At 69.3% G+C, this 111985-nt stretch carries 100 protein-coding genes (2 of these 100 only partly in view); 45 read left to right on the top strand and 55 right to left on the bottom strand.

Features of this window, described 5'->3' with window-relative positions; all coding sequences use genetic code 11:
• Both AC1RAD_RS00745 and fahA read left to right on the top strand, forming a co-directional pair.
• On the top strand, window positions 1-334 hold the end of the coding sequence (locus AC1RAD_RS00745) for a Bug family tripartite tricarboxylate transporter substrate binding protein (RefSeq protein ID WP_307589465.1). Its footprint begins 641 nt before the window's first position; only the last 334 of its 975 coding nucleotides appear in the window; the start codon falls outside the window, past its left edge; it ends in the stop codon at window positions 332-334.
• 26 nt (window positions 335-360) lie between these two features.
• The gene (gene fahA / locus AC1RAD_RS00740) at window positions 361-1626 is read left to right on the top strand and encodes a fumarylacetoacetase (RefSeq protein ID WP_492733381.1); all 1266 of its coding nucleotides are present in this window, start codon (window positions 361-363) and stop codon (window positions 1624-1626) included.
• 43 nt (window positions 1627-1669) lie between these two features.
• Here the strand turns inward: fahA and mrdA are convergent, their stop codons facing one another.
• The 4 genes from mrdA to AC1RAD_RS00720 all read right to left on the bottom strand — a co-directional run bounded on the left by mrdA (window position 1670) and on the right by AC1RAD_RS00720 (window position 6425).
• Complete coding sequence (gene mrdA, locus AC1RAD_RS00735) at window positions 1670-3667, bottom strand: penicillin-binding protein 2 (RefSeq protein ID WP_062472723.1); 1998 nt, start codon at window positions 3665-3667, stop codon at window positions 1670-1672.
• 147 nt (window positions 3668-3814) lie between these two features.
• Entirely contained in the window at window positions 3815-4336 is a 522-nt protein-coding gene (gene mreD, locus AC1RAD_RS00730; RefSeq protein WP_062472721.1) for a rod shape-determining protein MreD, read from the bottom strand.
• Window positions 4333-5295, bottom strand: coding sequence for a rod shape-determining protein MreC (gene mreC, locus AC1RAD_RS00725; RefSeq protein WP_095743224.1), 963 nt, complete (start codon window positions 5293-5295; stop codon window positions 4333-4335). The genes mreD and mreC overlap by 4 nt, the downstream gene beginning before the upstream one ends.
• Window positions 5296-5381: 86 nt before the next feature.
• Window positions 5382-6425: a rod shape-determining protein gene (locus tag AC1RAD_RS00720; RefSeq protein ID WP_056583929.1), complete on the bottom strand. Its 1044-nt coding sequence runs from the start codon at window positions 6423-6425 to the stop codon at window positions 5382-5384.
• Between the two features lie 216 nt (window positions 6426-6641).
• Between AC1RAD_RS00720 and gatC the strand changes: the two genes are divergently transcribed.
• The 3 genes from gatC to gatB are packed head-to-tail and all read left to right on the top strand — an operon-like array spanning window position 6642 to window position 9923.
• A complete protein-coding gene (gatC, locus tag AC1RAD_RS00715; protein ID WP_056583926.1) occupies window positions 6642-6941 on the top strand; it encodes an Asp-tRNA(Asn)/Glu-tRNA(Gln) amidotransferase subunit GatC in 300 nt (99 codons plus the stop codon).
• Window positions 6941-8431, top strand: a complete 1491-nt coding sequence (gatA, locus tag AC1RAD_RS00710; protein WP_492733379.1) for an Asp-tRNA(Asn)/Glu-tRNA(Gln) amidotransferase subunit GatA — start codon at window positions 6941-6943, stop codon at window positions 8429-8431. Before gatC ends, gatA begins: the two co-directional genes overlap by 1 nt.
• A 1-nt stretch (window position 8432) precedes the next feature.
• On the top strand, window positions 8433-9923 hold the full coding sequence (gene gatB / locus AC1RAD_RS00705) for an Asp-tRNA(Asn)/Glu-tRNA(Gln) amidotransferase subunit GatB (protein WP_307696485.1): 1491 nt from the start codon (window positions 8433-8435) through the stop codon (window positions 9921-9923).
• Window positions 9924-9969: 46 nt separating this feature from the next.
• On the opposite strand, the gene AC1RAD_RS00700 is transcribed toward gatB, so the two are convergent.
• Together AC1RAD_RS00700 and pyrE are read right to left on the bottom strand one after the other, a co-directional pair.
• The gene (locus AC1RAD_RS00700) at window positions 9970-10662 is read right to left on the bottom strand and encodes a DUF4124 domain-containing protein (protein WP_095949787.1); all 693 of its coding nucleotides are present in this window, start codon (window positions 10660-10662) and stop codon (window positions 9970-9972) included.
• A gap of 12 nt (window positions 10663-10674) precedes the next feature.
• Window positions 10675-11355 carry an orotate phosphoribosyltransferase gene (gene pyrE / locus AC1RAD_RS00695; RefSeq protein WP_492733377.1) on the bottom strand — a complete coding sequence of 227 codons (681 nt, stop codon included), beginning with the start codon at window positions 11353-11355 and terminating at the stop codon, window positions 10675-10677.
• Between the two features lie 12 nt (window positions 11356-11367).
• Between pyrE and AC1RAD_RS00690 the strand changes: the two genes are divergently transcribed.
• The 4 genes from AC1RAD_RS00690 to AC1RAD_RS00675 are packed head-to-tail and all read left to right on the top strand — an operon-like array spanning window position 11368 to window position 16377.
• Window positions 11368-12171 carry an exodeoxyribonuclease III gene (locus AC1RAD_RS00690; RefSeq protein ID WP_062472711.1) on the top strand — a complete coding sequence of 268 codons (804 nt, stop codon included), beginning with the start codon at window positions 11368-11370 and terminating at the stop codon, window positions 12169-12171.
• A gap of 15 nt (window positions 12172-12186) precedes the next feature.
• On the top strand, window positions 12187-13551 hold the full coding sequence (locus tag AC1RAD_RS00685) for a hypothetical protein (RefSeq protein ID WP_492733375.1): 1365 nt from the start codon (window positions 12187-12189) through the stop codon (window positions 13549-13551).
• Window positions 13548-14357: a DUF1266 domain-containing protein gene (locus AC1RAD_RS00680; protein ID WP_354345299.1), complete on the top strand. Its 810-nt coding sequence runs from the start codon at window positions 13548-13550 to the stop codon at window positions 14355-14357. The genes AC1RAD_RS00685 and AC1RAD_RS00680 overlap by 4 nt, the downstream gene beginning before the upstream one ends.
• Window positions 14358-14373: 16 nt before the next feature.
• A complete protein-coding gene (locus AC1RAD_RS00675; RefSeq protein ID WP_492733373.1) occupies window positions 14374-16377 on the top strand; it encodes a DUF4034 domain-containing protein in 2004 nt (667 codons plus the stop codon).
• Between the two features lie 3 nt (window positions 16378-16380).
• On the opposite strand, the gene AC1RAD_RS00670 is transcribed toward AC1RAD_RS00675, so the two are convergent.
• Window positions 16381-17280, bottom strand: coding sequence for a LysR family transcriptional regulator (locus AC1RAD_RS00670; RefSeq protein WP_062472705.1), 900 nt, complete (start codon window positions 17278-17280; stop codon window positions 16381-16383).
• Between the two features lie 72 nt (window positions 17281-17352).
• Between AC1RAD_RS00670 and AC1RAD_RS00665 the strand changes: the two genes are divergently transcribed.
• Together AC1RAD_RS00665 and AC1RAD_RS00660 are read left to right on the top strand one after the other, a co-directional pair.
• Window positions 17353-18603 carry a flavin-dependent oxidoreductase gene (locus AC1RAD_RS00665; RefSeq protein WP_492733370.1) on the top strand — a complete coding sequence of 417 codons (1251 nt, stop codon included), beginning with the start codon at window positions 17353-17355 and terminating at the stop codon, window positions 18601-18603.
• Window positions 18604-18643: 40 nt separating this feature from the next.
• Window positions 18644-19606, top strand: a complete 963-nt coding sequence (locus tag AC1RAD_RS00660; protein ID WP_492733368.1) for a tripartite tricarboxylate transporter substrate binding protein — start codon at window positions 18644-18646, stop codon at window positions 19604-19606.
• 23 nt (window positions 19607-19629) lie between these two features.
• Here AC1RAD_RS00660 and AC1RAD_RS00655 read toward each other — a convergent pair whose 3' ends face one another.
• Window positions 19630-20484 (bottom strand): M48 family metallopeptidase, encoded by an 855-nt coding sequence (locus AC1RAD_RS00655; RefSeq protein WP_369630913.1) that lies wholly within the window; start codon window positions 20482-20484, stop codon window positions 19630-19632.
• A 61-nt stretch (window positions 20485-20545) separates the two neighbouring features.
• On the opposite strand from AC1RAD_RS00655, the gene AC1RAD_RS00650 reads away from it, so the two are divergent.
• The 6 genes from AC1RAD_RS00650 to AC1RAD_RS00625 all read left to right on the top strand — a co-directional run bounded on the left by AC1RAD_RS00650 (window position 20546) and on the right by AC1RAD_RS00625 (window position 27546).
• A complete protein-coding gene (locus AC1RAD_RS00650) occupies window positions 20546-21940 on the top strand; it encodes an AmpG family muropeptide MFS transporter (RefSeq protein WP_070063493.1) in 1395 nt (464 codons plus the stop codon).
• Between the two features lie 155 nt (window positions 21941-22095).
• Complete coding sequence (locus AC1RAD_RS00645; protein WP_174543630.1) at window positions 22096-23298, top strand: beta-ketoacyl-[acyl-carrier-protein] synthase family protein; 1203 nt, start codon at window positions 22096-22098, stop codon at window positions 23296-23298.
• On the top strand, window positions 23295-24110 hold the full coding sequence (locus AC1RAD_RS00640; protein ID WP_369645055.1) for a beta-ketoacyl synthase chain length factor: 816 nt from the start codon (window positions 23295-23297) through the stop codon (window positions 24108-24110). Before AC1RAD_RS00645 ends, AC1RAD_RS00640 begins: the two co-directional genes overlap by 4 nt.
• Window positions 24111-24303: 193 nt before the next feature.
• On the top strand, window positions 24304-25026 hold the full coding sequence (locus AC1RAD_RS00635) for a response regulator (RefSeq protein WP_492733366.1): 723 nt from the start codon (window positions 24304-24306) through the stop codon (window positions 25024-25026).
• A 16-nt stretch (window positions 25027-25042) separates the two neighbouring features.
• Window positions 25043-26251, top strand: a complete 1209-nt coding sequence (locus AC1RAD_RS00630) for an ATP-binding protein (protein ID WP_492733364.1) — start codon at window positions 25043-25045, stop codon at window positions 26249-26251.
• A 65-nt stretch (window positions 26252-26316) separates the two neighbouring features.
• Complete coding sequence (locus AC1RAD_RS00625; protein ID WP_492733362.1) at window positions 26317-27546, top strand: O-antigen ligase family protein; 1230 nt, start codon at window positions 26317-26319, stop codon at window positions 27544-27546.
• A 50-nt stretch (window positions 27547-27596) separates the two neighbouring features.
• On the opposite strand, the gene AC1RAD_RS00620 is transcribed toward AC1RAD_RS00625, so the two are convergent.
• On the bottom strand, window positions 27597-27806 hold the full coding sequence (locus AC1RAD_RS00620; protein ID WP_492733360.1) for a zinc-finger domain-containing protein: 210 nt from the start codon (window positions 27804-27806) through the stop codon (window positions 27597-27599).
• Between the two features lie 8 nt (window positions 27807-27814).
• Window positions 27815-28768, bottom strand: a complete 954-nt coding sequence (locus AC1RAD_RS00615; RefSeq protein WP_095949799.1) for a branched-chain amino acid transaminase — start codon at window positions 28766-28768, stop codon at window positions 27815-27817.
• Window positions 28769-28902: 134 nt separating this feature from the next.
• Here AC1RAD_RS00615 and AC1RAD_RS00610 point away from each other — a divergent pair, with 134 nt between their 5' ends.
• Window positions 28903-29895, top strand: a complete 993-nt coding sequence (locus AC1RAD_RS00610; RefSeq protein ID WP_095949800.1) for a recombination-associated protein RdgC — start codon at window positions 28903-28905, stop codon at window positions 29893-29895.
• A 31-nt stretch (window positions 29896-29926) separates the two neighbouring features.
• Here AC1RAD_RS00610 and AC1RAD_RS00605 read toward each other — a convergent pair whose 3' ends face one another.
• Window positions 29927-30355 (bottom strand): hypothetical protein, encoded by a 429-nt coding sequence (locus AC1RAD_RS00605; protein WP_062476811.1) that lies wholly within the window; start codon window positions 30353-30355, stop codon window positions 29927-29929.
• On the bottom strand, window positions 30343-30732 hold the full coding sequence (locus AC1RAD_RS00600; RefSeq protein WP_492733358.1) for a VOC family protein: 390 nt from the start codon (window positions 30730-30732) through the stop codon (window positions 30343-30345). Before AC1RAD_RS00600 ends, AC1RAD_RS00605 begins: the two co-directional genes overlap by 13 nt.
• Before the next feature lie 172 nt (window positions 30733-30904).
• Here AC1RAD_RS00600 and AC1RAD_RS00595 point away from each other — a divergent pair, with 172 nt between their 5' ends.
• Entirely contained in the window at window positions 30905-31360 is a 456-nt protein-coding gene (locus AC1RAD_RS00595) for a hypothetical protein (RefSeq protein ID WP_095743210.1), read from the top strand.
• Between the two features lie 93 nt (window positions 31361-31453).
• Here the strand turns inward: AC1RAD_RS00595 and AC1RAD_RS00590 are convergent, their stop codons facing one another.
• Genes AC1RAD_RS00590 through AC1RAD_RS00580 form a run of 3 tightly spaced genes read right to left on the bottom strand, consistent with a single transcriptional unit; the run spans window position 31454 to window position 35326 of the window.
• Window positions 31454-32971 (bottom strand): BCCT family transporter, encoded by a 1518-nt coding sequence (locus AC1RAD_RS00590; protein ID WP_492700167.1) that lies wholly within the window; start codon window positions 32969-32971, stop codon window positions 31454-31456.
• 40 nt (window positions 32972-33011) lie between these two features.
• Window positions 33012-34403 carry a DNA repair protein RadA gene (radA, locus tag AC1RAD_RS00585; protein ID WP_070063503.1) on the bottom strand — a complete coding sequence of 464 codons (1392 nt, stop codon included), beginning with the start codon at window positions 34401-34403 and terminating at the stop codon, window positions 33012-33014.
• A gap of 23 nt (window positions 34404-34426) precedes the next feature.
• Window positions 34427-35326, bottom strand: coding sequence for a LysR family transcriptional regulator (locus tag AC1RAD_RS00580; protein ID WP_492734534.1), 900 nt, complete (start codon window positions 35324-35326; stop codon window positions 34427-34429).
• 101 nt (window positions 35327-35427) lie between these two features.
• Here AC1RAD_RS00580 and AC1RAD_RS00575 point away from each other — a divergent pair, with 101 nt between their 5' ends.
• The 18 genes from AC1RAD_RS00575 to AC1RAD_RS00490 all read left to right on the top strand — a co-directional run bounded on the left by AC1RAD_RS00575 (window position 35428) and on the right by AC1RAD_RS00490 (window position 51887).
• Entirely contained in the window at window positions 35428-37128 is a 1701-nt protein-coding gene (locus AC1RAD_RS00575) for an FAD-dependent oxidoreductase (protein ID WP_492733356.1), read from the top strand.
• Window positions 37125-38129 carry a tripartite tricarboxylate transporter substrate binding protein gene (locus AC1RAD_RS00570; RefSeq protein ID WP_492733354.1) on the top strand — a complete coding sequence of 335 codons (1005 nt, stop codon included), beginning with the start codon at window positions 37125-37127 and terminating at the stop codon, window positions 38127-38129. Before AC1RAD_RS00575 ends, AC1RAD_RS00570 begins: the two co-directional genes overlap by 4 nt.
• An 87-nt stretch (window positions 38130-38216) precedes the next feature.
• Window positions 38217-38654, top strand: coding sequence for a homoprotocatechuate degradation operon regulator HpaR (hpaR, locus tag AC1RAD_RS00565; RefSeq protein ID WP_056583837.1), 438 nt, complete (start codon window positions 38217-38219; stop codon window positions 38652-38654).
• On the top strand, window positions 38651-39283 hold the full coding sequence (locus tag AC1RAD_RS00560; RefSeq protein ID WP_492733352.1) for a fumarylacetoacetate hydrolase family protein: 633 nt from the start codon (window positions 38651-38653) through the stop codon (window positions 39281-39283). The genes hpaR and AC1RAD_RS00560 overlap by 4 nt, the downstream gene beginning before the upstream one ends.
• On the top strand, window positions 39280-40050 hold the full coding sequence (locus AC1RAD_RS00555) for a fumarylacetoacetate hydrolase family protein (RefSeq protein WP_070063508.1): 771 nt from the start codon (window positions 39280-39282) through the stop codon (window positions 40048-40050). Before AC1RAD_RS00560 ends, AC1RAD_RS00555 begins: the two co-directional genes overlap by 4 nt.
• A 35-nt stretch (window positions 40051-40085) precedes the next feature.
• Window positions 40086-41087 (top strand): Bug family tripartite tricarboxylate transporter substrate binding protein, encoded by a 1002-nt coding sequence (locus tag AC1RAD_RS00550; protein WP_492733350.1) that lies wholly within the window; start codon window positions 40086-40088, stop codon window positions 41085-41087.
• Window positions 41088-41124: 37 nt separating this feature from the next.
• Window positions 41125-42591, top strand: a complete 1467-nt coding sequence (hpaE, locus tag AC1RAD_RS00545; RefSeq protein ID WP_492733349.1) for a 5-carboxymethyl-2-hydroxymuconate semialdehyde dehydrogenase — start codon at window positions 41125-41127, stop codon at window positions 42589-42591.
• Between the two features lie 2 nt (window positions 42592-42593).
• Entirely contained in the window at window positions 42594-43562 is a 969-nt protein-coding gene (locus AC1RAD_RS00540; protein WP_492734533.1) for a tripartite tricarboxylate transporter substrate binding protein, read from the top strand.
• A 2-nt stretch (window positions 43563-43564) separates the two neighbouring features.
• A complete protein-coding gene (locus AC1RAD_RS00535; protein ID WP_070063511.1) occupies window positions 43565-43900 on the top strand; it encodes an aromatic ring-opening dioxygenase subunit LigA in 336 nt (111 codons plus the stop codon).
• Window positions 43897-44724, top strand: a complete 828-nt coding sequence (locus AC1RAD_RS00530) for a DODA-type extradiol aromatic ring-opening family dioxygenase (RefSeq protein ID WP_062476853.1) — start codon at window positions 43897-43899, stop codon at window positions 44722-44724. Before AC1RAD_RS00535 ends, AC1RAD_RS00530 begins: the two co-directional genes overlap by 4 nt.
• Window positions 44725-44737: 13 nt before the next feature.
• A complete protein-coding gene (locus AC1RAD_RS00525; RefSeq protein ID WP_492733347.1) occupies window positions 44738-45145 on the top strand; it encodes a 5-carboxymethyl-2-hydroxymuconate Delta-isomerase in 408 nt (135 codons plus the stop codon).
• Window positions 45146-45162: 17 nt separating this feature from the next.
• Window positions 45163-45966, top strand: a complete 804-nt coding sequence (gene hpaH / locus AC1RAD_RS00520) for a 2-oxo-hept-4-ene-1,7-dioate hydratase (protein ID WP_062476860.1) — start codon at window positions 45163-45165, stop codon at window positions 45964-45966.
• Between the two features lie 11 nt (window positions 45967-45977).
• The gene (gene hpaI / locus AC1RAD_RS00515) at window positions 45978-46799 is read left to right on the top strand and encodes a 4-hydroxy-2-oxoheptanedioate aldolase (protein WP_492733346.1); all 822 of its coding nucleotides are present in this window, start codon (window positions 45978-45980) and stop codon (window positions 46797-46799) included.
• 21 nt (window positions 46800-46820) lie between these two features.
• Complete coding sequence (locus tag AC1RAD_RS00510; RefSeq protein WP_492733344.1) at window positions 46821-47288, top strand: nuclear transport factor 2 family protein; 468 nt, start codon at window positions 46821-46823, stop codon at window positions 47286-47288.
• A 37-nt stretch (window positions 47289-47325) separates the two neighbouring features.
• Complete coding sequence (ilvD, locus tag AC1RAD_RS00505) at window positions 47326-49059, top strand: dihydroxy-acid dehydratase (protein WP_062476869.1); 1734 nt, start codon at window positions 47326-47328, stop codon at window positions 49057-49059.
• Between the two features lie 37 nt (window positions 49060-49096).
• A complete protein-coding gene (locus AC1RAD_RS00500; protein WP_390347331.1) occupies window positions 49097-50089 on the top strand; it encodes a Bug family tripartite tricarboxylate transporter substrate binding protein in 993 nt (330 codons plus the stop codon).
• An 18-nt stretch (window positions 50090-50107) separates the two neighbouring features.
• Window positions 50108-50896, top strand: coding sequence for a class II aldolase/adducin family protein (locus AC1RAD_RS00495; RefSeq protein ID WP_070063516.1), 789 nt, complete (start codon window positions 50108-50110; stop codon window positions 50894-50896).
• A gap of 13 nt (window positions 50897-50909) precedes the next feature.
• Window positions 50910-51887 carry a 2-dehydropantoate 2-reductase gene (locus AC1RAD_RS00490; RefSeq protein WP_095949818.1) on the top strand — a complete coding sequence of 326 codons (978 nt, stop codon included), beginning with the start codon at window positions 50910-50912 and terminating at the stop codon, window positions 51885-51887.
• Window positions 51888-51902: 15 nt separating this feature from the next.
• Here the strand turns inward: AC1RAD_RS00490 and AC1RAD_RS00485 are convergent, their stop codons facing one another.
• The 3 genes from AC1RAD_RS00485 to AC1RAD_RS00475 all read right to left on the bottom strand — a co-directional run bounded on the left by AC1RAD_RS00485 (window position 51903) and on the right by AC1RAD_RS00475 (window position 54793).
• Window positions 51903-52697, bottom strand: a complete 795-nt coding sequence (locus tag AC1RAD_RS00485) for a hypothetical protein (RefSeq protein ID WP_492733342.1) — start codon at window positions 52695-52697, stop codon at window positions 51903-51905.
• Between the two features lie 329 nt (window positions 52698-53026).
• Window positions 53027-53740, bottom strand: a complete 714-nt coding sequence (locus AC1RAD_RS00480) for a YebC/PmpR family DNA-binding transcriptional regulator (RefSeq protein WP_095949820.1) — start codon at window positions 53738-53740, stop codon at window positions 53027-53029.
• 96 nt (window positions 53741-53836) lie between these two features.
• A complete protein-coding gene (locus tag AC1RAD_RS00475) occupies window positions 53837-54793 on the bottom strand; it encodes a DMT family transporter (protein WP_492733340.1) in 957 nt (318 codons plus the stop codon).
• Between the two features lie 141 nt (window positions 54794-54934).
• Between AC1RAD_RS00475 and AC1RAD_RS00470 the strand changes: the two genes are divergently transcribed.
• Window positions 54935-55816, top strand: a complete 882-nt coding sequence (locus AC1RAD_RS00470; protein WP_492734532.1) for a LysR family transcriptional regulator — start codon at window positions 54935-54937, stop codon at window positions 55814-55816.
• On the opposite strand, the gene AC1RAD_RS00465 is transcribed toward AC1RAD_RS00470, so the two are convergent.
• Together AC1RAD_RS00465 and alr are read right to left on the bottom strand one after the other, a co-directional pair.
• On the bottom strand, window positions 55794-56525 hold the full coding sequence (locus tag AC1RAD_RS00465; protein ID WP_492733338.1) for a hypothetical protein: 732 nt from the start codon (window positions 56523-56525) through the stop codon (window positions 55794-55796). The two genes, AC1RAD_RS00470 and AC1RAD_RS00465, sit on opposite strands and share 23 nt — an antisense overlap.
• A 1-nt stretch (window position 56526) precedes the next feature.
• The gene (alr, locus tag AC1RAD_RS00460; protein ID WP_390347338.1) at window positions 56527-57624 is read right to left on the bottom strand and encodes an alanine racemase; all 1098 of its coding nucleotides are present in this window, start codon (window positions 57622-57624) and stop codon (window positions 56527-56529) included.
• A gap of 171 nt (window positions 57625-57795) precedes the next feature.
• Here alr and lplT point away from each other — a divergent pair, with 171 nt between their 5' ends.
• The 3 genes from lplT to AC1RAD_RS00445 all read left to right on the top strand — a co-directional run bounded on the left by lplT (window position 57796) and on the right by AC1RAD_RS00445 (window position 60553).
• Entirely contained in the window at window positions 57796-59100 is a 1305-nt protein-coding gene (gene lplT, locus AC1RAD_RS00455) for a lysophospholipid transporter LplT (RefSeq protein WP_062476894.1), read from the top strand.
• Window positions 59101-59161: 61 nt separating this feature from the next.
• The gene (locus AC1RAD_RS00450) at window positions 59162-60052 is read left to right on the top strand and encodes a DMT family transporter (RefSeq protein WP_492733337.1); all 891 of its coding nucleotides are present in this window, start codon (window positions 59162-59164) and stop codon (window positions 60050-60052) included.
• 12 nt (window positions 60053-60064) lie between these two features.
• Window positions 60065-60553, top strand: coding sequence for a glutathione peroxidase (locus tag AC1RAD_RS00445; protein WP_139703432.1), 489 nt, complete (start codon window positions 60065-60067; stop codon window positions 60551-60553).
• Between the two features lie 2 nt (window positions 60554-60555).
• Here AC1RAD_RS00445 and AC1RAD_RS00440 read toward each other — a convergent pair whose 3' ends face one another.
• From AC1RAD_RS00440 to AC1RAD_RS00395, 10 genes are all read right to left on the bottom strand, one after another.
• On the bottom strand, window positions 60556-60990 hold the full coding sequence (locus AC1RAD_RS00440) for a carboxypeptidase regulatory-like domain-containing protein (RefSeq protein ID WP_492733335.1): 435 nt from the start codon (window positions 60988-60990) through the stop codon (window positions 60556-60558).
• A 95-nt stretch (window positions 60991-61085) separates the two neighbouring features.
• The gene (glcF, locus tag AC1RAD_RS00435) at window positions 61086-62324 is read right to left on the bottom strand and encodes a glycolate oxidase subunit GlcF (protein ID WP_492733334.1); all 1239 of its coding nucleotides are present in this window, start codon (window positions 62322-62324) and stop codon (window positions 61086-61088) included.
• 24 nt (window positions 62325-62348) lie between these two features.
• Window positions 62349-63473 carry a glycolate oxidase subunit GlcE gene (gene glcE / locus AC1RAD_RS00430; protein ID WP_492733332.1) on the bottom strand — a complete coding sequence of 375 codons (1125 nt, stop codon included), beginning with the start codon at window positions 63471-63473 and terminating at the stop codon, window positions 62349-62351.
• 7 nt (window positions 63474-63480) lie between these two features.
• A complete protein-coding gene (locus AC1RAD_RS00425) occupies window positions 63481-64983 on the bottom strand; it encodes an FAD-linked oxidase C-terminal domain-containing protein (RefSeq protein WP_095949826.1) in 1503 nt (500 codons plus the stop codon).
• A gap of 14 nt (window positions 64984-64997) precedes the next feature.
• Complete coding sequence (locus tag AC1RAD_RS00420; RefSeq protein WP_492733330.1) at window positions 64998-66659, bottom strand: L-lactate permease; 1662 nt, start codon at window positions 66657-66659, stop codon at window positions 64998-65000.
• Between the two features lie 115 nt (window positions 66660-66774).
• On the bottom strand, window positions 66775-67662 hold the full coding sequence (locus AC1RAD_RS00415; protein WP_062482020.1) for a LysR substrate-binding domain-containing protein: 888 nt from the start codon (window positions 67660-67662) through the stop codon (window positions 66775-66777).
• Between the two features lie 18 nt (window positions 67663-67680).
• On the bottom strand, window positions 67681-68610 hold the full coding sequence (locus tag AC1RAD_RS00410) for an SMP-30/gluconolactonase/LRE family protein (RefSeq protein ID WP_070063528.1): 930 nt from the start codon (window positions 68608-68610) through the stop codon (window positions 67681-67683).
• A 205-nt stretch (window positions 68611-68815) separates the two neighbouring features.
• A complete protein-coding gene (locus tag AC1RAD_RS00405) occupies window positions 68816-70249 on the bottom strand; it encodes an ammonium transporter (protein ID WP_159273472.1) in 1434 nt (477 codons plus the stop codon).
• Window positions 70250-70278: 29 nt separating this feature from the next.
• Complete coding sequence (gene glnK / locus AC1RAD_RS00400) at window positions 70279-70617, bottom strand: P-II family nitrogen regulator (RefSeq protein WP_056583732.1); 339 nt, start codon at window positions 70615-70617, stop codon at window positions 70279-70281.
• Between the two features lie 70 nt (window positions 70618-70687).
• Window positions 70688-71554 (bottom strand): TorF family putative porin, encoded by an 867-nt coding sequence (locus AC1RAD_RS00395; RefSeq protein WP_062482029.1) that lies wholly within the window; start codon window positions 71552-71554, stop codon window positions 70688-70690.
• Between the two features lie 217 nt (window positions 71555-71771).
• On the opposite strand from AC1RAD_RS00395, the gene AC1RAD_RS00390 reads away from it, so the two are divergent.
• Complete coding sequence (locus AC1RAD_RS00390) at window positions 71772-73310, top strand: YifB family Mg chelatase-like AAA ATPase (RefSeq protein WP_492733329.1); 1539 nt, start codon at window positions 71772-71774, stop codon at window positions 73308-73310.
• A gap of 12 nt (window positions 73311-73322) precedes the next feature.
• Here AC1RAD_RS00390 and AC1RAD_RS00385 read toward each other — a convergent pair whose 3' ends face one another.
• From AC1RAD_RS00385 to tssJ, 6 genes are all read right to left on the bottom strand, one after another.
• On the bottom strand, window positions 73323-75290 hold the full coding sequence (locus AC1RAD_RS00385; protein ID WP_492733327.1) for a serine/threonine-protein kinase: 1968 nt from the start codon (window positions 75288-75290) through the stop codon (window positions 73323-73325).
• A 36-nt stretch (window positions 75291-75326) separates the two neighbouring features.
• A complete protein-coding gene (gene tagF, locus AC1RAD_RS00380; protein ID WP_492733325.1) occupies window positions 75327-76052 on the bottom strand; it encodes a type VI secretion system-associated protein TagF in 726 nt (241 codons plus the stop codon).
• A gap of 1 nt (window position 76053) precedes the next feature.
• The gene (gene tssM / locus AC1RAD_RS00375; protein ID WP_492733323.1) at window positions 76054-79689 is read right to left on the bottom strand and encodes a type VI secretion system membrane subunit TssM; all 3636 of its coding nucleotides are present in this window, start codon (window positions 79687-79689) and stop codon (window positions 76054-76056) included.
• Window positions 79689-81071: a DotU family type VI secretion system protein gene (locus AC1RAD_RS00370; RefSeq protein WP_492733321.1), complete on the bottom strand. Its 1383-nt coding sequence runs from the start codon at window positions 81069-81071 to the stop codon at window positions 79689-79691. The genes tssM and AC1RAD_RS00370 overlap by 1 nt, the downstream gene beginning before the upstream one ends.
• Window positions 81072-81079: 8 nt before the next feature.
• Window positions 81080-82375 carry a type VI secretion system baseplate subunit TssK gene (gene tssK / locus AC1RAD_RS00365; protein WP_235926916.1) on the bottom strand — a complete coding sequence of 432 codons (1296 nt, stop codon included), beginning with the start codon at window positions 82373-82375 and terminating at the stop codon, window positions 81080-81082.
• A 243-nt stretch (window positions 82376-82618) separates the two neighbouring features.
• Window positions 82619-83134, bottom strand: a complete 516-nt coding sequence (gene tssJ / locus AC1RAD_RS00360; protein WP_062473939.1) for a type VI secretion system lipoprotein TssJ — start codon at window positions 83132-83134, stop codon at window positions 82619-82621.
• Between the two features lie 171 nt (window positions 83135-83305).
• Between tssJ and AC1RAD_RS00355 the strand changes: the two genes are divergently transcribed.
• The 3 genes from AC1RAD_RS00355 to AC1RAD_RS00345 all read left to right on the top strand — a co-directional run bounded on the left by AC1RAD_RS00355 (window position 83306) and on the right by AC1RAD_RS00345 (window position 86427).
• On the top strand, window positions 83306-83680 hold the full coding sequence (locus tag AC1RAD_RS00355) for a TssQ family T6SS-associated lipoprotein (RefSeq protein WP_223301458.1): 375 nt from the start codon (window positions 83306-83308) through the stop codon (window positions 83678-83680).
• A gap of 64 nt (window positions 83681-83744) precedes the next feature.
• Window positions 83745-85640: a type VI secretion system-associated FHA domain protein TagH gene (gene tagH / locus AC1RAD_RS00350; RefSeq protein WP_492733319.1), complete on the top strand. Its 1896-nt coding sequence runs from the start codon at window positions 83745-83747 to the stop codon at window positions 85638-85640.
• Window positions 85633-86427: a PP2C family protein-serine/threonine phosphatase gene (locus AC1RAD_RS00345; RefSeq protein WP_492733317.1), complete on the top strand. Its 795-nt coding sequence runs from the start codon at window positions 85633-85635 to the stop codon at window positions 86425-86427. The genes tagH and AC1RAD_RS00345 overlap by 8 nt, the downstream gene beginning before the upstream one ends.
• Before the next feature lie 12 nt (window positions 86428-86439).
• On the opposite strand, the gene AC1RAD_RS00340 is transcribed toward AC1RAD_RS00345, so the two are convergent.
• The 19 genes from AC1RAD_RS00340 to AC1RAD_RS00250 all read right to left on the bottom strand — a co-directional run.
• Complete coding sequence (locus tag AC1RAD_RS00340) at window positions 86440-86820, bottom strand: DUF4150 domain-containing protein (RefSeq protein WP_492733315.1); 381 nt, start codon at window positions 86818-86820, stop codon at window positions 86440-86442.
• A gap of 15 nt (window positions 86821-86835) precedes the next feature.
• On the bottom strand, window positions 86836-87480 hold the full coding sequence (locus AC1RAD_RS00335; RefSeq protein WP_492733313.1) for a DUF3540 domain-containing protein: 645 nt from the start codon (window positions 87478-87480) through the stop codon (window positions 86836-86838).
• Window positions 87481-87533: 53 nt separating this feature from the next.
• A complete protein-coding gene (locus AC1RAD_RS00330; protein ID WP_492733311.1) occupies window positions 87534-88586 on the bottom strand; it encodes a pentapeptide repeat-containing protein in 1053 nt (350 codons plus the stop codon).
• Window positions 88583-91294 (bottom strand): DUF2169 family type VI secretion system accessory protein, encoded by a 2712-nt coding sequence (locus AC1RAD_RS00325; RefSeq protein WP_492733310.1) that lies wholly within the window; start codon window positions 91292-91294, stop codon window positions 88583-88585. The genes AC1RAD_RS00330 and AC1RAD_RS00325 overlap by 4 nt, the downstream gene beginning before the upstream one ends.
• Before the next feature lie 18 nt (window positions 91295-91312).
• Complete coding sequence (locus AC1RAD_RS00320; RefSeq protein ID WP_492733308.1) at window positions 91313-91726, bottom strand: hypothetical protein; 414 nt, start codon at window positions 91724-91726, stop codon at window positions 91313-91315.
• A gap of 29 nt (window positions 91727-91755) precedes the next feature.
• The gene (locus AC1RAD_RS00315) at window positions 91756-94125 is read right to left on the bottom strand and encodes a type VI secretion system Vgr family protein (RefSeq protein ID WP_492733306.1); all 2370 of its coding nucleotides are present in this window, start codon (window positions 94123-94125) and stop codon (window positions 91756-91758) included.
• Between the two features lie 17 nt (window positions 94126-94142).
• Complete coding sequence (gene tssH / locus AC1RAD_RS00310; RefSeq protein ID WP_307696536.1) at window positions 94143-96848, bottom strand: type VI secretion system ATPase TssH; 2706 nt, start codon at window positions 96846-96848, stop codon at window positions 94143-94145.
• Entirely contained in the window at window positions 96845-98005 is a 1161-nt protein-coding gene (gene tssG, locus AC1RAD_RS00305) for a type VI secretion system baseplate subunit TssG (RefSeq protein ID WP_492733304.1), read from the bottom strand. Before tssG ends, tssH begins: the two co-directional genes overlap by 4 nt.
• Window positions 98002-99873, bottom strand: coding sequence for a type VI secretion system baseplate subunit TssF (gene tssF, locus AC1RAD_RS00300; RefSeq protein WP_492733302.1), 1872 nt, complete (start codon window positions 99871-99873; stop codon window positions 98002-98004). Before tssF ends, tssG begins: the two co-directional genes overlap by 4 nt.
• A gap of 127 nt (window positions 99874-100000) precedes the next feature.
• A complete protein-coding gene (gene tssE / locus AC1RAD_RS00295) occupies window positions 100001-100546 on the bottom strand; it encodes a type VI secretion system baseplate subunit TssE (RefSeq protein ID WP_062473960.1) in 546 nt (181 codons plus the stop codon).
• Window positions 100543-101415 carry a type VI secretion system accessory protein TagJ gene (locus AC1RAD_RS00290; protein ID WP_492733300.1) on the bottom strand — a complete coding sequence of 291 codons (873 nt, stop codon included), beginning with the start codon at window positions 101413-101415 and terminating at the stop codon, window positions 100543-100545. Before AC1RAD_RS00290 ends, tssE begins: the two co-directional genes overlap by 4 nt.
• 140 nt (window positions 101416-101555) lie before the next feature.
• Window positions 101556-102038, bottom strand: coding sequence for an Hcp family type VI secretion system effector (locus tag AC1RAD_RS00285; RefSeq protein WP_062473964.1), 483 nt, complete (start codon window positions 102036-102038; stop codon window positions 101556-101558).
• A 51-nt stretch (window positions 102039-102089) separates the two neighbouring features.
• Window positions 102090-103598 carry a type VI secretion system contractile sheath large subunit gene (gene tssC / locus AC1RAD_RS00280; RefSeq protein WP_056583649.1) on the bottom strand — a complete coding sequence of 503 codons (1509 nt, stop codon included), beginning with the start codon at window positions 103596-103598 and terminating at the stop codon, window positions 102090-102092.
• Window positions 103595-104161, bottom strand: coding sequence for a type VI secretion system contractile sheath small subunit (gene tssB / locus AC1RAD_RS00275; RefSeq protein ID WP_447740098.1), 567 nt, complete (start codon window positions 104159-104161; stop codon window positions 103595-103597). Before tssB ends, tssC begins: the two co-directional genes overlap by 4 nt.
• 85 nt (window positions 104162-104246) lie before the next feature.
• A complete protein-coding gene (tssA, locus tag AC1RAD_RS00270) occupies window positions 104247-105332 on the bottom strand; it encodes a type VI secretion system protein TssA (protein ID WP_159278907.1) in 1086 nt (361 codons plus the stop codon).
• Between the two features lie 140 nt (window positions 105333-105472).
• Complete coding sequence (locus tag AC1RAD_RS00265; RefSeq protein ID WP_492733297.1) at window positions 105473-106660, bottom strand: fumarylacetoacetate hydrolase family protein; 1188 nt, start codon at window positions 106658-106660, stop codon at window positions 105473-105475.
• Between the two features lie 71 nt (window positions 106661-106731).
• Complete coding sequence (locus tag AC1RAD_RS00260; RefSeq protein ID WP_492733295.1) at window positions 106732-110445, bottom strand: molybdopterin cofactor-binding domain-containing protein; 3714 nt, start codon at window positions 110443-110445, stop codon at window positions 106732-106734.
• Entirely contained in the window at window positions 110442-110954 is a 513-nt protein-coding gene (locus AC1RAD_RS00255; protein ID WP_492733294.1) for a (2Fe-2S)-binding protein, read from the bottom strand. Before AC1RAD_RS00255 ends, AC1RAD_RS00260 begins: the two co-directional genes overlap by 4 nt.
• A protein-coding gene (locus AC1RAD_RS00250) for an ABC transporter substrate-binding protein (RefSeq protein ID WP_492733292.1) crosses the window boundary here: on the bottom strand, window positions 110932-111985 show its 3' portion. It continues 107 nt past the right edge of the window; only the last 1054 of its 1161 coding nucleotides appear in the window; its start codon lies off the right edge, out of view; it ends in the stop codon at window positions 110932-110934. Before AC1RAD_RS00250 ends, AC1RAD_RS00255 begins: the two co-directional genes overlap by 23 nt.

Genomic DNA, 111985 nt, shown 5'->3' with positions numbered 1-111985 from the left:
CCAGGCCGGCAAGCTGCGCGCGCTGGCGGTGGCGGGCTCCACGCGCTCGCCTTCGCTGCCCGACGTGCCGACGATGGCCGAGGCGGGCCTCAAGGGCTACGCGCTGGAGCCGTGGTTCGGCGTGTACGGGCCGGCGAAGCTGCCGGCGCCGATCGTGAAGGCGCTGAACGAAGCGTTCGTCGAAGCGCTCGCGATGCCCGACGTGAAGGCCAAGCTGCAGCAGGCCGGCTTCTCGCCGCGCGGCTCGAGCGCGCAGGAGCTCACCACGCTCACCGACACCGAATACAAGCGCCTGGGCGACGTCGCCAAAAAAGCGGGCATGACCGCAGACTGATCCGACTCAAGAACCGAAAGACCTCCATGACCGCACTCAACGCCACCCACGACCCGAAGCTGCGCAGCTGGGTCGCCGCCGCCAACGTGGCCGGCACCGACTTCCCGATCCAGAACCTGCCCTTCGGCCGCTTCCGCGCCGCCGGCAGCAGCGAGGCCTTCCGCATCGGCGTGGCCATCGGCGACCAGATCCTCGACCTGCGCGCCACCGGCCTCATCGACACCGACGACATGAACGTGCTGATGAACGCCTCGGTGAAAGACCGCCAGGCGCTGCGCGCCGCGATCTCCGCGGGCCTGGCCGAAGGCAGCGGCCAGCAGGCCGCATGGTCGAAGGCGTTGCTCGCGCAAGCCCAGGCCGAGATGACCGTGCCCTGCCGCATCGGCGACTACACCGACTTCTACACGGGCATCCACCACGCCACCACCATCGGCAAGCTGTTCCGTCCCGACCAGCCGCTGATGCCCAACTACAAGTGGGTGCCCATCGGCTACCACGGCCGCGCCTCGTCGATCGGCGTGAGCGGCCAGGTCTTCAAGCGCCCGCAAGGCCAGACCAAGGCACCCGATGCGGTCGCGCCGAGCTTCGGCCCCTCGAAGCGGCTGGACTACGAACTGGAGCTGGGCTTCCTCGTGGGCCGCGGCAATGCGCTGGGCGAACCCATCGCCATCGCCGACGCCGAAGACCACCTGTTCGGCGTGACCCTGCTCAACGACTGGTCGGCGCGCGACCTGCAGGCCTGGGAATACCAGCCGCTGGGTCCGTTCCTGGCCAAGAACTTCGCCAGCACGCTGTCGCCCTGGATCGTGACGACCGAAGCGCTGGCGCCGTTCCGCGCCAAGTTCGAGCGCCCCGCCGAAGACCCGCAGCCGCTGCCCTACCTCGACGCGCCGTCGAACCGCGCCAGCGGCGCGCTCGACATCACGCTCGAAGTGCTGCTGCAGACCGCGAAGATGCGCGCCGACGGCGTGGCGCCCGTGCGCCTCACGCTGGGCAACACCACCGAGGCCGCCTACTGGACCGCCGCGCAGCTCATCACGCACCACACGGTGAACGGCTGCAACCTGCAGCCCGGCGACCTGCTGGGCTCGGGCACGCTGTCGGGCCCGCAGCCCGACCAGGCCGGCTCGCTGATGGAGCTCACGCTGGGCGGCAAGCAGCCGGTCACGCTGCCGAACGGCGAGAAGCGCACCTTCCTGGAAGACGGCGACACGCTGGTGATGCGCGGCTGGTGCGAGCGCGAAGGCGCGGTGCGCATCGGCCTGGGTGAAGTCGCCGGGACGGTGGTCTGAACCTGCTGGCTTGATCGACGGTGCGCCCCGCGGGGCGCATCTTTCAGGGCGTCGGCGCTGCCGACGATGCCGCGCCTGCCGGTGCCGGCACCGCGGCCGCCGCGGGCCAGGCCACTTCGCTGGCCACGCGCGGCTTGCCCATCGGCGCACCCGCGCGGCCGATGCGCACGGCGGCCATGTCGGCCTCGCTGGGGTACTGGTCCATGAGCCAGTAGTCGAACACGCGGCGCGCCAGCGGCGCCGCGGCGCCCGCGCCCCAGCCCGCGTTCTCGACGATGACAGCGAGCGCGATCTTCGGGTTGTTGGCCGGTGCGTAGGCCATGAACAGCGCGTGGTCGCGCTGGTGTTCTTCGAGCGCGCGCGCGTTGTACTTGGTGTTCTTGGCCTGCGTCACGGCCTGCGCGGTGCCGGTCTTGCCGGCCGCCTGGTAGCCCGCGCCCGCGAACACGCCGCGCGCGGTGCCGCTGGTGACCACGCTGGTCAGGCCCTCGCGGATCACCGCCACGTTGGCCGCCGTGTAGCCCAGGTTCTCGGCCGGCGGCTGCGGCAGCGGCACGACCTGCCCGCTGACCGTGTTGCGCATCGCCAGCGCCAGGTGCGGCCGGTGCTTCATGCCGCCGTCAGCCACGATGGCCGTGGCCTGCGCCAGCTGCAGCATGGTGAAGGCGTTGTAGCCCTGGCCGATGCCCAGCGAGATGGTCTCGCCCGCGTACCACTTCTTCTGCTCGGGCCGCTTGTAGGCGTTGCGCTTCCACTCGGTGCTGGGCAGCACGCCGCGCACCTCTCCGCCCAGGTCGATGCCGGTGATCTGGCCGAAGCCCATCGGCTTCATGAAGTCGTGAATGAGGTCCACGCCCATCTCGTTGGCCAGCGAGTAGTAGTAGATGTTGCTCGACACCTGGATCGAGCGGCGCATGTCGACGCCGCCCAGGTAGCCCTCGGGGCTGCCGAAGCGGTGGCCGCCGAAGTTGAAGTAGCCGGGGTCGTTCACCACCACGCTGGCGGCACGCTTGCCGGTCTGCAGCGCCGCCAGCGCCATGAAGGGCTTGTAGGTGGAGCCCGGCGGGTAGGTGCCGCGCAGCGCGCGGTTGAGCAGCGGCTTGTCGATCGATTCGGTGAGCGCCTGCCAGCTCTCGGTGTCGATGCCTTCGACGAAGAGGTTCGGGTCGAACGTGGGCTTGCTCACGAAGGCCAGCACCTCGCCGGTCTTGGGGTCGATGGCCACGAGCGCGCCGCGCCGGTCGCCGTACATGTCTTCCACCAGCTTCTGCAACTTGATGTCCAGCGACAGCATGACGGTGTTGCCCGGCGTGGCCGGGTGGCTGGCGAGCCGGCGCACGGCGCGCCCGCCGGCGGAGGTTTCCATCTGCTCGACGCCGGTCTGGCCGTGCAGCATCTTCTCGTAGCTCTGCTCGATGCCCAGCTTGCCGATGTAGTCGGTGCCCTTGTAATTGGCCTGGTCTTCCTCGTCCCAATCTTCCATCGCGGTTTTTTCGCGCTGGTTGATGCGACCGATGTAGCCCAGCACGTGCGAGGCCAGCTCGCCCTGCGGGTAGTTGCGGAACAGGCGCGCCTTGATCTCCACGCCCGGGAAGCGGTAGCGCTGCGCCGCGAAGCGCGCCACCTCTTCGTCGCTCAGGCGGGTGCGGATCGGAATGGAGTCGAAGCTGCGCGAGTCTTCGCGCAGGCGCTTGAAGCGGCGGCGGTCGCGCGGCGACACCTCGAGCACGCTGGTCAGGCTGTTGATGGTCTCCTCGACGTCGCCGACCTTGGAGGGCGTGATCTCCAGCGTGTAGGCCGAGTAGTTGGAGGCCAGCACGATGCCGTTGCGGTCGAGGATGAGCCCCCGGTTCGGCACCACCGGCACCACGGCCGTGCGGTTGCTCTCGGCCTGCTCGGCCAGGTCGGCATGGCGCACCACCTGCAGATAGACCAGCCGCGAGCCCAGCAGGCTGAAGGCGAACAGCACCGCCAGGCCGATGACGATCACGCGGCGCTTGAAGCGCGCCAGGTCGGCGGCAACGTTGCGGATTTCGGTCATGGCGTCAGGAAGCTTAGGCGTGCGCAGGTGCGATGGCAAATGCGAGGGGCGGCCGCCGCCGGGCCGCCCCAAGGCGGGCCGCGCTTCCCCCTTGGGGGGTGGAGTTACACGCAGCGAAGCGAAGTGAAAAGCCGGGGGGCACCATGACTAGAGGGGGCGGTTCTCGTCGGGTTCGGGGGTGCGGCGCTGGGGCGCCAGCAGCAGCGCGGTGGCCAGCGGCCACAGCGCCGCCTCGAGGGCCGGCGAGACCAGCACGCCCCAGCCCGGGAACACGCCGCCGCCGATCATGCGCGTGATCACCTCGATGAACTGCGACAGCGCAAACAGCGGCAGCACCTGCAGCGCCTGCGAGAGCACCGGGTACCACAGCAGGCGCCGGTGGATCATGATCGCGAAGAAGCCCAGCGTGGTGTAGGACAGCGCATGCTGGCCCAGCATCGACGACTGGTGCACGTCCATGAGCAGGCCGAACATGAAGGCCGCGCCGATGCCCACGCGCGCGGGCTGGTGCACGCCCCAGAACACGATCACCAGCGCCAGCAGGTCGGGCATCCAGGCGGCGCGGCCGATGGGGATCATGTTGACCAGCAGCGCCACGAGCAGGCTGGTCCACATGAAGACGGGGCTGACGGGCAGCAAGAGCTGCTGCTGGCCGGGGCGCTTGATCATCGCGTGGCTCCCGCCGGTTTTTTCTCGTTCTTGCCGGCGCCCGGCTTGCCTTCGGGGCGCTTGCGCTGGGTGGACGCGGCCTCGACGTGCGGCGGTGCCACCGGCGCGCCGGAGGGCTCGAGCACCAGCACGTAGCGCGCCGCGGTCACGCGGGCCAGCGGCACGCAGTAGATGCGCGCAAAGGCCGAATCGGCGCGGCGCTCGATGCGTTCGATCTTCGCCACCGGCAGGCCGGCCGGGTAGATGCCGTCGACGCCGCTGGTGGACAGCAGGTCGCCCTCCTGCAGGTCGGCGTTGGCCGCCATGAAGCGCAGCTCCATGCCGCCGCCGTGGGCCGAGGCGTCGCCGAAGGCCACGCTGCGCACGCCGGTGCGGGTGTTCTGCACGGGAATGGCCAGGTCGCGGTCGATCACCAGCGTGACCTCGCTCGTGAAGGGCAGCACCTGCGTCACCTGGCCCAGCACGCCGCGCGCGTCGATCACCGGCGAGCCGGCGGCCACGCCCTGCGCGAGCCCCTGGTCGATGACGATCTTGCGCGTGTAGGGGTCGGCCGCGTCGTACAGCACCTCGGCCGGGCGGCCCGGCGTGGTGGTGGTCTGGCGCAGCTCGAGCAGCTCGCGCAGGCGGGCGTTGTCTTGCGCGAGCGTGTCGGCGCGGCTGGCGGTCTCGGCCTGCAGCATCAGGGCCTTGCGGGCCTCGTCTTCGTTGCGCTGCGCGGTCTGCAGCTCTTCGAAGTAGCGGCTGCCGCCCATCACCAGCATGACCGGCTTGAGCGCCGCCATCTGCACCGGGTAGAGCACCGCGCCGATGGCCGAGCGGATCGGCTTCACGAGGTGAAAGCGTGCGTCGGCGACCATGAGGAAGAGCGAGAGCGCGCCGAAGAAGATCAGCTTGCTGAGTGCCGATTGCCCCTGGTTGAACAGGGGTGGCGCTGTGCGATCGAGCGTGCCCAGAGGCATGTAGTCAGACCCGGCGGTGGTGCGGCATCAAATAACAAAAAGCCGGCCTGCGCAAGCAGAGGCCGGCCGATGATGGCTTTCGCCTTTTACTCGCTCGTGAAGATGCTGCCCAGACGGTCCATGCGCTCCAGGGCGATGCCGCAGCCGCGCACCACGCAGGTCAGCGGGTCTTCGGCCACGAGCACCGGCAGGCCGGTTTCCTCGGCGAGCAGGCGGTCGAGGTCGCGCAGCAGCGCGCCGCCGCCGGTGAGCATCATGCCGCGCTCGGCGATGTCGGCGCCCAGTTCGGGAGGCGTCTGTTCCAGCGCGTTCTTCACGGCCGAGACGATGTTGTTCAGGGGGTCGGTCAGGGCTTCCAGCACTTCGTTGCTGCTGATGGTGAAGCTGCGCGGCACGCCTTCGGAAAGGTTGCGGCCCTTGACTTCCATTTCCTTGACTTCGGAGCCCGGGAAGGCCGAACCGATGTTCTTCTTGATGACTTCGGCCGTCGGCTCGCCGATCAGCATGCCGTAGTTGCGGCGGATGTAGTTGATGATGGCTTCGTCGAAGCGGTCGCCGCCCACGCGGACCGAGCCCTTGTAGACCATGCCGCCCAGCGAGATCACGCCCACTTCGGTGGTGCCGCCGCCGATGTCCACCACCATCGAGCCCGAGGCTTCGCTGACGGGCAGGCCGGCGCCGATGGCCGCGGCCATGGGTTCTTCGATGAGGTAGACGGCGGTGGCGCCGGCGGCTTCGGCCGCGTCCTTGATGGCGCGGCGCTCGACCTGGGTCGAGCCGCAGGGCACGCAGATGATGATGCGCGGGCTCGGCGTGAGCAGCGTGCGCGGGTGCACCATCTTGATGAACTGCTTGATCATCTGCTCGGTGATCACGAAGTCGGCAATGACGCCGTCCTTCATCGGACGGATGGCCTCGATGTTGCCGGGCACCTTGCCCAGCATGGCCTTGGCTTCGCGGCCGACGGCCTGGATCACCTTCTTGCCATGGGGGCCGCCTTCGTGGCGGATCGCGACCACGGAGGGCTCGTCCAGCACGATGCCCTTGTTGCGGGCGAAGATCAGGGTGTTGGCGGTGCCGAGGTCGATCGCCAGGTCGGTGGAGAAGTACCGACGGAAAGCTCCAAACATGTGCGGAATCCTCTGAGCACGGCCTGCGCATCGGCAGGTCGTCGCTCTATTTTTGGGTCGTTTGACGGGGTGAATTGATCGTTTTTGGCGCAAAAGCCGGCGCGTTCGCGGGGGTTGCGGCAAAGGCGGGATAATAACCGAATCCCCTCTGAATCCCGTGTCGGCACCCTCTTCGGCGTGCGATTGCCTCCGGTTTTTTCGACCCGTCAGCCATCTATGTCTCTTTCCGCTTCCGATATTGCACGCATCGCCTCCCTGGCGCGGCTGCAGCTTGCCCCAGATGAAAGCGAGCGCATGCTCACTCAAATCAACGGCTTCTTCGATCTGGTCGAACGCATGCGCGCGGTCGACACCACGGGCGTCGAGCCGCTGGCGCACCCGGTGGCCGCGCTCGAAGACGTGACGCTGCGCCTGCGCGACGACGTCGTGAGCGAGCCGAACAACCGCGAAGCCAACCAGAAGAGCGCCCCGGCCGTCGAAGCCGGCCTGTTCCTCGTGCCCAAGGTGATCGAATGATGAGCAGCGGTGAACTGCACCAATTGAGCGTGGTCGCGCTGGCGAAGGCGCTGGCCGATCGCAAGGTTTCGGCCGTCGAGGCCTCGCAGGCGTTTCTCGTCCGCATGAAGGCCCACGAGTCGCTCGGCACCTTCGTCGACGTCAACGAAGAAGTCACGCTGGCCCAGGCCCGCGCCGCCGACGCGCTCATCGCCAAGGGCAACGCGCCCGCGCTGGCCGGCGTGCCGATCGCGCACAAGGACATCTTCGTCACCACCGATTTCGCCACCACCGCCGGCTCGAAGATGCTCGCGGGCTACCGCTCGCCCTTCGACGCGACCGTGGTGCGCCGCCTGGCCGAAGCCGGCGCGGTCACGCTGGGCAAGCTCAGCTGCGACGAGTTCGCGATGGGCTCGGCCAACGAGAACGTCGCCGTGCCCGCCGTGGGCCACGACCAAGCCGTGCCGGTGCGCAACCCCTGGAACCTCGAGCGCATTCCGGGCGGCTCGTCGGGCGCCAGCGCGGCGGCTGTCGCGGCCCGCCTCGCACCGGCCGCCACCGGCACCGACACCGGCGGCTCGATCCGCCAGCCCGCGTCGTTCTGCGGCGTCACCGGCATCAAGCCCACGTATGGCCGCGCCTCGCGCTACGGCATGGTGGCGTTCGCGTCGAGCCTCGACCAGGCCGGCCCGATGGCCCGTTCGGCCGAAGACTGCGCGCTGCTGCTGTCGGCCTTCTGCGGCCCCGACCTCGACCGCGACTCGACCTCGCTCGACAAGCCCGCCGAAGACTTCGGCCGCTCGCTGAACGACTCGCTCGAAGGCCTGCGCATCGGCGTGCCCAAGGAGTTCTTCGGCGACGGCGTGGCGCCCGGCGTGCGCGCCGCCATCGATGCGGCGCTCGCGCAGTACGAGAAGCTCGGCGCCAAGCGCGTCGAGGTCTCGCTGCCGCGCACCGAGCTGTCGATTCCCGTGTACTACATCCTGGCTGCGGCCGAGGCCTCGAGCAACCTGAGCCGCTTCGACGGCGTCAAGTTCGGCCACCGCGCCAGGCAGTACAAGGACCTGGCCGAGATGTACGAACGCACGCGCGCCGAAGGCTTCGGCGACGAGGTGAAGCGCCGCATCATGATCGGCACCTACGTGCTCTCGCACGGCTACTACGACGCCTACTACCTGCAGGCGCAGAAGGTGCGCCGCATGATCGCGGACGACTTCCAGCAGGCGCTGACGCAATGCGACGTGATCGCCGGCCCCGCCGCGCCGACCACCGCCTGGAAGATCGGCGAACACGGCGACGACCCCGTGGCCGACTACCTCGCCGACATCTTCACGCTGCCCGCATCGCTCGCAGGCCTTCCGGGCATGAGCGTGCCCGCGGGCTTCGACGGCGGCATGCCCGTGGGCCTGCAGCTGATCGGCAACTACTTCGGCGAAGCGAAGCTGCTCAACGCAGCGCACCGCTTCCAGCAAGCCACCGACTGGCACACGCGCACGCCGGAGGGCTTCTGACATGAGCGAGACCGTGAACACATTCGAAGCACAACAACAAGGCCGCCCGACCGGCCCGCTGGTGCGCGGCTATGAAGTCATCATCGGCTTCGAGACGCACGCGCAACTCTCGACCGCGAGCAAGATCTTCAGCCGCGCCTCCACCGCTTTCGGCGCCGAGCCCAACACGCAGGCCTGCGCGGTCGACCTGGCACTGCCCGGCACGCTGCCCGTGATGAACAAGGGCGCGGTCGAACGCGCCATCAAGCTGGGCCTGGCGCTGGGCTCGCACATCGCGCCGCGCAGCGTGTTCGCACGCAAGAACTACTTCTACCCCGACCTGCCCAAGGGCTACCAGATCAGCCAGTTCGAGATCCCGGTGGTGCAAGGCGGCGCGGTGTCGTTCTTCCTCGGTGAAGAGAAGAAGACCGTGCGCCTGGTGCGTGCCCACCTCGAGGAAGACGCGGGCAAGTCGCTGCACGAAGACTTCATCGGCCAGAGCGGCATCGACCTGAACCGCGCCGGCACGCCGCTGCTGGAGATCGTGACCGAGCCCGACATGCGCTCCACCGCCGAGGCCGTGGCCTATGCGAAGGAGCTGCACAAGATCGTCACATGGATCGGCATCTGCGACGGCAACATGCAGGAAGGGAGCTTTCGCTGCGACGCCAACGTGTCGGTGCGCAAGCCCGGCGACAAGCTCGGCACACGCCGCGAGATCAAGAACCTGAACAGCTTCAAGTTCATGCAGCAGGCGATCGACTACGAGATCAACTCGCAGATCGACGAGCTCGAAGAGGGCCGTGCCATCGAGCAGGCCACCGTGCTGTTCGATCCCGCCACCGGCGAGACGCGCACCATGCGCACCAAGGAAGACGCGGCCGACTACCGCTACTTCCCCGATCCGGACCTGCCGCCCCTGGTGGTGGCCGCCGAGTGGATCGAGCGCGTGCGCGCCACCATGCCCGAGCTGCCGCGTGCCACGGCCGAGCGCTATGTGCGCGACCACGGCCTGTCGGAATACGACGCCGCGCAGCTCACGCAAGGCGCGGCGCTGGCCCGCTACTTCGACGATGCGGTGAACGCCGGCGCAGCGCCCAAGCTGGCCAGCAACTGGATCACCGGCGAGATGGCACGCCGCCTGAACGCCGCCGAGATCGGCATCGAGGCCGCACCCGTGAAGGCCGCGCAGCTCGCGCAGCTGGTGACGCGCATCGCCGACGGCACGCTGCCCAACAACGCCGCGCGCCAGGTGTTCGAAGCGCTGTGGAGCGGCGAAGGCAGCGATGTCGACGCGATCATCGAAGCGAAAGACCTCAAGCCGATGAACGACGCCGGCGCGCTCGACAAGATCCTCGACGAGGTGATTGCCAAGAACGCGAAGAACGTCGAGGAATACCGCGGCGGCAAGGAAAAGGCGCTCAACGGCCTCGTGGGCCAGGTCATGAAGGCCAGCGGGGGCAAGGCCAACCCCGCGCAGGTCACCGAGCTGCTGAAAGCCAAGCTGGGCTGATCACGAACGAGCCCCGGGGCCTTGCGCCAGGCCCCGGCGGGTTCGTTCAGCGCGGGTTGCCGCCGTTCTGCGGCGACCAGAGCGTCTTCAGGCGCCCGCGCTCTTCGTCGAAGCGCGCATTCACGCGCTTCTTCTCTTCTTCCTGCTCCGCGATGAAGCGGTTCTGCACGGCCACGCTCTGCGTGTTGTCCTCGATGCGGCGACGCACCGCGCCGGGCGCCTTGCTCGTGTCCTGCTTGTAGAACTCGAGCTCCTCGTCGATCTTCTTGCGGTCGTCGGCGAGCTCGACGAGGCGCTTCTTCGCGGCCTGGATCACCGCATCGATCTGCGACAGGGCCTCGACGCGCTCGCGGTCGTGCGTGGTGGCGTTGGGGTAGCGCACCAGCAGCGCGCGCTCGCGGCGGCGCTCGTCGATGAGCCGTGCGGCCTGGATGGCGGCTTCGCGCGCGCGGTCCTCGCGCTCCTGCTGCTCGCGCGCCGTGTAGGTCGGCTCCAGCTTGCGGCGCACCGTGCCGCTCGGGCTCAGTTCGCGCTGCTCGCGGTCGCTGCACTCGGCGATCGGCCGGTCGGCCGTGAGCGTGCGCCCGCGCGCGTCGACGCAGGTGTAGATGCCGACGCCGGGCCCGTCCGTCCTGGCGGGCTGGGCCAGCGCCGTTGCGCACGACGACAGGGCCGCCAGGCCCAGCCACAGCGACGCCACGGCGGCGGCAGAAGAGGGATCGCGCGCGGGGCGTCGCATCGGCGCTGCGTCTCAGGCGCCGTAGCGCGTGCGGTAGGCCAGCACGCGCTCGCGGTGCGCGCCGAGGTCGGCGGCGGCGTTGCCCGAGAGATAGCGCAGCAGGTCGTCCAGCGTGGCGATGGGCACCACCGCGAGGCCGAGCTGGTTGCGCACGTACTGCACGGCGCTGTGGTCCACGTCGACGCCGTTCTCGGTGGCTTTTTCCTGCCGATCGAGGGCGATGGCCACGGCATGCGGCGTGGCGCCCGCGGCCTGGATCGCGGCGATCGATTCGCGCACCGCGGTGCCGGCCGACATCACGTCGTCGACGATGAGCACGCGGCCCTTGAGCGGCGCGCCCACCAGATTGCCGCCTTCGCCGTGCGCCTTGGCTTCCTTGCGGTTGTAGGCGAAGGGGTAGTTGCGCCCGCGCCGGGCCAGCTCGGCAGCCACGGTGGCGCCCAGCGGGATGCCCTTGTAGGCGGGGCCGAAGATCATGTCGAACTCGAGGCCGCTTTCGACCAGGCGGTCTGCATAGAATCCGGCGAGCCGCGCGATCTTGGCGCCGTCGTCGAAGAGGCCCGAATTGAAGAAATACGGGCTCATGCGACCGGCCTTGGTCTTGAATTCGCCGAAGCGAAGCACGCCGGCGTCGAGCGCGAACTGGACGAAGTCCTGTGCCACCGCGCTGCTTGTCTGACCGTCTACAGCCATTGGAAATTCCTTGTGTTCAAACTGACCAGTCTCAATCTCAATGGCCTGCGCTCGGCGGCCACCAAGGGCGTCGCCGACTGGGTGGCCGAACTCGCGCCGGATTGTATTTGCATGCAGGAGATCCGCGTCCAGGCCAGCGATGTCGAGGGCCGCTTCGAGCAGATGGCCGGCCTGCAGGGCCACTTCCACTTTGCCGAGAAAAAAGGCTACGCGGGCACCGCCATCTACACGAAGCATGCGCCCAGCGCCGTGGTGGTGGGCTGGGGTGATCCCGAATTCGACGCCGAAGGCCGCTACCTCGAGCTGCGCTTCGACACGCCCAAGCGCAAGTTCTCGGTGATCAGCTGCTACTTCCCGAGCGGCAGCTCGGGCGAGGAGCGCCAGGCCGCCAAGTTCCGCTTCCTGAAGGGCTTCTTCCCGCACCTGCTGGCGCTGAAGAAGGAGCGCGAGTTCATCCTGTGCGGCGACATCAACATCGCGCACCAGGAAATCGACCTGAAGAACTGGCGCGGCAACCAGAAGAACAGCGGCTTCCTGCCCGAGGAACGCGCCTGGATGACGCGCCTGCTCGACGCCGGCACCGAAGGCGCCGGCCTGGTGGACGTGTACCGCCGCCTCAAGCCCGACACCACGGGCGACGCCTACACCTGGTGGAGCAACCGCGGCCAGGCCTACGCGAACAACGTGGGGTGGCGGCTGGACTACCACCTGGCCACGCCGGCGATGGGCGCGCTGGCGCGCACCGAGGCGATCTACAAGACGGTCAAGTTCAGCGACCACGCGCCGATCACGGTGGAGTACGACTTCACGCTGTAAGTCGCCCGCCCGTCGATGCCGATCCCGACTCCGTCTCCGTCCACGAACCCGTCCTCGCCGCCCACGGCCGCGGCGACGGCGGTGTACCTGCCGCGCGACGTGGTGAACGCGCCCGAGGTGAAGGCCGCGATCGCGCGCCGCAGCGCCGAGCGCGGCGACGACGCCGACATGGCGGCCTGGCTGCTGAACCACTTCTTCCGCTGGGCCATCGGCAGCTTCGGCAACGTGCTGCCGGTGCAGTCGCCCGCCGACTACCTGGCCGCGGCCGGGCCCGACAAGCCGCTGCCCGAGTGGCTGGCCAGGCAGCTGCAGCCGCGCGCCCCTGCCGCGGTGAACGCGGCGTCCGTGCAGGACAAGGAAAAGTCCAAGGGCAACATGGGCAACAAGGCCGAATCGCCCGCCGCCGAAGCCGCCCCGAAAACTTTCTACTACCTCGACCCCGACCACCTGCTGCTGGTCGACCGCGAACGCATGCTGGTCGAGTTTTTGCGCTCGCGGCGCGGCACGCGGCTCGAACAGAAGCTGCAGCGCATCACCTGCTTCATGGCCATGGCCCTGTGGGAGCAGGAGCACCAGCGCATGCAGGCCAAGCGCAACAAGGGCTGGGTGCCCAGCAGCGGCCTGGCGCTGAAGGAAGTGCTGCGCACGCCCAACGGCGTGATCTTCGAGTTCATCGGCAGCCATGCGGCGCTGCGCGAGGAAATGGCCTACGAGTCGTTCCACATGCAGCACTGCCTGGGCCAGTTCGCCAACATCAAGAAGCTGAACGGCGGCTACGGCGAGCAGTACGCCAGCGCGGCGCAGAGCGGCCGGCTGCGCCTGTTCACGCTGCGCAGCGCGGGCAACCTGCCGCACGTGACCATCAGCCTCGAAGTGCATCCCGACGGGCTGCGCGTCGACCAGATCAAGGGCAAGCAGAACCGCCACCCGATCCGCAAGTACGCGGACGACGTGCTGCAGTTCCTGCGCACGCTGCCGCCGCGCGGCGAGCGCCACAGCGACTGCGAAGGCATGGGCCTGGTGTTCGAGCCCGAGGCCTCGGACGCCGCCCGGGGCGAATGGAAGTTCGTCACCGACGTGCAGAGCCCCGACTTCCTGCTCAGCGTGATGAGCGGCAACTTCCACCTGATCGAGCACTTCGAGCAGCCGCCGCCGGCGCTGCAATGGCTGCTGCTGCGCATCGCGCCGCACGAGCTGGCGCGGCTGCGGCAGATGGACGTGGCGGTGGCCGCCGCCGCCCGGCTGACGCTGCCCGCGAACCGGTTGCCGCCGTCGCTGCAGGCGGCCCCCACGCAGGCGCCCGCCACGATGCTGGAGATCGAAGGCATCTCGCTGAGCGCCGCCGTGTGCGCGCCGCCGCTGGGAGCGGCATTGCCATGACGCAGGCCATCGTCATCGTTGTGTTCCTGGGCCTGCTGTACCTCGGGGTGCGCATCGCGTGGTTCGTCGTGCGCACGGCATTCCGCATCGTCGTGCGCGGCTCGGGCACGGCGATCGGCCACATGGAAAAGGCCAACGCCGACCTCGCGGTGCGCGCCGCGCAGGCCCGGGCCGACGCCGGCAAGGTGGTGCCCAACCGCCGCCGCTGGGCGCTGGCGCTCGGCGACATCCTGCTGCTGCGCAACGGCCTGCGCTGCGACAGCGACACGCTGGCGCTCGACGTGCCCGCCGAGCAGCGCCAGCGGCTGGCCAAGCAGGTGCTGCGCGAAATGAACATGGCCGCCGACCTGCCCGAGCGCGACATCGCCACGCAGATGCAGGCCGCGCTGGTCGGCTGGGTCGGCGGGCTCGGCCGCACCCACGCCAATTTCTACGAACAGCTCGCGGCAGAAGGCCAGGTGCGCGACGCGCTGGCCTTCGACTGCGCGCGCACCGCCTTCCTGGTGCGCTGCATCGCGCTGCTGGGCTGGGTGCCCGAGTCGCAGGCCTGGCTGGTGCTGTTCCTCAACGCACAGCGCGCGCAGGACAGCTTCGAGAGCTGGGAAGACTTCGGCCACGCCTATGCGCGGGCGCGGCTGCACTGGCTGCGCATCAGCAGCCAGGACGGCCCCGCCTCGTCGCGCGCCACGCTGGAGGTGCAGGAGCACCTGCAGAACACCCAGGGCAACTGGCTCACGCTGCCCTGGAAGCGCTACCGCATCTTCGATCCCCAACCCGTCACTCTCGCCCCTGCCGCGTCGGCCTGACGCGCGAGCCCCGCCCATGACCACCCACACGCCCCCCGCCGCAGCGACCGTGATTCCCCCCGCGCCCGCGCGCTGGAAGCTCTGCGACATCGACGCCCTGCTGCGCGCGGGCGATTACGCCGCACTCGACCAGCGGCTCGACGACGCGCTGGCCGCCAGCTTTCAAGACCGCGACGAGGAAGAGCGCTACTACGGCGCCTTGCCCGACGACCTGGCCGGCTGCACCGCCGACGGCGCCGAAGGGCTGGCCCGCCTGGCCGCATGGCAGGCCGCCAACCCGCAATCGGCCCACGCCTGGCTGTGCGAAGCGCACTACTGGTACCACTGGGCCTACGAATACCGCGGCTCGGGCTGGGCCAGCACGGTCACCGCGCTCGGCTGGGAATGCGCCCATGCCTGCGCCACGCGCTGCGCCGTCGCCGCGCTGCGCGCACTGACGCTCGCGCCCACGATGTGGACCGCCTGCGCCCTGCTGCTGCAGAGCACCTCGGCCTTCAACGAGCCCGACTGGCTGACCGAGCTGGTGCGCAGTGGCCGCTGGCCCGACAAGCCGCTGCAGCACGACTTTTCGCTGGACGACGACGCGGCCACCCGCGAAGAGCTGCTGGCGCAGCTCGCGCGCTCCGGCCTGGCGCACGACGAGCGCGTCGCCTGCCCCGAGGCCGTGCCCACCGCCCTGCCCTCGCCCGTGCAGGGCCGCAAGGTGATCAGCGGCACGTCCTACTGGATCCACGCCACGCTGCACGTGCACCCGCGGCTGTTCTTCTTCATGCGCCAGTGCGTCTGGTTCCAGCAGCCACGCTGGGGCGGCAGCCACGAGCGCGTGCGCGCCTTCATCGCCTCGCCCGCCTGCGCCCACCTGAGCGAGGTCGAGAAAGACCGGCTGCGCCACGAGATCTGGCGCGACGACTACCAGGGCAACAGCGTCGACAAGGACGAAGACCCGGCCGAAGCGCAGCAGCGCATGGCCGCCACGCGCCAGCGCGCCCAGGAGGCGCTCTACCCCTACCACCGCTGGGAAACCCTGCGCTGGCTGGCCGTGAGCCACTACATGCTCGACCAGCACGCCGAAGCGCTGGCCTGCCTGCGCGAGGCCGAGAGCCACCATCCCATCGACGACGACTACGCCATGAACATGGCGGTGCACGTCGCCCTGGAGCAGGACCCCGGCGGCCAGTGGCTGGGCCAGGCCATCTGCAACAGCGCCAACGCCTACGAATGCAACACCGCGCTGATCCTGCACGGCTACTGCAGCCTGAAGGGCGCCTTCGGTTTCGTGCCCAACGCGGCGACCGGCAACGCCTGGCTGGCGGCCGCACGCGAACGCAACGCCGGCACCGAGAACTGGGACGACCTGGCCCGCGCACTGTGGCGCGTGCCGCGCAACCAGGAAGCCTTCGAGATCCTGGAGATGGGGCTGGCCGCCGGCGACAAATCGTGCCTGCTCACGCTCGGCATCTTCCACGCGGGTGGCGAGCACGGCACCAAGGACCGGCAGCAGGCGATGCACTGCTACGGCCAGGCGGCCGAAGCCGGCAACAGCGTCGCGGCCTACAAGCTGGGCTACCTCTGCCACGACATGGCCTGGGAAGACGCCACGCCCGCGGCGCAGCGCCCCGTGCTGCAGGCGCAGGCGGTCGAGGCCATGCTGAAGGCCCGCGAGCTGGGCCACGACGATGCCACCGAGGGCGCATTGATGTTCATCAGCGACCTGTCCGACATCCCCGTGCGCCACCGCCACCTGGACTTCGTGCGCGAGCACGCCACCAACGGCGACGCCATCGCCATGGCCACGCTGTCGACCCTGCTGGCCGACGCCAACGACAAGGTGCTCTACAACTACCGCGAGAGCGTGCGCTGGATCATGGGCGCGCAGGCCGTGGCGCCCGAGGACGAGTTCGTGGTGAACGTGACCAAGAACACCCACCAGGACGGCTTCCTGTCGTCCACGCTCTACAAGCTCACGCGCCGGCAGATCAAGGCGCACGAGATCCCGGGCGGCGACAACGCGATGGTCTGAGGGCTACCGAGAAAGCGCCGGCAAGGCCTTCGCCAGCGTCTCGCTGAAGGCGCGCATCGCCTCGGTCTCGTGCGTGCCGCGCTTGGTCAGGCGAAAGAAGTCCATGCCCACGCGCGGCTTCAGCAGCACGTCGGTCTTCACGCGGTGACGGCGGCAGGCCGCGAGCGCGAAGGTGGGCATCACGGCGGTGCCGAAGCCGGCCTCGACCATCGAGATCAGCGTGCCGAAGAAGTTGAAGGCGGGCCGCTGCGCGTCGGCCAGGCCGATCTCGCCGAGCTGGCGCTCGATCACCTTCTGGATCGGGTTGCCGGGCGGCAGGCCGATCAGCGTGGCGCCGCGCAGCGCGGACCAGGGTGCGGTGCCGACCGGTTCGCCGTCGGCCGTGGCCTGCGTGACGCGCATCAGCTCGAAGCGCCCCACGGGCGTGCGGTCGAGCCCCGCCGCGGCCTTGAAGAAAAAGCCCAGGCCGAGGTCGGCCTCGCCCGCGGCCACCATCGCTTCCACGTCGCGCAGGTCGGCGTCGAAGAGGCGCAGCACGACCTGCGGATGCGCGGCGCGAAAACTCGCGAACACCCAGGGCAGCAGGTGCGACGACACCAGCGGCGTGGCCGCGATGCGCAGCGTCTGGCGCGCCGCATCGCCCTCGGCGCCGAGTTCGGCTGCCACGTCATCGAGATCGGTGACGAGCCGTTCCACCACCGGCAGCAGGCGGCGCCCGGCCGGCGTGAGGCTCACCATGCGCGTGGTGCGGTCGAACAGGCGGCAGCCGAGCTGCTTCTCCATCTCGCGGATCAGGATGCTCAGGCCGGCCTGGGTGATGTGCGCCTGCTCCGCCGCGCGGGTGAAGTTGCCGATGCGCGCCACCTGCAGGAAGGCGCGCATCTGGCGCGTGGTCAGGTTCATAAGGATTCATGATAAATCCATATCACATCTAAATTTCCCATATGCCTCGTTTGCGGTCCCAATACGGACCCCATGAGCACCGCACCTAACGAAGTCATCATCCTCGGCGCCGGCATCGGCGGCCTGACCCTCGCCCTGAGCCTGCACCAGGCCGGCATCGCCTGCCGCGTGTACGAGGCCGTGCCCGAGCTGCGCCCCCTCGGCGTGGGCATCAACCTGCTGCCCCATGCGGTGCGCGAGCTGTCCGAGCTGGGCCTGCTCGACGCGCTCGACGCCGTGGGCGTGCGCACGCAGGAGGCGGTCTTCTTCACCGAGCACGGCCAGCTGGTGTTCCGCGAGCCCGCCGGCCAGCACGCGGGCTACGACTGGCCGCAGTACTCGATCCACCGCGGCGACCTGCAGACCGTGCTGCTGAACGAAACGCGCAAGCGCCTGGGCCCCGACAGCGTGCAGTGCGGCCACCGCTGCACCGGCGTCGAACAGGATGCCGACGGCGTGACGGTGCACTTTGCCGACGGCCGCGCGCCGGTGCGCGGCGCGGTCGCGGTGGGCTGCGACGGCATCCACTCGGCACTGCGCAAGCAGCTGTATCCGAACGAAGGTGCGCCGCGCTATTCGGGCATCAACATGTGGCGAGGCACGGCGGCCTGGAAGCCCTTTCTCTCGGGCGGCAGCATGGTGCGCGCGGGCTGGCTCACCGTCGGCAAGATGGTGATCTACCCGATCCGCAACGACATCGACGACCAGGGTCGCCAGCTCGTGAACTGGGTGGCCGAGATCCACGCGCCCCAGCCCGCGATGCGCGACTGGAGCCGCGCCGGGCGCCTCGAGGACTTCCTGCCCGCCTTCGCCGACTGGCACTTCGACTGGCTCGACGTGCCCGCGCTGATCCTGGCCTCGGACACCATCCTGGAGTACCCGATGGTCGACCAGGACCCGCTGCCGCGCTGGAGCCACGGCCGCCTCACGCTGCTGGGCGACGCCGCGCACCCGATGGTGCCGCGCGGCTCCAACGGCGCGGGCCAGGCGATCATCGACGCGCGTTTTCTCGCGGGCGCGATGAAGCGCGAAGGCGTGGGCATCGCAGCGCTCGAGACCTACGACCGCGTGCGCGTGAAGGCCACCACCGACGTGGTGCTGACCAACCGCAGCAACCCGCCCGACACCATCCTGCGCGAGGTGTTCGAGCGTTCGGGCGGCAAGCGCGTCCAGAACCTCGACGCGATCGTCACGCAGCAGGAACTGCAGGCGATCTCCGACCACTACAAGCGCGTGGCCGGCTACGACCCGGCGGCGCTGAAGGCGCGCGCGTCGTACCTCTGAGCGCCGGCACATTCACCGAACAAGACGGAGACAAGACCCCATGAGATTTCTGACCCGGACCTTCGCCACCCTGCTGGTCGCGGCCAGCGCCGCCGCGGCCCATGCCTGGCCCGACCAGCCGGTGACGCTGGTGGTGCCCTACACACCCGGCACCGGCATCGACCTGATCGCGCGCCAGCTCTCGGCCCGCCTGCCCGCCGTGCTCGGCCAGCCGGTGATCGTGGAGAACCTGGCCGGTGCCAGCGGCAACATCGGCAGCGAGAAGGTGGCGCGCGCCAAGCCCGACGGCTACACGCTGCTGGTGCAGGTCAACACGCTGGTGATGAACAAGGGCCTGTACAAGTCGCTCGCCTACGACCCGGTGGCCGATTTCACGCCGGTGTCGCAGACCTCGTGGGGCACGCTGCTGCTGGTGACCAACCCGGCCACCCAGAAGGCCGGCTCGCTCGCGCAGCTGGTGGCGACCGCCAAGGCCAACCCCGGCAAGCTGACCTACGCCACGCCGGGCGTCGGCACGCCGCACCACCTGTCGATGGCGCTCCTGATGCAGGGCACCGGCACCGACCTGCTGCACGTGCCCTACAAGGGCACGGCCGGCGCCGTCACCGACCTGCTCGGCGGGCGCATCGACGCGATGTTCCTGCCGGTGCACGTGGCGCTGCAGCACATCCAGGCCGGCAAGCTCAAGGCGCTCGCCACCGGCAGCGGCCAGCGCCTGCCGCAGCTGCCCGACGTGCCCACCCTGGCCGAGGCCGGCGTGACCGCCGACAACGTCGACATGTGGTACGGCGTGCTTGCGCCCAAGGGCACGCCGGCCCACGTGGTGGCGCGGCTGAACACGGAGATCGCCGCGGTGCTGAAGTCCCCCGAGGTGGCGAAGTCCTTCGAGTCGCAGGGCATGGTGCCCGCCAGCTCGACGCCGGCGGCGTTCGGCGCGCTGATCCAGAAGGACGCGCAGCGCTGGGCGACGGTGGTGAAGAAGGGGAACATCACCGCCGACTGAGCGCGGCGGGAAGCGCAGCGCGGCTACTTGCGCGCAGCCGCCCGGTACAGGTTCTCGACCTTCGGCACGTTCGCCTCGAGCTTGGCGATGCGGTCCGGCCCGCTCGGGTGGGTCGACAAAAAGCTCAGCCCGCCCTGGTTCTTGGAGGCGGTGGCCATCTTCTTCCACAGCGACACCGAGGCCTGCGGGTCGTAGCCCGCGCGCGCGGCGAGCTCCAGGCCCACGAGGTCGGCGTCGGTCTCGTCGCTGCGGCTGAACTTCAGGGTGATGAGCTGCGTGCCGGCGCGCGCCGCGAGGTCGCCGACCTGGCCGAGCCCCAGCAGCTGCGCGCCGATGGACAGCGCCGCGCCGGTGCCGGCGCTCTTGGCCATGCGCGCGCGGGCGTGTTCGCGCAGCGCATGCGCCATTTCATGGCCCATGACCATCGCGACCTCGTCGTCGCTCAGCTTGAGCTGCTCGAGGATGCCGGTGAAGAAGGCGATCTTGCCGCCGGGCATGCAGAAGGCGTTGATCTGCTTGCTGCCGATCAGGTTCACCTCCCACTTCCATTCGCGCGCCCGGCTGTTCCACGGCAGGGCGAAGGGAATGAGCCGCTGCGCGATGGTGCGCAGGCGCTGCAGTTGCGCGTTGCCGTCACCGGCCAGCGCGCCCTTGGCACGCGCCTGTGCGAGCAGTTGGCCGTACTGCTGCACGCCAGCCGCTTCGATCTGCTCGGCGGGCACGAGGTTGCGCGCCACCGAGGCGTTGCCGACGTTGACCTGCGCCAGCGCCGGCGCGCTCAGCGCCGCACCGGCGGCGGCCAGCAGGAAGGCCCGGCGCGGGTTCCAGGCCGAGGCTTCGGAGAGGGCGGAAAGGGGGCGTTCGCATCGTGTGCACATAGGTGCCCGGATGATAGGAACAAATGGAGACGAGCGGGCGCGTCGATGTCCCCGGTGGCTCATGGACAATCCCCCACTCATGTCCGCACCGCCCGCCGAACCCACCCAAGCCCCCGCGAGCGCCGCGCTGCCCTGGCGCGACGCGCTCAAGGTCTACCTCGAACCCGCCACCCTGCGCATGCTCGCGCTGGGCTTCTCGGCCGGCCTGCCGCTGCTGCTGGTGCTGGGCACGCTGAGTTTCCGGCTGCGCGAGGCGGGCATCGACCGCACCACCATCGGCTACCTGAGCTGGGTCGGGCTGGCCTATGGCTTCAAGTGGGTCTGGGCGCCGCTGGTCGACCGGCTGCCGCTGCCGCCGCTGACCACGCTGCTCGGGCGTCGGCGCGGCTGGCTGCTGCTGGCGCAGGGCATGGTGATCGTCGGGCTGGTCGGCATGGCGATGAACGACCCGCGCCTGGGGCTGCAGCCGCTGATCTGGTGCGCGCTGCTGGTGGCCTTCGGCTCGGCCACGCAGGACATCGCGCTGGACGCCTTCCGCATCGAATCGGCCGAGACGCGCAAGCAGGCCGCGCTGGCCGCCGCCTATCAAACGGGCTACCGGCTCGCGATGATCTGGGCCGGCGCCGGTGTGCTGTGGGTCGCGGCCTGGGCCGAGGTGGCGCCCGCCGTGGCCGTCACCGGCGCGGCGGCCTACCAGAACGGCGCCTGGAAGACGGCCTACCTCGTCATGGCGGCCTCGATGGCGGTGGGCGTGCTCACGGTGCTGCTGTCGCCCGAGCCGGTGCGGCGCGTGCTGCCGAAGGCGAAGAACGCGGGCGAATGGCTGCGAAGCGTGCTGATCGAGCCTTTTGCCGACTTCATCCGCCGCTACAAGTGGCAGGCGGCGCTGATCCTGGCGCTGATCGCCATCTACCGCATCAGCGACGTGGTGATGGGCATCATGGCCAACCCCTTCTACGTGGACATGGGCTTCACCAAGGACCAGGTGGCCACGGTCAGCAAGATCTACGGCGTGATCATGACGCTGGTGGGCGCCTTCGTGGGCGGCGTGCTGTCGATGCGCCTGGGCGTGATGCGGGTGCTGATGCTGGGCGCGGTGCTGAGCGCCGCGAGCAACCTGCTGTTCGCCTGGCTGGCCACGCGCGGGCACGACCTGACGGCGCTGATCGCGGTGGTCTCGGCCGACAACCTGGCCGGCGGCATCGCCTCGGCGGCCTTCATCGCCTACCTGTCGAGCCTGACCAACATCAGCTACTCGGCCACGCAGTACGCGCTGTTCAGCTCGCTGATGCTGCTCCTGCCGAAGTTCATCGCCGGCTATTCGGGCGCCTTCGTCGACGCCTACGGCTACAGCACCTTCTTCACCGCCACCGCGCTGCTGGGCGTGCCGGTGCTGCTGCTGGTGGCGCTGGCCTCGCGCATGGCGGCCCGCACAGGCGACGGCGAGCGTCAATAGGGCCTGCGCCGGAGCTGTCATCTATAGGAAACAGCCGACGCAACCTGATACGCAACGCTGGTAGGCTGCGACATTCATTGCGTGAAAATTGCGCTTTCCCGCTTTTTCTTCTGTCGCCGACGCCCTTTCGCCTGTCGCCTGCCCCCACATCCATCGTGCCGTCCCGAATTTCTCCCCTTCAAATCAGTGCCTACACGGCCACCTCGGCCGTCGGCGTCGGCAAGGAAGCGCACGCCGACGCACTCGCGCACTCGCGCAGCGGCCTGCGCGCCAACGACTTCGGCGAGGCGCCGCTGCCGACCTGGATCGGCCGCGTCGACGGCCTGGAAGACGTGCGCCTGCCCGAATCGGCCGCGTTCTGGGACTGCCGCAACAACCGGCTGGCCTGGCTGGGCCTGCAGGCCGACGGCTTCCTCGAGGCGGTCGCGGCCGCGCGCCAGAAGTACGGTGCCACGCGCATCGCGCTGGTGCTCGGCACCTCCACGGCCAGCATCGGCGAGACCGAGCTGGCCTACACGCAGCTCGACGCCGACGGCAACTTTCCGCCGGACCAGCGCCGCGCGGCCGTCCACACGCCGCATTCGCTGGCCATGTTCGTGCAGCAGGTGCTGGGCATCGACGGCCCGAGCGAGACGATTTCCACCGCCTGCTCGTCCAGCGCCAAGGTGTTCGCCTCCGCCGAGCGCCTGATCCGCCTGGGCCTGGCCGACGCGGCCGTGGTCGGCGGCGCCGACACGCTGTGCGGCAGCGTGCTGTTCGGTTTCAACTCGCTGGAGCTGGTCTCCACCGAACCCTGCCGCCCCTTCGATGCCGACCGCAAGGGCATCAGCCTGGGCGAGGCGGCCGGCTTTGCGCTGGTCGAGCGCGTGCAGGCGGGCGAGAGCGCCACGCAACTGCTGGGCTACGGCGAGGCTAGCGACGCACACCACATGTCGACGCCGCACCCCGAGGGCCTGGGCGCCGAGCGCGCACTCGACGACGCGCTGGCGCGCGCGGGCCTGGCCGCCGACGCCATCGACTACATCAACATGCATGGCACGGCGAGCCAGAAGAACGACGAGGTCGAGGGCGCGCTGGTGGCGCGCCGCTTCCCGGCGCGCACACACGCCAGCTCGACCAAGGGCTTCATGGGCCACACGCTGGGCGCCGCGGGCATCGTCGAGGCCGTGGTCTGCCTGCTGGCGATCGAGCGCGGCCTGATGCCGGGCACGGTCAACACGCGCACGCTGGACGAGGGCTTCGGCCCGCAGATCAAGCTCGAACCCGCGACGGGCGAGGTGCGCTACGCGCTGTCCAACTCCTTCGGCTTCGGCGGCAACAACTGCGCGCTGGTCTTCGGCAAGGCGGTGAACGCATGAACACGCCTCCGACGCTCTACATCGAAGGCCCCGCCTTCTGGACCCCCACGCTGCCCGGCTGGGAGGCCGCGCGCGCGGCCTTCCGCGGCGAAGGCGCGCTGGCCGATCCGCCCGCCAAGCGGCCCTCGCCGCAGGTGCTGGCCCCGGCCGAGCGCCGCCGCGCGCCCGACACCGTGGCGCTGGCGCTCGAAGTGGCCGCCGCGGCCATCGCGGGCGCCGACCGGCCCGCGGCCGACGTGCCCTGCGTGTTCACCTCGGCGCACGGCGACCTGTCGATCAACGACTACATGTGCAGCACGCTCGCGGGCGACCCGAAGATGCTGTCGCCCACCAAGTTCCACAACTCGGTGCACAACGCGGCCGTGGGCTACTGGACCATCGGCACCGGCTGCATGGCGGCCAGCAACGCCGTCTCGGCCTACGGCCACAGCTTTGCCGCCGGCCTGCTCGAAGCGGCCGTGCAGTGCGCGGCCGACCAGACACCGGTGCTGCTGGTGGGCTACGACGCCCCCACGGTCGGCGCGCTGGCCTCGGTGACCGACAGCCGCGGCCTGCTGGCCGTGGCGCTGGTGATCGCGCCCGAGCGCACGGCCCGCACGGTGGCCAGCCTCGACTGGTCGCTGGTCGGCGACGGTGCGGCAACCGCGCCGCGCTCGGCCGCCGCCGCCACGCTGAAGGACATCAACCCGATGGCCGACGCCCTGCCCCTGTTCGAGGCGCTGGCCCAGGCCCCGGGCAGCGCCGACGCGCCCATCGACCTGCCGCTGTCGGCCGCGCTGGCCCTGCGGCTGCGCCTGCAGGCCGCGGGCTGACCGGCCTGCGCCCGGGGGCGGCGGTGCGTGTTGACACACGCAACCGCGCCCCGGTACGTCATCATTGCCGCATGGCGCCCACGCAACCTGGGCGAGGCGCTATGTTTTTCGCAGCGATCCAGGTTGACAGGGCGATGCTGCGTTTACCCAACTTTACGGAGCGTTCAAGCCCGCTTGCTCCCGGTGAACGACCATGAAGCGCATGAGCACCCCCCAACTCCTGATGATCGAAGACGACGCCCGCCTGGCGCAGATGGTGGGCGAGTACCTGACGCAGTCGGGTTTCGCCTTCAACCACGCCGGCGACGGCGCCACCGGCCTGGAGCAGCTGCAACAGCACGCGCCCGACCTGGTGATCCTCGACCTGATGCTGCCCGACACCGACGGGCTCGAGATCTGCCGCCGCATCCGCGCCCTGCCCGGCCCGCTGGCCAAGGTGTCGGTGCTGATGCTCACGGCCAAGGGCGACCCGATGGACCGCATCATCGGCCTGGAGATCGGTGCCGACGACTACCTGCCCAAGCCTTTCGAGCCGCGCGAGCTGCTGGCGCGCATCCGCGCCGTGCTGCGCCGGCGCAGCGAGAACGCCACCGAGGCCGAAGCCTCCACGGTGATGCGCTTCGGCACGCTGGAGATCGACCGCAACGCGCGCACCGTGTCGGTGGCCGGCGCGCTGGCCGACCTCACCTCCTACCAGTTCGACCTGCTGGTGGCGATGGCCGAGCGCGCGGGCCGCGTGCTCACGCGCGACCAGATCATGGAAGCCGTGCGCGGCCGCGAGCTCGAGGCCTTCGACCGCTCGATCGACGTGCACATGGGCCGCATCCGCGCCGCCATCGAGGTCGACGCGAAGAACCCGAAGCGCATCCTCACCGTGCGCGGCGTGGGCTACGTGTTCGCCAAGCAGCAAGACTGACCCGGACCGGCCCGCGATGCTGCGCAGCCTCTACCGCCGCCACCTCTACGTCCGCATCTGGCTCGCGGTGGTCGGCGGCGTGGTCATCCTCACGCTGATGGCCAACTGGATCGTGCGCGTGGCCGCCGAGGCCGAGCGCGAACGCCTGGCGCCCGTGCCGCGCGAGGTGGTCGTGCTCGACAGCCAGGACCGCACCATCGGCACCGGCAAGGCCATGCGCGTGCCGGGCCAGGGGCTGGAGTTCGACGTGCAGCTCAGCGACGGCCGCGACATGACGCTGCGCGTCGCGCCGCGCGAGCGCCCCACCGGCACCGGCGGCTTCGCGCCCTGGCGCACGCCGTTCGGCCTGGGCTGGATGATCGCGCTGGTGGGCGTGGCGGTGGCATTGGGCGTCTACCCGATCGTGCGGCGCATCACCCAGCGGCTCGAAACCCTGCAGCGCGGCGTGCAGCGCTGGGGCGAGGGCGACCTGTCGGCGCGCGTGCCCGAGGAAGGACAAGACGAAGTGGCCGATCTCTCCAAACTTTTCAACGCCTCCGCCGAACGCATCGAACAGCTGGTGCGTTCGCACAAGTCGCTGCTGGCGAACGCCTCGCACGAACTGCGCTCGCCGCTCACCCGCATCCGCATGGGCCTGGAGCTCATGGGCGACCGGCCGAGCCCGACGGCGCGCGAAGAAATTTCGCGCAACATCGGTGAGCTCGACCAGCTCATCGACGAGATCCTGCTGGCCAGCCGGCTCGACGCCAGCGAGGCCGACATGGGCACCATCGAAGCCGTCGACCTGACCGGCCTGGCCGCCGAAGAGTGCGCGCAGGTGAACGCCGAACTCGACCTGGCCGAAGGCACCGACAACGCCACGCTCACCGTGCCGGGCGTGTCGCGCCTGCTGCGCCGCGCGATCCGCAACCTGCTGGAAAACGCCCGCCGCTACGGTGCCGGCGAGATCAGCGTCGAACTCGGCAGCGCCGGCGGCTACGCCACGGTGCGCGTCAACGACCGCGGGCCGGGCGTGCCGGCGACGCTGCGCGAACGCATCTTCGAGCCCTTCTACCGCCTGCCGGGCGCCAGCGAGCGCAACGGCGGCGTCGGCCTGGGGCTGGCGCTGGTGAAGTCGATCGCCGAGCGCCACGGCGGCTCGGTGCAGTGCGAAGACCGGCCGGGCGGGGGCGCCAGCTTCGTGATCCGCCTGCCGGCCAAGGGCCCTGCCGCCGCAGCGCACTGAGCGCCTTCGGGTGCGCAGGGGCAAGTCAGGTTCGGCCGAGGGGCCGCACCTAAAATCCCGGCCCTATGCAGAGATCGCACATCGTTCGGCCCGCGGCCATGTTCTGGGGGCTGGTGGTGTTCATGCCGGTCGGCGTCACCTACCTGTCGGCCATCGTGCTGCTGCTTGCCCTGCTGGTGGGCGGCGGCTTGCGCGAACGCTATGCGCGGCTGCGCGCCAACCCGCTGTGGTGGCCGGTGGTCGCCTACGTGGCGTGGACCTTCATCGTGCTGGCCGTGCGGCCGCACTACCCCGAGACCCCCTCCAACCTGTTCCACGGGCTGCGCATCGCCTTCACCTTCCTGATGGCGATGGCGCTCACGCGCGAAGAGGCGCTGTGGGCGCTGCGCGGCTTCCTCCTGATCGCGGCGCTCAACATCGCGCTCATCGTGCTGCACTACACGCTGGGCTTTCCGGTGCCGGGCGCGCTGCGCGGCGTGGTGATGGAAGTGGGCAACAAGTCGATCAGCAACGCGCTGCTGTTCAGCATCGTCGCGGCCAGCGCCGCGGTCTACGGGCTGTCGCAGATCACGGGGCACCGGCCCCTGCGCGCACTGGCAGCCTTCGCGCTCGTGCTCGGGCTGGGCGCCGTCGTCGCGCTGCCGCTCACGTCGCGCACCTCGGTGCTCGCGCTGCTGCTGGTGATTCCGGTGGTCTGCCTGCACCAGTGGAAGAACCACCTGAAGGCGCTGTCGGCGGCGCTGATCCTGGGCGCGGTGGTGATCGGCGCGAGCCTGTACCAGCTGCCGCAGCTGCAGCAGAAGGTCGAGACCGGCATCGAGGAGCTCGAGAAGGCGCAGACCGGCGCCGTGTTCCACGGCAGCTGGATCATCCGCTACTACATGTACCGCGACACCGGCGCCATGATCGCCGACCAGCCCGTCGCGGGCTGGGGCATCGGCGGCTGGACCGACCAGTGGCACAAGCGCGGCCCGGCGCTGTTCGCCGACTCCAACATGCCGCACAACGACTTCCTCTGGGTGGGCGCGCAAAGCGGTATCCCGGGCATCCTGAGCCTGCTGGCGATCATGCTGGTCGCCGTCTGGCAGGCCTGGCGCCGGCCCGACATCGCCGGCCGCTACGCGCTGGCCGCGACGCTCATCGCGCTCATCGCTTCGAGCGTGAATTCGGCGATGCGCGACGCGCAGATCGGGCTGGCCGTGCTGTGGATCGCGATGGTTTATCTGCGGCTGGCGCAGGAATCGCAGGACCCCGATCCGTGGCGCGGCCTGTGGCCGAGGGCCCGGCCAAGCTGAAACGAAAAAACCGGCCGCGAGGGCCGGTTTTTTTCTTTCCGCCTGGCCGCTCAGTGGCGGCTGGACACGGTCTCGCCCGCCTTCAGGCGGTACACCGTGCCGCAGTACGGGCACTTGGCTTCGCCGGTGCGCGCCACGTCGAGGTAGACCTTCGGGTGGCTGTTCCAGAGCTTCATGTCGGCCTTGGGGCTGGGGCAGAACACGCCGCCCTGGTGGTTGAGCTCCTTCGCGAGGAGTTCGACGATTGCATTGGTGGACATGTTGTTCCTCAGACCTTCGTGAGCCAGTGGGCGTACTTGGGGTTCTTGCCGTTCACGATGTCGAAGAAGGCCGACTGGATCTTCTCGGTGACCGGGCCGCGCGCGCCGCCGTCGCCACGGTTGCCGATCTCGATGCGGTCGAGTTCGCGGATGGGCGTCACTTCAGCGGCCGTGCCGGTGAAGAAGGCTTCGTCGGCCACGTACACCTCGTCGCGCGTGATGCGCTTTTGCACCAGCTCGATACCGAGGTCCTTGCAGATGTGCAGGATGGTGTTGCGCGTGATGCCGTTCAGGGCGCCGGCCGACAGGTCGGGCGTGTAGACCACGCCGCCCTTGACCACGAACACGTTCTCGCCCGCGCCTTCGGACACGAAGCCGCTCGCGTCGAGCAGCAGCGCTTCGTCGTAGCCGTCGTCCAGCGCTTCCATGTTGGCGAGGATCGAGTTGGTGTAGTTGCTCACCGTCTTGGCCTGCGTCATCGTGATGTTGACGTGGTGGCGGGTGTAGCTGGAGGTCTTCACGCGGATGCCGCGGCGCATGCCCTCTTCGCCGAGGTAGGCGCCCCAGGACCAGGCCGCGACCATGGCGTGGATCTTGTTGCCCTTGGGGCTCACGCCCAGCTTCTCGGAGCCGATCCAGATGAGGGGGCGCAGGTAGCAGCTTTCGAGCTTGTTCTCGCGCACGACCTGCTTCTGGGCTTCGTTCAGCTGTTCCTGCGAGAACGGGATCTTCATGCGCAGGATCTTGGCGCTGTTGAACAGGCGCTCGGTGTGCTCGGCCAGGCGGAAGATGGCGGTGGCGCCGTCGGCCGTCTTGTAGGCGCGCACGCCCTCGAAGGCGCCGCAGCCGTAGTGCAGCGTGTGGCTCAGCACGTGGATCTTGGCGTCGCGCCAGTCCACGAGTTCGCCGTCCATCCAGATCTTGCCGTCACGGTCGTCCAGCGAGGGGGGGATCGAGCTCATTTCCTGATTCCTTTGGGAGCGGTGTGGGGGTGCGACCCACTGGGAAGTCGCAAAAGCTTTCGATTTTACGGCCGAGCCCGGAACCGGGTGCCCGACAATGGCCGGTTGTGCCAACCAGTGGAAAAAGGGTTCCCGTGTCCGTATTCAAGAACGTCATCGTCTATCGCATCGAACCTGCCTGGTCCCAATCACTGACCGAGGCAGAAGAAGGGCTGGCCAAGCAACGCTTCGTGCCTTGCGGCCCCTCGCAGGAAAAGTCCGCCGGCTGGGTCGAGCCGCGCGGCGAGGCCAACGGCCCGCTGGTGGAGTCCATCGACGGCCAGTGGCTGGTCGAGTACATGATCGAGAGCAAGCAGGTCCCCGGCTCCGTGGTGCGCCGCAAGCTGGACGAGCGCTGCGCCCACATCGAGACCACCACCGGCCGCAAGCCCGGCAAGAAGGAAAAGAAGGAGCTCAAGGAAGACATCACCCTGGAGCTGCTGCCCATGGCCTTCACGCGCAGCGCGCGCGTGACGGTGTGGATCGACAAGGCCGAGAACCGCCTCGTGATCAACTGCGGCAACGCGGCGCGCGCCGACGAAGTGGTCACCAGCCTCGTGAAGTCGCTCGACGGCTTTGCCGTCGCGCTGATCAACACGCAGATCGAGCCCGCCGCCGCCATGGCCAACTGGCTGTTGACGCAAGAGCCGCCGGCCGGCTTCAGCATCGACCGCGAGTGCGAGCTCAAGGCCTCCGACGACTCGAAGGCCGTGGTGCGCTACGCCAAGCACGCACTGGACATCGACGAGGTCAAGCAGCACATCACCGACGGCAAGCGCCCGACGCGCCTGGCGCTCACCTGGGACGACCGCGTGTCCTTCGAGCTCACGCACGGCCTGCTGATCCGCAAGATCACCTTCCTCGAAGGCACGGGCGACGGCGCGGCGGGTGGCAAGAAGGAAGACAACTTCGACGCCGACGTGGCCATTGCCACCGGCGAACTCGGCCAGCTGGTGCCGGCGCTGCTCGACGCGCTGGGCGGCGAGGCGGCGTTCTCGGCGGCACCGCCGGATGAAGCGCCGAAGGCTGCGGCCACCGCACCTGCGGCTCAGGCCGACACGCCCGAAGAAGAAGACGCGCCGTTCTAAGTAAGGCTAAGGCGAAGCGCCCGCGCCGCCTTCAGGCCGCGGGCGTTTCTTCGTCGGCCGGCGTCTCGGGCCGCGTGAGCGTCCAGCTCTGCAGCTTGCCGCCGTTGAACACGGCATCGACGTAGGAGCCGCCGGCATCGGTCCAGCGGTACAGCTCGGGCTGCTCGTTCTCGGGCGAGCGCTGCTCGCCGAGCGCGCGCGTCATCGCGATGACGTGCATCAGCGTCACGCCGGGCTTGAGCTTGGCATTCAGCATCACCGAGCTCGCCACCGTGCCGATGGGCCGGTCGGCGGCCCGCTTGAGCACCTGCATCGTGCGGTTGAAGTGCATCAGCAGGAACATCACGATGGCGCCGCCGGCAAACGCCACGCCGCCCCATCCGTATTGGTGCCACGACAGGCCGAGGAGCACGACGGCCCCCACGGGCACCAGCAATTTCTGGAAATTCATGGGGCGCATTGTCGCCGCCCGGTGGAAGGCCCCCGCAGGCCGATGCAGTTGCCCCAAGGGTCACGCACCTGCGCCATGTGTTCGTCGCCCTCGAGCCGCAAGGGGCCGCGGTACAGCGGCGCGCCGCAGGCCTCGAAGTGGGCCAGCGCCGCATCGAAGTCGGCCACGTTCCAGTACACGACCGAGCCGAAGGCACCGGCGCCGACCTTCGCGTCGGCCTGCACGAGCTCCAGCAGCACGCCGTGGACCGACAGGCACTCGAAGGCCGGCGAGCCGATCGACATCGGCACCGCATCGGGGAAGGCGTCGGCGTACCAGTGCAGTGCGGCGTTCACATCGGTGACGTGGACCATGACGGCGGCAATGGGCGGTGCGGTGGATTTCATTCGGCGGCAGCGGGAAACGGCCCGCGATTGTGCGGCCCCGACCCCGCCGCAGTAGCCGCCGTGGCTACCGCCGGGCGCAGAAAGCGGTACTCCCGGCGAAAGGCACACGGTGCCGGGGCGGGTGCGGGCACATTTCGCCGCACGGGCATCTGCCCGGGCCACCGAGAAACGCATGAACATCCCGCGTTCCGTCACCTTCGTTCGACTCACCCTTGCCGCCGCACTCGCGGGCACCGTCCTCAGCGGTTGCTACGTGGTGCCGCTCGGTCAACCCGCTCCCGTCGCGCCGTCGCAGCAAAGCTACGCCGTGGCACCGGGGCCGGTGTCACAGACCTTCAGCGCGCGGCTGTATCCGTCGAACGCCGAAGCTGCGCGCTACGGCGCCGTCGGGGGCACGGTGACCAACGACATGAACGGCCGCGGCCACTTCAGTGCACAGATCGGTGCCGAACAGTTTCAGGGAGAGGCGACCCGCGTGGCCGGCTCGCGCACCACCGGCGTGGCGAACGCCACCGGCAGTCGCGGCGGCAACCTGAGTTGCCAGTACACGATGAACTCCGCCACCTTGGGCAGCGGCCAGTGCGTGCTCAACAACGGGCCGGCGTTCACGATGCACATCGGAAGCTAAGCAAAGAATCAGAGAAGGCCAGGGAGGCCAGGGAAGGTAGGGAGGGTAGGCCCGGCGCGTGTCCACCGCGCGCCGGGCGTTTTTTTGTCCGTCCTACCAGTTCACGAGCTGCCGCATCTTGCGTCGCAGCTCGCGTTCGCGTTTCTGCTCGGCGTTCCAGTCGTCGCGGATGGCCAGCGTGACCGACAGCGCCATCAGCAGGATCACGAACGCAAAGGGCAGCGCGAACACGATGGTCGCCGTCTGTATCGCCTTGATGCCGCCCGCGAACAGCAGGCTCAGCGCAATGGCCGCCACCAGCACGCCCCAGGTGATCTTGACGCGGGCAGGCGGGTTCGGATTGCCCTTCGTGCTCATGATGCCCAGCACCAGCGTCGCGGAATCGCCCGAGGTCACGAAGAACACGAACACCAGCAGCGTCGCCACAATCGACAGCAGCCCGCCCATGGGCATGGCCTGGAACATCACGAACATGGTGGTCGACACGTCGGCCTTCACCGACTCGACCAGCGGCACGCCCTGGAAGATCTCGAAGTTGAGCGCCGCGCCGCCGAACACCGAGAACCACGCGAAGCCCACCAGCGTGGGTGCGATCACCGTGCCCAGGATGAACTGGCGGATCGTGCGGCCGCGCGACACGCGCGCAATGAACAGGCCCACGAACGGCGACCACGCCAGCCACCAGGCCCAGTAGAAGAGCGTCCAGTCGGCCACCCACGAGCTGTTGCGGAACGGGTTCATGCGCAGGCTCATGCGCACGAACTCGGCAAGGTACGAACCCAGCGTGTTGGTGAAGGTCTCGACGATGGCAATGGTCGGCCCCACCACCAGCACCGTGAGCGCCAGCAGCGCGGCCAGCACCAGGTTGCCCATCGACAGCCACTTCACGCCGCGCTCGACGCCCGTGACCGCCGAGGTGATGAACAGCACCGTCGTCACCACGATGATCACCGCCTGCGTCCAGCGGCCGATGTCCGTGCCGAAGGCCGCGTGCAGCCCGCTGTTGATCTGCGTGGCGCCCATGCCCAGTGAGGCCGCGACACCGAAGGCCGTGGCCACCACGGCCAGCACGTTGAAGGCCGGCGACAGCCGCTGCACGAAGCGCCACGGCAGCGCCTCGGTAGCCGAGCTGACCAGCGGCAGCGCCTTGCGGCGGAAGCTGAAGAAGGCGATCGACAGGCCGACGATGCCGTAGATCGCCCAGGGGTGCAGCCCCCAGTGGAAGAAGGCGTAGCGCATGGCCACGCCGGCCGCATCGGGCGTACCGGGGATCACGCCGGGCGGCGGGTTCGCGTAGTGCGAGATCGGCTCGGCCACGCCCCAGAACACCAGGCCGATGCCCATGCCGGCCGCGAACAGCATCGCGAACCAGGCGCCGATGGAGAACTCGGGCTCGTCGTCCTCGTCGCCCAGCTTCAGGTCACCGAAGCGGCTGAAGGCCAGGAAGAAGGCCAGCACCACCAGCCCGAGCACCACCCACAGGTAGAACCAGCCGAAGTTGCGCGTGATGTCGGCGAGCGCGGTGCTGAACACGCGGTCGAGCGACGCGGGAGACACCAGCCCCCACAGCACGACCACGGCGATCAGCCCGGCGGAGACGATGAGTTGCATGGGGGGTCTCCTGGTGGGGGTGTTGTCGTGCGGGTGCGCGTCAGTCGAGCCGTCGCACCACGTCCATCGCTTCTTCGATGCGGTCGACCGGGTGGATGGTCAGGCCCTCGATCTCCTTCGTGCCCTTGCGCGGCGCGTTGGCCTTGGGCACCACGGCCACGCTGAAGCCCAGCTTGGCGGCTTCGCGCAGGCGCTCCTGGCCGCGCGGCGCGGGCCGCACCTCGCCGGCCAGGCCCACTTCGCCAAAGGCGATGAAGCCCTTGGGCAGCGGCTTGCCGCGCAGACTCGAGGTGATGGCCAGCATCACGGCCAGGTCGGCCGCGGGTTCGCTGATGCGCACGCCGCCCACCGCGTTGACGAACACGTCCTGGTCCATGCAGGCCACGCCCGCGTGGCGGTGCAGCACGGCCAGCAGCATCGCGAGGCGGTCGCGGTCCAGGCCCACCGACAGCCGGCGCGGGCTCGGCCCGCCGTTGTCGACCAGCGCCTGGATTTCGACCAGCATCGGCCGCGTGCCTTCGAGCGTGACCAGCACCACGCTGCCGGGCACCGGCTCGGCATGCTGGCTCAGGAAGATCGCGCTCGGGTTGGTCACGCCCTTCAGGCCGCGCTCGGTCATGGCGAACACGCCGATCTCGTTCACCGCGCCGAAGCGGTTCTTGATCGCGCGCACGAGGCGAAAACTCGAGTGCGTGTCGCCTTCGAAGTACAGCACCGTGTCGACCATGTGCTCGAGCACGCGCGGGCCGGCCAGCGCACCTTCTTTCGTGACGTGGCCCACCAGCACCACGGCCGTGCCGCTGGTCTTGGCGAAGCGCGTGAGGTGCGCCGCGCATTCGCGCACCTGCGCCACCGAGCCGGGCGCGGAGGTGAGCTGGTCGGAGTACACGGTCTGGATGGAGTCGATCACCGCGATGGCCGGGCGCGTGGCGTCGAGCGTGGCGATGATTTTTTCCAGCTGGATCTCGGCCAGCACCTGCACCTGCGAGTGGTCGAGCCCGAGCCGCTTGGAGCGCAGCGCCACCTGCGAGCCGCTTTCCTCGCCGGTGACGTACAGCGCGTTCTGCCCCGCGCGCTGCAGCGCATCGACCGCCTGCAGCAGCAGCGTCGACTTGCCGATGCCCGGGTCGCCGCCGATCAGCGTGACGCCGCCCGACACGATGCCGCCGCCGAGCACGCGGTCGAGCTCGTCGAGCCCGGTGGGCGTGCGCGCGACATCGGTGGCTTCGATTTCCGAGAGCGTGGCGAGTTCGGAGGCGCCCGCGAGCGACGCGAACTGCGTGCCGAAGCGGTTGTTGGCCGGTCCGTTGGCCGCGCCGGCGACCTGTTCGATGAGTGTGTTCCATGCACCGCAGCTCGGGCATTTGCCGAGCCACTTGGGGCTGGTGCCGCCGCATTCGCTGCAGACGAAAGTTGTTTTGTCCTTGGCCATGCAGCGAGTTTAGGGGGCGCGGTTCAGGCGATGGCGAATTCGCGCACCAGCAGGTCCGCGAACGCCGCCGCGGCCGGCGAGAGCGATCGGCCCTGCCGCGTCACGACCGCGATGTTGCGCGCCACCGTCGGGCGCATGAGCCGCCGCGCGACCAGCCGCGTGTGGTCGGCATGCGCGAGGATCGACGCCGGCAGCAGCGCCGGGCCGAGCCCGCTGGCCGCCATCGCGAGCGCCGTGGTCAACAGCGTCACCTCGTAGGCGATGTCCAGCCGCACGCCGGCGGTTGCCGCGGCAATGTCGATGCTGCTGCGCACGCCGTACCCCGGCTTGACCGTGATCAGCGGATGGCCCGCGATCTGCCGCCAGGTGATGCGGTCGGTGCCGGGCAGGCGCAGGTCGCGGTCGGCAATCACCGCGAGGTGGTCGTGCACGAACACGCGCTGGTCCAGCCCCGGCGTGCGCGCCTGCAACGTGCCCACGCCGAAGTCGACCTGCTCGCCGAGCACCTTCTCCACGAACTGCCCGGGCGCGCAGTCTTCGATGGCGACCTTCACGTCGGGATGCAGGTCGAGGTAGCGGCGCAAGGCCTTGGGCATCAGCGTCTGCGCGATGGTGGACGTGGCCGCGATGCGCACGCGCCCGCGCCGGCCCGCCGCCAGCTCGGCCATGCCGGTGCCCAGCGCATCGAGTTCGGCCAGCACGCGCTCGGCATAGGCGATGGCCTCGTTCGCGGCCTCGGTGCGTTGCAGCGAACGCGTGGTGCGGTCGAACAGGCGCACGCCGAGCCGCGCTTCGAGCTCGCGCAGCAGCACGCTGACGGCCGGCTGCGTCAGCGACAACGCAGCCGCCGCACTCGACAGCTGGCCGCTGTGGTACACGGCCGCGAACGCGCGCAGCTGCCGCACAGAGGGCACACCGCGCATTGATAGTGGTTTTTTATGAATGGCCATGAAAGTTTCACTTTTTCCGCGAGCCGGTTCGGCACTGTAATGGCGCCTCACAAGAATCTGGAGACAAGCGAGCCATGACCGAGCAACTGCAAGCCCAGGTGCTGATCGCCGGCGCCGGCCCCGTGGGGCTGACGCTGGCCATCGACCTGGCGCAACGCGGCATCGACGTGCTGATGACCGAGATCCGCCACCGCGGCGAGCCGCCCAACGTGAAGTGCAACCACGTGGCGGCGCGCTCGATGGAGGTGTTCCGCCGCCTGGGCGTGGCGCAGGCGCTGCGCGACGCGGGCCTGCCGGCCGACTACCCGAACGACGTGGCCTACCGCACGGCCGTGACGGGCATGGAGCTGTCGCGCATTCCGATCCCCGCGCGCCGCGAGCGCTACACCGCCACCGGCGGCCCCGACACCTGGTGGCCCACGGCCGAGCCGCCGCACCGCATCAACCAGATCTTCCTGGAGCCGGTGCTGTTCGCGCATGCCGAGGGCACGCCCGGCCTGCGCATCCGCAACCGCACGCGCATCGACGACTTCGAGCAGGACGACGAGGGCGTGTGGGCCACGGGCGTGGACCTGGACGACGGCCGCGCGGTGCGCATCCGCTGCCAGTACCTCGTCGGTTGCGACGGCAGCCGCTCGACGGTGCGCAAGAAGATCGGCGCCAGCCTGCACGGCACCGACGTGGTGGGCCGCGTGCAGTCGACGTACTTTCGTGCGCCCGCGCTGCTGGGCCTGCTGAAACACCCGCCGGCCTGGGCCACCTTCGCGCTGAACCCGCGGCGCTGCGGCAACGTGTACGCCATCGACGGGCGCGAGACCTGGCTGCTGCACAACTACCTGCTGCCCGAGGAGACCGACTTCGACTCGATCGACCGCGACTGGGCGATCCGCCAGATCCTGGGTGTGGGCGAGGACTTCGAGTACGAGGTGATCTCCAACGAAGACTGGGTCGGCCGCCGGCTCGTGGCCGACCGCTTCCGCGACCGCCGCGTGTTCATCTGCGGCGACGCGGCGCACCTGTGGATTCCGATGGCGGGCTACGGCATGAACGCCGGCATCGCCGATGCCATGAACCTCTCGTGGCTGCTCGCGGGCCGGCTGCACGGCTGGCTGGCCGAGGGCGCGCTCGCGGCGCACGAGGCCGAGCGCCAGCCGATCACCGAGCAGGTGTCGCGGTTCGCGATGAACCACGCGCTCGCGCTCCAGCGCCAGCGCGAAGGCGTGCCCGACGACATCGAGGCGCTCGGGCCCGAAGGCGACGCACTGCGCGCCGCACGCGGCCAGGCGCTGTACGACCTGAACGTGCAGCAGTACTGCTGCGGCGGCCTCAACTTCGGCTACTTCTACGACGGCTCGCCGCTCATCGCCTACGACGGCGAGGCCGCGCCCGCCTACACGATGTACGAGTTCACGCCCTCGACGGTGCCGGGCTGCCGCACGCCGCACCTGTGGCTGGAGGACGGCCGCTCGCTGTACGACGCGATGGCTGTGCCCGGCGAGGGCTACACGCTGCTGCGCTTCGACCCCGCGATCGATGTCGCGCCGCTCGAAGCCGCCGCCGCGGCGCGCGGCCTGCCGCTGCGCACGCTGGACGTCCGCGCCTCGGCCGCCACCGCCGTGTACGACCGGCCGCTCGTCATCTCGCGCCCCGACCAGCACGTGGCCTGGCGCGGACATGCCGTGCCGGCCGACGCACTCGCGCTGGTCGACCTGCTGCGCGGCGCCACTGCAGTGGCCGCACCGACACCCGGAAAAGAAAGAGAGACAAGCCAATGAACCGTCGCCATGCCTTGCGCCATCTGGGCGCACTGTCCGCCGCCGCCTGCGCCGCAGGTCCCGCCCTTGTGCGGGCACAAGGCGAGAAGCCCATCACCATCGTCGTGCCCTACGCGCCCGGCGGCACGACCGACATGCTCGGCCGGCTCATCGCGCAGCAGCTGGGCTCCGCGCTGGGCCGCACCGTGATCGTCGACAACCGGCCGGGCGCCGGCACCGCCATCGGCGCCTCGCAGGTGGCACGCGCCGCGCCCGACGGCACGACGCTGCTGGTCGCGACCAGCACCACGCTCGCCATCAACCCGTGGCTCTACAAGAAGCTCTCGTACGACCCCACGAAAGACTTCGCGCCCGTCGGCCTCATCGGCGCAGTGCCGCTGATGGTGGTGGTGCACCCGTCGGTGCCGGCGACCACGCTGGCCGAGCTGGTTGCGCTCGCGAAGTCGCGGCCCGACGCGCTGAGCTACGGCTCCGCCGGCAACGGCAGCCCGCAGCACCTGGGCGCGGAGATGTTCAAGGTCGCGACCGCGGCGAACATGGTGCACGTGCCCTACAAGGGCAGCGCGCTCGCGCTGACCGACCTGCTCGGCGGCCAGCTGCAGCTCATGTTCACCGACATCGCACCGGCCCTGCAGCACGTGCGAAGCGGCAAGCTGCGCGCGCTGGCCGTGACCTCGCGCAAGCGCCAGCCGACCTTCCCCGCCGTGCCGACCGTGGCCGAATCGGGCGTGGCGGGCACCGCCGATTTCGAGGCGGTGGCGTGGCAGAGCGTGGTCGCGCCCGCGGGCACGCCCAAGGCCTTCATCGACCGCTGCAGCCAGGAGATCGCCCGCCTCGTCGCGCAGCCCGCGCTGCGCCAGAAGCTCGAGAACGAAGGCTTCGAGCCGGCCGCGCCGGGGGCGCACGGCGCGGGCGCGCCGGAACAGCTGGCCGCCTACATCCGCAGCGAAACCGAACGCTGGGGCCGGGTGATCCGGGCCTCGGGCACGACGATCGACTGAGCGCCAACAAGCCCGCAAGGGTTATCCCGCAGGCGTGTTTTCTCGGCATTCATTTAACATGTTAAATAATTCTGAGAGGCACAGCTTTTGAGCACCACCTTCACGCACCGCAATTTGCCGCGCCTGCTGCTGCAGGCCCGCGAAGCCGTGATGGCCCACACGCGGCCCAGCCTGCGCGAGCACGCGCTGTCCGACCAGCAATGGCGCGTGCTGCGCGTGCTCGGCGAGCACGGCGCGGTCGACACCGGCCGCGTCGCGCGCGAGGCCTTCATCCTCGGCCCCAGCCTCACGGGCGTGCTGGCGCGCATGGAGCGCGACAACCTCATCACCCGCGCCCGCGACCCGGCCGACCAGCGCCGCACCGTGGTCGAGGCCACGCCGCACGGCATGAAGCTCGTGAAGCGCCTGGGCACCAGCATCGAGGCGCACTACGACTGGATGGAACAGTCGCTGGGCAAGGCCAAGCTGACGCAGCTCTACGGCCTGCTGGACGAACTGATCGCGCTGGAGCAACCCGAACCATGACCACTTCCTTTCTCCCCACCGGCACCGTGTACGGCACGCTGCTGAACTTCCGCGCCGAGGCCGCGGCGCTCGCGCCGCAGATGACCGAGGCGCCCTACAAGGCACCGCCGAAGGCGCCCGTGCTCTACGTGAAGACGGCCAACACCTGGAGCCCGCACGGCAGCGCAATCACTGTGCCCGCCGCGGTGACCGACGTGGAAGTCGGTGCCAGCATCGGCATGGTGATCGGCGCCGAGGGCGACGTCGAAGGCTTCGTGCTGCTGAACGACCTGTCGATCCCGCATGCGAGCTTTTTCCGCCCGCCGGTGAAGTTCAAGTGCGTCGACGGCTTCCTGGGCATCGGCCCGGCGCTGCGCGACGCGCAGGAGGTGGCCGACCCGGTGCAGTTCCGCGTCGAGGTGCGCATCAACGGCGAACTGAAGCAATCGATCGACTTCTCGCAACTCGTGCGCCCCGCGCCGCAGCTGCTGGCCGACGTGGGCGAGTTCATGACGCTGGCGCATGGCGACGTGCTGATGCTCGGCTGCGACCTGGGGCGTCCGCTGGCCCGCGCGGGCGACCGCATCGACATTTCCGCGTCGGGGTTCGAGACCCTGAGCAACACGCTGGTGAAGGAAGCAACGGCATGAAGCACGCACGCGTCATCTTCGAAGGCCGCGAGCACACCGGCACCGCGCACGAATTCAACGGCCAGGCCGACGCCGCCGTGCGGCTGGCCGACGGCCGCGTCGTGCCGCAGGAGCAGCTCGTGTGGCTGCCGCCGCTCGCGCCCACGGCGCGCCCGCGCACCATCCTCGCGCTCGGCCTCAACTACGCCGACCATGCGAAAGAGCTGGAGTTCAAGGCGCCCGAGGAACCGCTGGTGTTCGTCAAGGGCCAGAGCACGCTCATCGGTCACCGCCAGCTCACGCACCGCCCGGCCGACGTGAAGTTCATGCACTACGAGTGCGAACTCGCCATCGTGGTCGGCAAGACCGCGAAGCACGTGAAGCGCGACGACGCCTACGACTTCATCGGCGGCTACACGGTGGCCAACGACTACGCGATCCGCGACTACCTCGAGAACTGGTACCGCCCCAACCTGCGCGTGAAGAACCGCGACACCTGCACGCCGCTGGGGCCGTGGTTCGTCGATGCGGCCGACGTGGCCGACCCGATGGCGCTCGCGCTGCGCACCACGGTGAACGGCACCGTCACGCAGCAGGGCAACACGCGCGACATGATCTTCGACGCGCCCTTCCTCATCGAGTACTTCAGCCGCTTCATGACGCTGTCGCCGGGAGACCTGATCCTCACCGGCACGCCCGACGGCGTGGTCGATTGCCAGCCGGGCGACGTGGTCGTGACCGAGATCGACGGCATCGGCGCGCTGGTCAACACCATCGCCGCACGCTGACCGCACCCCTTTCAGAAAAACGGAGACACACCGCCATGACGACCGCCAGAACCCGGACCTTCCGCCTTGCTGCCGCCTTCGTGGCGGCCAGCGCTGCCACGCTGCTGCTCGCACCGGCCGCCACCGCACAGACCGCCTCGGCCTACCCGACCAAGCCCGTGCGCTGGGTCGTGGGCTACCCGGCCGGCGGCGGCACCGACTACCTCGCGCGCACGGCCGGCGCGCAGCTCTCGCAGCAGCTCGCACAGCCCGTCACGGTCGACAACCGTCCCGGCGCGGGCGCGATCATCGCGTCGGAAAACGTGGCGCGTTCGCTGGGCGACGGCTACACCGTGTTCTCGGCCGACAACGGCGTGCTGGTCTACAACCCCGCGCTCTACAAGAAGCTGCCCTACGACGCCGAGAAAGACTTCGCGCTGCTCGGCATGATGGGCCGCTCGCCGCTGATCATCACGGCCGCGCCGGGCGCGGGCTTCAGCGACGCCAAGGCGCTCATCGCGGCGCTCAAGGCCTCGCCGGGCAAGTACAGCATCGCCACGCCGGGCACCGGCAGCCCGCACCACCTGGCCTACGAGCTGTTCCAGCGCGAAGCCGGCGTGTCGCTGCTGCACATTCCCTACAAGGGCGGCGCGCCCGCGCTGCAGGACCTCATGGGCAACCAGGTGCCGCTGATGATGCTCGACCTGCCCAGCGGCATCAGCGCCGTGAAGGCCGGCAAGGTCATCCCGCTGCTGGCCATGTCGTCCGAGCGCGTGCCGCAGCTGCCCCAGTTGCCGACGGCCAAGGAGCTCGGCTACGCCGTCGAGGCCTACACCTGGCAGGGGCTGGTGGCACCGGCCGCCACGCCCAAGGACATCCAGGCGCGCCTGGGCGCCGACCTGCTGAAAAGCATGAACGACACCGGCGTGAAGCAGAAGCTCTACGACGCCGGCTGGGAAGCCCGCCCCACGGACGCCGCCGAGATGGCCCGCTTCGTGGACACCGAACGCAAGAAGTGGCACGCGCTGATCAAGGCGCGCGACATCAAGCTCGACTGACGACACACCGCCGCAAGGCCGCAACACCTTCACGCCCATGCAACAGATCCATCACCTCATCGACGGCAAGCCAGTCCAAGGCGCCGACTACTTCGAAACCGTCAACCCCGCCACGCAGGAAGTGCTGGCCGAAGTCGCCTCGGGCGGCGAGGCCGAAGTGAACGCCGCCGTGGCCGCCGCCAAGGCCGCCTTCCCCAAGTGGGCCGGCCTGCCCGCGCCCGAGCGCGCCAAGCTCATCCGCAAGCTCGGCGACCTCATCGCCAAGCACGTGCCCGAGATCGCACAGACCGAGACCAACGACTGCGGCCAGGTGATCGCGCAGACCGGCAAGCAGCTCATTCCGCGCGCGGCCGACAACTTCTACTACTTCGCCGAGATGTGCACGCGCGTCGACGGCCACACCTACCCCACGCCCACGCACCTGAACTACACGCTGTTCCATCCGGTGGGCGTGTGCGCGCTCATCAGCCCGTGGAACGTGCCCTTCATGACCGCCACCTGGAAGGTCGCGCCCTGCCTGGCCTTCGGCAACACGGCCGTGCTGAAGATGAGCGAGCTCTCGCCGCTCACGGCCGCGCGCCTGGGCGAGCTGGCGCTCGAAGCCGGCATTCCGGCCGGCGTGCTGAACCTGGTGCACGGCTACGGCAAGGAAGCCGGCGAGCCGCTGGTGGCACACCCCGACGTGCGCGCCATTTCGTTCACCGGCTCCACCGCCACCGGCAACCGCATCGTGAAGAGCGCGGGCCTGAAGAAGTTCAGCATGGAACTGGGCGGCAAGAGCCCCTTCGTGGTCTTCGAAGACGCCGACCTCGACCGCGCGCTCGATGCGGCCGTGTTCATGATCTTCAGCAACAACGGCGAGCGTTGCACGGCCGGCTCGCGCATCCTGGTGCAGCAGTCGATCTACGCCGACTTCGCCGCCAAGTTCGCGGAGCGCGCGAAGCGCATCGTCGTGGGCGACCCGCTCGACGAGAAGACCATCGTCGGCCCGATGATCTCGCAGGCCCACCTGGCCAAGGTGCGCAGCTACATCGAGCTGGGCCCGAAGGAAGGCGCGACGCTGTTGTGCGGCGGCCTCGAGGCGCCGTCCAACCTGCCCGACCGCGTGAAGAAGGGCAACTACGTGATGCCCACCGTGTTCGCCGACGTCGACAACCGCATGAAGATCGCGCAGGACGAGATCTTCGGCCCGGTCGCCTGCCTGATCCCGTTCAAGGACGAGGCGCACGCCATCGAACTGGCCAACGACATCGCCTACGGCCTGAGCAGCTACGTGTGGACCGAGAACATCGGCAAGGCGCACCGCGTGGCCGCTGCGGTCGAAGCCGGCATGTGCTTCGTCAACAGCCAGAACGTGCGTGACCTGCGCCAGCCCTTCGGCGGCACCAAGGCCTCGGGCACGGGCCGCGAAGGCGGCACCTGGAGCTACGAAGTGTTCTGCGAGCCGAAGAACATCGCGGTGTCGATGGGCTCGCACCACATTCCGCACTGGGGCGTGGCGTGAGCATTCAACGCCGCATGCTGCTGCAGGGCGCGGCCGCAGTCGCGGCCCTGCCCGCACTGGCACGCGCGCAAACGGCGTGGCCCGCCAAGCCGGTGCGCATCGTCGTGCCCTTCACGCCCGGCGGCACCACCGACTTCGTCGCGCGCCTCGTCGGCCTCGAACTCGGCAAGGCGCTGGGCCAGCCGGTGATCGTCGAGAACAAGCCCGGCGCCGGCACGGTGATCGGCGTCGATGCGGTCGCCAAGTCGGCGCCCGACGGCTACAGCTTCGTGTGCGTGGCCAACAGCTTCACGGCCAACCAGACGCTCGTGCGCAAGCTGCCCTACGACACGCTCAAGGACCTGCGCCCGGTCGCGCTCATGGGCATGTCGGAGCACGTGCTCGCCACGCACCCGGGCAGCGGCCTGAAGACGCTGGCCGACCTGCGCAGCCAGGCCAAAGCCAAGCCCGGCACGCTGAGCTTCGCCTCCTTCGGCAACGGCACCTCGGCGCATCTGTCGGGCGAGATGCTCAAGCTGCAGATGGGCCTGGACATCGTGCACGTGCCCTACAAGGGCCAGGGCCCCGCGCTGGCCGACCTGCTCGGCGGCCAGGTGACCGTCATGTTCGGCAACTGGCCCGAGTTCCGCGGCCATGTGCAGGCCGGCAAGCTGGTGGCGCTGGGCATGGCGACCGCGCAGCGCTCGCAGTACGCGCCCGCGATACCCACACTGGCCGAACAGGGCGTGGCCATCGAGTCCAATTCGTGGAACGGCCTGCTGGCCCCGGCCGGCACGCCCGACGCCATCGTGCAACGCGTGAACGCCGAAGTGAACCGCGCCCTGGCATCGCCGGCCGTGACCGAGGCGTTCCACAAGGGCGGCATCGCGTCGCTTTCGGGCACGCCCGAGCGCTTTGCCGAGTTCATCCGCAGCGAGATCGCGAAGTACGGCGACGTGATCCGCAAGGCCAACATCCAGATCGAGGGCTGACCATGAGCCTCTATGCGATGCAGAAATTCCTGTTCGCGCTGAACCGCGACGCCGACGTGCAGCGCCGCTTCGGCGAAGGCGGCGACACGCGCGCCACGCTGCTGGCGGGCTACGACCTGAACGACGAAGAGCGCGAAGCGATCGGCACCGGCGACATCGGCAAGCTCTACGTGCTCGGGTGCAACGGCCAGCTGCTGATGCACTTCGCGCCCTTGCTCGGCGTCGCGTGGGCCGACTACTTGGAAGCCATGCGCGAAGGCGTGCGCAAGTACGGCCCCGTGCGCGCCGGCATCTACGCAATGACAACCGGAACCGACGAGAAAGTGGCAGGCGTATGAGTCTCGTATTCGCAGGCGTGTGCAGCCACGCCCCCGGCATCACCGGCCGCGCGCACCTGGCCGACCCGGCGGTGAAGGACGAGTTCCACGCGCAGTTCCATCGCTTCGGCGAGGCGATGCGCGCGACCAAGCCCGACGCGGTGATCGTCATCGCGGCCGAGCACTTCGCGAACTTCTTCATGAACAACATGCCGGCCTATGCGATCGGCATGGCCGACAGCTACGAGGGCCCGATCGAAGACCCGAAGTGGCTGGGCATCGAGAAGCACACCATCCCCGGCGATGCCGCGCTGTCGCAGCGCCTGATCCGCGAAGTGATGCAGACGGTGGACGTGGCCTACGCGGAAGAATGGAAGTTCGACCACGGCATCATGGTGCCGCTGAACTTCCTCACGCCGAACTTCGACACCAAGGTCATTCCCGTGAACATCAACTGCCAGGGCCCGCCGCTCACGCCGCTGCACCGCGCGTGGGCCTTCGGCGAAGCCTTGCGCCGCGCCTGCGACAAGGTGCCCGAGCGCATCGCGCTGGTGGGCACGGGCGGCATCTCGCACTGGCCGGCCACGCCCGACTCGGGCAAGGTCAATGCCGAGTGGGACGCCGAGTTCATGCGCCGCTGGTGCGCCAACGACCGCGAGGCGCTGCTGTCGCAGGCCGACTACGGCGACGAGGCCACCTACCGCGAAGCGGGCCAGGGCGGCTTCGAGATCCGCACCTTCCTGAGCGTGGCCGCGGCCGCGCGCGGCAAGGGCGAGATCTTCCACATGAAGGCCATCCCGATCTTCGCGGTGACCTGCACGGCCGCGACGATGTCGGTGGTTTGAACGGAGCACGACCATGCCGCACCTGGTGATCCTGTACACGCCCAACATCGAGGCCGAGACCGACGTGTCGGCGCTGTGCCGCACGCTGGCCGACACCATGCTCGAACAGCGCGACGAGGCCGGCAAGCCGGTGTTCCCCACCGGCGGCACGCGCGTGCTGGCCTACCCGGCCGCGCACTACGCGGTGGCCGACGGCCAGGCCGACTACGCCTTCGTGTACCTCAACCTGCGCATGGCCTCGGGCCGCTCCGAGGCGGTGAAGAAGAAAGCCGGCGACGAGCTGCTGGCCGCTGTGCGCGCGCATTTCGAACCCGTCTTCACGCAGCGCCACATCGGCATCACGCTGCAGATCGACGAAGCGCCGGGGCAGGTGTACGACGGCAAGCACAGCAACCTGCATCCCCTGTTCAACAAATCATAAAAAAGAAGCGAGCCCCCATGCTCTCCACCGCCACCATCGCCCAACTGGCCGCCGAACTGCACGAGAGCGAGAAGTCGCGCGTGCAGGTCGAGCATTTCTCCAAGCGCTTTCCCGAGATGACCATCGAGGACGGCTACGCCATCTCGCGCGAATGGGTGAAGCACAAGATCGCCGAAGGCCGTATCGTGAAGGGCCACAAGATCGGCCTCACCTCGCGCGCCATGCAGCAGGCCAGCCAGATCACCGAGCCCGACTACGGCACGCTGCTGGACGACATGTTCTTCGAGCAGGGCGGCGACATCCCGTTCACGCGCTTCATCGCGCCGCGCATCGAGGTCGAGCTGGCCTTCGTGCTCGGCAAGAAGCTGCAGGGGCCGAACGTGACCATCTTCGACGTGCTGGCCGCCACCGACTACGTGGTGCCCGCCATCGAGATCATCGACGCGCGCATCGAGCAGTTCGATCGCCACACCAAGGCCATGCGCAAGGTGTTCGACACCATCGCCGACAACGCGGCCAATGCGGGCATCGTGCTCGGCGGCCGGCCGGTGAAGCCCGACGCGGTCGACCTGCGCTGGGTGAGCGCGCTGCTCTACAAGAATGGCGTGATCGAGGAGTCGGGCGTGGCCGCGGCCGTGCTCAACCACCCGGCCACCGGCGTGGCCTGGCTCGCGAACAAGCTCGCGCCGTGGGACGAATGCCTCGAAGCCGGCGAGATCGTGCTGGGCGGTTCGTTCACGCGGCCCACCAACGCGGTGCCGGGCGACACCTTCCACGCCGACTACGGCCCGCTCGGCTCCATCGCCTTCCGTTTCGTCTGACGAGTTTTTTCATGCACACCCCACTCAACACCTTCAAGCAGGCCCTGCAGGCCGGCCAACCCCAGATCGGCCTGTGGGTCGGCCTGGGCGACGGCTACGTGGCCGAGCTGCTGGCCGGCACCGGCTACGACTGGCTGCTGGTCGACGGCGAGCACGCGCCCAACGACGTGCGCTCGGTGCTCGCGCAGCTGCAGGGCATCTCCAGCGCATGGTCGGCGCAGCCCGACGCGCAGCGCTCGCATCCCGTCGTGCGCATTCCCGTCGGCGACACCACGCTGATCAAGCAGTACCTGGACATCGGCGCGCAGACGCTGCTGGTGCCGATGGTCGACACCGCCGAGCAGGCCGCGAAGCTGGTTCAGGGCATGCGCTACCCGCCCGAAGGCATCCGCGGCATGGGCAGCGCATTGGCGCGTGCCTCGCGCTGGCAGGCCTACCCGAACTACCTGCACGAAGCCAACGCGCAGACCTGCCTGCTGGTGCAGGCCGAGACGGTCGAGGCGATGAAGAACCTCGACGCCATCGCGGCCACGCCGGGCGTGGACGGCGTGTTCATCGGCCCGGCCGACCTGTCGGCCTCGATGGGCTTCGTGGGCCAGCCCAACCACCCCGAGGTGCAGGCCACGATCGCCGACGCCATCGCGCGCATCCGCAAGGCCGGCAAGGCGGCCGGCATCCTGTCGACCACCGAGGAGCAGGCGCGCAAGTGGCTCGCGGCCGGCGCGCTGTTCGTGGCCGTGGGTGTCGACACCATCCTGCTCGCGGCCGCCGCCAAGCAACTGCTCGCGAAGTACAAGGCCGCGCCGGGCGCCACCGCGCCCAACGGCTACTGATCCACCGTCAAGGAAATTTCGATGCGACGCACCACCCTCGCGGCTTTCGCCGCTGCTGCCGCCCTGTTCCTGGGCGCCTGCGCCCAGACGGGCCCGGCCCCGGCCTCGCAGGCCCGGCAGGAAGCCAACCGCCAGACCGTGCTCGCCTTCTACGAAAAAGGCCTGAACCAGAAGGACGCCGACGCGGCGCTGCAGTACGTGGGCAACCGCTACGTGCAGCACAACCCGACGGCGGCCGACGGGCCCGAGGGCTTTCGCAAGTTCATCGCCTTCCTGCGCGAGAAGTTTCCGAACTCGAAGAGCGAGATCAAGCGCAGCTTCGTCGACGGCGACTACGTGATCCTGCATGTGAACGCGGTGCGCGAACCCGGCACGCGCGGCAGCGCCATCGTCGACATCTTCAAGCTCGAGAACGGCAAGATCGTCGAGCACTGGGACGTGGTGCAGCCCGTGCCCGAGACCGCCGCGAACAAGAACGGCATGTTCTGACGCCCCGCCCTTCCACGAGCCAGCCTTCGCCAGCCGCATGACCACGCCCACCGACCCCACGAAACGCTTCCGCTCCGCGACCATCCGCGAGGGCACGATCCGCGCGACCACGCGCAGCTTCCTGCACGCGCTGGGCCAGGACGACGAGGACATCGCGCGCCCGCACGTCGGCGTGTTCCACACGGGCGGCGAGATGAGCCCGTGCAACCTCAACCTGCGCGAGCAGGCGCAGCACGCCAAGACCGGCATCTACGCCGGCGGCGGCACGCCGCACGAATGCCCGGTGGTGTCGGTGAGCGACGGCCTGACGATGGCGCATTCGGGCATGCGCTTCTCGCTGATCTCGCGCGAGCTCATCGCCGACAGCGTGGAAGCGTCCACGCGCGGCCACCAGTGGGACGGCATCTTCGCCATCGGTGCCTGCGACAAGAACCTGCCGGGCCTGATGATGGGCATGGTCCGCTGCAACGTGCCCAGCGTGTTCGTGCACGGCGGCTCGGCGCTGCCGGGACAGATGCCGGGGCCGGACGGGCGCGACCTGAACGTGGTCGACACCTACGAGACCATCGGCAAGGTGCTGGCCGGCACGGCCACGCACGACGAGCTCGACGCCATGAGCCGCGCCTGCCTGCCCACGGCCGGCGCCTGCGCGGGGCAGTTCACGGCCAACACCATGGGCATGGTGTCGGAGGCGCTGGGCCTGGCGCCCATCGGTTCGAGCATGGTGCCCGCGGTGTTCAGCGAACGCGCGCCGCTGATGCGTCGCGCCGCGAAGCAGCTCATGAAGGCGGTGATGGGCGACGGCCCGCTGCCGCGCGACGTCGTGACGCGCAAGGCGCTCGAAAACGCCTGCGCCGTGGTCTCGGCCACGGGCGGCTCGACCAACGCGGCGTTGCACCTGCCGGCGATCGCGCACGAGGCCGGCATCAAGTTCCACCTGGACGACGTGGCCGAGATCTTCGCGCGCACGCCGCTCATTGCCGACTTGCGCCCCGGCGGCCAGTACCTGGCGCGCGACGTGTACTACATCGGCGGCGCGGGCGTCATCCTGCGCACGCTGCTGGAGCAGGGCTTCCTGCACGGCGACGCTCTCACCTTCACCGGCCGCACGCTGGCCGAGGAAGTGGCCGACGCCGCCGCGCCCGACGGCCGCGTGGTGCGCGCGGCGGGCAACCCGATCACGCGCGACGGCGGGCTGGCGGTGCTCAAGGGCAACCTCTGCCCCGACGGCGCGCTGCTCAAGACGGCGGGCCTGAAGACGCTGGTGCACCGCGGTCCGGCGCGCGTCTTCAACTCGGAAGAAGAAGCACAGGCGGCGGTGCAGAACCGCCGCTACGAAGCGGGCGACGTGATCGTCATCCGCAACGAAGGCCCCAAGGGCAGCCCCGGCATGCGCGAGATGCTGGGCATCACCGCGCTGCTGTACGGCCAGGGCATGGGCGACAAGGTGGCGCTGCTCACCGACGGGCGCTTTTCGGGCGCCACGCGCGGCCTGTGCATCGGCTACGCGGGGCCCGAGGCGGCCGACGGCGGGCCGATCGCGGTGCTGCGCGACGGCGACATGGTGGCCATCGATGCACGCGCCGCGGCGCGCAGCATCTCGGTCGAGCTGAGCGCCGAAGAAATCGCGTCGCGGCTGGCCGGACGTGAGGTAAACGCGGGGGCGGCGCACGGTGGTTTGTTGGAAAAATACGCGCTCACCGTGCGCCCTGCCCACCAGGGCGCCGTGACCCACTCGGGCGCGGTCACCTGGCTGCGCGACGAGTCGTGATCCTGTTGACTCCTCACCATCCCGAAAAGAGACAGACATGACCTTCACCCGCCGCCACATGCTGCAGTCCACCGGCGCCTCGGCGCTGCTCGCCAGCCTCGGCCAGCAGGCCTTTGCGCAGGCTGCCGCGCTCGAGAACGCCACCATCGTCACCGGCTTCGCGGCCGGCGGCACCTCGGACACCACCTGCCGGCGCATTGCGCTGAAGCTGAGCCCCGACTACGCCAAGACCGCCGTGGTCGAGAACCGCACCGGCGCGGGCGGCCAGATCGCCGTGAGCTACGTGAAGGGCCGCCCGGCCGACGGCACCACCATCCTGCAGACGCCCACGTCGATCCTCACGATCTACCCGCACATCTACAAGAAGCTGCCCTACGACCCGATGGTCGACCTCACGCCCGTGAGCCTGGCCTGCATCTTCGACTTCGGCTTCGCGGTCGGCCCGGCCGTGCCGGCCACGATCAAGACGGTGCCCGAGTTCCTCACCTGGGCCAAGGCCAACCCGGCCGGCGCCAACTACGGCTCGCCGGCCGCGGGCTCCACGCCGCACTTCATCGGCGCGCTGCTGGGCAAGCAAGGCGGCGTCGAGCTCAAGCACGCGGCCTATCGCGGCACGCAGCCGGCCATGCTCGACCTCTTGGGCGGCAACATCTCGGCGGTGTCGGGCCCCATCGGCGACATCACGCAGCACCTGCAATCGGGCAAGGTGCGCATCCTGGGCGTGTCGGGTGCCAAGCGCAGCCGCTTCGCGCCCGATGTGCCGACCTTCGGCGAGCAGGGCATCAAGAACATGGCGCACAGCGAATGGTTCGCCTTCTTCCTGCCGGCCAAGGCCTCGCCCGAGCTGGTGACGAAGCTCAACACGGCGATGAAGAACGCGCTCGCACAGAAGGACGTGATCGACGGCCTCGGCACCTTCGGCCTGGAAGCCATGTCTTCCACGCCGGCCGAGCTGGCCGATCTGCTGAAGAAGGACACCGCCAAGTGGGCGCCGATCGTGAAAGAGGTCGGCTTCACGGCTGAAGGTTGATCACATGAAGGAACTGCCATGAACACACTCGCCACCGCGCCGTCGGCGCTGGTCCATCCCTCGATCCATCCCGACGAGCGCGCCGCGCGCGAGGAGCTCGCGGCCTGCTACCGCGTGTTCGCGATGCTGGGCTGGACCGAGATGATCTACAACCACATCACGGTGCGGCTGCCCGACAGCGTGACGGGTGGCGAGAAGCAGTTCCTCATCAACCCCTTCGGCCTGCACTACAGCGAGGTGACGGCCAGCAACCTGGTGAAGATCGACCTGCAGGGCAAGGTGCTCGACGGCTCGACCTACCCGGTGAACCCGGCCGGCTTCGTGGTGCATGCGGCCATCCACGACGGCCTGCCCGGCGCGCACTGCGTGATGCACACGCACACCACGGCCGGCGTGGCCGTGGCCTGCCTGCAGGGCGGCCTGCAGCAGACCAATTTCTATACCGCCCAGCTGCACGGCATGGTGGCGTACCACGACTTCGAGGGCATCACGATCCATGCCGACGAAGGCCCGCGCCTGCTCAAGAGCATCGGCGATCGCAACGCGGTGATCCTGCGCAACCACGGCCTCTTGGCCTGGGGCCAGACGCTGCCGCAGACCTTCGCGATCCTGTGGACGCTGCAACGCGCCTGCGAGATCCAGATGGCGACCTTCTCGATGGGCGCCGCGATTCCGGTGAGCGAAGAGATCGCGCAGCGCTGCACGCGCGACGCGCTGCAGTTCAGCCCCGCGCACGGTGCCGGGCAGGACGTGTTCAATGCACTGGTGCGGCAGGTGGACCGCATCGACCCGAGCTACCGCAACTGAGGCGCCTGTTCCCATGAAGATTTGCATCTACGGCGCCGGCGCGATCGGCGGATGGATCGGTGTCGGCCTCGCGCAGGCAGGCCAGCGCCTGAACGTGGTGGCGCGTGGCGCCACGCTCGACGCACTGCAGAAGGACGGCCTCTCGCTGATGCGCGGCGACGTGCGCACGCGCGTGCCGGTGAACGCGGTGGCCGACCCCGAGGCACTCGGTGTTCAAGATCTGGTGGTGATCGCCGTGAAGGCGCCCGCGCTGGCCGGCGTGGCCGAACGCATCGGGCCGCTGATCGGGCCCGACACGATCGTGCTGGTGGCCATGAACGGCGTGCCGTGGTGGTTCCTCGAAGGCGGCTTCGGCGGCGAGATCACGGGGCACCGCCTCGCGGCCGTCGACCCCGAAGGCGCCATTGCGAAGGCCATTCCGTCGCGCAACGTGATCGGCTGCGTGGTGCACGCCAGCTGCTCGCTCGACGGACCGGGCGTGGTGCGGCACCACTTCGGCAACGGGCTGATCGTGGGCGAGCCTTCGGGCCAGGCCACGCCGCGCGTGCAGAAGCTGGTCGAGCTGCTCAAGAGCACGGGCATCGACACCACGCTGTCGCCGCAGATCCAGAAGGACGTGTGGTTCAAGCTGTGGGGCAACATGACGGTGAACCCGATCAGCGCGCTCACCGGCGCCACCACCGACCTCATCATGGGCGACGACTATGTGCGCGGCTTCATCTCGGCCGTGATGCTCGAGGCCAAGGAGATCGGCCGGCGCATCGGCATCGAGATCACGCAGAGCCCCGAAGACCGGCACGCGGTGACGATGAAGCTCGGCGCGTTCAAGACCTCGATGCTGCAGGACGTGGAGGCGGGCCGTTCCGTCGAGCTCGACGCGCTCGTCACCGTGGTGCGCGAGCTGGGCGAGCTGACGGGCGTGGCCACGCCGTTCACGGATGCGCTGCTGGGGCTGGCGCGGCTGCGGACGCGGCAGCTCGGGTTGTACTGAGCGGCCTGCCGCTGACTACCAGCGGTTTTCGGGCGCGGCGCCGATGGCCTCGACGCAACGGGCCACGATCTTCACGCGTTCCTCGCGCAGCCGCTGCCAGCCGTCGGCCTGCCACTGGGTCCAGGCCAGCGGCTCCGATTCGTAGCTGCAGCCGATCGGCGGGCGCATGAAGCCCGCGCGCCCCAGCGAGGCGCCGTACTTGAGCCGGAACAGTTCGTCCGAGCCCATCAGGTTTTCGTAGACGAGGTGCCACGCCCCCGGGACCAGCGGCGAGTCGGCCTCCTTCGGCGTCTGGCGCGCGGCCTCGATCTCTTCGGGCGTCGAGCCGTCGGTCAGCGCGGTGGCGAGCGCGGTCTCGGTGCGGCGGCGGTAGATGTCGGTGGCGATCTTGCTCAGGGCCTCCTGCAGGTCGCTCATCGCCGGGTTGACGCTCACCGGGTCGTCGCGCAGCGCTTCGAGCGTGGTGCCGCCGAGGCCGTCCTTCGAGAAGCCCTGCACGGCCGCGCCGGTGCCGAGCACGGCGAACGCGACGTTCAGCGCGACCTGGCCGGCCACGCGGCCCACCGTGTCTTCGCGGCGCACCACGCGCAGGTGGTCGGCGCCGCTCTGCTGGGGCATGCGCAGGTAGCGGACGCGGGTTTGGGGCGCCGCAGCGGCTGGGGTGGCTTCGGCGGGTGCCGAGGCTGCGGCCATGGGCGGTGCAGCCGCTTCGGTCTGGGCCTGCGCCGAGAAGCCGGCGATGGCCAGTGCCAGGCCGAGGGCATGCCGTGCGGTACGCGACGGCGTTCGTTTCTTCGTCGAATGGGTCATTGAACTGTTTTCCTCCGGCGCGGATTGTCTCCGGCGTGGCGGCTCGGTTCTATCGACGATGTTCAGGGCGCGTGCACAGGCCACCGGGTACTTCCCTCCGCGAATGTCCCCCGGCCTGCGGCCTCCTCCTTGATTTCGCTGCGGGAAGCACCCAGTGTCCTGCGCACGGGACGCGGCGGTGGTGTGCGGCCGATCAACGACTGCACGGCCCAACGCTCACGTCGATGGGGTGCCTTGCGCAGCGAAATCAAGGGGGAGCCCGAAGGGCGGAGGACATTCGCGGAGCAAGGCTCCCCGTCGGCGGGAGCGTCGCCCTGAATGTCAGGCGCTCAACCCGCCAACCCGACGTACACGTTCTGCACGTCGTCGTTCGCGTCGATGGCCGCTAGAAACGCCTCGACCTCTTCGAGGTCGGCAGCGCTCAGGCTCGCAGGATCAACGGGGTTCTTGGGCCGATAGCCCAGCTTGGCCGACAGCACGGTGAAGCCCTGGGCCGGCAGTGCGCGGCTCACGAGGTCGAGGTCGGCGGGCTCGGTCAGGAACAGGGTGGTGCCGTCTTCGGCGCCCGGCTCGAAGTCTTGCGCGCCGGCTTCGATGGCGGCCACTTCGGCGTCGGCGTCCTTGCTGGCGGGCTCGGCTTCGATCATGCCGAGGTGGTCGAAGTCCCACGAGACGGAGCCGGAGGTGCCGAGCTGGCCCTTGCGGAACAGCACGCGCATTTCAGGCGCAGTGCGGTTCACGTTGTCGGTCAGGCATTCGACCATCACGGCCACGCGGTGCGGGGCGAAGCCCTCGTACATGACGTGGTCGAAGTGCACCGCCTCGCCCGTGAGGCCGGCGCCCTTCTTGATGGCGCGGTCGAGCGTGTCCTTCGGCATCGAGACCTTGCGGGCCTGCTCGACGACCAGCCGCAGCCGCGCGTTCGAGGCCGGGTCGGCGCCGTTGCGCGCGGCGATCATGATTTCCTTGGCCAGCTTGCCGAACAACCGGCCCTTGGCATTCGCGGCCACGTCCTTGTGCTTGGCTTTCCATTGCGCGCCCATGTCTGCATTCCTTGGTGTTGTGGGGGGCGGCGAAACGCCGCAGCCCCCGAGGATGCCACGAGCCGGGGGCCGCGCCCAGCCGGCCCCCTTCCGCCGTCAGGGGCGCCCCGTCTGCCCGCCCTCCTCGGGCGCCAGGCTGACCCACAGGGCGGCGCCCACGATCAGCAGGCCGCCGGCCCAGCCCCAGGCGCCGATGCGCTCGCCCAGCCCGAGCGCCGCGATGGCCGCGCCGAACACCGGTTCGCTGCCCATGAGCAGCGACACCCGGCTCGGGCTGCTGCGCGAGGCCGCGTGGTTCTGCGCGAAAAAGGCGAACACGGTGCACAGCAGCACGAGGTAGGCCATGCCCCACCAGAAGCCGGCCGTGGCGGGCGGCAGGTGCCAGGCGCGCCCGCCCGATGCGGCCAGCAGCGACAGCGCCGCCGCGCCCAGCGCCATCACACCCGACTGCACGGCCGTCAGCGTGAGCGCCGGCAGGTTGTGGCGGCCGGCCAGGCGGCGCGTGAGGCACACCATGACGGCGCGCAGGAAGGCGGCGGCGAGCATGAGGGCGTCGCCCCACCCCATCGACAGGTCGGCGAGCGAGGGCGCCGAGAGCAGGGCCGCGCCCACGGCCGAGAGCCCGGCCGCCCAGAACACGCGCCGCGCGGGCCGCCGGCCCAGCAGCCACCATTCGACAAAAGGCGTGATCGCCACGCACAGGCTGATGAGGAAGGCGGCGTTGCTCGCCAGGGTCAGCGAGACGCCGAAGGTCTCGCACAGGAAGATGGCGAGCAGGTTGGCGCCCAGCAGGCCGCCCACGGCGAGCCCCTGGCGCCACTGTGGGTCATGCCACAGCGGCCGCAGCGCGGGCAGCAGCACGAGAAAGGTGAGGCCGAAGCGCAGCGCGACGAACTCGAGCACGGGCAGCTGCTGCGTCGCCTGCTTGGCCACCGCGTAGCTGCCGCCCCAGACCGCCGCCACGAGCAGCAGCATGAGTTCGGCGGGGCCGAAGCCGGCCGTCCACGACCCGCGCCCCGCCGGGACCGCACCTTGCAACGCCTTTGAATCCATACTGTCTGCCCGCAGCCCGGGGCGCCTGAAAGAAGAAGAGAAGGCGCATTGTTCCGGGCGGCACCAGGGCCGCACAGCCGTCGGCCGGAACAGGACTCTTGCGTGGTCGGAACGAATTCATTTCTCAAGGTGCTGCCCGAGATGGTCACCTTCGTGCGGGTCGCCGAACTGGGCAGCTTCTCGGCCGCGGCCGACCTGCTGGGCATCACGCCCTCGGCCGCGAGCCGGCAGGTGAAGCGGCTCGAACAGGAGATCGGCGTGCAGCTGCTGCAGCGCACCACGCGCCAGCTGCGGCTCACGGAGCCCGGCGCCGAGGCTTTTGCACGCTGCCGCGAACTGGTGGCGGCGGCGCAGGGCGCGATGGACATCGGCGCGCAGTTCGCGCGCACGCCGGCCGGCCGGGTGCGCCTGAGCGCGCCGAAGGCCTTTGCGCGGCGCGTGCTGCATCCGCACCTGCTCGACTTCCTGCGCCAGTACCCGGAAGTGGGCGTGCAGCTGGTCGTGGCCGACCGCGACATCGACCCGATCCGCGAAGGCGTCGACCTCGTGGTGCGGCTGACCACGGCGCCGCCCGAGGGGCTGGTGGCGCGGCAGCTGATGGCGGTCGAGCACATCCTGTGCGCCACGCCGGCCTACCTGGCGCGCCACGGCGCCATCGCGCACCCGCACGACCTGCGCGCGCACAGCTGCCTGTCGCTGGGCGAGCACGAGCGCGACAACCACTGGCGCTTTCGAAAGGACGGTGAAGACGAGGTCGAGGTGGTGGTGGACGGCCGCTACGTCTGCAACCACAGCGAGATGCGGCTCGATGGCGCGCTCGCGGACCTGGGCGTGGCCTGCGTGCCGGCCTTCACGGCGCGCGAGGCGCTGGACGACGGCCGCGTGGTGCGCGTGCTGCCCGACTGGGCGCTGCAGGGCGCCTACCAGGGGCACGCGTGGCTGATGTACCCGCCCAGCCGCTACCTGCCGCCCAAGTGCCGGGTGCTGGTCGAGCACCTGCTCAGCGCGGTGCCTTCCCCGTGAGCACGCGCACGGCTTCGGGCAGCGAGTGGACCTGCGGCATGAAGTGGTCGATGAGCGCGCCCAGCGCCACCGCGCAGACCACGGCCCCCAGCAGCGGCTTCCAGGTGAGCCGCACCGCCGCCATGAGCCAGCCTTCGCGCGCCACGCGCACCGCGGCGCGGGCCGACACGTAGGAGAAGGCGACTTCGATCGCCACGGCCAGCAGCGCGTCCCAGCTGAAGTACAGCAGCACCAGCGAGCCCGCGCCGAGCACGACGGCCACGCACAGCAGGAAGATGGCGAGCACCGGCACGACGATGATCGCGCCTTCGTCGGCGCCGCCCGCGGCGTCGAGCGCGCCGCTGGCCACGTCGGAAAGCGCGCTGCCACCGTCGGCGGCGTCGGGCGCGCACCCCGGATCGCCTTCCGTGGTGCCGCCCAGGTCTTCGGGCGGCTCGATCTCGGTGCGCCGCTCCACCAGCCGCTGCGCCCACCAGCGCAGCACGCACAGGTACCCGACATAGCCCACGCCCAGCGTGACGAGGTAGCGCACGGCTAGCGACTCGACATGCAGCAGGTGCATCTGCAGCGCCGACACGCCCCACATCAGGAGCAGCGTGAAAGTGCCGATCAGCAGGCCGTGCGTGCGCAGGCTGTGATCGCGGTGCAGGTCGCGTTCGACCTGCGTTTCCCACAGGCGCACGGAGCGCCAGTTGGAAAGAACCTTCACGTCATTCGTCGGCAGGTGCGAAGGGCACCCGCGGCGCGACCGCGCACATGAGTTCGTAGCCGACGGTGCCGGCGGCCTGGGCCACCTCGTCGATCGGCAGCACCGCGCCGGTCAGGGCCGAGCGGCCCCACAGCGTGACCTCGGCGCCGAAGGCGGCGTCGGGCACGGGCGTGAGGTCGACGGTGATCATGTCCATGCTCACGCGGCCCACCATGCGGGTGCGCACGCCGTTCACCAGCACCGGGGTGCCGGTGTCGCAGTGGCGCGGATAGCCGTCGGCATAGCCGACCGCCGCGATGCCGATGGTGAGCGGGCCTTCGGCCGCGAAGCGCGAGCCGTAGCCGATGGTGTCGCCGGCCTTCAGCGTCTGCACCGAGATGAGCCGGGTCGACAGCGTCATGGTCGGCTGCAGCTGCCAGTGCGCCGCGTCGTGTTCGGGAAAATCGGGGGCGCTGCCGTACAGCACGATGCCGGGGCGCACCCAGTCGCCGCGCGTGCGCGGCGCATGGCGCAGCGTGGCGGCGCTGTTGGCAATGGAGCGCTCGCCGGGCAGGTCGCGCGTGGCGCGCTCGAACACCTCCAGCTGGTGCTCGATGCCGCGCGGGCCGTCGGCGTCGCTGAAGTGCGTCATGAGCGAGATCTCGTCGACCTGCGGGAGCGCGTTCAGGCGCGTCCAGGCCGAACCGAAGCGCTCGGGCGTGAAGCCCAGGCGGTTCATGCCGGAGTTCATCTTCAGGAACACGCGCTGCGGCTTCAGGGTCTTGTGGGCCGCGAGCATGTCGATCTGCTCGTCGCAATGCACCGAATGCCACAGGTCCAGGCGCGAGCACAGCTCCAGGTCGCGCGCGTCGAACACGCCTTCGAGCAGCAGCACCGGGCCGCGCCAGCCCAGCGCGCGCACGCGCTCGGCCTCGGCCAGGTCGAGCAGCGCGAAGCCGTCGGCGCCGCGCAGGCCCTCGAAGACACGCTCGATGCCGTGCCCGTAGGCGTTGGCCTTGACCACGGCCCAGACACGGGCGTCGACGGCCGAGCGGCGGGCGCGGTCGAGGTTGTGGCGCAGGGCGGCGGTGTGGACGGTGGCGAGAATGGGGCGCGGCATGGCGGGTGTTGGGGTGGTTTCAGACCACGTTTTAGCATCTTCGGGAATGGGGTCGAATCCCGTGGGGATGCCTGAATTCGCGTCGTACCCCCATGCTATAACCGCCCATTCGCGCCTGACGCGACACTTTTTCACTACCGCCAGCAGACCCTCTGGCCAGCCAGCCCATCGATGAAGCGCGGTTTTTACACGATCATGTCGGCCCAGTTCTTTTCGTCGCTGGCCGACCAAGCGCTTTTCGTCGTTGCCGTCGATCTCATGCGAAGTTCGGGCGCCCCCGAATGGCAGCGGGCCGCCCTGGTGCCGATCTTCGCGGTCTTCTATGTGGTGCTGGCCCCGCTGGTGGGCGCCTTTGCCGACGCACTGCCCAAGGGCAAGGTGATGTTCATCAGCAACGCGATCAAGGTCGTGGGCTGCCTGATGATGCTGTTCGGCTCGCACCCGCTGCTGTCGTATTCCATCGTGGGCCTGGGCGCCGCGGCCTACTCGCCGGCCAAGTACGGCATCCTCACCGAGCTGCTGCCGTCGTCGCAGCTGGTCAAGGCCAACGGCTGGATCGAAGGGCTGACCATCGCCTCGATCCTGCTGGGCATCGTGCTCGGCGGCATGCTGGTGGGCCATGCGGTGTCCAGCCAGCTGCTGCTGATCGACCTGCCGTTCATCGACACCGGCATCGACTCGCCGGCCGAAGCCGCCATTGCGGTGCTGATCTTCGTCTACGTGCTCGCGGCCTGGTTCAACACCCGCATCCCGCACACCGGCGTCGAGATGCGCCCGCTGCGCTCCAACCCCGAGCAGAGCATGGTGCGCAACCTGGCCGGCCTGCTGCCCGACTTCTGGCATTGCAACGCCCGCCTGTGGCGCGACCGGCTGGGCCAGATCTCGCTGGCGACCACCACGCTGTTCTGGGGCGCGGGCGGCAACCTCAAGTACATCGTGCTGGCCTGGGCCGCCGTGGCGCTCGAATACAACACCACCCAGGCCTCGGCGCTGACCGGCGTGGTGACCATCGGCACCGCGGTGGGCGCCATCGTGGCCTCGATGTACATGCGCCTGGACATGGCCACGCGCGTGATCCCCATGGGCATCGCGATGGGCCTGATGGTGATCTGCATGAACTTCATCGGCAACGTCTGGCTGGCGGTGCCGTTCCTCATCATCCTGGGCGGCCTGGGCGGCTTCCTGGTGGTGCCGATGAACGCGCTGCTGCAGCACCGCGGCCACAACCTGATGGGCGCGGGCCGCTCCATCGCCGTGCAGAACTTCAACGAGCAGGCCTGCATCCTTCTGCTGGGCGGCTTCTACAGCGTGTGCACGGGCCTGGGCCTGTCGGCCTACGGCGCGATCAGCGCCTTCGGCCTCGTGGTGGCGGGCTGCATGTGGATCATCAAGCGCTGGCACGAGAACAACCTCAAGAAGTATCCTGAGGAAGTCGAGCACCTCCTCGCGATCGCCCGCAGCGACAAGCACCACTGATTTCGCGCGACCGCGTTGGTGCAATGGCCGGCGCGCCGAGCGCCCCCACTCCAACGCCCCCATGCCCGCCCTCGCCCTGATGTTCAACGCCTTCGTGTGGGGCGTGTCCTGGATTCCCTTTCGCCAGATCGCCAGCCACGGCCTGCATCCGCTGTGGACCACCTGCCTGATCTACCTCGTCATCGCCACGGCGATGGGCCTGGTGCGCCGGCACGCCTGGAAAGCCTTCGCCGCGTTTCCGATGCTGGTGGCGCTGGGCCTGGCGGCGGGCTTCACCAACGTGGGTTTCAACTGGGCCGTGACGCAGGGCGACGTGGTGCGCGTGGTGCTGCTGTTCTATCTGATGCCGCTGTGGAGCGTGCTGCTGGCCTGGCTGCTGCTGGGCGAACGGCCCACGGGCGGCGCGCTGATGCGCGTGGCGCTGGCGCTCACGGGCGTGGTGGTGGTGCTGAAGGCGCCGGGCACCGACTGGCCGGTGCCCTCGAGCCTGCCCGACTGGCTGGGCGTGGCGGCAGGCTTCGGCTTTGCCGTGACCAACATCGTGCTGCGCCACCTGCGCCATGCGCCGGGCGAGTCGCGCGCGCTGGCCATGTTCTGGGGCTGCACGGTGGTGGCGGGCGTCGGCGCGGTGAGCGGCACCGCGTTCGGCGGCATCGATTCGCCGCTGCTCGCCTCGCCGGGCTGGCTGGGCTGGGCCGCGCTGCTGGGCACGGGCTTCATCGTCGCCAACGTGTGCCTGCAATACGGCGCACCGAAGCTGGCGGCCAGCGCGACCTCGGTGATCATGCTGTCGGAAGTGCTGTTCGCCAGCGTCTCATCGGTGGCGCTGGGCGCGTCCGCCATGAACTCGCGCATCCTCGTCGGCGGCGCGCTGATCGTGCTGGGCGCGGTGTGGTCGGCGTTTGCGCGAACCCCGCCCGCGCGCGATGATGGCGTTTCCGCGTCCACCTGAGGAGCTCTCTCCATGACCAGCGTCTACGACTTCCAGGCCACCCGCATCGACGGCAAGCCGGTGAAGCTCTCGACCTTCCGCGGCAAGGTGCTGCTGATCGTCAACACGGCGAGCAATTGCGGCTTCACGCCGCAGTTCGAAGGCCTGGAAGCGCTGCACGAGAAGTACGCCGACCAGGGCCTCGCGGTGCTGGGTTTTCCCTCCAACCAGTTCGGCGGGCAGGACCCGGGCACCAACGAGGAAATCGGCGCCTTCTGCATGACCAACTACGGCGTGAGCTTCCCGATGATGGAGAAGATCGACGTCAACGGCAGCAACGCGTTGCCGCTGTACCAGTGGCTCACCAAGGAAAAGCCGGGCCTGCTGGGCAGCACGGCCATCAAGTGGAACTTCACCAAGTTCCTGGTCGGGCGCGACGGCGCGGTGCTCAAGCGCTACGCGCCGCTGGACACGCCGGCCTCGCTCACGCGCGACATCGAGGCGGCGCTGGCCGCCGGCTGAGTTCAGAAGCGGAAGTCGGCGCTCTTCGGCGCGCCGCCGACCGTCACGGTCTGGCTCTTGGTTTCACCTGTCGAGGTGCTCACGTCGATCACGTAGCGCCCCGCCGGCAGGTCGATGAGGCACACCGGGCCGGTGGCGGTGAAGGCCATGGCGGCGGACGAATTCGCGTCGCCGCCCTTGATCGCGACATTCAGGTTGGCCAGGTAGGCGCCGTCGGCGCGCGCGAACAGCAGCGACAGCGGATGGTTCTTCATGGCGGCGCGCATGGCGTTCGACTCGTCGGAGCCGATGCCGCCGCACACATAGCGCGTGGTGCCGATGCCCTGCCAGGGCGGCAGGGCCGAGGGCGGCTGCTGCGCCTGCGCGGCGACGGTGCCTGCGATGCAGGCAGCGGCCAGCAATGCGCGGCGCAGCGAAAAAGCAGAAGCGAAAGACATGGCACGAACTCCTTGCAGCGTCTTCGGTTCGCCATGATGCGCCCCGACGCGCGGTGCGCACGTCGGACGGCAACGTACCCTGCCGTGCGCGCGCCCTACCCTGCCGGCGCCTGCAGCGCCGCGTCGAGCAGTTCGACCCAGTGGCGCACGGGCGTGTCGCCGCTGCCGCTTTGCAGGTGCGTGATGCAGCCGATGTTGGCCGAGGCGATGGTGGTGGGCTGCAGCTGCTTCAGGTGGCCGAGCTTGCGGTCGCGCAGCGGGTAGGCCAGTTCGGGCTGCAGCACCGAGTAGGTGCCGGCCGAGCCGCAGCACAGGTGCGATTCGTTCATGGCCACGCGCACGTCGAAGCCGAGCGCGCGCAGGTGCGTCTCGACGCCGCCGCGCAGCTTCTGGCCGTGCTGCAGCGTGCAGGGCGGGTGGTAGGCGACCACGCCTTCGGGCGCGCGCACGCGGCCCTGCAGCGCGGGCACGAGCTCGGGCAGCAGCTCGCTCAGGTCGCGCGTGAGGGCGCTGATGCGCGCGGCCTTGGCGGCATAGGCCGCGTCGTGCTGCAGCAGGTGGCCGTACTCACGCACGGTGACGCCGCAGCCCGAAGCGTTCATCACGATCGCCTCGACCTCGTTGCCTTCGACAAAGGGCCACCACGCGTCGATGTTGGCGCGCATCTGCGCCTTGCCGCCGTCCTGGTCGTTGAGGTGGAACTTCACGGCGCCGCAGCAGCCCGCCTTGGGCGCGATCACCGCTTGAATACCGGTGGCGTCGAGCACGCGCGCGGTGGCGCTGTTGATGTTGGGCGCCATCGACGGCTGCACGCAGCCTGCGAGCATCAGCACCTTGCGCGCATGCGTGGCGGTGGGCCAGCGGCCGGCGTCCTGCTTCGCGGGCACCTTGGCCTTCAGGGCCTCTGGCAGCAGGCCGCGCACCGACTGGCCCAGCGCCATCGCGGGGCCGAACAGCGGCGACGGCAACGCCTCCTTGAGCAGCCAGCGCGTGGCCGACTCCACCGCGGGGCGCGGCACTTTCTCGTCGACGATCTTGCGGCCGATGTCGACCAGGTTCCCGTACTGCACGCCACTCGGGCAGGTGCTCTCGCAGTTGCGGCAGGTGAGGCAGCGGTCCAGGTGCAGCTGCGTGCTGCGCGTGGGCGCATGGCCTTCGAGCACCTGCTTGATGAGGTAGATGCGCCCGCGCGGCCCGTCGAGCTCGTCGCCGAGCAGCTGGTAGGTCGGGCAGGTGGCGGTGCAGAAGCCGCAGTGCACGCACTTGCGCAGGATGGCTTCGGCTTCGCGGCCCGCGTCGGTGTCGCGGAATTCGGGGGCTAGTTCGGTTTGCATCGCGGGGTGGTGTCGTTTCTTTTTTTATTGATCGCCTGCGAAGAGCCGGCCACGGTCGAAGACCCCGTGCGGATCGAACTCCTGCATCAGCGCGCGATGGATGCGTGCCACCGGCGCGCTCAGTGCGTCGAAGCGCGGCACGTCGCAGTCGGCCGCTTGCGCTGCGGGCACGCGGAACAGCGTGGCATGGCCGCCGGCAGCACGCGCCGCTTCGCGCAGGCGCGCAGCCTGCGCGGGCGGCGCGAGGTACCAGCGCTGCCCGCCGTGCCACTCGACCAGCGGTGCGGCGCAGCCGTCGATGGCGATCACCGGCGCGGTCTGCGGCACCGACAGGCGCCACAGCGCCAGCGACCCGGCTTCGTCGAGTGCGAACCACGGCATGCGCTGGTCGCGCAGCGCGGCCCAGCCGGCGGCCGCGCGCACCGGGTCCTGGCGTTCGCCGCCGAGCTGCGCGCAGGCGGCTTCGACGGCCGCCACGGCACCGCGCAGCCGCAGGCGCAGCACGCCCGCGCCGGGCGCGTGTTCGAACCAGCTGCTCGCGTTCAGCGGCAACGGGCGCCCGCCCCATTCATTGAGCAAGCGCAGCGCATCGGCCTGGCTGCAGGCGAAGGCAAGCGTGGCCTCGGCGGGCGCCACGGGCAGCACCTTGAGGCTCACTTCGGCGATCACGCCCAGCGTGCCGAGCGAACCCGCCAGCACGCGCGAGACGTCATAGCCGGCGACGTTCTTCATCACCTGGCCGCCGAAGCTCAGCACCTCGGCGCGGCCGTTGATGAGCGTGGTGCCGAGTACGTAGTCGCGCACCGCGCCCACGCTGGCGCGCGATGGGCCGCTGAGGCCGGCGGCGACCATGCCGCCGACGGTTCCGCCGGCCTCGAAGCACGGCGGCTCGAAGGGCAGGCACTGGCCCTGTTCGGCGAGCGCGGCCTCGAGTTCGGCCAGCGGCGTGCCGGCGCGCACGGTGACGACCAGCTCGCTCGGTTCGTAGCTCGTGATGCCGCTGAGCGCGCGCAGGTCGAGCAGCTCGCCGCGCGGCGGCTGGCCATAGAAATCCTTGGTGCCGCCGCCGCGCAGGCGCAGCGGCGTGGCATCGGCCGCGGCGGCGCGCACGCGCTCGACGACCTGCTGGAGGGCGGTATCCGTGTTCATGAAGCTCTCAGAATCTCGGCAGGTCGGGATGCGCCAGCCGGCCGCCGCGCACCACTTCCTTGCCGTACTCGGCGCAGCGCTGCAGCGTGGGAATCACCTTGCCGGGGTTGAGCAGCCCGGCGGGGTCGAAGGCGCGCTTGATGCCGAACATCTGCTCGTTCTCGGCCGCGGTGAACTGCACGCACATGCTGTTGAGCTTTTCCACGCCCACGCCGTGCTCGCCCGACACGGTGCCGCCCATGGCGACGCTGGTCTCGAGGATGTCGGCGCCGAACAGCTCGCAGCGGTGCAGCTCGTCGGGGTCGTTGGCGTCGAACAGCACCAGCGGATGCAGGTTGCCGTCGCCCGCGTGGAACACGTTGCAGCAGCGCAGGTTGTATTTCTTCTCCATCTCCTGGATCGCCAGCAGGATGTCGGCGAGCCGCTTGCGCGGGATGGTCGAGTCCAGGCACATGTAGTCGGGGCTGATGCGGCCCGACGCCGGAAAGGCGTTCTTGCGGCCGCTCCAGAACTTCATGCGCTCATCTTCGCTGGTGCTCACGGCGATGGCGGTGGCGCCGCAGCCGCGCAGCACCTCGGTCATGCGGCCGATTTCTTCCTCGACCTCTTCGGGCGTGCCGTCCGATTCGCACAGCAGGATGGCGGCGGCGTCGAGGTCGTAGCCCGCGTGCACGAAGTCTTCGACGGCCGCGGTCATGGGCTTGTCCATCATCTCCAGGCCGGCCGGGATGATGCCCGCCGCGATCACCGCCGCGACCGCATCGCCGGCTTTGCGCACGTCGTCGAAGCTGGCCATGATGCAGCGCGCCAGCTGCGGCTTGGGCACGAGCTTCACCGTGACCTCGGTGGTCACGGCCAGCATGCCTTCGCTGCCGATGGCCAGCGCGAGCAGGTCGAGCCCCGGCGCATCGAGCGCCTCGCCGCCGAACTCGATGGGTTCGCCTTCGGCCGTGAAGCCGCGCACGCGCAGCACGTTGTGCAGCGTGAGGCCGTACTTCAGGCAGTGCACACCGCCCGAGTTCTCGGCCACGTTGCCGCCGATGGTGCAGGCGATCTGGCTCGACGGATCGGGCGCGTAGTACAGGTTGAAGGGCGCGGCGGCCTCGCTGATGGCGAGGTTGCGCACGCCGCACTGCACGACGGCCGTGCGGCTCACGGGGTCGACCTTCAGGATGCGGTTGAACTTGGCCAGCGACAGCGTCACGCCCAGCGCGTGCGGCATGGCGCCGCCCGAGAGCCCGGTGCCCGCGCCGCGCGCCACCACCGGCACGGCCAGCGCATGGCAGGCGCGCAGCACGGCGGCCACCTGCGCCTCGGTCTCGGGCAAGGCCACCACCAGCGGGCGCTGGCGATAGGCCGTGAGGCCGTCGCACTCGTAGGGCGTGGTGTCTTCGGCGTGCCAGATGAGCGCATGCGCGGGCAGGTGCGCCTGCAGCGCCCGCACCACCTGCGCCTGGCGCTCCGCCTTCGACAGCTGCGCGTGCTGGTCGGTCGTGACGGGAGCATTCATGGCGGGAACAACTTTCAGCGGACGACCATCAGGGTGAATGGCCACACATAGGCCTGCAGCGTCACGTACAGGCCGACCAGCGAGGCCAGCGCGATCGAGTGGAAGAACACGTAGCGCAGGATGTCGCCTTCGTGATTGAACCACCGCGTGGCGGTGGAGGCCACCACGATCGACTGGGCGTCGATCATCTTACCCATCACGCCGCCCGAACTGTTGGCCGCGCCCATGAGGTTGGGCGCCAGGCCCAGCTGCTCGGCCGCGACCTTCTGCATGCCGCCGAACAGCACGTTCGAGGCCGTGTCGGAGCCCGTCATGGCCACGCCGATCCAGCCCATGAGCGTGCCGAAGAAGGGATAGAACACGCCGGTGTTGGCAAAGGCCAGGCCCAGCGTGGTGTCGGTGCCCGAGTAGCGCGTGAGCGTGCCCAGCGCGAGCATCAGCACGATGGTCATGAGCGAGTAGCGCACCATCCAGAGCGTGCGCACGAAGGTGCGCACGATCTCGACCGGGTTGTACTTCATTAACAGCGCGCTCACGATCGCCGACAAGAGGATGCCGGTGCCCGTGGCCGACAGCAGGTTCAGCACGTACACCGCGCCTTCCTTGGTGGGCGCGGTGACCACCGGCGGCATCTTCTCGATCAGGTTGTGCAGCCCGCCCATCGGGAACGAGGGCGCGAAGACGCCGTTGAGCGCGGTCTTCACCGCCGGCAGGCCCCAGATGAAGACGAACACCGAAAGAATCACCCAGGGCATCCACGCGCGCACCAGCGCCTCGCGGCTGTGCACGACGATGGCGGCCGGCGGCTTGGCCTCGTGCGCGCTCACGTCCTTGCCGCGCAGCGAGGGCGAGCGCCACACGTTCTTGGGCTGCCACACGCGCAGGAACAGCACCAGGCTGGCCATCGACACGATGGCCGCGATGATGTCGACCAGCTCGGGGCCGATGAAGTTCGACACCAGGTACTGCGGCACCGCGAACGACACGCCCGTGACCAGGATGGCGGGCCACACTTCCATCATCGCCTTGCGTCCGGCGAAGGCCCACACCAGCCAGAACGGCACCAGCAGCGAGAAGAACGGCAGCTGCCGGCCGATCATCGCGGTGACTTCCATCAGGTCGTAGCCGTGCACCTTGGCCAGCGTGATCACCGGCGTGCCGAGCGCGCCGAAGGCCACCGGCGCGGTGTTGGCGATCAGCGAGAGGCCCGAGGCGGCCAGTGGCGAGAAGCCCAGCCCGATCAGGATGCCGGCCGTGACCGCCACCGGCGTGCCGAAGCCCGCCGCGCCCTCGAAGAACGCGCCGAAGCAGAAGGCGATCAGCAACAGCTGGATGCGGCGGTCTTCGGTGATGCCCGAGAGCGAGTCCTGCAGCACCTTGAAGCTGCCGTTCTGTTCGGCCAGCTGCTGCAGGAAGATGATGTTCAGCACGATCCAGCCGATCGGCAGCAGGCCCGTGAAGCCGCCGAAGAGCGCGGCGCGCCCAGCCATCTCGGCCGGCATGCCGTAGGCGAACACGGCGACGGCCAGCGCCGCCAGCAGGCCCAGGCCGGCGGCGATGTGGGCCTTGATGTGGAAGAAGCCGAGGCACGCAAGCATCACCACCACCGGGATCGCGGCGAGCGCGGTGGAAATGATCATGTTGCCGAACGGGTCGTAGATCTGCTGCCAGGTCATGCGTTGTCTCCGGGGAGGCTGTTGTTGTGCCCCGCACTCTAGGGAGATGCGCACCGTCCGGATTGAAGGTTTTTTGCCCGGACCTTGATAAAAATTTGTCGGGCGGACCTGTCGGTCAGTGCAGCGTCTGAACGATCCAGTCGACGAAGGCCGCGCACTCCCAGCGCTCCAGCGTGCCCGGCTGCCAGCAGATGTAGTGGCGGTGCGGCGAGGGCACGGGCCGTTCCGACAGCGCCACCAGCCGGCCCGATTCGAACCAGGCGGCGCCCAGTTTCTGTCGCACCAGCGCCACGCCGAAGCCGCTGGCGGCCGCGTCGTAGACCAGGCCCAGGTCGTTGAACTGGGCGCCCAGGTGCGGCTCGGGCTGGTCGATGCCGCAGCTCGCGAACCAGGTGCCCCAGGGCTCGAGCGGGCTGCGGATCAGTCGCGCGCTGGCGATCTCGGCCGCGGTGCGAAAGCCGTCGAAGGGCCCGAACTCGTTCAGGTAGCTCGGGCTGCAGGCGGGCACCACGTCCTCGGCGATGAGCAGGCGGTGCTCGCAGTCGGCGTAGGCGCCGATGCCGTAGCGCACCTGCAGGTCGGTCTGCTCGGCGGTGACGTCGAGCAGCGGGATCGACACATGCAGCGCCAGCTCGATGTCGGGGTAGATGTTGCGAAAGAGCTCCAGCCGCGGCATCAAGAACTGGCGGCTGAAGGTGGGCGTGACCGCCACGCTCAGGCGCGGTGCGCGCAGCGCCGCGTCACGGCTGCCGGGCGTGGCCTGCTGCAGCGCGGCCAGGCCGACGCGCACGTTCGCCAGGTAGGCCGCGCCATCGGCCGTGAGGCTGAAGTCGCTGCGCCCGAAGAGCTTGAAGCCCACGTGCGCCTCGAGCTGGCGGATGCGGTGGCTCACGGCGCTGGCCGTCACGCACAGCTCGTCGGCCGCGCGGCCCGCATGCCGCAGGCGCGCAACGGCCTCGAAGGTCAGCAGGCATTGGATCGGGGGGATGTGGTGCAGAGCCATCCTCGGCAGCGGACCGACTCAGTCTTCGAAGAAATTCACGGGCAGGCCCGGCGTGTCGACGCGCATCGAGAGCACGGTGCCCGAGGCCGGGCGCTGCACCAGCTCGTCGGCCGGGCGGCCCTTGCGCCCGCTGGTGACGAACAGGGTGCGCAGGTCGTCGCCGCCGAAGCAGGGCATGGTCGGGCACTGCACGGGCACCGCGATGGCCGCGACGCGCTCGCCCGTGGGCGCAAAGCGCAGCAGCTGCGCGCCTTCGAACATCGCGACCCAGTAGTGGCCGGCGGCGTCGACGGTGGCGCCGTCGGGGCGGCCGTCGTAGTGCGTGGGCGTGCTGGGTACCCAGCCCGCGGGCTTGGGGTCGAACTGCTGGAACACGCGCGCATGCGAGAGCGTGTTGGCCTCGGCGTCCCAGTCCCAGGCGCGCACCACGTGCGCGGCGGTGTCGGCCCAGTACAGGGTGCGGTTGTCGGGCGAGAACGCCAGGCCGTTGGCGGTGGTGACGTGTTCCAGCATCGACGTGATGGTGGGCGAGACGTCGCCCGGGCGTGCGTCGAAGCAGTAGAGCGCGGCGTTGGCGCGGTCCTTGATCTCGTTGAGCGAGCCGGCCCAGAAGCGGCCGAGTGCGTCGCACTTGCCGTCGTTGAAGCGCATGGTGCGCACGTCGTGCTCCGCGCGCGCCATCGCGACGAGGCTGCCGCCCCACTCGCGGGCCCGGTAGATGCCGTCGCGCAGCGCGATCACGAGGCCGCCGCTGCGTGCCGGCGCCATGCAGCCGGGCTCGGTGGGCAAGGCCCATCGCTCGACCGTGGCCGTGGGCGAACCGATCTCGCCGCGCGTGCGCAGCACGGCGCGGCCCGGGATGTCGAGCCAGTAGAGCGCGCGTTCGTGCGGATGCCAGAACGGCGATTCACCCAGCTCGCAGAGGCTGTCTTCGATGGAGGTCCACATGGTGGGGCGATTGTGCCCCCGGCCACGCGGGCCGCGGGCAAAAAAAAGCCCGCTGACGCCGAAGCGCTCGCGGGCTGAACATCCAAAGGAGACTCGCCTGAAAAAACCGGGAGTGGTTGTTCTTCTTTGTATCGAAAAGGGGGGTGGTGGTCTTGGAGGAGCGGGGGCCGGCGCCGTGCCGGACCACCCGCTGTCTGTGTGCGAATCAGCGGTTGTAAGCCGTTTCGCCGTGGGACGAGATGTCGAGGCCTTCGCGCTCTTCTTCTTCCGACACACGCAGGCCCAGGGTCAGGTCGGCGATCTTGTAGGCGATGAACGCAACCACGCCGGACCACACGATGGTGAACAGCACGCTCTTGACCTGGATCCAGACCTGCGCGCCCATCGAGAAGGTGTCGGGCGTCAGGCCGCCGGTGCCGCCCAGGCCCTTGGCAGCGAACACGCCGGTCAGGATGGCACCCAGGATGCCGCCCACGCCGTGCACGCCGAACACGTCGAACGCGTCGTCCGCGCCGAGCATGCGCTTGAGACCGCCCACGCCCCACAGGCAGACCAGGCCGGCCAGCAAGCCCATCACGATCGAGCCCATCGGGCCGACGAAACCGGCGGCGGGCGTGACAGCCACGAGGCCGGCCACGGCACCGGATGCAGCGCCCAGCATCGAGGCCTTGCCCTTGTGCAGGCTCTCACCCAGGATCCACGACAGGGCCGCGGCGGCGGTGGCGAGCACCGTGTTCACGAAGGCCAGGCCGGCAGCCGCGTTGGCCGCACCTGCCGAGCCGGCGTTGAAGCCGAACCAGCCGACCCACAGCAGCGAGGCGCCGACCATGGTGAGCGTGAGCGAGTGCGGCGTGAAGGCTTCCTTGCCGTAGCCCACGCGCTTGCCGACCATGTAGGCACCGACCAGGCCGGCGATACCGGCGTTGATGTGCACCACGGTGCCGCCGGCGAAGTCGAGCGCGCCGTCCTTGCCCAGCAGGCCGCCGCCCCACACGATGTGGGCCATGGGCACGTAGCTGAAGGTGAACCAGATCACCGAGAACAGCAGCACGGCCGAGAACTTGGCGCGTTCTGCAAAAGCGCCGACGATCAGCGCCACGGTGATGGCCGCGAAGGTGCCCTGGAAGGCGAAGAACACGTATTCGGGGATCGTGGTCAACGCGCCGAAGGTCTCCTGCGTGATGCCCTTCATGAAGATCTTGTCGAAGCTTCCGAAGAAGTTGCCGTCGCCTGTGAAGGCCAGGCTGTAGCCGTAGATGGCCCACAGCAGGCTGATGAGCGAGAAGATCACGAAGACCTGCATCAGCACCGACAGCATGTTCTTGGAACGGCCCAGGCCGCCGTAGAACAGCGCCAGGCCGGGGATGGTCATCAGGATCACGAGCAGGGTCGAGGTGAGCATCCAGGCGGTGTCGCCGGAGTCGACCTTGGGCGCGGGAGCCGCGGCCGGTGCGGCGGGTGCGGCCTCGGCGGCCGCGGGTGCCGCAGCCGCTGCAGGAGCGGGCGCAGCAGCGGCAGGTGCAGCAGGTGCCGATGCAGCCGGTGCCTCAGGGGTGGCGGCGGGTGCCTGGGCCAGCGCCGAAGTACCGGCAACGAAGACGCTCAAGCCGAGCGCAAGAGAGACAAGAAGTTTTTTCATAGTCGTTGTTCTTTCGGGCCAGGACTCGATCAGAGGGCTTCACGGCCCGTTTCGCCGGTGCGGATGCGCACGACCTGCTCGAGGTTGTAGACAAAGATCTTGCCGTCGCCGATCTTCCCGGTGCGCGCGGCGCCTTCCACGGCCTCGATCACGCGGTCGACCAGCTCGTCGGAGATGGCCGCCTCGATCTTCACCTTGGGCAGGAAGTCGACCACGTACTCGGCGCCGCGGTACAGCTCGGTGTGGCCCTTCTGGCGACCGAAGCCCTTCACTTCCGTGACGGTGATGCCCTGCACGCCGATGGCCGAGAGCGCTTCGCGCACCTCGTCGAGCTTGAACGGTTTGATGATGGCTGTGACCAGCTTCATGATGAGTTGCTCCTTCTGGATGGATGAAAGGCGGCGCGGCAACGTGGGCCGCGCCTGGTTGTTCTGTCGATTACAGCGTCTTCGTCAGCGTGAGGATGAAGCGTGCCTTGTTGGGCGAGTAGTAGGTGGTGCCGAAGGTGCCGAAGTCGGGGATCTCGATACCCGGGTAGGCCACGACCTGGTAGTTGGACTTCTTGTTGGCGCCCTGCACCGAGCCGGTGAGCGTCAGGCCGCTGCCGAAGTCGTAGGTGGCGCCGATGTTGTAGTCCACGTAGCTCTTGTAGCCCAGGCTGCGGATGTCGCTGGACATGTTGGTGAAGCCGACGGCGGCCTTGAGCGTGACCTTGGGCACGATCTCCTTGCTGTAGGCCAGGTTCAGGTAGCCGGTGTTGCGGCCCTTCAGGCCCGAGCCCGTCTTGGCACCGGCGTAGCCGAAGTAGTCCTTGGACACCGTGTGCGAGTACTTGGCCGTGAACGAGCCGAAGCTGTCGTTGGCGTAGGTGGCGCCCACGTACAGCTCGGTGGTGTTGCCCACCGAGTTGCCCGGGTAGATGTAGGTGAGCGCACCCACGTCCATGTCGACCGGGCCGGCCTTGAACTTGTAGCCGCCGTACAGGTCACTCTCGATGCTGTTGCCCTTGAGCCAGTTGACGCTGGAGTTCCAGTTGCCGATGTAGAAGCCGCTGTCACCGAAGGCGTAGTCGAAGCCGCCCTGGATGGCGGGCTTGAAGCCCTTGGTCTTGGCGTAGTCGTTCTTGCCGATCATGTCCTGGTCCTGGCCGCGGAACTTGTAGTTCGTGGTCAGCGAGACATTGCCCGTGAGCAGGGGCGCGGGCGCCGGTGCGGCGGCGTCGGCGGCCTGGGCCATGGCGGCGCCCGAGGCGGTCAGTGCAGTGGCCAGAACGATCAACGCCTGGGCGGCGGTACGGTGCGTCATCAGGGAACTCCTCGCAAGTGTGTTGTTGGACCTGAGCACCCTCAAAGCAGGGAGCGTGCCAAACTGCACGAATACCGCCCCGGCCAGAGGGCGCAGGTGTCCGGCGATGAGCGCCAAATCGTTACAAGCCCTGTTTCCGGCAGTTGCACACGCTTGCACGCTGCACGGTCCTGGGCTTGCACGTCGCAGGCGCACCAACTTGGGGAGAGGGAGAAAAATGAGTCTGTCTTTGGTGCAAAGCCGCGCCTTGCTCGGCCTGGAGGCCGCCGCCGTCACGGTCGAGGTGCATCTGGCGAACGGCCTGCCGAGCTTCACGCTGGTCGGGCTGGCCGAGACCGAGGTCAAGGAGGCGCGCGAGCGCGTGCGCTCGGCGATCCAGAACGCCGGGCTCGAATTTCCGACCAACAAGAAGATCGTGGTCAATCTGGCGCCCGCCGATCTGCCGAAGGACTCGGGCCGCTTCGATCTGCCGATCGCCCTGGGCATCCTCGCGGCCAGCGGGCAGATCGAGAACGCGCGGCTGGCCGGCCACGAGTTCGCCGGCGAGCTGTCGCTGTCGGGCGAACTGCGCCCCGTGCGCGGCGCGCTCGCGATGGCCGTGGCCACCTACACCCAGGGCTCGGCCGTGCGGCTGGTGCTGCCCCTGGACAGCGCCCAGGAGGCCGCGCTGGTGCCGGGCGCGCAGGTGTACGGGGCCCGGCACCTGCTCGACGTGGTGCGCCAGTTCGTCGCCAGCGGCGGCGGGCCCGTCGATGCGAGCGACGACGGCTGGACCCGCGTGCGCGCCGCGCCCGGCGACGGCGCCCCGCGCTATGCCGACCTGGCCGACGTCAAGGGCCACACGGGCGCCAAACGCGCCCTCGAGATCGCCGCGGCTGGCGGCCACAGCCTGCTCATGGTGGGCGAGCCGGGCTCGGGCAAGTCGATGCTGGCGCACCGCTTCGCCGGCCTGCTGCCGCCGATGAACGTGGACGAAGCGCTGGAGAGCGCAGCCATCGCCAGCCTCGACGGCCGGCTGGCGCCCGAACGCTGGATGAGCCGCCCGACGGCCACTCCGCACCACACGGCGAGCGCGGCGGCGCTGGTGGGCGGCGGCTCGCCGCCCCGGCCGGGCGAGATCTCGCGCGCGCACCACGGCGTGCTGTTTCTCGACGAGTTCCCCGAGTTCACGCGCGCCGCCCTCGAAGCGCTGCGCGAGCCGCTGGAGACCGGCACCATCACGATCACCCGCGCCGCCCGGCGCGCGGAGTTTCCGGCCCGCTTCCAGCTCATCGCCGCGATGAACCCCTGCCCCTGCGGCTACCTCGGCTCCACGCTCAAGCCCTGCCGCTGCACGCCCGAGCGCATCGCGCGCTACCAGGGCAAGCTCAGCGGTCCGCTGCTGGACCGCATCGACCTGCACATCGAGGTGGCGGCCGTGTCGGCGCCGCAGCTGCTCGATGCGCCGGCAGGCGAATCGACCGACAGCATCCGCGCGCGCGTGGTGGGCGCACGCGACCGCGCGCTGCAACGCCAGGGCCACGCGAACCAGGCGCTGCAGGGCCGCGCGATCGACACGCACGCCGTGCTCGATGGCCCCGCCCGCCAGCTGCTGCAGCAGGCGGCCGCGCGGCTGGGCTGGTCGGCGCGCAGCACGCACCGCGCGCTGAAGGTGGCGCGCACCATCGCCGACCTCGCGGGGCAGGACGCGGTGCAGGCCGCGCATGTGGCGGAGGCGGTGCAGTACCGCCGCGCATTGCGCACCGGCACGCCCTGACGCGCTGCCCTCTTACTTGAACTCGTGGCTCACCACCGGTGCGGACTTGCTGTCCTGCACCGTCACGCGCTGGCGGTAGGCCGTGAGGTCGCCGTTGCGCACCTCGATCGTGTAGATGCCGGGGCGCAGCGGCAGCGACTTGAGCGGCGGGCTCACGCCGCGGTCGGCGCCGTCGACGAAGACCTGGCCCCAGGGCCGGATGTTGAACTGCACGCGGCCCATGCCGGGCGCCGCGGCCGGCGGCGGTGGCGGGGCCGGCGGTGCGCCCGCGATCACGGTCGGCACGGGGTTCGTGCTGCCCGCGGCAGGCGGCGGCGGTGACTGCCGGTTGAGCTGGGCGATGGCGTTGCGCGCCTCGCGCGCATGCAGGCCGCGGCGGTGGCGCCGCAGGTAGGCCTCGTAGCCTTCGCGGGTGTTCTCGGCCTGGGCCAGGTTCCAGTCTTCCACCTCGGCGACCACGGCGGGGTCGGGGGGCGGCGGCGCTTCGGGTGGCGCTGGCTGTGCAGGCGGTGCGGGCTGTGCCTCGGGCTCGGCCGGCGGCGCGGCCGGTGGCGTGGGCGCGGCGGCGATGGGCACGTTGTCGAGCGGGCTCAGTGGGGCACTGGCCGATGCGGCGGGCGCGGACGCAGGCGGGGCCTCTGAGGTCGCCCCCGCCGGCGGCATCGCGGCCGGGGGTGCGCCCGGATCGGACATCGGCGTGCCGGGCGGCGGCGCGGCCGCGATCATCGGATCGGAAGGCGCCTTGGCCGTCAGCCGCCAGCCGATCCAGCCGCCGACCGCGAACAGCGCGAGCACCAGCGCGCCCACGAGGAACCACGGCGGGCGCTTCGACGGCTTCTTCGGGCGTGCGACAGGCGATGGCGGCGCAGGCGGCGGCGGTGCCTGCACGCGCGCGGTCGCCGCTTCCACGGGCACGGGCTGCACCTCGGGCGCGGGCGGTGGCGCTTCCTCCACCGGCTCCGGCGCAGGCGGCTCCTGCGGCACGGGCGCCGCGACGGGCACGGCAGCAGCAGCAACCACCGCCGGCCCCGACCGATCCACCACATAGAGATCGCCCAGCTTCACCAGCCCCAACTCGGCCGCGAAGGCCGCCACCGTCTGCGTGCGGTCCTTGCTGTGCACGGCCAGCGTGTGGTCCACCGCGGCGCAGAAGGCCGGGCTCAGGTCGTCGCGGTCCATCGACGACAGCGGCACGTAGGCATCCTGCACGCTGCGCACCACGGCCGAGGGCGGCGGGTGGCCGGTCACCGCGCGGTACAGCACGGCGCCCAGCGCATAGAGGTCGGTCCACGCGCCCTGCAGCAGCGTGTTGTCGTCGGCGTACTGCTCGATCGGCGAGTAGCCCGACTTCACCATCACCGCGACCTCGTCGACCAGGTCGGCGATCGACTTGCGCGCGGCGCCGAAGTCCAGCAGCACCGGGCGGTCGTCCTGCTGCTGGATGAAGATGTTGTCGGGCGCGATGTCGCGGTGGAAGCACTGGCTGTGGTGCAGCGTGTCGAGCGCGCCCAAGAGCGGCCCCAGCATGCCCAGCAGCCAGGGCTCCGTCAGCGTGCCCGGCTCGCTCTCGGCCAGCTGGCGCAGCGTGCGGCCCTTGTACAGCTGGATCGCCATGTAGGCGGTGGAGTTGGCCTCCCAGAAACGATGCACCCGCACCAGCGCCGGGTGGCTGAACTGCGCCAGCGTGCGCGCCTCGTTGATGAAGCTGCGCAGCCCCGCCGCGAAGGTGGCGGTGAGGCGCTCGGAGCGCACGTGCACGCTGTTGTCGCCCACGCGGCGCGCCAGCATCGAGGGCATGTATTCCTTGACCGCCACCTCGCGCTGCAGCGAGTGGTCGTAGGCGCGGTAGACGATGCCGAAGCCGCCCTCGCCGATGACTTCGAGCAGCTCGAACTCGTCGAGCCGGTGGCCCGTGCCGAGGGGATGGGGGCGCTCCTCCTGCGGGTCAGGCGTCGCGCTAGGGCTGGCGGGCGTCGTCATGGGGTGTCTCTTCTTCCTGCGGGTGGGTCGGGCGCGTCAGGCCCATGGCACGTGGCCTTGCGAAAACAACTGGGAAAACAGCGGCGTGTTGAGCCCGCCGCCGTGCGCCGCGGTGCGCAGCGGCGAGCCGTCGGCCTGGTTGGTCCACCAGTAGCTGGTGCCGCCGAAGGGGTCGAAGCACAGCGGCAGCTCGGGCCAGCCCAGGCGCTGCTGCGCGCTCGCACCGCGCGCACCGTTGGCCGGGCCGGCGGCCGCGCCGAGGATCGAGAGGATGTCGTCCGAGCCGCCGCTGGCGGTGCGAAAGCCCGTGCGGCCCGCGGCCAGCACCTGGGTGTCGAAGAGGTCGGGCGCCACGCCGTGGCGGATGGCCTGCAGCAGCGCGCTGCCGCACTGCCAGTACCAGGCGGCCGAACCTTCGAGCAGCGCGGGGTGGTAGCGCGCCGCGTCCACCTGCAGCGCCACGCAGGCCGGGTAGTAGCGGCCCACGCGGTCGCAGCTGGGCGCGATGCAGCCCAGTTGCACCGCGTTCACGCCGTGCGTGGCCGGGATGGCGAAGTTCCAGACCGGGGCCACCGCGTAGTGGCGCGTCATGGCGTCGGGCCAGCGCTTGAAGCTGCCCAGGCCGTTCTGCATCCAGCGGTCCCACCAGGCCTGCAGTTCGCGCGGCATGCGGCGGTAGAGAAAGTCGCCGGCCGACGGCAGCTTGCCGTACCAGCCGATCTGCTCGTCGAGCGGCGACCAGGCGTGCGGGGGAGGCGTCATCCTAGGATTTCCCGGGGCAGGAGAAGCTGTTCATCTGCGACAGCCGCAGCGGGTTGTAGACGCTGTTGGCCGTCACCGCGAGCACCACCTTCTTGCCTTGCAGGTCGAAGGTCGCGTTGAACGACTCGGGCGTGCGCCCCGACGAGATCGAGGCCTTGTCGAACAGCCGGTGCAGCGCCCACGGCCCCTCGGTCACGATGCCGCCGGCCGGCGTGCCGTTGGCCACCGTGACCTGCAGCCGCACCTGGTTGCTGTTGCGCGGACCGGGCCACTTGATGCTGCTGGGCGCCTGCGGGCCGTGCGCGTAGCGCACCGTCTGGCCGTCGATGTCCAGCGTGAACTGCGTGAGCGTGGCGTCCATGTCCTCGGGCCGGATGTCGAGCGTGAACGAGGGCGTGCGCCCGCCCGCCATGCCCGTGAAGAACACGTCGCGGATCGCCTGCGCCTTCTGGAACGCATCGAGGTACGCCGAGCGCCCCGACGCGCTGCCGTCCACGCCGCGCTTGAAGGTCCACGGGTTGACCGAGGTGTCGACCTGCGAGGCGAGGTTCTTCTGGAAGAAGTCGTCCATCATCCCGCCGGGCGCGAACAGCTGCGCGAAGTCGCCGGCCGCCACGTCGCGGTTGGAGCCGCGCGCGAACGGGTAGCGCCCCGCGATCGCCTGGCTGCAGAACTGCCCGATGGTCGCGGCCGCGTTCTGGCCGATGTTCTGCCGCGTCACCGCCGCAGCCTTGGACGACGCGGTGGCCGAAAGATCGTTCAGCATGCCCTGGAACGGCACCGGCAAACGCCCCGCTTCGGCCTGCAGCTTGGTCACCGCATCGCTCGAGGGCGGGATGTTGCCGCTGCGCAGCGCGGTGTCGGTGGCGGTGAGGAAGGTGTACAGCTCGTTGATGAGCGCGGCCGTCTGGTCCAGCGGCGTCTGGCCGCCGGCCTTGGGCGCGGTCACCATGCGCCGCAGCGGCGCGAAGTGGTTGTCGACCAGCGACTCGGGCCGGTCGGGCGCGGTGTTGCGGCGCTGGCTGCCGTCGGGCTGGCCGATGAGCTGCTCGATGCGCTCGCGCGTGCTGGTCACGCGGTTCTGTGCCTGGTCGAGCAGGCTGCGCGTGGCCTCGTCGTGGTTGCGCAGCAGGTCGGTTTCGCGCGCCGCGCCGCGGATGAGGCGCGACATCGGCGACTCGCCGGTCGACAGCACGCGCGTCATCTGGATGCTCTGCAACAGCGACTTGCTCTCGGCCAGCCGGATGTCGGCCAGGTACTCGTCCCAGGTGCGGATGTAGTCGCTGAGGTACAGGCGCCGCACCTCGCGCAGCAGCAGCTCGCGCGAGGTGATGTCGGCGATGCCCGGCGCGCGGATCTGCAGCACCCAGCGGTCTTCCTGCTCCAGCGCCAGCGTGGTCTCGGCCATGCGCTTGTCGAAGATGTCCCAGTAGCCGCGGTAGGTGAAGAGCGTGGGAATGCCGTCGGTCAGCGGCTTGCCGCTGGCGCGCCGGACCACCAGCGCCGACTCCGCGCCGCCCGCCTCGGCAATGGTGAAGGCGTTGGGCGCGCTGGTCTGCAGGAGGATGCGGCGCAGCCGCGCGTACGAGCGCTGCGCCAGCGGCACGCCGGCCAGGCGCTCGCGCGTCTGCGCGATGAGCTTGTCGTCCTTGGTGAAGGGCGAGCTCACGACGCGGTCGGCGAACAGCGTCTTCAGGTGCGCTTCGAGGTTCGTGCGCTGCTCGCGCGTGAGCGAGGCGCCGATCTTGCGGTCGACGTCGGTCAGCAGCCAGGCCTGCAAGAAGTCGGCGTCGTAGCGCTCGGGGTCGTACAGCATGAGGTAGGCCTTGAGCGCCTCGTAGCTGTATTCGGCATCGGCCTTCGCGGCCTCGCGCAGCGACTGCTCGACGCGTTGCGCGGCCTGCGGCAGCAGCACGGTTTCGAGCGCGCGCTGGTACACGCCGTCGGTGGCGGCCTGCAGCTTCTCGCCCTGGTAGAGCCCGAAGCGATAGCCCACGGGCGGATCGCCGATGTCGAACTCGGCCGACTTCGGCAGGTCGCGCAGGCGGTCGAGGATGAGCAGCGAGCTCGCGATGTCGCCGCTCGAATCGACCACCGTCGGCAGCTCGCCGCGCGCGGCGGCCTTGTTGAAGGCCTTGGCGTTGCCGTCCACCTCGGCCACGTAGGCCTTGTTGTGGCGCCAGCTGTTGGCCCATGCGCCCAGCAGCACCACGGCGAGCACGCCGACCAGCGCGTAGCCCGCCAGGTCGATGGCGCGGCGTCGGCGGTACCAGCGCAGGTTGGTGCCGGCCACGCCCGCGTCGCGGAAGATCACCTGCTGCAGCAGCTCTTTCAGGAAGTAGCTCTTGCCCGGGCCCGGCGGCGGCGCGGGCGGCGCGTTCACCTGCAGGTAGCGCTTGATGGCGCCCATCACGCGGTCGAAGGCCGTGCCCTCCTGCGTGCCGCTGGTGAAGTACACGCCGCGCAGCAGCGGCGCCACTTCGAACTTCGACGGGTTGAACACGTCGGCCAGGAAGGTGCCCAGGATGTCCTCGAAGCTCGCGAACTGCTGCGGCAGCAGGTAGGCCTGCGCGCGCCGCATCGGGTCGGGCTCGGTCGCCATCAGCTCGGGCAGGCGCTCGTCCAGGCGCTGGTGCAGCAGCTTGTATTCCTGGTGGAAGCGCTCGCGCAGGTCGGCCTTGGCCGGGTCGGCGGGGTTGCCCTCGATGGGGAAGGTGAAGCCCCACACCTGCTGGCGCTCGGCGCGGCCCAGCGAGCCGAAGTACTCGTTGAAGCCGGCCAGCAGGTCGGTCTTGGTGACCAGCACGTACACCGGGAAGTTGATGCCCAGGTCGTTGCGCAGCTCAAGCAGCCGCTTGCGCAAGGCCATCGCGTGGCGCGCGCGCTGCGCGTCGTCGGCCAGCGGCAGGTCGGCGATGCTGATGGTGAGGATCGCGCCGTTGATGGGCTGGCGCGGCCGGAACTTCTTGAGCAGCTCGATGAAGCCCTTCCACTCGCCCTCGTCGGTCTCGCGGTGGCTCTCGTGCGTGGTGTAGCGCCCGGCCGTGTCGATGAGCACGGCCTCGTTGGTGAACCACCAGTCGCAGTTGCGCGTGCCGCCGATGCCGCGCACCGCGGCCTTGCCGAGCTGGTCGGCGAGCGGAAAGTCGAGGTCGGAGTTGACCAGCGCCGTGGTCTTTCCCGAGCCCGGCGCGCCGATGAAGATGTACCAGGGCAGCTGGTAGAGGTACTGCCGGTCGAACAGCGCGAAGCGCCCGGCCGCCTTGCCGCCGGGGCCCGGGCCGAAGCGCATGTTCTTCAGCACCGCGGTCGCGTCGGCGAAGCCGCTGTGCAGCTCCTTGATCTCGGGCGCCTCTTCGGGCTTGGCCTCCTTCGCCTTGGGCGACGGCGTGCGCAGCTGGTGCAGCAGCTGCGCGTTGAGGCGGCGCTCGCGCCACTTGCGGTAGGCCACGCGCACCAGCCACACGCCGAACATCAGCGCGATGACCACGATGCGCACGAACTCGCCTTCGAGCGGCCGGTAGCGGCCCACGGCGATCACCGGGCCGATGACCCAGATCAGGAACGCGAGCGCGACCAGCCCGAAGAAGACCCAGAGGTCGCGGCTGACGAGAAAACGGAAGAGCGCGCGCAGCATCAGCGTGTTCCTCCTTGTGGTTGCTGCTGCCGGGGTTGCGGCGCAGACCCCGGCACCGGCACGCCCGCCACCGGCGCCACCAGCAGCGTCACCTCGACACGCCGGTTGCGCGCGCGGTTGGCCGCCGAGTCGTTGGGCACCAGCGGGTCGGCATCACCGCGGCCTTCGGCGCGCAAGCGCTCGGGCCGGCTCAGGCGCGTGGCGATCATGGCCTTCACCGCATCGGCGCGCGCCTGCGAGAGCTGCCAGTTGGACGGGAAGCGCACGCTGCGGATCGGCTGGTCGTCGCTGAAGCCGCTGACCAGCACGTTGCCTTCCACCGCGTTGAGCGCGTCGGCCACGCGCGCGAGCACCGGCGCGTAGCGGTCGAGCACGCGGTCGGAGCCCGAGGCGAACAGGCCGTCGCCGCGCAGCACCACCACGCTGCGGTCGGCCTCGTCGCGCACCGTGAGCAGGCCGTCGCGGATCTCGGGCTCGAGAAAGCGCTGCAGGCGCGGCTGCGCCGCGGGCACCGCCACCGCGCGCTGCGTCTGCGGCAGGCGCACCGCGTTCACGGCCGAGAAAGCGCCGTCGGAATGGCCCGCGAGGTTGAAGGTGAGCACCGCGAACACCAGCACCAGCAGCACCGCCGCCACCGCGCCCACGGCCCACACCGGCAGCCAGTGGCGCGTGCGGCGCACGGGCGCGCTCGCGTCCTGCCAGTGCGGCGACAGCGGCGCCGCGATTTCGCCGCGCGCCTGCCGGATGATCTGCAGCAGCCGCTGCTTGAGCGTCTCGAGTTGCGAGCGCCCGTTGTCGATGACGCGAAAGCGCCCCTCGAAGCCCATCGCCAGGCAGAAGTAGATGAGCTCGATGAGGTGCAGGTGCTGCTGCGGGTTCTGCACCAGGCGCGACAGCAGCTGGAAGAACTTCTCGCCGCCCCAGGTCTCGTTGTGGAACATCACGAGCAGGCTCTGCGACGACCAGATGCTGCCGCCCCACGGCGTGAGCGCCGCGGCCTCGTCGACCGCGGTGCACAGGCAGTAGCGCGCGCCGATGATCACTTCGGGCGCGATGCCGGCCTGCTGCGCGCGCGTCTCGAAACGCCGCACCTCGTCGACCAGGTGTTCGCGCAGTTGCGCGGGCGACGGGTGGTGGCCGGTGGCGCGGATCTGCGGGATCAGGTCGAGCAGCGGATTGGCCGCCGCCACCAGCGGGTTGTTGCCCGCCAGCGCCGTGTCGCCCGCATGCGGGCGCCGCGCGTCGTGCCACGCGGTGAAGGCATCGGGCTGGGGTTGCTGTTGTGGTTGCGGCCCCGGGCCGCTGTGCGTGGTCGCGCCGCCGCCTGGATTGGGCGGCACGAAGCCACCCGAGCCGACGGCCATGTCATTGGCACCGTTCATAGGGTCCCTCACGGACGGATGGCCCAGAACTCCATGGCGAGCCCCGGAAAGTCGCCGGCCAGGTGCATGGCGACGCCGCCCGATTTCTCGAGCTGGCGCCACATGTCGCCGCCCTTGTCGAGTTCGAAGTAGTGGTAGCCCGCGTGGTACGGGATCTGGCGCGGCGCCACCGGCAGCGAGCGCACGACCACGCCGGGCAGCTGCAGCTGCACGAGGTCGCGGATGCGCTCGACCGAGCCGATCTTGACCTGCGTCGGGAAGCGCTGCTGCACGGCATCGGCCGGCAGGTCGGCATGCACCGCGAGCACGAAGGCCGCGTTACGCACCAGCACCGGGTCGGGCATGCGGCCCACGCGCACGCCGTGGCTGCGCTCTTCGAGTTCGATGGCGATGGCGCTCTGCTCGAGCACCGCCGACAGCGAACGCCGCAGCTCTTCCATCAGCGGTCGGATGCTCTCGTTGAGGTTGTCGTGGTCGTACACCGGCCACACCACCGGACGGCGCGTGGGCGAGGTGTGCGTGGCCAGGTCGCAGGCCAGCTTGAGCCAGTCGACGAACAGCGTCTCGGGGTGCACCTGCACCGCCTGCTGCGCATGCCAGGTGAGTGCGAGGTAGCGGTTGACCAGCTCCAGCAGCAGGAAGTCGGAGACCTCGCTCACGCCGCCGCGCCCCGGCTGCGACAGCCGCGAGGCCAGTGCCTCGGAGCGTTGCGTGAGCAGGCCATGCAGCTCGGCCGTCATGCTGCGCAGCATCGGGTGCGCCGAGGCATCGAGCACCGGCGGGATGTAGTTGGCATCGACCACCAGCTTGTGGTCGGTGCGCCGCTCGATCACGCGCACCGCGCCGATGGCCTGCCACTCGGCCGTGAGCGACGACGCGCGCGCCAGCCGCAGGCGCGGCTTCGCCAGCTGCAGCACCGCGGGGCCGAGCGCCACCGCGTTGCCGTCGGCCACTTCGCGCTCGACCACGCCGAAGCGCGCGGCCGAGCCTTCGTCTTCCGAGAAGATCACTTCTTCGCTGCCGGGCCTGCGCAGCGGCAGTGCGAGCACGATGAGTTCGTCGGTGAGGTCGGTGGGCACGTCGAAGGGCATCGGTGCGTCTTCGAGGCCGAACGAGAACGGCGTGCCGTCGGGCAGCACGCCCGCGCCGCCGAGCAGCGACACGCGCCCGAGCGCGAAGGCATCGCGGTCGATGTCCAGGTGCAGCCATCCCCAATAGGCACCCTGCATGCCCGCGGTGCGGCGAGTGACGTACTGCTCGACATAGCGCTCCATCTGCTGGAAGTGCTGGGGCCGCAGGTACATGCCTTCGGACCACACCACGCGATTCGCCAATGCCTGAGATTGGGCGCCCTGACCGGCTGCGCCCGCGTTGCGAACTGTCACCAAAGAACCTCCTGGAGTGCTCACACGGAGGCGGGAAATGCGCTGTACAGCGGCTCCCCGCTCGATCTTCTTTCGCGTCTGATGCTACACGGCGCATCTTGCGTTTTGCATGCCTTTTCAGAGGCGAATGCGCCGCACTTTCGTATTAGCGCGCGCTGAAACTTAACGACTTGGTAGCAGTTCGAGGCCGCTCTTGCGCACCGCGATGCGCACGCTCTGCTCGCTCGGAGAAAACTGCCACACCTTGTAAAGATTCGTTTGTTTCGGCTCCTTCAACGGCAACACGATGCGCCACCGCGCCGCTTCCAGCTTGCGATAGCCGGCGATCACGCCGATGGCGCGCGAGTCGAGTCCGGCCTCGCGCTTGAACACGCGTTCCTCGCCGCTGCGCAAGATGGCCTGGTCCGCGTTCACGAGCTCGGTCATGAGCGTCTCGCGGTCGCGGTCCTGCAGCGCGAAGTAGTCTGCCGTTTCAAAGTTGCCGGAAGATTTCAGTTCGAAGACCTTCACGAGAATCGGTGCGGCCTGGCCGCGACCATCGGGATTCACGCCGTCGTCGATGCGCACGGTGATGGCATACGGCGTGGGCATCGACTTCGCTGTCGATGCGCAACCAGCGAGGCCTGCGAGCAACGGCGATGTGGCCAATGCGCCTTGAATCAAGGTCCGTCGATGCATGAGATCTCCCTGAAAGCTTCGCGATCTATATTATCGAAACCATGCACGCGCACGGTGTGCATTGCGTGCTGTTGCATCGTGATGCAACAGCACGCCCTCTCTCACGCATTGCCTCTCGCGAAGTAGGAGAAAAGATTGAAGTCTTGCCTGCCTGTTCTGTCTTTTGCCTTCATGCTTGCGCTGTTGAGCGGCTGCCAGAGCACCCCGGATGCCTCACAGCAACCCGAACGCCTGAGCCAGCAAGTGGCACGCACCACGCTCGAACGCGCGCAGCAGGCCTACGATGCGGGCGACTACGCCAAGGCCATCTCCACGTTGAAGAGCGGCGGCGTGTCGGTGTTCGACGGGGCCGAGCCCGCGACGCGGCTCGCCGCACTCAAGCTCGAAGCCTTCAGCTACTGCGTGAACAACCAGATCGCGGAATGCCGCACGCAATTCCGCAAGCTCCTCGATGTGTTCCCGAGCTTCGACCTGAATGTCGCGGAACGCACCCACCCCGTGTGGGGCCCCGCGTTCGAGGCCGCGAAGAAGATGAAGCGCGGATGACACGCGGCCGGCCACGGCCGCGCCCGGGCACGCTCGCGCCCACCGCGACGAACATGGAGATGCCATGCGCTGGACAGTGATTGAACACGGCGGCATGCCCGTGGCCTCGGGGCCCTCGGCGCTGCTCGCAGCCCCGGGCGGCACCATCGGCCGCAGCCCCGACAACCACCTCGTGCTGCCTGACGAACACCGGCAGATCTCGCGCCTGCAGGCCACCGTGCGCTTCGACGACGACGGCGCCGCCGTGGTGCGCAACATGAGCGCGGTGCTGCCGATCAGCGTGAACGGACGCACGCTGCGCCACGAAGAAGAATCGCGCGTCGCGCTGGGCGACCGCGTGACCATCGGCAGCTACGTGCTCGAAGCCGCGAGTGCAAGCCAGGCCCCACCGCCTGCGATCACCGAGGCGCCCATCACCGAGCCGCTCACGGAGCCACCGGCCGCACCGATCACCGAACCGTCGCTGTCGCAGTTGGTGTCTGCTCCGCCTGTGGCATCGAACCTCGCATCGGCCCCGTCGATCAGCGCGCTGCTGCCCACTGCAGCACCGGCCTCCGATGTCTTTGCGGACCTGTTCGGCGAAGGCGCGCTGCCGCTCGGCGATGCGCCGCCCGAGACGACGGTCGCGATGCCGACCTTCGCGCCCGCGCCGGTGAATGCGCCGGCCCCTGCGCCCTTGCCTGCACCGCCGCCGCCACCGCTCTCTTCCACTGCTGCAGCGCCTTCCACGACCACGCAGGTCTCCGCGCAAATGCCCTCGGCCGCCGACTGGGACGCCATCCTCGCGAACGCGCCGCGCCGTGCCGACGATGCGGCGGCGCCCATGCCCGACCCGCTGGCGCACGAGCCCTTCGCCCTGCCCTCGCAGGCACAGCGCAACCCCGTCGATCCGCTCGCCGGTCTGGACCCGCAGGCGACGCAGGGCCTGTCGGACCTCGCGCTCAAGCGCAGCATGGACCCGCTCTCCTTCTTCGCCGAAGACCGCGATGCGCCCTCGCCGCTGTCCGACCCGCGCCCCACGGCACTGACGCAGGACAACCCGCTCGACGACGTGCACCCGGCCATGGACCTGATCGCACGGCCGCCGGCGGCGCCGTCGGGCCACAGCCTGGCGAACCATGCGCGCGAGATGACCTCGCAGTTCAATCCGCCGCAGCCGGTGGCGATCACGCCCTCGGTCGCCATGCCGGAGCCTGTGGAAGAGGCTGCGCCTGTTGAAGAGGAGCCTGTCGTTGCCGCGGCGCCGGAGATTCCCGTCGCGGTGCCCGAACCGGCCGTGCCTGAAGAAGCGCCGCCTGCCTTGCCCGTCGCTGCAGTCCCTGCACCAGCGCCGACCTCACCACGTTCACCCTCTTCCGGCGACGACCTGTTCAAGGCCTTCCTCGAAGGCGCCGGCGTGCCCGAGATCGCGGGCCAGCAGCCGCTCGATGCCGAGGCGATGCGCCACCTCGGCCGGCTGATGCGCGCCTTCACCGACGGCACCATCGAGCTGCTGTCATCGCGCGCGATGCTCAAGCGCGAGGTGCGTGCCGAGATCACCATGATCGTGGACGAAGAGAACAACCCCTTCAAGATTTTGCCCAACGGCCGCGCCGTGCTGATGCAGATGTTCGGCGCACGCATGCCCGGCTTTCTCACGCCCGAGGCCGCCGTGCACGATGCGCTGGGCGACCTGCAGTCGCACCAGCTCGGCATGGTGGCCGGCATGCGCGCCGCACTGCTCACGCTCTTGCATCGCTTCGATCCGGGCGGTCTCGACAAGGCCACGCCGCACGACGGCGGGCTCGGCGAGAAGCTGTTGCCCGGCGGTCGCGAAGCGCGGCTGTGGCGCCAGTTGAAACAGCTGCACGCCCACACCACCGCAGCCGTCGAAGACGACTTCCAGGCCGTCTTCGGCCGAGCCTTCCAGCAGGCCTACGACCGCGAGATGGAACGCTTGAAGGAGGCGCGCCGTGCTTGAAGCCACCCACGCCTTCGCGGTGCCCATCTCGACCTCGCAGTTCTCGTGCGTGGGCGAACGCAGCGGCAACCAGGACGCCATCGGTTATCACCTGGACGAACGCAACGCCTGCTTCGTCGTGAGCGACGGCGTCGGCGGCCACGCGGGCGGCGAGCTGGCCTCGCGCATCGTGGTCGACACTGCACTCAACACCTTCGTCGACCACCCGTCCGTCGCGGCCGACGACATTCGCCATGCCGTGAAGGAGGCCAACGACGCCGTGCTCGCCAAGCAGCGCGAGCTGGCCGACCAGAACCGCATGAGCGCGACCATCGTCTCTCTGTTCGTCGACCGCGCCACCGGCGAGGCCTGCTGGGCCCACGTCGGCGACAGCCGCCTCTACTGGTTCCGCCGCGGCGCGCTGATGCAGCGCACCGAAGACCACAGCCTGTCGGAACGCTCAGGCGAAGCCGCCGCGGGCCAGGGCGCCAACGGCGGAGAGCGCCTGGTGAAGAGCAACCTGCTGTACCGCGCCCTCGGCGCGCGTGCGACGGCGGAGACCTCGGTGTCTACACCGCAGCGGCTGGCCGATGGCGATGCGTTCCTGCTGTGCACCGACGGGCTCTGGCAGCTCATCTCGCAGCAGGTGATGGAGCGATCGTTGCAGCTGGCCGACAGCGCGGAAGAGTGGCTCGCGCTGCTGCGCCGCGCGGCCGAGGCCAAGGCCGACAAGTCCCGTGACAACTACTCGGCGCTGGCGGTGTGGGTGGGGTCGCCGCAGCAGGTGACGCTGGCGGGGCCGGCCTGAATCGACGCGCGCTCAGGGCGCCAGCATCAGCACCTTGAACTGGCTCGGCACGATGCGCATGCCGACGATGTTGCAACGGTTCTGCACCGTGATGCTGGTGACCCGCGTGGCCGGCGTGCCCTTGAGAAGCACGGTGAACGCGCCTGTCACATGACGCGATTGCTGCATGAACGTCTGCGACACGACGCCGCCCAGTGCCCCGGGCTGATCCCCCAGGGTGATGGGCGTGGTCGTCGCCATGTTGTGTGCCGGCATCGCCATGAAGAGGATGTTCCAGGCATTCGGAACAGCCATCGGCCCCATGGCCATGTTCGGGTATGGAATGGGCACCGGCGACTTGCAGACGTCGGGGAAGGCCATGTCCATTCCCATGAGCTGACAGTTGGCAAACATCTGGTAGCTCCTCTCTCAGCCCATGTGGATCTGAGCCGCGTCCACCTTCACCAGCTCCTGGCCGGTGACCACCGTGTGGTGGCCATGAATGCGCACCGTCTCGCTGGCCTTGTAGTCCATGTGGCCCGCACGCACCTGATCGACTTCATCCGTCAGGCGCAGCGTCTGACGCGCCATCTGCACGATGCGATCGGCCACGGTCTCGAATACCTTGCCGACCAGCCGGACGCTGCCGGCCGCGGCCTGCACGGAGCGCGTCACCAGCCGCAGTTCACCGATGTCGCACTCGCCCTCTTCGGTCTTGAGCACGAAGCGCTTGTCCGCGCGAAGGCTGAGCTCCGAGGCACTCGCGATGGTCACCCGGCCGTTGCCGGTCGACGCGAAGGTGACGTCGCCCGCCGCCTCGATGCAGCTTGACGACGTATCGGCCTGCTCGATCACGGCGATCAGGTAGGCCCGCGCGCTGTCGGGACCGGACACCAGCACGGTATCGCCGCAGGCCGGTTTGAGCAGGCAGCTCGCCGCGCGCCGGCAAACCCAGGCAGCACCCTGCTCGTCGTCGACGGTGGCACGTCCATCCGGCAGCAATGCGGCGACCACCCCCTGGAAGTGAACCGGAGCCGTCAGCTTCGAGGCTTTTCGCAGTGAAACGACTGACATGAAGATCTCCTTGTTTCGATGAGTCAACAGTGGAACGGACAGGCTTGGCGGCATCAGCGCGGCGGATGGATCATCTCTTGCGCCTTGAACAGCTCCGGATCGTTTTCGATGATGCCGCCGCCTCCCGAGAAACGCGCATCCGCGCGCGCGGCCCGATGAAAGCGGGTGCGCAGAAAACGCGCATTGCGCAAATCCGCGTGATGAAGTTCGGCATAGGAAAAATCGGCATCCTGCAGGTCCGCGTCGCGAAAACTGGCACCCCTGGCCTGCACGCGATGCAACACGCTCAGCGACAGGCGCGAGCGGCTGAAATCGGCACCTTCGAGTTGGGCGTCGGCCCAGATCGACTGATCGAAGATGGCATCGCTGCAATTCGCTTCACGCAGATCGGCCTCCGGGAACATCGTCTGGGCAGCATCCACTGCGCTGAAGTTCGCCTTGGTCAGCGTGGCGCCCTTGAAGTTGCTCTGGGTCAGTACGGCGCCGCTGAAATCGACACCTGCCATCGCGCTGTCGGTGAACTGGCAGCGCAGGAAGCTGGTGTGCGCCAAGCGCTGGCCTTCGAGATTGCACTCCATCAGGATCGAGCCATCGCATTGGGTCTGGGCGAACGCCACCGTGCGCAGATCCATGCGATAGAACATCAGGTGCAGCAGCTTCGCCCCACGGCAATCGAGCTGGTCGACCCGTGATTCGGTGACGACGATCTGATCGCAAATGCCGGGCTTCAACACCGCATGCCCGAGCTCGCATCTGACAAAAGCCACGCGCTCCATTTGCGCCTTCGCGAAATCCGCGTGAGCCAGCGAAGATTCGAAGAAGTTGGTGTCCTGCATGAACGCGCGACCGAGTTGCGCGGCCTCCAACCGGCACCGAAACACGCGCGCGCCTCTCAAGCTGGCCGCCGACAGGTCGGCTTGATCGAAGCTGCATTGCGCCAGCGAACTGTCGTCGAGGCAGGCGCCATGCAGATTCGTCCGGCTCAGGTCGACGTGCTCCATCTGTGCCCCCGACAAATCGACGCCGCTGAGGTCCTGACCCGCGAGACTCGCCTTGACCACCGGTTCGCCATGCCGGATCTTGTCCAGAAGTTCTTCGACTGTCATCGAACCTTGTCCATCCTGCGTGCGGGCAAGGTCTTGGCGCCTTGGGTGTAGGCGCCGGTGAAGGTGGTCGAGCCGTCCATGGCGGCCTGCGACACGTCGGCACGAAACAGATTGGCATCCTGCAGGCTGGCAAAGCGCAGGTCGGCCTTGGAAAGATTGGCGTCGATGAGGTTGGCACCGCGCAACGAGGCTTCGCGCAAGTCCGCGCGAATGAACAGGCTCTCGCCGGCATGCAACTCCTCCAGCCGCGCGCGCCGCAGGTCGCACTCGGAGAAGTCGCAGCCGTCAAGGCGTGCCTTCGCGAGGTCGGCGCCGACCAATACGGCGCCGCGCAGGCCGCACTGCTTGAGCGAAGCGGCGCAGAACACGGCCTGCACCAGGCTGCAGCCATGGACGAAGGAACAGGTGACGAGGCTGGCCTCGGTGAAGTCGACCCCCTCCTGCGCATCGACAGTGACGAAAGCACAGGCGTTCAGCGCGGCGCGCACGAAGGATGTCCCCTTGAAGCTGCACTCGATCCAGCTCACCTGCTTGAACGCGGCGTTGTCAAACGCCATGTCTTCCAGTGCCAGCTTGACCATCGTCATCTGCTCCCAGTGCGAGCCGCGCGCATCGCAACGCACCCATTCGCTTTCGACCAGATCGGCCTGGTTGAACACGGCCTTCGCCAGCACGCAGGAACGAAAAATGGTCTTGTTGCAACGCGTCTGCACGAAGCTCGCACCCGTGAAGTTCGCGCCTTCGCAGTGCGCGCCACCCAGATTGGCCTCGTCCAATCGCGCATCGGTGAGCGAAGCCCGGACCAACCGCGCCCGCGCAAGCACCGCGCGCGTGAAGTTGCAGCCATCGAGCCGCGCGTCGCTGAAGTCGACGTCTTCGAGGTTCGCTTCCGTGAAGTCGGCACCGCGCAGATCCAGGCCCGAGAGGTTGGCGCCGACGAAGCTCATGCCTGCGAAACGACGCTCACCGCTGGCTGCGGCCTCAAGACGCCGACGCAGCCGCCTGGAGCGCAGGCTGCTGGCCGGCGGCGCCGGCTCGAGCAGGTGTGCGCCGTAGAGGTGCCCCATGCGCGCGCTGCGCCCGGCCTGCTCGCGCAGCCGCGCGCTTTCGGCGGCCTCGTCGGGTGTGAGGGGTGTCGGGCGCTCGCGCGCCGCATCTTCCTCGAGGCGCGCGAGGTCGCGCAGCAGGCGGTCCGGGTCGAATCGGCGCTGCACAGGCTTGCCGGTCCGCGCCGTGACCTCGGTCATGGCCTTGTCGATGCTCGCCTTGATCTCGCCCGACAGCTTGCGCGGATCCATCTGCGACAGCGGCGGGATATCGATATCGGGTTGGATGGCAGCGGGCATCCCCTGTGCGACGGCCTTGGCGCGGTCCTCGGCGCCGCGGGCAAGGGCCGCCTGGCGCATCTGCTCGAGGGCTTGATCGGCCTTCTCGGCGAAGTCGGGCAGATCGTCCATGGAGGCCGGTGGCTGCAAATCCGGTTCGGACAGGGGCGGCAGATGCTGCTCGGGATCCAGGCCCTGCGCCAGCAGACGGGCGCGCAGGCGTTCGCGCTCGCGCTGCCGGCCTGCGCGCAGGTTGCGCACCAGCGGAAGCGAGGCGATGTCGGGCATCTGGTCGCCTGTCCACGGCCCCATGACCGCCTTGGGGACCAGGTCGCTGTCGCGCAGGACCAGCACCGCCTTGGCTGGATCGATGCGCTGCTGCAGCACCTGCTGGTAGTGGGCGAGCGGCCGCGGCTGATCGCGCAACTCGAGCGCGGGCATGATGTGCTTGACGTCGGCCGCGTCATCTTCCGCGATGGGCGATGCACCGTGCCAGACCAGGATGACGCGCTCGGCGTGCGGGAAAAACCAGGCCGTGCTCAGGCGCAGCGAAATTTCCGACAGCGCGCCACCGTCTTTCTGAAAGCTGGCGAAGCAGCGCGCCTGCCAATCGGGCAGCTGGCCGCGCATCACCGGCTGCCGAGGGTGCATGTTCCACAGTTCGTAGGCGGCGCCCGGCGGCAGTTCGCGATGGCCGGGCAGGCGCTGGTCGGCAGGTGCGGCATTGAAGTAGCGCCAGTCCATGTCCTCGGCGAAACCCGGGTAGTCGTGCTGCAGCCATTGCTGGTCGTAGGCGCGCCCCATCAGCGCGAGCCGCTGCGGCCGATCGGGTGGTATGGCGCCGAAACCCGCAGGCACGATGCGCCGCCCGGGTGTGTCCTGACGCGCGCCGGGCAACTCGACATGGGGAAGCCGGCGCGTATGTACGCCGTTGATCGTTTCATCGAAGCTGCCGATGCCTTCGGGGTTGTCGGGCTCGCCCGGGCCACCATAGGCATGTGCCCAATCCAGCCTCAAACGCTCGAAAGGCTGGGCAGGTGTCGCGCGGCCGTCAAGCCAGTAGCGATCACCACTCACCAGCACTGACTTGGCCTGGCCATGGAAGACGGCCTGGGCCGCGCACAGTGTCTTGTCGTCCTGATGCGCCGTGTACGCATAGCCGCTGACCAGCCACTCCGGCTCGATCTTGGGCACGCCCAGGTCCAGCACGTTGCCGGGCCCGATCTCGTCGGCCGCCAGCTTCCAGAGATCCTGGTCGGGCATCAGCAGGGGCTCGGGCGCCAGGCTGGCCATCGCGAAGACCGAGACGCCCAGCAGGTCTTGCCGCTGCCGTCGGAAGGGCCGCGTGAGGATGCTCAGGCGAAAAGGCTTGATGGTCTTCATTGGGGCAGCGGACCTGCTTCAGCGCATCGGCTGGTCGATGGCGATCTCGCGCGAGACCGGGTCGAAGCGCAGCTTCACGGAGCGCCCCGGGGCGAAGTCGGCGAGCTTCACCGGGCTGATCGGGGCGACCAGTTCGGTCTCGTAGGCAGGCAATGCGCCCTCAGGCTGTACCTGGAGCTTGAGCCGCACGAGGATATAGATGCGCTCGACCCGCATGCCCGTGTCATGGCTCTCGAGCACCATCGCTACGGCCGGCTGGCCCGTACGAAGCACTCGCTCGGCGCGATCCGTCCCCATCACGTGGCGGTTAACCACACTCTGCTGATGCATCACGCGGAAGACATGGCGCTTGGCCAGCGTGATCAGCACGAATGCCAGCAGCGCGACGACAGCGATGGGGACAATCAGATGCCAGTACTTGGTGAACCACACAGCGAAAAGATCCAACACGCGCCCCAGGCTCAGAGATAGACGGTGATGCCTCTGGGGTTCACCTTGACTTGGGACAAGTCGACTTTTATCGCCTTGTTGTCCGCCGTGTACACCGTCTGGGTGGTGGTGAAGAGGCCGACCGCACCGCTGGCGGAATACACGTCGAATTTGTTGATGGCGCCCGTGAGCGAGTAGGCGTTGAACCCCAGGTTCAGGCCGGCAACGCTGGCCACCACCCCATTCACGAACACGGCAGCGCCATTGATGCTCACGTTGACCCCGTTGATCCCCATGTTGAAGCCCTTGAAGGCAATGCCCCAGTCCGTGAAGGTCACCTTCTTGGCCGACTTGTCCTCCACATGAGGTGCATCCAGGATGATCTTGGTCGGCGACTTGATCGTGATGTCTGCCTTGGTGCTTTCCAGGCGCATCGGGCCATCCGTTGTCGCTGTCAACGACGTGTCCGCATGCACCTTTTGCGCTCCCTTGACGAGATAGTCCTCGTCGCCCTTGACCGTCACCTTCTTCCCCTTGGTTTCTTCGGTATACAGACCGAGCACCGTGGTGTTCTGCGGGCCATCAATGTCTTCCTTGAGCGACGTCCCGATGATTCGCTCTTCCCCCTTGTCTACCGTGTCCTTGCGCTTGCCGGTGACATGGATGGTCTGATTCCCGATGACATCGACCTGCTGGTTGCCGCCATCCACCTTGATGAACTGGTCGCCTCCGTTGACGGTGATCTTCTGCGGCCCGCCCTTATTGACCGTCAGGCTGTGCGGGCCGTTGACCGTCACATTGAGCGAGGTGTTGGTCGTGTAGGTGTCCGAACCTTCAATCACCGTCACGCGCGTGCCGTCCACGGTGTGTGTTTCATTGTTCTCGACGTTGAGGCTGTAATCCTTCTGCGCGTGCATCTTGATCGACTCGTTGCTGGGGTCGTCGTCGATCATGAAGTGGTTGGCCAGCTCGCCATCGCCCTTGATCGTGCGGCTGATGAACCCGCTGACCGTCGCCTTGGCAGGAAGCTCCAGCGGCGGCATCTGGTCGGCGTTGTAGACGCGCCCGATGATGATCGGCCGGTCGGGACACCCGGCAATGAAGTCGACGATCACCTCCTGCCCCACGCGCGGATGGTTCACGGCGCCGAAGTTGGAGCCGGCCCACGCGCTCGACACGCGCACCCAGCACGAGCTGTCTTCGTTGCGCTGGCCGTAGCGGTCCCAGCGGAACTGCACCTTCACGCGGCCGTACTTGTCGATCCAGATGTCTTCACCGGGCGGGCCGACCACGGTGGCGGTCTGCGGGCCCTGCGTGCTCGGCACGCGCGTGATGCGCCGCGCGCGGAAGGGGAACGAGGTGGGCTGCACGCCGAAGTGAAAGCTGTACTCGCCCGGCATGCCGCCGCTGGCGTAGCCGCCTTCGCGCAGGCTGTACATCACCGAGACGACGAGGTACTCGCGGTTGTCCTCGTTGCGCGGTGCGTTCTGCATGGTGAAGCGGTAGCCGGGCGCCATGCCGCGCACGTTGGTGTGGCCGGTGTCGACCTCGGCCTGGGCCTGCGCTTCCTCGAGGCGGATGCGCGCGTAGTGCTCGCCCTGCCCCGCATCGCTGTAGCCGCCCATCCACTCGTACATCTCGTAGCGGCCGTGGTCGTTGCCGCGCGGCTGGCTGCGCGTGTTGAGCAGGTCGGCCCTGGGCTTCTTGAAGTCGAAGTCGTCGACCACGTAGGTGCCGGGGCGGATCTCTTCGGTCACTTCCCACTGGTCGATCACTTCGCGGCCGGGGTCGCTGGCGCGGTCGCTCGCGAGGTAGCCGATCTTCGGATAGCCGGGCAGCGTCTCGTGGGCGCTCATGTCGTCGGCGAGCACCAGCGTGTGCTGGTTCCTGTCGTGCTTGAAGTAGTAGTAGATGCCCTCGTGCTCCATGAGCCGGCTCACGAAGGCGAAGTCGGTCTCCTGGTACTGCACGCAGTACTCCCACTGGCGGTATGAGGCACTGAGCTTCTTCTCGAAGGCGAAGCCGTACTCGCCCAGCACGTCTTCGAGGATCTCGACCACCGACTTGTTCTGGAAGATCTTGCAGTCGCTGGTGCGCGTGAGGTACCACAGCCAGGGCCGCACCGAGGCGCGGTACACGGTGTAGCGCGAAGAGCCGCCCTCGCGCCCGATCATGGTGAAGCGCGTGATCTGGCCGTTGAGGTAGCGCGGCGTGCCGCTCAGGGTCTGTATTTCGAGCGCGAGCGGCTTGCCGAGCAGGCCCTTCATGTCGACCGAGGTGTTCGGGCTCAGCAGGTCGACCTCGAACTCGAACAGCTGCGACAGCCCTTCGCTGCCGTGCATCGAGCGAAACAGCAGCTGTTCTTCTCCGAGCGGGGTGTGGGCTTTGACGACTCTGTCCATGCGGCTCTCCCTTGGGTCTACGCGGGGCGTTCTGAAAACTCGTACTGGAAGTCGTCGCCCGCTGCGCCCAGCTGCACGCCGGCGAGCTTGCGCGCACTGACGGTGGCGCCGATGACTTCCTCGCTCAGCCGGGGCAGGATGGTGTGCGTGAGGATCGCGTCGATCATCCGGCCACCCGACTCTATGGCCGTGCAGCGGCGTGCGACAAGCGCGACGGCGCTGTCGTTGTAAGCCAATGCAATGCCGTGGTTGGCCTGCAGCCGCGCCGCGATGCGGTCCAGCTGCAGGCGAATGATCCGGTGCAGCGCATCGGCCTGCAGCGGGTAGTAGGGCACGACCACCAGGCGCCCGAGCAGCGCGGGCGCAAACACTTTCAGCAGAGGCTCGCGCAGTGCCGCCGCCAGCGGCTCGGGGTCGGGACGCAACGTCGGGTCTTCGCACAGCTGCATGACGAGGTCGGTGCCGACGTTCGACGTCATGATGATCACGGTGTTGCGAAAGTCGATGTGCCGGCCTTCGCCGTCTTCCATCCAGCCCTTGTCGAAGACCTGGAAGAAGATCTCGTGCACGTCGGGGTGCGCCTTCTCGATCTCGTCGAGCAGCACCACGCTGTAGGGCCGCCGGCGCACGGCTTCGGTGAGCACGCCGCCTTCGCCATAACCCACGTAGCCGGGCGGCGCACCCTTGAGCGTGGAGACGGTGTGCGACTCCTGGAACTCGCTCATGTTGATGGTCACGAGGTTCTGCTCGCCGCCATACAGCGCCTCCGACAGCGCGAGCGCGGTCTCGGTCTTTCCCACGCCCGAGGGACCGCACAGCAGGAACACGCCGACGGGCTTGTTGGGGTTGTCCAGCCGCGCACGCGCGGTGCGGATGCGGCGCGAAATGGTCTCCAGCGCATCGGGCTGCGCGACCACGCGGGCCGACAGGATCTCGCCCAGGCGCAGCACCGACTGCGCGTCGTCGCGCACCATGCGGCCGATGGGAATGCCGGTCCAGTCGGCGACCACGGTGGCGACGGCCTGCGCGTCGACGGCCGCGAGGATGAGCGGTGTCTCGCCTTGCAGCTTCACGAGCTGGTCTTGCGCTTCGTTGAGTTCGGCGCGGATGGCTTCGGGTGTTCGCTCGGGCTCGGCCGGCGCTTCCTCTTCGCGGTCATCTTCCGCTTCAGATTGCACCGGCACCGCCGCAGGCGACAGCAGCTTGCGCAGCGCGACGATGCGCTCGACCAGCGCCGCCTCTTCCACGCGCCGCTGTTCCAGCAGTTCGAGTTCAGCCTGCGCGGCAGCCACCTGCGCGGCGATGTCTTCCACGCGCTGGTGCTCGCCGACCCCGATCGCCGCCTCGCGCCCCGCGATGCCCGACTCGATGCCCAGCACCTCGATGCGCCGTTTCAAATCTTCGAGCGCCGCAGGCAACGCGTGCTGGCTCAGCGCCACGCGCGCACACGCGGTGTCGAGCAGGCTCACGGCCTTGTCGGGCAATTGCCGCGCGGGAATGTAGCGGTGCGACAGGCTCACGGCAGCTTCGAGCGCGGCGTCGAGGATGAGCACGCCGTGGTGCTTCTCCAGTTCGGCCGAGATGCCGCGCAGCATGACCACGGCCTTGGGCTCGGTGGGCTCGTGCACCTGGATGGTCTGGAAGCGCCGCGTGAGCGCCGGGTCTTTCTCGATGTACTTCTTGTACTCCGACCACGTCGTGGCACCGATGGTGCGCAGCCGCCCGCGTGCGAGCGCGGGCTTGAGCAGGTTGGCCGCATCGCCGGTGCCGGCGGTGCCGCCCGCGCCGACCAGCGTGTGCACCTCGTCGACGAACAGCACGATGGGCTTCGGGCTTTTCTCGACCTCGTCGATCACCTGCCGCAAGCGCTGCTCGAACTCGCCCTTCACGCCCGCGCCGGCCTGCAGCAGCGTGGGGTCGAGCACCCACAGCGACACGTCCTTCAGCGAAGGCGGCACGTCGCCGGCCGCGAGGCGCGAGGCCAGGCCTTCGACCACGGCCGTCTTGCCGACGCCGGCCTCGCCGGTGAGCAGCGGGTTGTTCTGGCGGCGGCGCATGAGGATGTCGACGATCTGGCGGATCTCGTCGTCGCGCCCGTACACGGGGTCGAGCTCGCCGGCGCGCGCCTTGGCCGTGAGGTCGCTCGCGTACTTGGCCAGGGCCGAGCCGCCGGCGGCGGGGGCATCGCCTTGATGCTGCGCCACAGGTGCGCCACCGCCCGCCTCCGACGCGGCGTCGTAATCGTCTTCCGGCGAGCCTTCGGTCCACGCGGCAAGCTGCGCGACCAGCACATCGGGCACGAGCTTGTCGAACTCGCGCGAGATGCCCGAGAGCACCTGGCGCAGGCCCGGCGTCTTCACGATGCCGGCGAGCAGGTAGGCGCCGCGAATCGACGTGGCTTCGAAGCGCAGGCTGGCATAGACCCACGCACGCTCCACCGCATGGTCGACGTGCTCGGAGATGTCGCTGATCGACGTGGCGCCGTGCGGCAGGCGGTCCAGCGCGCGCACGAGGTCCTGCTCGACCGCGTCGAGGTTGAGCCCGGCGCGCTTGATGATGCGCAGCAGGTCGCTGTCCTGCAGCTGCAGGATCTGGTGCAGCCAGTGCACGAGTTCCACGTAGGCATTGCCGCGCAGCTTGGCGAAGGCGGTGGCGGTCTCCAATGCCTTGTAGAGCATCGGATTCAATTTCGAAAAAAGAGAGACGCGGCGGATGTCGGTCATGAGGAAGCCGGTGCGTTGCGGGAAAAGAGCGCCTCGGGCTGGAACACCATGTCGCCGGCGTCGGTGTCGGACAGGCGGGTGCCGAGCCAGCTGCCCCAGCCCAGGCGCTGGTCGCTGCTCAGCCGCATGCCGCGCGCCTCGGGCTTGCTGAGCACCAGCCGCAGCTCCCAGGCGAATTCGATGCCGACGTACTGGCGCACCCAGTCGATCACCTGCTGCAGCCGCGGGCTGCCCGGCAGGAACTCGCGGAACTGCTGCTGCGACAGCGGGCCGAGTTCGAGCCTGAACTTGCCCTGCGCATCGCGCACCGCCAGGCCGATGGTGGCGCCGCTGCCCAGCCGGTGGTTGCGCCCGAGCAGGCCGATGCGGCTGACCTGGCGCTCGTCGATGTGCACCCAGTCGCTCACGAACTCGACCACGCGCACGGGCACGTCGAAGTACAGGCGAAGAATCTGAATCAGCCCTTCGGGGTTGCGCGTCTGGCGCACCAGGTGCCCCGCCATGTGGGTGCGCGCGTGGTCGGCGATGCGGTCGCGCGCCTTCAGGCCGGGCTGCCCCATGTTCATGAGGCTGGCCACGTAGTCGACGAAGCGGTGGCCGTCGGGGCGGTCCAGGCTGTTGACCGACTGCGCGTCGGCCCAGGCGCGATAGAACAGCAGGATCAGCCGGTGGTGGAACAGGTCGGCGAACGCGCTGAGGGTGTTGTCGGCGTGGTGGCGCTTGCGCTCGCGTGCGTATTCGGTCAGGTGCAGCGGCAGCGGGCCGTTGGGGCCGAACAGGCCGAAGCCGTAGATCGAGATGCGCGGCGCGCCGTCTTGGTCCACCTCGACGCCCGACACGTTCGACGGCGCGAAGGCCATCGAGGGCTCCTGGCCCAGCCGCAGCGGCTCGTCGCGCGGGCGCGGCGCGCGGCCCAGCAGCGGATGGTCGCCCTGCGCGTCGAGCCGGCGCAGCAGCATGAACAGGTCGTGCTCGAAGGGCTGCTCGACGAGCCGGGCCCACAGCGCGGGGTCGGCCTCGGGCACGCCGCGGCGCGGCGCGGACTTCGCCTTGGTGTGGGTGGGGCTGCGCACATCGCCGGCCGCCTCGTCGCGCACCTCGGCCTCTGCCGGCAGCAGCTGCAGCATGGCGCCGTCGGTGAGGCCGGTCGTGCTCATACGGTGGGGCGGCGTCCCACGCGCGGGGTCCAGCGCGCAATTTCGCCGCGCTGCAGGCTGGACAGCGCGAACTCGGTGAAGGCATTGAGCGACACGTGCCGGCTGAAGAACTGCTCCAGCACGGCGCCGAACAGGTACGGGCTCGCGCCAGAGAACGCGACCTCGTCGATCTGCAGCGCGATCTCCACGCCGCGCCCGAACACGATCGGGCCCGGCTCGGGCAGGCGGCGGAACACCGGCGCCAGCGCCATCGAGCGCACGCCCTGGATCTGCCGGCGCACGGCCGGGTCGGCGAGGTTGCCGTACAGGTCGAGCATCTCGCGCAGCGCGGCGGCGCCCTGCGTGGCATCGACATCGGTCAGGCTCAGGTAGTTCAGGCCCAGGTGGCTGATGAGGCGCCAGGTGAGCGCGCCTTCGGCCAGCGCCGGGTACGGCCGCGACGGCCCGCGCAGGATGCGCACGCCGCGCACCGGCGCCGACACGCGCAGCGTGAAGTCCGATTCGAGCCCGGTGGGCAGCAGCAGCGGCAGGTCGCGGTTGGTGCACAGCGCGTCGATGGTGATGTGGCGCAGGCTGTGCGGGAACGGTGCGTCGTGCTGGTCGACCAGCGACACGTACACCTCGCTGCCGGTGTAGCTGGTGCGCGTGCCCTGCGCGCGCGCGCGGTCGGACACCAGGCGCGGCTCGCGGCGCAGCGAGAAGTAGGCGCCGAAGTCGCCGTCGTCGGACGCGAACGAGCCGAGGAAAGGCCGGAACTCGCGCTCCTCCGAGCCGTTGGCCATGTGGCCCGTGACGCGCTCGACGGTGAAGATCTCGAAGTCGCGCGGGCGCGTGCGGTCGATCACCGCATGGTGCTCGTGCTGGCCCGGCCCGACCGGGATGCGGTCGCTGCGGCGCGGCACGAGGTTGATGATGGGCGTGCAGAACAGCGAGAAGTGCCTGGCATCGACCAGCCGCTCCAGGTCGGCGTCGGCGCGATCGAGCAGGATCACGATCTCCATCGTGGTGCCGCCGATGGCCGAGGCCGCCGCGCGCAGGTGCTTCACGCTGAAGAAGAGGTAGCGCTCGGGAAAGGCGAAGTACTCGTGCAGCAGGCGGTAGCCCTGGAACGAGCGCGCGTCGTAGGGCAGCAGCGACTGCTCGGGGTCGAAGCCCTCGTGGCGGATCGCCTCGTCGCCCAGCGGCACGATGCGCGCCGTGCTGCCGGGGCCGGCGCGGCACACGGTCGCCACGCTGTGGTGCGCCACCAGTTCGAGCACGCGCAGCGCGTGCAGCTCGGCGCCCGAGAGAAAGAACTCGAGCCGATCGAGCGGCATCTCCGAGAAGCGCGCGCCGCCCACGGCCTCGAGCTTGATGGTGATCGCGCCCTTCGCCTGGCGCGCCGCCATCGGCAGCGCATGCGCGATCTCGGCCGGCACCGGGCCCAGGCTCGCCTCGGCAATCTTGATGGGCCACAGCGTGACGGCATGGCCCGTGCGGAACTCGCAGGCCGTCTGCTCGCCCTTGATCATGCGGCCGCGCAACAGCGTGTGGCGCGGCAGCTCGTAGCCCGCCTTCAGCGAGCCCTCGTTGAGGTTGCCGTCGATCTGCACCACGGCCATCGCGGGCAGCGGCGCGAGGAAGTTGGGGTACACCACCTCGAGCAGGCGCTGCGAGAAGCGCGGAAACTCCGCGTCCATCTTGAGTTGGATGCGCGCCGTGAGAAAGCTGAAGCCTTCGAGCAGGCGCTCCACGTACGGGTCGCTGACCTCGATGCCGCGCATGCCCAAGCGGCCTGCGATCTTGGGGTAGCGCTGCGCGAACTCGGCCCCGAGCTCGTGCATGTAGGTGAGTTCGCGGTTGTAGTAGTCGAGGAGCTTGGCGTCCATCAGTGGCTTTCCCCCAGGCTTCGCGCACTTCGTGTCGCTACTCCTACCCCCTCACCGGGGGCAACACCAGTGGCCCGGCAAAGCCGGTTCCACGGTGTTCCTTGAAAAGAGGACCCATGCAGTCGCATCACAGCCCTCCTGTCGGTCGCAGCACCATGTGCCCGCTTTCCAGGTCCAGCTCCGAACGCAGGATGAACTCGATCGGGTACGGCACCGACCACAGCGTGCCGCGGATCTCCAGCGCGAGCAGGTTGTGGTGCTCCAGGTCGGTCGCATCGGTCACGCAGCGCACGTCGATGCTGTCCTTCATGATGCGCGGCTCGAAGTCGATGATGGCCGCGCGGATGGCCGCCTCCACGTCGGCGAAGTCGACCTCCGACATGCGCCCGCCGGCCCAGCCGCGCACGCCGTAGTTCACCACCGAGCCGCGCGCGCGCGGCATGCCGTTGATGCGGTGGTCGGCGCCGAAGTTGGTGGTGTTGAGCAGCCACTGCAGGTCGCGCAGCACCGAGTCGCGCAGCAGCTTGCCGCTCATGAGGAAGGCGCCCGCGCGCTCCTGGCCGTTCTGCGGCGCCTTGTCGGTGAGGCGGTCGAGCAGCACGGGCTGCAGGCGGTCGCGCGCGACGCTTTCCTGGGCGTCGCCGTCGATGTCGGTGGTGACGGCGGGGGTCATGGGGCCGCGCCTTCCGTCGCTGCGGCGAACTCGATGCGCCGCAGGTCGAGCAGCGAGTGGTCACCGGCCTCGCTGATCAGCGTGCGCTGGCCGACGCCCGCGAACTGGTCGTCGCCCGCGAGCGGCTGCCAGTCGGTGCGGCGGCCCAGCGCGGTCTCGTCGTCCAGGCTGTCGAGCGCGCCCGGGTAGCGCACCGGCACGAGGCCGTTGAGGCCGCGTCCGTCGTGCAGCTCGATCTCGGCCGGCGCCCACAGCAGGTCGACCAGATGTTGCGGGCGCGAGAACTTGATGCGGCGCACCGCCGGCAGCGGCAGCCACGCGTAGCCCGAGGGCGTGAACAGTTCGAGCACGGCGCCGATGCGCGCGTCGCCGTCGCACAGCCAGGCGAAGTCGCTGTGTGCGGCGGGCTCGCCGTCGAGCGCCTGCACGGCCCGCGCATCGGAGCGGTCGACGGTGGTCAGCGTGCCTTGCAGCGCCGGCGCCGCGTCGCGTGCGGCCTCGCGCAGCGCGGCGGCCTCGTCGGCACGTTCGGCGGGCAACACGGCGGCGCCGAGCAGTTGCTCGACCCAGTCGGCATTGCCCGAGACGATGGCCGGCGTGCGTCCGCCGCCGGCCCAGAAGTCGGTGCGCTCGCGCTCGCCCCGCAACGCCATCGCGCAGGTGACGCTGGCCGGCGTGAAGGTGGGGTCGAGCTTCGTGGCGAGCTTGAGCTGGTCTTCGGCCCGCTGCCATTCGCCGCGCAGCGCGAGGAAGTGGCACAGGGCAAGGCGCAGGCCGGCATTCTGGGGACTGGCGCGAATCTGCCGCTGTACCCATTCGGTGTGCTCGGCCACGGAGCGCTCGCCCAGCACTGCAAACCCATCGCCCATGAAACTTCCCCGTTGACTGGCTGAAAGGTGAAAGGCGGCGCGCCGCGAAGGGGCGCCGCAGGAGACAGACAAACGGCTGTGGACCGCCGGCGGGGGCTGCATGGCCCTGAAGGCCACGGCCCCGCCGCGCAACAAGGAAATCAGGCTTCCTTGTTTTCCTTGATGTTCCAGCCCAGCACCGTCTCGGCGCCCTTGCCGCCCTTGTCGGTCTGTTCCCAGTACTGCTGTTTCACCTTCGCGGCCTGGAAGGCGTACTGCACGAGCACCGCATCGCCGCCCTGCTCGGCCGTGTACTGCACCGAGGTGACGAGCACTTCTTCGAGCGTGACGCGCGTGTATTCGATCTGCGAGCCGCCGGCCTTGCACACGGCCACCTCGACCTTGCTCAGGTGCTTGCCGCTCGCGCAGTTCTTCAGCACGGAAGGCGCGGCCTTGTCGATGCGCGCGAGCACCTGCAGGTCGTTGAAGCTGGCCTTGCCCACGCCGCCGCCACCGCCGCTGACCATGTTGCCAGGCTGCGTCGCTCCCCATGCAAACGACTTGATGTCGGTCCAGTCCTTGTGGTTGGAGTCCTTGGACTCGCCGTTTGCACCCTCGACGCGCATGAACATGTCTACTGCCATGATTGACCCCCAAAAGTTATCGATGAATTGCCCGGTAGCGGGACAGTGGAATTAGCTGCTGTCCTTCTTGTTGGACGGCAGCTTCGAAACCAGCCGCAACGACACCGTCAGCCCCTCGAGCTGGTAGTGCGGCCGGAGAAAAAACTTGGCGGCGTAGTAGCCGGGGTTGTCCTCGATGGCTTCCACCTGGACCTCGGCCGCCGCCAGCGGCTTCATCGCCTTCGTGTCCTGCGACGAGGTGCCGGGGCTGCCGTCGACGTAGTTCATGATCCAGTCGTTGAGCCAGCGCTCCATGTCTTCGCGCTCGCGGAACGAACCGATCTTGTCGCGCACGATGCACTTCAGGTAGTGCGCGAAACGGCAGCACGCGAACAGGTACGGCAGGCGCGCCGCCAGGTTGGCGTTGGCCGTGGCGTCGGCGTCGTAGTACTCGGCCGGCTGCTGCAAAGACTGCGCGCCGATGAAGGCCGCGAAGTCGGAGTTCTTGCGGTGCACCAGCGGCATGAAGCCGTTCTTGGCGAGCTCGGCCTCGCGTCGGTCGCTGATGGCGATCTCGGTCGGGCACTTCATGTCCACGCCGCCGTCGTCGGTGGGGAAGGTGTGCGTGGGCAGGTTCTCGACCGCGCCGCCCGACTCCACGCCGCGGATCGAGGTGCACCAGCCGAACTGCTTGAACGAGCGGTTGATGTTCACGCCCATCGCATAGGCCGAGTTGGCCCAGGTGTAGCGCGTGTGCAGCGCCGAGTCGGTTTCTTCCTCGAACTCGAACTCGTCGACCGGGTTGGTGCGCGCACCGTAGGGCAGGCGCGCCAGGAAGCGCGGCATGGCCAGGCCGATGTAGCGCGCGTCTTCCGAATCGCGCAGCGAGCGCCACGCGGTGTGCTCGGTGTTCTGGAAGATCTTGGTCAGATCGCGCGGGTTCGACAGCTCCTGCCACGAGTCCATCTGCATCACGGTGGGCGAGGCGCCGGCGATGAAGGGGCAGTGCGCGGCGGCGGCGATCTTGGCCATCTCGCCGAGCATCTCGACGTCGGGCGGGCTGTGGTCGAAGTGGAAGTCGCCGATCAGCGCACCGAAGGGCTCGCCGCCGAACTGGCCGTACTCGGCCTCGTAGATCTTCTTGAACATCGGGCTCTGGTCCCAGCCGATGCCCTTGTGGCGCTTGAGCGAGCGCGCCACTTCGCGCTTGGAGGCGCACATGACGCGGATCTTCAGCTGCTCGTCGGTCTCGGTGTTGTTCACGAGGTAGTGCAGGCCGCGCCATGCACCTTCGAGCTGCTGGAAGTCTTCGTGGTGCAGGATCTGGTTGATCTGCTCCGACAGCTTGCGGTCGATCTCCGTGATGATGGCCTGCACGCTGCGGTAGGCGTCGTTCGAGATGGTGACGGTGTTCTCGAGCGCCTGCACGGCCAGCGTCTTGACGGCGTTCTCCACCGCCTCGCGCGCCTGCTCGGTCTTGGGCTTGAACTCGCGCTGCAGGAGGTCGGAGAACTCGTTGGGCTCGAGCGCTTCGACGGTGGCGGTGCGGGCGCGTGCGCCTTGCTGGGATGCGGTGCTCATGGTGCGGTCCTGTCGTCGGCTTGCTTGGCTGCTGCATCGGCGGCCGCCTGCGCGACCGCGGGGTTGGGCGCGGACGCCAGCGACTTGAGCAGCGCCGGGTTCTGCAGCGCCTGCGCGATGAGTTGTTCGGCGCCGTTCTTGCCGTCCATGTACGAGAGCAGGTTCGACAGCTCGGTGCGCGCCTCGAGCAGCTGCTGCAGCGCATCGACCTGGCGCGCGATGCGCGCGGGCGAGAAGTCGTCCATGCTGTCGAAGGTGATGTCCACGTTCATCTGGCCTTCGCCGGTGAGCGTGTTGGGCACCTGGAACGCGACGCGCGGCTTGATGGACTTCATGCGCTCGTCGAAGTTGTCGATGTCCACCGCCATGAACTCGCGCTCCGCGAGGTCGGGCATGGGGTCGGTCTGCTTGCCCGCGAGGTCGGCGATGACGCCCATCACGAAGGGCAGCTGGATCTTGCGTTCGCTGCCGTAGATCTCGACGTCGTACTCGATCTGCACGCGCGGCGCCCGGTTGCGCGCGATGAACTTCTGACCACTGTTCCTGACACGGTTGTCTGCCATAAGCGTCCTCTTGAAACTGAATGCATGGGTCGTACCGGTCGACCGGTGCCGGCGCGTTGTTCCTGCTCGCCGGCAGCAACGGCCGCTAGGGCAATGCGGCGTCGCCGTTCAACGGGCGGCCGGCAAGGCTTTCTATCTTTTGCAATCCCTCGGGCACGAGCTCTTCGATGATCTGGAAGAAGTTGAGGTCCATCAGCCGCTGGGCCCTGCGGATCAGCATGGGTGCCGGATGGCTCGGTTCCGTTCGTTCCAGGAACTCGCATGCTTTTTCCAACAACACTTGCACATCTTCACGAGCCGATATTTCAATCTCTTGAATACGCAGCGGGCGCACTGCAGCCTGCGTGGCCGCTGCAACGTGCGCTGCGGGTGCGTGCACGTGCGCCGCACCGCTTGTGTCTTCTGCACGGCCCACTGCCGACGCCTGCGGCACCTCGCTGTGCGGCTGCTCCGGCAGCAACTGGCCCACGGTGCGCAGCGACCGTTCGAGCCTCGAAAAATCAGGCGCCCAACTCTGGCCCAGCGCACGCTCGCAGGTCTCGCGGATGCGCTGCAGCAGTGCCAAAGCCTCACGCAGGGCCACGACCGGCGCCGCCGCCTTGTCGTGTGCGCGGCGTGCGGCCTCGCGCAGGCGGCCGACGCCGCCGGGGTAGTCCACCTGGTCGCTCTTGCTCGAATCGAGCAGCGCCTCGACCTGCCGCAGGCTCATCGCCGTGCCACCGTCTTCGAGCAGCCGCGCATCGCGCACGCTGCGTCCGAGCCCTTCGGCTTCGGCCAGTGCGGCCAGCGCATTCATGCGCGGCAGCGGGTCTTCGTTCGTGCCATCGACGACGCGCGGATGCACGTCGTTCCAGAAAGCCTGCAGCACCGCATCGACCTGCCGCAGCCCGTCGACATAGCCGGGCAAGCCGCGGCTTTCGGTCCATGCGAGCGTGAGCGGCACCAGCACGCGCAGGTCGCGCGTGCGCACGCACAGCTGTCGTGCGATGCGGTCTACGCGCGCCCAGTCGGGCGGCTCGGCGGGGATGATGGTGTCGCCGAACTGCTGCTCGCGCTTGCCCGTGGCCGCCTGTTGGAGCGCCATGAAATCGGCGTCGTATTCCAGATCTTCACCACAGGGAAGCGGGCCCTCGACGGGCGTCTGCAACAGATCGATCTCATTCGGCAGCAACCACGACTCCCTTGATTTATCCACTCGCGATGGTAGTCATCTTGAGGGTAAGAAGAGGCATGGTCAACCGCAACAGAATGCAAAGTGCAGCCTCTGAATTCCAAAGGAGTACATCTGCTTTTAAAGTGCAGAAGTACGGGCTACAGCAGCCGACGCGACGCGAGGTTGCGCATCAACGCACCGAGGCCGAAAGACCACCGCGGCGCCTGGTCTGCATGCACGACGCGGTTGTTCAACGCACCCAATTCAGGCGCAGCAATGCGCACGTGGTCGCCCACCACGTGCGTGAATCCTTGCCCCGGTCCGTGACGGTCTTGTGTCGGCGCGAACATCGTGCCCAGAAACAACATGAAACCGTCTGGGTAGGCGTGGTGGCGGTTGAGTGTCTGTGCCACGAGGTCGAGCGGATCGCGGCTGATCTTCGCGAGCGAGCTCGAACCTTCAAGCGTGAAGCCTTCGGGCCCCGTCACGTTCAATGCGACCGTGATGCGCCGCACATCGGCGATGCCGAAGTGCGCATCGAACAGACGGATGAACGGGCCGATGGCGCACGAGGCGTTGTTGTCCTTCGCCTTGCCCAGCAGCAGTGCGCTGCGGCCTTCGAAGTCGCGCAGGTTGACGTCGTTGCCGAGCGCGGCGCCGAGCGTCTCGCCGCGGCTGTTCACCGCGAGCACGACTTCGGGCTCGGGGTTGTTCCAGGCCGAGTCCGCGTGGATGCCCACGTCGGCGCCCGTGCCCACGGCCGCGAGCACCGGGGCCTTGGTGAAGACCTCGGCGTCGGGGCCGATGCCGACCTCGAGGTACTGCGACCACATGCCCTGCGCGATGAGCACGTCCTTCACCTTCATGGCTTCGGGCGAGCCCGGCACGATGTCGGCGAGGTTGTCGCCCAGCACATCGCCGATGGCCGCGCGCGTGGCCTCGGCGCGCGAGGCATCGCCGCGTGCCTGTTCTTCGATCACGCGTTCGAGCAGGCTCGCGACGAAGGTCACGCCGCTGGCCTTCACGACCTGCAGGTCGCAAGGGGCGAGCAGCCAGGCCTGGTGGCTGTCGCGCGTGCTTTCGTCGCTGTTGGCGAGCACGGCATCGAGTGCGGCGATGCGTGGCGCGGCGCCACTCTGCAGTGCCGCGCGCACGGCTTCGGCTGGCGAGCCGTTGCCTTCGAGCAGGTCGCTCATTGTCGGTGCGAGCGTCGACAGGTCGTGCAGGCCATCGCCCTGCACGGCCACCAGCACCGGGCCCACGCCGGGTTGCCAGAGACGGCCGACAAGGGTGGCGCGCTCGGCGTCGCGGGGCAGGCTGGAAGCGGTCGAAAGGTCCAAAGGCATGGTGGGGTGTCTCCGTGAATAAGGTCTGCGCGCCATCGTAGCCGCGGACCTGTGGCCGCGCGCGCCGCGGGTCAGTGGCCCGGCGTGGCCCGCACGCGCGCCACCTCGGCGGGCAAGTTCGGCCACGGCGCTTCCTGTGGTGCGAAACGTGCGCGCATGTAGCCGGTGAGGTCGGCGATCTGGCGGTCGTCCAGCGCCTCGCGGAACGCGGGCATGAAGCCGATGTCGCGGTGCGCGGGTGCGCGCACGCCGTCGAGGATGGTGCGCAGCAGGTTGTCGGGCCGTGTGCTCGTGAGGCTGCTGTTGAGTGCGAGCGGTGTGTTCACGCCCAGCAGCGTGGGGCCGTCGCCGTCGTGGTGGCACGAGGCGCAGGCGCTGTCGAACATGCGCTGCGCGGGGCCGAGCAGTTGGCCCTGCGTGCGCGCGGCGTTGTCGATGGCTTGCTGCGCGAGTGCCTGCGGTTGCGCAACCGGCGCGGGGTTGAACGAGCCGAGGTAGACGGCCATCGCGCGCACGTCGGCGTCGGGCACCTGCGCGAGTTCGCGCACCACCTCGGCCATCGGCCCGCCCGCGATGCCGTGGCGCGGCGAGTGGCCGTTGCGCAGGTAGCGGTACAGCGCGTCGGTGTCCCACGGCACGGCGGCCTTCGACAGCTGCGTGAGCGCGGGCGCTTCCCAGCCATCGACCATCGCGCCCGAGAGGAACGCGCTGCCGCCCTGCTCCGCGCCGAGCGCGTTGCGCGGCGTGTGGCAGGCGCCGCAATGGCCTAGGCCGTTGACGAGGTAGGCACCGCGGTTCCATTCGGCGCTCTGCGTGGGCACAGGCGGAAGCGGCGCGGGGTCGTGGAACAGCGCGTTCCAGCCTGCCATCAGCGGGCGCAGGTTGAACGGGAACTTGAGTTCGGACTTGGGCGTTGGCGCGCGCACCGCCGGCATCGCCATGAAGTACGCATAGAGCGCCTGCAGGTCGTCGTCGCTGGTCTTCGCGAAGGCGGTGTAGGGGAATGCGGGGTACAGGTGGTGGCCGTCGCGCGAGACGCCTTCGCGCATCGCGCGCTGGAAGGCGCTGAACGACCAGCGGCCCAGGCCCGTCTCGGCGTCGGGCGTGAGGTTGGTGGTGTAGAGCGTGCCGAAGGGTGTCTCCATCGCACGGCCACCGGCGTTGGGCGCGCCGCCGGGTGCGGTGTGGCACACGGCGCAGTCGCCGAGCGCGGCGAGCACGCGGCCGCGTTCGATGGTGGACTCGCTGTAGACCGGCGCGCTGAGCGACACCGGCGCGATGGCCGCGCGCCAGCCGAGCAGGCCGGCGATGACGCCCAGGCCGCCGATGAAGAGCGCGGCGCCGGTGGCCCACAGGCCCTTGCGACGCGGCCACAGGGCGTTGTTCACGCCTGCGCTCGAGGCAGGTGGTGAAGAGGGTCCGGCGGCATCGCCCTGCCCCGGTGGCGGTGGCAGCGAACCGCGGTTCAACTCCGTCAGCACCGTCTCCGGCGTGAACGGCGGCGAGCGGAAGCGCACGCCCGTCGCATCGAAGATCGCATTCGCGATCGCCGCCGTGCCCGGCACCGACGACGACTCGCCCGCGCCCAACGACGGCTCGCCGGGACGCGGCATGTGCATGACCTCGATTACCGGCACGTCGCGGAAATTAATGATCGGGTAGCTGCCCCACTCGCGGCTCGCGACCACGCCGGTCGGCAACACGCCCGGCAACTGCGCACCGCCAGCAGCAGCACCCTGCTGCGGCGCGAACTGCACCTGCTCCTTGAGCGCGCGGCTCGTGGTCTGGATCACGTTGCCGTGCACCTGGTGCTCGACCCCCGCCGGGTTGACCAGCAGCCCCGCGTCGTGCCCCACCACCACGCGGCGCACATGCACCTCGCCGGTCTTCTGGTTGACCTCGACATCGGCCACCCACGCAGCCCACGCCGCGCCGAAGCCCGGCCACTTGCTGTGGATGTAGCGCGCGTACGCAAAGCCCTGGCCGAAGAGGATGTCGCCGCCTTCGCCGAGCCCGCCGTCGGCGTTCTCCTGCGGCCCGGTGCGCATGCGCCAGCCGGCCTTCTGCGCGGTGGCCTGCACGAGTTCGACCGCGCGCGGGTCGTCCAGGTGCCGCAGACGGAACTGCACGGGGTCGACGCCGGCGGCGGTCGCCAGCTCGTCGATGTATGACTCGTGCGCGAACGAACTCGGCAGCGCCGACACGCCGCGCAGCCACGAGGCGCGCACGATCGGCGCCATGTCGTTGACCTTCACGCGCAGGTTGTCGTAGGTGTAGGGCGGTCGCGCGGTGCGGTCGCCCATCTCGTAGGCCTGCGCCACGGGCTCGACCGTGCGCGTGAGCAGCAGCGCCAGCGTGGGCGCGCCGTTCGAGGGGTACGAGGTTTCGAAGTCGTAGGCGGCGACGCGGCCGTCGGCCATGAGCCCGCCGTCGATCTCCATGAGCTGCGCAGCGCCCTTGGGCTCCCACGCATGCTCCTGCTCGCGCGAGAGCTGCACGCGCACCGGCGCACCCACGGCGCGCGCGAGCAGCGCGGCATCGGCCGCCACGTCGTCGGCGCCGTTGCGGCCGTAGCAGCCTGCGGCCTCCATGCGCACCACATCGACCTGCACGTCGTCCACGCCCATCAACTTCGCGAGGTCGGCGCGCAGCACGTGCGGGTTCTGCGAGCCGGCCCAGCAGCGCAGCTGCATGCCGCTGCCGTCCGCGGGCTGCCACTCGGCCAGCGCGCACGAGGGGCCGATGGACGCATGCATCTGGTAAGGCCACACATACGTGCGCTGCATCGGCTGCGCGGCGGCGGCCATGGCGCCGTCGACGTCGCCTTCGTCGACCAGCAGGCGCTGCGTCGAGGGGTTGTCGCGCAGGGCCTGTGCCACGTCGCGCAGGTCGGGCATGCCGGGCCAGGGCTTCCAGGTCACGCGCAGCTCGCGCATCGCCTGCTCGGCGTGCTCCTCGCGCTCGGCGACGATGCCGACGAAGTCGCGCACCACGACCACGGCGCGGATGCCGGGGATGTGCGCGATCGACGCTTCGTCGACCGCTTCGAGCGTGTTGCCGATGAACTCGCCGTGGTCCGCGCCCGCGTACGGCGGGCGCACCACGCGGCCGTGCAGCATGCCGGGCACGCGCATGTCGTGCACGAACACGAGGTCGCCCGCGAGCTTGGCCGGGATGTCGACGCGCGCCTGGCGCGTGCCGACGAGGCGGTAGTCGGCCGGATTCTTGGGTGTCGTGTCGAGGTCCAGCCGCAGCACGGTGCGCTGGTGCGCCACGAGGTCCGCGTAGTTGACGTGACGGTCCGGCGTCTCCGCGACGCGCACCACGCCGTTGCGCACCTGCAGTGCATCGACGGCCACGCCCAGCCGTTCGGCCGCGCGCGCCAGCAGCCAGGCGCGCGCCTGCGCCGCGGCCAGCCGCAGCGGCTGCGCGTGGATCTGGATCGACGCGCTCGCGATGGTCGCGCCCTGGTTGGGCGCGCGCGCGGTGTCGCCGAGCATCATGCGCACGCAGGGCATGCCGAGGTCGAGCTCCTCGGCCACGATCTGCGCGAGTGCGGTCTGGATGCCGGTGCCCAGGTCGACGTGGCCGTTGAGCGCGGAGACGCTGCCGTCGTCCCACAGGGCGAGCAGCACCTCGTCGCCTTCACTGGGGTGGCTGGCGATGAAGGCGGGCTGGCCCTTGGCCGGCGGCGGCGGGGGCGGTGCCTCGCGCACCACCAGCAGCACGCCGTCGGCGGCGAGGAATTCCGCGCGCGTCTGCGGCAGGTCGGCGCGGCGCGTCATGCGGCGGGGGCGTCCGGCGGGGCCGCACGCAGGCGCACGGCGGCGCGCTGCACGGCGTCGAGGATCTCGATGTGCGTGCCGCAGCGGCACAGGTTGCCCGACAGCTCGCTGCGAATGCGCGCCTCGCTGGCATCGGGGTCGCGCGCCAACAGCGCCGCGGCCTGCATCACCATGCCGTTGAGGCAGTAGCCGCACTGCGCGGCCTGGGCGTCTTCGAAGGCGGCCTGCACCGGGTGCCAGCGCCCGCGCATGCCCAGGCCTTCGAGCGTGGTGATGCTGCGGCCCGCCACGCCGTGCGCGGGAATCACGCAGGACCGCGCGGCCACGCCGTCGACGTGCACCGTGCACGCGCCGCACTGCCCGAGCCCGCAGCCGTACTTGGGCCCGTTGAGCCCGAGGTCGTTGCGCAGCAGGTGCAGCAGCGAGGCTTCGCGCGGCACGCCGGCGAGCGCGTGCGCTCGGCCGTTGACCTGCAGGTGCAGCGGCTCAGCGCCGCAACTGGCCGTCACGGGTGTACATCTCCAGGTCCACGAAGGTCGAGCCGTTGTGGTTCTTCGCGCTGTAGTCGACGGGGAAGTCGCCGAAGCGCATGCTGCCGATGCTCTCGAGCCCGGCGATGAAGCTGTCGCGCGTGAGCGCCTTGCCCGCGCGGCGCAGGCCCTCGGCCATCACGCGCGCGACGATGTAGCCCTCGAGCGCGGTGTAGCTGTCGATCTTCTGGCCGAACTCGGTGCGGTCGCGCTGGTAGTCGGCCACGATGGGCACGCGCTGCGCACCGGGCGGCGGCACGATGCTGGCCGTGACCAGCCCGGCGAGCTTGCCGTCCAGCCGCTTGGCGGAACCCGCCGCGTCGGTGATGCCGACCGACAGCGTGTACAGCGGCGCGGCCGCACCGCTCGCGCGGTAGTCGCGGATGAAGACCTCGGTCATGCGCCCGGCCATGATCATCACGACGGCGCCGGGGCGGCCCTCGGCGAGCCCGCCGATCACTTGCTTCGCGTCTTCGGCGGCGATGGCCATGGGCAGCGTCTGCACCACCTTCACCTTGTACTCGGCGGCCAGCTGCTCGCAGGTGGCGAGGTTCGACTTGCCGAAGGCGCTGTCCTGGTAGACCACGGCGATCGACTGGATGCCCAGCGTCGAGAGGTGGCTGATGATCTTGCGCAGCTCCAGGTCGTAGCCCGCGCGCACGTGGAACAGGTAGCGGTTGGTTTTTGTGCGAAACGACGTGGTGCCCACCAGCGGCGCGAACATCGGCACGCCGGCCTTCTCGGCCAGCGGCATGGCGGCCGCGAGGTTGCCCGTGGCGACGTAGCCGGTGAGCGCGAAGACCTTGTCCTCGTCGATCAGCTTGGCGGTGTTGACGGCCGTCTTCGCGGGCTCGTAGGCGTCGTCGTAGGTGACGAGTTCGATCTTGCGGCCGTGGATGCCGCCCGACTTGTTGACGCGGTCGAAATACAGCTGGATGCCCGCGCGGTAGTCGACGCCGAAGTCTTTCGCCGGGCCGCTGAACACGGCCGACTGGCCGATGCGGATGGTG

It is taken from the genome of Variovorax sp. GW823-FHT04B03, assembly GCF_058796495.1.
Note: the sequence above shows the minus strand (reverse complement) of the source record. Positions and strands in the feature narration are given on the sequence as shown.

Excerpts from the sequence above, each read along its gene's own strand:
- AC1RAD_RS00405 (WP_159273472.1), bottom strand. The coding sequence starts at position 70,249 with ATGAAAAAACTTCTTGTCTCTCTTGCGCTCGGCTTGAGCGTCTTCGTT.
- AC1RAD_RS00490 (WP_095949818.1), top strand. The coding sequence starts at position 50,910 with ATGAAGATTTGCATCTACGGCGCCGGCGCGATCGGCGGATGGATCGGT.
- AC1RAD_RS00440 (WP_492733335.1), bottom strand. The coding sequence starts at position 60,990 with ATGTCTTTCGCTTCTGCTTTTTCGCTGCGCCGCGCATTGCTGGCCGCT.
- AC1RAD_RS00700 (WP_095949787.1), bottom strand. The coding sequence starts at position 10,662 with ATGCGACGCCCCGCGCGCGATCCCTCTTCTGCCGCCGCCGTGGCGTCG.
- tssE (WP_062473960.1), bottom strand. The coding sequence starts at position 100,546 with ATGACCCCCGCCGTCACCACCGACATCGACGGCGACGCCCAGGAAAGC.
- radA (WP_070063503.1), bottom strand. The coding sequence starts at position 34,403 with ATGGCCAAGGACAAAACAACTTTCGTCTGCAGCGAATGCGGCGGCACC.
- tssJ (WP_062473939.1), bottom strand. The coding sequence starts at position 83,134 with ATGCATCGACGGACCTTGATTCAAGGCGCATTGGCCACATCGCCGTTG.
- AC1RAD_RS00640 (WP_369645055.1), top strand. The coding sequence starts at position 23,295 with ATGAACACGCCTCCGACGCTCTACATCGAAGGCCCCGCCTTCTGGACC.
- AC1RAD_RS00660 (WP_492733368.1), top strand. The coding sequence starts at position 18,644 with ATGAGATTTCTGACCCGGACCTTCGCCACCCTGCTGGTCGCGGCCAGC.
- AC1RAD_RS00550 (WP_492733350.1), top strand. The coding sequence starts at position 40,086 with ATGACGACCGCCAGAACCCGGACCTTCCGCCTTGCTGCCGCCTTCGTG.
- AC1RAD_RS00590 (WP_492700167.1), bottom strand. The coding sequence starts at position 32,971 with ATGCAACTCATCGTCTCCGCCGGGCTGATCGCCGTGGTCGTGCTGTGG.
- AC1RAD_RS00500 (WP_390347331.1), top strand. The coding sequence starts at position 49,097 with ATGACCTTCACCCGCCGCCACATGCTGCAGTCCACCGGCGCCTCGGCG.
- hpaE (WP_492733349.1), top strand. The coding sequence starts at position 41,125 with ATGCAACAGATCCATCACCTCATCGACGGCAAGCCAGTCCAAGGCGCC.
- AC1RAD_RS00260 (WP_492733295.1), bottom strand. The coding sequence starts at position 110,445 with ATGACGCGCCGCGCCGACCTGCCGCAGACGCGCGCGGAATTCCTCGCC.
- AC1RAD_RS00570 (WP_492733354.1), top strand. The coding sequence starts at position 37,125 with ATGAACCGTCGCCATGCCTTGCGCCATCTGGGCGCACTGTCCGCCGCC.
- tagF (WP_492733325.1), bottom strand. The coding sequence starts at position 76,052 with ATGACGCCTCCCCCGCACGCCTGGTCGCCGCTCGACGAGCAGATCGGC.
- tssM (WP_492733323.1), bottom strand. The coding sequence starts at position 79,689 with ATGCTGCGCGCGCTCTTCCGTTTTCTCGTCAGCCGCGACCTCTGGGTC.
- tagH (WP_492733319.1), top strand. The coding sequence starts at position 83,745 with ATGCGCTGGACAGTGATTGAACACGGCGGCATGCCCGTGGCCTCGGGG.
- AC1RAD_RS00355 (WP_223301458.1), top strand. The coding sequence starts at position 83,306 with ATGCTTGCGCTGTTGAGCGGCTGCCAGAGCACCCCGGATGCCTCACAG.
- tssC (WP_056583649.1), bottom strand. The coding sequence starts at position 103,598 with ATGAGCACCGCATCCCAGCAAGGCGCACGCGCCCGCACCGCCACCGTC.
- AC1RAD_RS00265 (WP_492733297.1), bottom strand. The coding sequence starts at position 106,660 with ATGCCTTTGGACCTTTCGACCGCTTCCAGCCTGCCCCGCGACGCCGAG.
- AC1RAD_RS00600 (WP_492733358.1), bottom strand. The coding sequence starts at position 30,732 with ATGAAATCCACCGCACCGCCCATTGCCGCCGTCATGGTCCACGTCACC.
- AC1RAD_RS00415 (WP_062482020.1), bottom strand. The coding sequence starts at position 67,662 with ATGGCTCTGCACCACATCCCCCCGATCCAATGCCTGCTGACCTTCGAG.
- AC1RAD_RS00495 (WP_070063516.1), top strand. The coding sequence starts at position 50,108 with ATGAACACACTCGCCACCGCGCCGTCGGCGCTGGTCCATCCCTCGATC.
- AC1RAD_RS00535 (WP_070063511.1), top strand. The coding sequence starts at position 43,565 with ATGAGCCTCTATGCGATGCAGAAATTCCTGTTCGCGCTGAACCGCGAC.
- AC1RAD_RS00575 (WP_492733356.1), top strand. The coding sequence starts at position 35,428 with ATGACCGAGCAACTGCAAGCCCAGGTGCTGATCGCCGGCGCCGGCCCC.
- glnK (WP_056583732.1), bottom strand. The coding sequence starts at position 70,617 with ATGAAGCTGGTCACAGCCATCATCAAACCGTTCAAGCTCGACGAGGTG.
- AC1RAD_RS00580 (WP_492734534.1), bottom strand. The coding sequence starts at position 35,326 with ATGCGCGGTGTGCCCTCTGTGCGGCAGCTGCGCGCGTTCGCGGCCGTG.
- AC1RAD_RS00420 (WP_492733330.1), bottom strand. The coding sequence starts at position 66,659 with ATGACCTGGCAGCAGATCTACGACCCGTTCGGCAACATGATCATTTCC.
- AC1RAD_RS00390 (WP_492733329.1), top strand. The coding sequence starts at position 71,772 with ATGAGTCTGTCTTTGGTGCAAAGCCGCGCCTTGCTCGGCCTGGAGGCC.
- gatA (WP_492733379.1), top strand. The coding sequence starts at position 6,941 with ATGAGCAGCGGTGAACTGCACCAATTGAGCGTGGTCGCGCTGGCGAAG.
- tssF (WP_492733302.1), bottom strand. The coding sequence starts at position 99,873 with ATGGACGCCAAGCTCCTCGACTACTACAACCGCGAACTCACCTACATG.
- tssK (WP_235926916.1), bottom strand. The coding sequence starts at position 82,375 with ATGTACCTGCGGCCCCAGCACTTCCAGCAGATGGAGCGCTATGTCGAG.
- tssH (WP_307696536.1), bottom strand. The coding sequence starts at position 96,848 with ATGACCGACATCCGCCGCGTCTCTCTTTTTTCGAAATTGAATCCGATG.
- AC1RAD_RS00625 (WP_492733362.1), top strand. The coding sequence starts at position 26,317 with ATGCAGAGATCGCACATCGTTCGGCCCGCGGCCATGTTCTGGGGGCTG.
- AC1RAD_RS00530 (WP_062476853.1), top strand. The coding sequence starts at position 43,897 with ATGAGTCTCGTATTCGCAGGCGTGTGCAGCCACGCCCCCGGCATCACC.
- ilvD (WP_062476869.1), top strand. The coding sequence starts at position 47,326 with ATGACCACGCCCACCGACCCCACGAAACGCTTCCGCTCCGCGACCATC.
- AC1RAD_RS00285 (WP_062473964.1), bottom strand. The coding sequence starts at position 102,038 with ATGGCAGTAGACATGTTCATGCGCGTCGAGGGTGCAAACGGCGAGTCC.
- fahA (WP_492733381.1), top strand. The coding sequence starts at position 361 with ATGACCGCACTCAACGCCACCCACGACCCGAAGCTGCGCAGCTGGGTC.
- AC1RAD_RS00480 (WP_095949820.1), bottom strand. The coding sequence starts at position 53,740 with ATGGGCGCGCAATGGAAAGCCAAGCACAAGGACGTGGCCGCGAATGCC.
- AC1RAD_RS00635 (WP_492733366.1), top strand. The coding sequence starts at position 24,304 with ATGAAGCGCATGAGCACCCCCCAACTCCTGATGATCGAAGACGACGCC.
- AC1RAD_RS00620 (WP_492733360.1), bottom strand. The coding sequence starts at position 27,806 with ATGTCCACCAATGCAATCGTCGAACTCCTCGCGAAGGAGCTCAACCAC.
- mreD (WP_062472721.1), bottom strand. The coding sequence starts at position 4,336 with ATGATCAAGCGCCCCGGCCAGCAGCAGCTCTTGCTGCCCGTCAGCCCC.
- AC1RAD_RS00510 (WP_492733344.1), top strand. The coding sequence starts at position 46,821 with ATGCGACGCACCACCCTCGCGGCTTTCGCCGCTGCTGCCGCCCTGTTC.
- AC1RAD_RS00560 (WP_492733352.1), top strand. The coding sequence starts at position 38,651 with ATGACCACTTCCTTTCTCCCCACCGGCACCGTGTACGGCACGCTGCTG.
- hpaH (WP_062476860.1), top strand. The coding sequence starts at position 45,163 with ATGCTCTCCACCGCCACCATCGCCCAACTGGCCGCCGAACTGCACGAG.
- glcE (WP_492733332.1), bottom strand. The coding sequence starts at position 63,473 with ATGAACACGGATACCGCCCTCCAGCAGGTCGTCGAGCGCGTGCGCGCC.
- hpaI (WP_492733346.1), top strand. The coding sequence starts at position 45,978 with ATGCACACCCCACTCAACACCTTCAAGCAGGCCCTGCAGGCCGGCCAA.
- alr (WP_390347338.1), bottom strand. The coding sequence starts at position 57,624 with ATGCCGCGCCCCATTCTCGCCACCGTCCACACCGCCGCCCTGCGCCAC.
- AC1RAD_RS00525 (WP_492733347.1), top strand. The coding sequence starts at position 44,738 with ATGCCGCACCTGGTGATCCTGTACACGCCCAACATCGAGGCCGAGACC.
- AC1RAD_RS00665 (WP_492733370.1), top strand. The coding sequence starts at position 17,353 with ATGAGCACCGCACCTAACGAAGTCATCATCCTCGGCGCCGGCATCGGC.
- AC1RAD_RS00450 (WP_492733337.1), top strand. The coding sequence starts at position 59,162 with ATGCCCGCCCTCGCCCTGATGTTCAACGCCTTCGTGTGGGGCGTGTCC.
- AC1RAD_RS00615 (WP_095949799.1), bottom strand. The coding sequence starts at position 28,768 with ATGAGCTCGATCCCCCCCTCGCTGGACGACCGTGACGGCAAGATCTGG.
- gatB (WP_307696485.1), top strand. The coding sequence starts at position 8,433 with ATGAGCGAGACCGTGAACACATTCGAAGCACAACAACAAGGCCGCCCG.
- AC1RAD_RS00315 (WP_492733306.1), bottom strand. The coding sequence starts at position 94,125 with ATGGACAGAGTCGTCAAAGCCCACACCCCGCTCGGAGAAGAACAGCTG.
- AC1RAD_RS00630 (WP_492733364.1), top strand. The coding sequence starts at position 25,043 with ATGCTGCGCAGCCTCTACCGCCGCCACCTCTACGTCCGCATCTGGCTC.
- AC1RAD_RS00605 (WP_062476811.1), bottom strand. The coding sequence starts at position 30,355 with ATGCGCCCCATGAATTTCCAGAAATTGCTGGTGCCCGTGGGGGCCGTC.
- AC1RAD_RS00595 (WP_095743210.1), top strand. The coding sequence starts at position 30,905 with ATGAACATCCCGCGTTCCGTCACCTTCGTTCGACTCACCCTTGCCGCC.
- tssB (WP_447740098.1), bottom strand. The coding sequence starts at position 104,161 with ATGGCAGACAACCGTGTCAGGAACAGTGGTCAGAAGTTCATCGCGCGC.
- AC1RAD_RS00680 (WP_354345299.1), top strand. The coding sequence starts at position 13,548 with ATGACGCAGGCCATCGTCATCGTTGTGTTCCTGGGCCTGCTGTACCTC.
- pyrE (WP_492733377.1), bottom strand. The coding sequence starts at position 11,355 with ATGGCTGTAGACGGTCAGACAAGCAGCGCGGTGGCACAGGACTTCGTC.
- AC1RAD_RS00555 (WP_070063508.1), top strand. The coding sequence starts at position 39,280 with ATGAAGCACGCACGCGTCATCTTCGAAGGCCGCGAGCACACCGGCACC.
- AC1RAD_RS00385 (WP_492733327.1), bottom strand. The coding sequence starts at position 75,290 with ATGACGACGCCCGCCAGCCCTAGCGCGACGCCTGACCCGCAGGAGGAG.
- AC1RAD_RS00655 (WP_369630913.1), bottom strand. The coding sequence starts at position 20,484 with ATGTGCACACGATGCGAACGCCCCCTTTCCGCCCTCTCCGAAGCCTCG.
- AC1RAD_RS00720 (WP_056583929.1), bottom strand. The coding sequence starts at position 6,425 with ATGTTTGGAGCTTTCCGTCGGTACTTCTCCACCGACCTGGCGATCGAC.
- AC1RAD_RS00340 (WP_492733315.1), bottom strand. The coding sequence starts at position 86,820 with ATGTTTGCCAACTGTCAGCTCATGGGAATGGACATGGCCTTCCCCGAC.
- mrdA (WP_062472723.1), bottom strand. The coding sequence starts at position 3,667 with ATGACCGAAATCCGCAACGTTGCCGCCGACCTGGCGCGCTTCAAGCGC.
- AC1RAD_RS00445 (WP_139703432.1), top strand. The coding sequence starts at position 60,065 with ATGACCAGCGTCTACGACTTCCAGGCCACCCGCATCGACGGCAAGCCG.
- AC1RAD_RS00650 (WP_070063493.1), top strand. The coding sequence starts at position 20,546 with ATGGACAATCCCCCACTCATGTCCGCACCGCCCGCCGAACCCACCCAA.
- AC1RAD_RS00370 (WP_492733321.1), bottom strand. The coding sequence starts at position 81,071 with ATGAACGGTGCCAATGACATGGCCGTCGGCTCGGGTGGCTTCGTGCCG.
- AC1RAD_RS00670 (WP_062472705.1), bottom strand. The coding sequence starts at position 17,280 with ATGAACCTGACCACGCGCCAGATGCGCGCCTTCCTGCAGGTGGCGCGC.
- mreC (WP_095743224.1), bottom strand. The coding sequence starts at position 5,295 with ATGCCTCTGGGCACGCTCGATCGCACAGCGCCACCCCTGTTCAACCAG.
- AC1RAD_RS00475 (WP_492733340.1), bottom strand. The coding sequence starts at position 54,793 with ATGGATTCAAAGGCGTTGCAAGGTGCGGTCCCGGCGGGGCGCGGGTCG.
- AC1RAD_RS00470 (WP_492734532.1), top strand. The coding sequence starts at position 54,935 with ATGGTCACCTTCGTGCGGGTCGCCGAACTGGGCAGCTTCTCGGCCGCG.
- gatC (WP_056583926.1), top strand. The coding sequence starts at position 6,642 with ATGTCTCTTTCCGCTTCCGATATTGCACGCATCGCCTCCCTGGCGCGG.
- AC1RAD_RS00685 (WP_492733375.1), top strand. The coding sequence starts at position 12,187 with ATGCCGATCCCGACTCCGTCTCCGTCCACGAACCCGTCCTCGCCGCCC.
- AC1RAD_RS00335 (WP_492733313.1), bottom strand. The coding sequence starts at position 87,480 with ATGTCAGTCGTTTCACTGCGAAAAGCCTCGAAGCTGACGGCTCCGGTT.
- AC1RAD_RS00325 (WP_492733310.1), bottom strand. The coding sequence starts at position 91,294 with ATGAAGACCATCAAGCCTTTTCGCCTGAGCATCCTCACGCGGCCCTTC.
- AC1RAD_RS00330 (WP_492733311.1), bottom strand. The coding sequence starts at position 88,586 with ATGACAGTCGAAGAACTTCTGGACAAGATCCGGCATGGCGAACCGGTG.
- AC1RAD_RS00425 (WP_095949826.1), bottom strand. The coding sequence starts at position 64,983 with ATGAATGCTCCCGTCACGACCGACCAGCACGCGCAGCTGTCGAAGGCG.
- AC1RAD_RS00395 (WP_062482029.1), bottom strand. The coding sequence starts at position 71,554 with ATGACGCACCGTACCGCCGCCCAGGCGTTGATCGTTCTGGCCACTGCA.
- lplT (WP_062476894.1), top strand. The coding sequence starts at position 57,796 with ATGAAGCGCGGTTTTTACACGATCATGTCGGCCCAGTTCTTTTCGTCG.
- AC1RAD_RS00675 (WP_492733373.1), top strand. The coding sequence starts at position 14,374 with ATGACCACCCACACGCCCCCCGCCGCAGCGACCGTGATTCCCCCCGCG.
- glcF (WP_492733334.1), bottom strand. The coding sequence starts at position 62,324 with ATGCAAACCGAACTAGCCCCCGAATTCCGCGACACCGACGCGGGCCGC.
- AC1RAD_RS00485 (WP_492733342.1), bottom strand. The coding sequence starts at position 52,697 with ATGACCCATTCGACGAAGAAACGAACGCCGTCGCGTACCGCACGGCAT.
- AC1RAD_RS00410 (WP_070063528.1), bottom strand. The coding sequence starts at position 68,610 with ATGTGGACCTCCATCGAAGACAGCCTCTGCGAGCTGGGTGAATCGCCG.
- tssG (WP_492733304.1), bottom strand. The coding sequence starts at position 98,005 with ATGAGCACGACCGGCCTCACCGACGGCGCCATGCTGCAGCTGCTGCCG.
- AC1RAD_RS00290 (WP_492733300.1), bottom strand. The coding sequence starts at position 101,415 with ATGGGCGATGGGTTTGCAGTGCTGGGCGAGCGCTCCGTGGCCGAGCAC.